Consider the following 115,343-nt stretch of genomic DNA (forward strand, 5'->3'; position numbering starts at 1 on the left):
GCGGCAGAGATCGGTCGCGAGCGCGCAGCGGCCGGCGAAGACGCAGCCAATGATGGGCTTGCGCAGATCGGGCACCTGCCCCGGGATTTCGGCCAGCCGCCGCGCGGTGCCTGTTAGTGACGAGCCGAGCCGCGGCACTGCGCCAAGCAGGCCCTGCGTATAGGGATGACGCGGCGAGCGGAACAGCTCGGCCACCGGCGCCTCCTCGACCTTGCGGCCGGCATACATCACCATGACGCGCTCGGCGATCTCGGCGACGACGCCGAGATCGTGGGTGATCAGGATGATCGCCGCACCGACCCGGCGCTTGAGATCGAGCATCAGCTTCAGGATCTGTGCCTGGATGGTCACGTCGAGCGCGGTGGTCGGCTCGTCCGCGATCAGGAGCTTTGGATTGCAGGCCAGCGCGATCGCAATCATCACCCGCTGGCGCATGCCGCCGGAAAGCTGATGCGGATATTCGCGCACACGCCGCTTCGGCTCGGGAATGCCGACCAGCGTCAGCATCTCGATCGCATGCGCCTCGGCCGCCTGCTTGTCGAGGCCCTGATGGATCATCAGCGTTTCGCGGATCTGGCGCCCGACCGTCAGAACCGGGTTGAGGCTCGTCATCGGCTCCTGAAAGATCATCGAGATGTCGTTGCCGCGGATGGCGCGCATCTCGCGGTCGGACAGTTGCAGCAGGTCCCTGCCCGCGAAGCGGACGGCGCCTGCGATCCTGCCCGGCGGCTCCGGAATCAGCCGCATCAGCGACATCGAGGTCACCGACTTGCCGCAGCCGGATTCGCCAACAATGGCGAGCGTCTCGCCTTCGTTGACATGAAAGGACACGCCGTCGACCGCACGGTTGATGCCGCCGGGCGTGCGAAAGTGGGTCTGGAGGTTCTCGACTTCGAGCAAAGCCATCTCGATCAACCCCTCGACATCAGAGGCTCTTGGCCATGCGCGGATCGAGCGCATCGCGAAGGCCGTCGCCGAGCAGGTTCACGGCGAGCACGGTGACGGAGAGGAATGCCGCCGGGAAGAACACGATGTAGGGCTTGACCTGCCACAGCGCGCGGCCTTCGGCCATGATGTTGCCCCAGGACGGAATGGTCGGCGGCGTGCCCGCCCCGATGAAGGACAGGATCGCCTCCGTGATCATGGCGCTGGCGCAGATGTAGGTTGCCTGAACCAGCATCGGCGCCAGCGTGTTGGGCAGAATGTGGCGCAGGATGATCATCGGCGTGCGCGTGCCGCAGGCGACCGCCGCGTCCACATAGGGCTGCTCGCGCAGCGACAGCACCACACTCCGGACAAGACGGGAAACCCGCGGGATCTCGGCGATGGTGATGGCCAGGATGACGTTGCCGACACTGCCGCGCGTCAGCGCCATCAGCGCAATCGCAAGCAGGATTGGCGGGATCGACATCAATCCGTCCATGAAGCGCATCAAGATGCCGTCGGCCCAGCGGACGAAGCCGGAGACCATGCCTATGGCGAGACCCGCCACGGAGGCGAAGATCGCAACTGACAGGCCGACCGTGAGCGAGACCCGCGCACCGAACAGCACGCGCGAATAGATGTCGCGGCCAAGCACGTCGGTGCCGAACCAGTAGAGTGCCGACGGAGCCCGCGTACGCTTGGCGGGCGCGAGCGCAGTCGGGTCGACTGTCCAGAGGTACGGCGCGAAGATCGCAATGAAGACGAGTGCCAGCAGCAGTGCGCCGCCGATCGCGACGGTGGGATGGCCGCGCAAGAATCCCAGGAAACCACGCCTGATCGTGACCGGCCGCAGGATTTCGGGCAGTTGCGGCGCGAGAACGAAGCCGGCCGGCAGCGATTGCGGATTGACGGTCGTATCGGTCAATAGCGGATCCTCGGGTCAACGAGCGTATAGACGACGTCGATCATCAGATTGACGAGGACGTAGACGAAGCTGAAGAGAAGCACGATGCCCTGGATGACGGGATAGTCGCGGCGCAGGATCGCGTCGATCGTGAGCCGGCCGAGGCCGGGAATCGCGAACACGCTTTCCGTGACGACCGCTCCGCCGATCAGGAGCGCGATGCCGATCCCGATCACGGTCACGATCGGGACCGCGGCATTCTTCAGCGCGTGAACGAAGAGGATGCCGCCCTGCCCGAGGCCCTTGGCTCGCGCGGTGCGGATATAGTCCTGCTGCAAGACCTCGAGCATGGTGGCACGCGTGATGCGCGCGATCAGCGCGATGTAGACGCAGCCGAGCGCGATCGACGGCAGGATCAGGTTTTGCAGCCACGGCCAGAAGCCCTCCGTGAGCGGCGTGTACCCCTGCACGGGCAGCCATTCGAGCTCCAGCGCGAAGATGTAGGCAAGGACATAGCCGACGACGAAGACGGGCAGCGAGAAGCCGAACACGGCGAACGCCATGATGGCGCGGTCGATGAAGCTGCCGGCCTTCCACGCCGCCACCACGCCGAGCGGCACGGCGACGACGATCGTGAGCAGCAAAGTGACGGTCATCAGCGACAGCGTCGGTCCGAGACGCTGTCCGATCATCGCGGAGACCGGAAGGCTGGTGAAGATCGAGGTGCCGAGATCGCCGTGCAGGATGCGCCAGACCCAGCTTCCGAACTGGATCAGGAAGGGACGGTCGAGACCGAGGCCCTGGCGAATGCGCTCCACATCCTCCGGGCTCGCCTGATCGCCCGCGATCACCACGGCGGGATCACCCGGCGCGATGTAGAGCAGGCTGAACACGAACAGCGCGACGATTGCCATTACCGGCAAGGTCGAGACGATGCGACGGAGGATGTAAGAGAGCATCTGGCTTCAGCGTACCATCATGCGGATTTCGACACGTCCCAGAAGAACGGCAGCGGCCCCTTGGTGATGCCGGAGACGTTCTTGCGCCATGCCGTGTAGGTCAGGAAGAAGCCGGTCGGCGCGTAGACGACATCCTCGAGCGCCGCCTTGTTGACCTGCCCGATCGCGGCCTTCTCTTCCTCGAGATTCTTGGCGTCGAACCAGGCCGTGATCTCCTTCTCGGTGTTCGGGCTGTTGGGCCAGCCGAACCAGGCCTTGTCGCCATTGGCGCGGATGGCGGTGTAGGCGGCCGGATTGATGCAATCGGCGCCGGCGTGCCAGCTGTGGAACATGTTCCAGCCGCCCTGCCCCGGCGGTGTCTTCATCGCGCGGCGCGCGCCCACCGTGCCCCAATCGGTCGCGACGAAATCGACATTCATGCCGAGCTTCTTGAGCAGATCCGCGGTGACGTCGCCCTGCGCCTTCGTGATCGACTGGTCCTGCGCGACCACGCATGTGACCGGCTGGCCGGAATAGCCGCTCTCGGCGAGCAGCTTCTTGGCCGCATCGAAATCGCGCTTTCCTTTCAGGATCTCGCCGCCCAACTCGGTGTAGAGCGGCGTGTCCGGCGTAAAAAAGCCGGGCAGCGGTTTCCACAACGTATCGTCGTCGCCGACCAGCGCACGCATATAGTCTTCCTGGCTCAACGCCATCAGCACCGCGCGCCTCGCCTTCACATTGTTGAAGGGTGGGTGCAGATGGTTCATGCGGAAGGAGCCGATATTGCCGAGGGGATCGCCGATATCGACGCTGATGTTCTTGTTCTTCTTCAGCACGGGCACGAGATCGGAGATCGGGTTCTCCCACCAGTCGACCTCACCGTTCTGCAAGGCGGCCGCAGCGGTGGCCGGATCCGGCATCACCAGCCACTCGACGCGATCGACCAGGATGTTCTTGCCGCCGGCAAGCCACGACGCCTTCTCCTGTCGCGGCACGTAATCGGTGAACTTCTCGAACACCGACTTGGCGCCGGGCACCCATTCGCTCTTGGCGAACTTCATCGGACCCGAGCCGACATATTCGGTGATCTGCTTGAACGGATCGGTCTTCGCGATGCGCTCGGGCATGATGAAGGAGCACGGCGCGTTGTTCTTGGCCAGCGCGTACAGCATTTTCGGGAAAGGCTGCTTCAACACCCATTTGAAGGTGCGGTCGTCGACCGCTGTCAATTCCTGTTGGATAGCGAGGATCATCAGGCCCATTGGGTCGCGCGCGGCCCAGCGCGACAGGCTCGCGACGACGTCCTTGCTCAGCACGGGCTCGCCGTCATGGAACTTGAGACCCGGGCGCAGCTTGAAGGTCCAGGTCTTGCCGTCGTCGGTGGTCTCCTCGGATTCGACCATCTGACGCTGCGGCTGGAGCTTGGCATCGACGCCGTAGAGCGTGTCCCAGACCAGCGCCGCCGCGTTGCGCACGACATATTGCGTGCCCCAGATCGGATCGAAATTGGCGAGGTTGGCTTGCGGCACGAAGCGCAGGGTGCGCGCAGAGGCGCCTTGTGCGATCGCCGGGGCCGAGAGGCCGGTCAACGCCAGACCGCCCGCGCCGGCCAGTCCCTTCAATACGGTCCTGCGATCCATGAAATCCTCCCAGTAGTGCCGTGATGCCGGCCATCGTTGGCCAAAGGCAGGTGAAACCAGAACCCGTTGGCGTGCAAATGGTATGCCACTAACCGGGCCTTCGCCAGCGCGATCTCATCGGGATTTCGACCGGTCCAAGCATCAAAGCGCGGCCGCCAGCGCCGGTCCGGTCTCGATATGAGGGATCGCTTCGACCAGCTTGCGCGTGTAGTCGGTCTTGGGATTATCGAACAGCGCCCGGCTCTCCCCCTGCTCCACGATGCCGCCGTTGCGCAGCACGATGGTGCGGTCGCAGAGCATGCGCACGACATTGAGATCGTGGCTGACGAACAGCAGCGCGATGTCGTTCTCGCGGCGCAAACGGTCGAGCAGTTGCAGCACCACCGCCTGCACCGAAACGTCGAGCGCGGCGGTCGGCTCGTCCAGCACCAGGAGCCGCGGCCGGCAGGCGATGGCGCGGGCAATGCCGACGCGGGCCTTCTGGCCGCCGGAGAGCTGGTGCGGAAAGCGCGGCAGCAGATCGAGCGGCAAGCCCACCCGCTCCGCACACTCTTCCACACGCTTGCGCAGCGCATCGGCCGCACGCATGCCGTCGAGCCGCATCAGGGGATGGGCGATGCAGTCGAACGCCGTGAAGCGCGGGTTGAGGCTCTCGTTCGGGTCCTGGAAGACCATCTGGATGTCTTTGCGCAGCGGCGAGCGATGGAAGTCGCGCGAGGCGACATGGCCGATCGACTGCCCGTCGAACACGATATCGCCTTCGCTCGGGTCGATCAGACGGCAGATCATCCGCGACGTCGTGCTCTTGCCGGAGCCGGACTCGCCAACGAGCCCGACGCTCTCGCCGCCGGCCATCGTCATCGAGAAATCCGCGACCGCCGCGGAGCCCTGGTCAAAACGCTTGGCGAGCTTCCGCACCTCGAGGAGCGGCGGCGTCCCGTGCGGGAGCTGTTGCCTTGGCTTGCTGACGATCGTCGCGTGCCGCTCCCGCTCCTCCTCCGTCACGAGGTCCTCGATCCGCGACGTCGCGGTCGGCGATGCCGCAACGAGGCGGCGGGTATAGGCGTGCTGCGGTGCGCTGAAGAGCTTTTTGGGGCTCGCTTCCTCGACGATGCGTCCGCGCTCCATCACGGCGATGCGGCGGCAATAGCGCGCGGCGAGACCGAGATCGTGCGTGATCAGGATCGTCGCCATGCCACGCGCGGCGGCAATATCTGCGAGCAGATCCATCACCACCTTCTGGGTGGTGACGTCGAGGCCGGTGGTCGGCTCGTCGGCGATCAGCAGCGCAGGATTGCACGAGATCGCGATCGCGATCATCACGCGCTGGCACATGCCGCCGGACAGCTCGTGCGGATAGGCGTTCATCCGCGTCTCGGGGTCGCGGATCTGGACCGCGCGCAACAGCTCCAGCGTCTCGGCGCGCGCAGCGTCCTTCGATATCTTCTTATGCGTGAGGATCGCATCCGCGATCTGCAGGCCGATCGCGCGGATCGGGTTGAGCGCCGCCCGCGGATTCTGGAAGATCATGGACATCGCGGCGCCCTGGAGCTGACGGAGGTCATCGCCCCTGAGTTTTGTGACGTCCTGCCCGCGAAACAGGATCTTGCCGCCGGTGACGCGCCCGGCCGCATCGAGCAGCCGCGTCGTCGCAAAGCCGGTGACCGACTTGCCCGAGCCGCTCTCGCCGACGAGGCCGAGCATCTCGCCCTTCTCGACCGAGAGCGTCACGCCGCGCACGGCCTCGACCATGCCGCGCCGCGTCGAGAACGAAACGTGGAGGTCGTTGATTCCTAGCAGCTCCTCGCTCATGTGCGCATCCGCGGATCGAGAATGTCCCGCATCCCGTCGCCGAGGAGATTGAAGCACAGCACGGCCATCATCAGCGCAAGGCCCGGAAAGGCCACCAGCCACCATCGCCCGGTCGAGATGAAGCGCGCGCCCTCCGCGACCATGATGCCCCATTCCGGCGTCGGCGGCTTAACGCCGAGACCGATGAAGGACAGGCCGGCCGCATTGAGAATGGCCCAGCCGAGATTGAGCGAGATCTGCACCGCCATCGCCGGCAGGATATTCGGCAGCAGGAAGCGCAGCACCACCGAGAAATGGCTCTCGCCGCAGGCGCGCGCGGCCTCCACCCAGCCGACATTGCGGCGGACGTTCACCTCGGCGCGCGCGAAGCGGATGTAGAAAGGAAGATTGATGATCGCGGTCGCGATCACGATGTTCTCGATCCGGTTGCCCAGGGCGGCAACCATCGCCATCGCCAGCACGAACAGCGGAAAGGCCATCATCACATCGACGAAGCGGCCGACGCCGCGATCGAGCTTGCCGCCGGCATAGCCGCAGAACGCGCCGACGACGGCGCCGATCACGAAGGAGATGCCGACCGCAGAGACCGCAATGGCAAGATCGAGCCGCGTTGCGACGATGAGGCGGCTGAAGACGTCGCGTCCGAGCTGGTCGGTGCCGGCGAGATGCGCCGCGCTCGGCGGCAAAAGAGCCTCCGAGACATTCGAAACCACGGGATCATAGGGCACGATCCACGGCCCGAAGATCGCAATCAGGACGAACAGCGCAACGCCGGCCGCGGCGACGCCGGTGAGCGGATTGCCGCGCAGGATCCAGACCGAATGACGGAGAGTTGCGCTGGTCATGCGATCGACACCCTGGGATCGGCGATGCCGTAGCAGATGTCGACCACGAGATTCACCAGCACGAACAGGCTGGCCATCAGCAGCACGAAACCCTGCACCGGCGCATAGTCGGAGGATAGGAGCGCATCAAGCGCGTAGGAAGCGACGCCCGGCCAGGAGAACACCTTCTCCACCAGGACATTGGCGCCCAGCATGGTCGAGAACACGATGCCGGCGATGGTGATGACGGGCAGGATCGCGTTCCTCAACGCATAAGTGACGACCACCTTGCGCCAGGACAATCCGACCGAGCGCGCGGTGCGCACGAAATCGCTGCCGAGCGAGACCAGCATCGAGGCGCGCGTGATCCGCGCCAGCGGCGCGATCACGAACAGGGCCATGCTCACCGCCGGCAGGATCAGCTGCTTGCAGGCGGCCCACCAGCCCTCGATATCACCCGCAAGCAGGAAATCGATCGACAGGAAGCCGGTGCGCTGCGGCGGCAGCGAAGTGAAGACGTCGACCCGCCCGGTCGGATCAGGCGCCAGCCCGAGCAGGTAGTAGAAGACGTAAATCAGCAGCAGGCCCGAGACGAAGGTCGGCACGCAGACGCCAAGCGCGCAGAACAGCCGCACACCGTGATCGACGATCGAGCCGGGCTTCAGGGCCGCGACTACGCCGAGCGGCACAGCCGCGATCAGCGCGATCAGGAGCGCCGTGAAGGTGAGCTCCAGCGAGGCCGGCAGCCGCTCGCGCAGGTCCTTCAGCACCGGCTGCCCCGTCATCATGGAGCGGCCGAGATTGCCGTGGCCGATGTCGGAGAGATAGAATACGAGCTGCTCCGGCACCGACCTGTCGAGCCCCATCTGCTTGCGGATCTGCTCGATCTCCTCCTTGCCGGCATTGGGGCCCGAGGCGAAGAACACCGCGGGGTCGCCGGGCAGCACGCGCATCAGGAGAAAGGTGAACACCAGCACCCCGAACAGCGCCGGCAGCGACGACAGAAGCCGCCTGCCCGCCCGCACCATGGTTGCACCAAGACCGGTCGTCACCTCTGAGAGCTCCTCTCGTTGTCCGCCATCACTTGCGGCTGACGTCGCGATAGTCGACCTGGCGGTGGAACTCGTAAGTGTAGCCTTCGACCGACGACGCCATCACCGCATCCTGGTTCGGCTGCCACAGCATGATCTGCGGCATCAGATCGGCATGCATCGCGTTGAGCTTGCGGCCGGCTTCCTCATACTTGGCCTTGTCCGGCTCGAAGCGCGCCTCCTGCGCGATTGCGGCAAGATCCGGGTTGTTGATCGAGCTGTAATTCCAGCGCTGATTGCCGGTGTAGAAGTTGCGGTAGAAGTAATCGGTCGACGGCAGCCAGGCTACGATGCCCTCGGTGTAGAAGGGAAGCTTCTTCTCGTTGATCTGCGTCGACATCTGCGCATCCGGCAGCTTCTGGATGTCGACCTTGATCCCGATCTTGCCGAGCGATTCCTTCACCAGCGCCGCCATCGGCTCTGCGGTCGAGGACTGGCCGACGTTGAAGCTGAAGGTGGTCGAGAAACCCTCGGGGAGCCCGGCCGCCTTGAGATATTCCCTGGCCTTGTCGAGGTCGAGCTTCACCGGCTGCTGGAACGGATAGATGCCGTTCAGCGGCTTGCCGTCCGGCCAGGTCGCGCCGAACAGCGGCGCACCGCGGCCGAACAGAGCGGCCTTGAACATGTCGTCATAGGGCAACGCGTAAGCGATGGCGCGGCGGACATTGACGTTGTCGAAGGGCGGCATCTGGTTGTTCATCGAGACATAGGTGATCGCATTGTACTGCGGGGTCGAGACCACCTTGAGCTTGCCCTTGGCCTCGAGCGACTGCACGTCGCTGGCCTGGAGATCGACGACGAGGTCGGCATCGCCGCGCTCGACGAGATTGGCGCGGGTGGCCGGCTCCGGCACCGACTGAATGATCACACGCTTGAAGAACGCGGGCTTGTTGGCCGTGCCTCGATTCCAGGCCTCATCTCGCTTGATGATGACCTGCTCGCCCGGCTTGAAGGTCTCGACCACATAGGCGCCACTGCCGGCTGTGTGCTCCTTCAGCCACGCGGTCGCCCAGGGATCATCCGCCGTCGCGTGCTCTTTCGCGACCTTCGAGTTGATGATCATGGGATAGACAGTCGCGAGATTGGGCAGCGCGAGCTTGTCGGGTTTCGGCAGCGTCACCTCGATGGTGAGGGGATCGATCACCTTGAACTGGTCGGCCGAGGTCAACGATCCCGTCAGCAGCTGCGCCTTGCCGAGGATCGGCGCGGTGACGCAGCGATCGAGCGACCATTTCACGTCCTCGGCCGTGACAGGCGAGCCGTCCTGGAACTTGGCGTCCTTGCGCAGGCGGAAGGTCAGCTTCAGTCCATCGGGGCTGACGTCGTAGGATTCGGCGAGCTCGCCGGTAATCGTGTCGAGATCGAACACCCATTTGCCGTTGAGCTGCTTGCGGCCGAACGCTACCAGCCGATCGTATGTGCTCATGCTCAACGCGAAGGATTCGCGCGTCGATCCGGGAATGTTGGGATCGAGCGTGTTGACGGCAGAGCCCGTGACATAGCGCAACGTCTCCGCTCTCGTCTGTGCCTGCGAAGGCGCGGTGGCAATGAGCAACAGCGCAGTGGTGGCGAGGACTGAGGCCGCGGGCCTGAAAGACACAAAACGCATTCGTTTTCCCCAAAATTTCGGCAAGAACGCCAGCAAGGCAGGTCAAGAAGGAAGCAAGTTGCGCGCCAATCCCGCAGAGGCGCTTCGTCGCGGCGGTGCATGGATGATCATCGCTGCTCCTCCATTTTTCGCGCGGGCCGCGCAACCACGGCCTGCGGCACGTCATAGGCGCTGAGCGAAGCCCAGTGACGTTCAACATCGGCGCGAAATAGGCCGCGCGTCAGGCCGTCGATCAGCTTGGGAACGGCTGTCGTCATCGCGTTGATCGACGATCCCGACGGACCGAAGCTCATGGTGGAGGCGATGGCGAAAAGATGGATGTCGGAGATCCACGGCGTCTCGCCCGGCACGCGCTCGGTGAAGGCGTAATCGTCGGCCAGATAGGGAAAGCGACCGAGCCGTGCGTTGCGCTCGCTCGAAGGCGGCTGGTAGCGATCGGCCCAGGTCGCGATATTGCCGGCAAAGCGGCGCAGCTCGCCGCGGCCGGCAAAGTTCATGTCGATGCCGGTGCCGCAAATGACGAAATCCGCAGGTATCGTGCCACGCGGCGTCTGCAATTCAAGACCGATTTCGATCTGTCTGACGCTCTCGATAGGCGCGCCCTCGTGCAATGTGAAATTGGTATGACGCGCACAGCGGTCAAAGGTCGGCTGCGGAAAGCCTTCGCGCATCTCAAGGATCTTGCGCATGAAGCGCCAGCGCCAGGCATCGTCGAGATCGCTGAGATGGCGCAGGAAGCCGCGAAAGGTCAGCCAGCGATAGGGCTGGATCACCTGGATCTGCGCACGGCGGCACAGCAGATGCACTTCGGCTGCGCCCGCCTCCAGCGCTGTTGCCGCATTGTCAAAGGCGGAGGCGCCGGCGCCGATCACGGCCACGCGCTTGCCGCGCAGGCTTTCGAAGTCGATATCGCCGACAACGGTTGCGACTGAGCCGGCCGGCAGATCGCGCAGCGGCTCCGGAATCATCCAGTCGCCCATACCCTCCTGCCCCGTCGCCAGCACGATCTTGCGGGCGTACAGCGTCTCAATCGCGTCTGCACGCTTCACGCGCGCGACGAGCAGGCCGTCGGCCGCTGGCGCAATCTCCAGAAGCTCGCAGCTATTGCGCACAGGCAAGCGGATCGTGCGTCGCAGCCACAGCAGATAGTCCGCCCAATGGCCACGCTGGATCAGGTCGAGTGTCTGCCAGCTCTCTCGTCCAAAACGGGCCTCGTGCCAGGACTGATAGGTCAGGCTCGGAATATCAAGGTCCGGACCGGTGTAATCCTTTGGACTGCGCAGCGTCGGCATGCGGGCATAGGTGAGCCACGGGCCCTCCTTCCCCTCCTCGGCCTTGTCGAGCAACAGGATGTTGCTGACGCGCGAGCGCATCAGGCCGAAGCCGATCGCGATCCCGGACTGGCCGGCACCGACGATAAGAACATCCAGCGCAGGCTTGCCGTCCGGTCCGGTCTTCGGTTCGAGCCATGCCGCGCCGGGATGCGCGATCCTGGCTAGATCGGCGCGAATATCAGCTTCGAGCTCTGTCAGCGCGTCGCTCATGCCGCGAGCCAGCCTCCGTCAACCACCATCACGGTGCCGGTCGTGAAAGAAGATGCGTCGCTGGCGAGATGCAGCGCGCTCTGTGCGATCTCCTCCGCCTGGCCGAACCGCTTCATGGCATGACGGTTGCGGGAGGCTTCGCGCACCTCGTCCGAATTGGCGTGACGGGCAAAGCTGCGGCGCAGCATCGGCGTGTCGATCGCGCCGGGCGCAATCGCGTTGACGCGGATGCCGTCGGTTGCGAAATCCACCGCCATCGTCCGGGTCAAGCTGACGATCGCGCCCTTGGCGGCGATGTAGGCGCTGTTGCCCTTGCCGCCGGCAATGGCGAGTTGCGATGCCAGTGTGATGATCGAGCCGCTCTTCTGCCGCTGCATCTGAGGCACCGCCGCCCGCGCCCACAACCAGGTGCCGCCGACATTGGCGCGGAACACCGCGTCCCAGTCGTCCGGGCTCGTCGTCAGCACCGTGCCGCCGCAGGAGAAGCCGGCGGCCGTCATCAGGATGTCGAGCCGGCCGTGTCGCGCCACGACATCGTGCACAACGATTTCGGCGAAATCGGCGTCGCCGACGTCGCCGACATGCGTTGTCGCTTCATCGACCAAGCTCAGCGTCTCCTGAAGGCCGGCCGCATCGCGATCGACCAGGGCCAGACGCGCGCCCTCCTCCGCGAACAGTTTTGCACTCGCACGACCGATGCCCGAAGCTGCTCCCGTGATGATGGCCGTGCGCCCCTGCAGCCGCATTTCAGATCCACTCCTTGTGATGGGACAACCACGCGCTCATCGCGGCGGCGGATTCAGCGCAGCCGAACTGCGCGCGCCAGCCGAACTCATCCGCCATCCGCGTCACCGACAGCGGCGCGCGATAGGATCCATGCAGCTTGATGGCCGTCTGCTCGCCGGACACCGCAAGCCGGCATTGCAGGCCGGGATGCAGCGCCGCAAAGGCCTCGCCCCATTGCAGCGCTGGCCATAGCTCGCGGCGGGAGATGTTGTAGAGCCGATGGCGCGGCCGCTCCGCTTCGATGAGCAGTGCGACGGCTTCGGCCACATCCGGCGCGTAGATCCAGTCCCTCATGCCTGCTTCAGGCATGACCGCCGGCTCGCCGCGCGCGAATGCAGCCAGGATCTGGTACTGGAGACTTGGCGTGTCGCGTACCGAGCCGGGCCGCTCCCATGGACCGAACACGGCGCTCAGACGCACGTTCAGGAAATCACCGCCAAAGAGCTCGGCATGGCGCGCCACCGATCGCTCCGAGGTGAACTTGCTGATGGCGTAGAACGAGACCGGATCGCAAGGCGTTTCCTCGTCGAGAACCTCGACCCGCGCGCCAGCGGCGCCATAGGCCGACGCCGATGAGAGATTGACAACGCGGCGCACGCCATGACGGATCGCGGAGAGCAGGACCGGGATCTGCGCCATCACGTTGATCTCGAGGACGCGCGCGGTTGACGCACGCTCCAGCTCGTCACCCGCCGTGATGGCAGTACCCAGCACGATCGCATCGCAGCCCGAGGCGATGAGGGCGTCGATGGCATCTGCGTCCGTGATATCGCCCTGCACGGCCTTGAGCCGTGCGCCGTAATCCGCAAGAGTTCGCCGCGCTGATGGCGGCAACTCTGCGCGGTCATACAGCGTCACATCGTGGCCGCGCGCGAGCAGCGCCTCCGCAACATTGAGGCCGACAAAGCCGGTGCCGCCGAAGATGACGATCTTCATCGCGCGCGATCCACCATCACAGCAGTTTTGCCCCGAAATTCCGCTCGGGATCCATGTCGGCGACGAGCCGCCCCGTCGGCTTTGCCGCCTCACCGCCGCTGCGCGCCAGGAATTTTCCGCTGCCGGCGTCCGCGAGGCACTTGTTGCCGTCGATGATCACCCGGCCGCGCGAGAGAACGCTAACCGGCCAGCCCTTCAGCTTGCGGCCTGCGAACGGCGTGTAGCCGGCGAGATCATGCATCATCTCGTCGGCGATCGTCGTCTCGCGATTGGGATCCCAGATCGCGATATCGGCATCGGCGCCGACGGCGATCGAGCCCTTGCGCGGATGCAGATTGTAGATCTTTGCCGGCGCCGTCGCGGTCAGCTCAACGAACTTTTCAAGGCCGAGCCGGCCCTTCGACACCATCGCATCGAACAGCAGCGGCAGCCGCAGTTCCAGCCCGGGCAGTCCGTTCGCTACCTGCTTGAAGTTCGGATTGGGGCCGGCGCGCAGCTTGCCCGTCTCGTCGTAGCGATACGGCGCATGATCCGACGAGATGGTCTGGAGATCGCCGAGCGACAGCGCCTGCCACAGCGCCTCCTGGTCGGAATGCGTGCGCGGCGGCGGGCTGCACATCCACTTGGCGCCCTCGACGCCGGGCTTGTCGAGATCGTTTGCCGTGAGGAACAGATATTGCGGACAGGTCTCGGCGAACACCTTCAACCCCTGCCCGCGCGAGTCGCGGATGACCTTGGCGCCTTCGGCCGTGGACACATGGAAGATCATGATCGGCTGGTCGATCAGCGCCGCCATACCGATCAGCCGGGTGAAGGCTTCCGCCTCCGAGACGCGGGCGTGGCTGACGGCGTGGTATTTCGGCATCGTGTAGCCGCGCGCAAGCAGACGCTTCACCATCCAGGCGATGATGCCGTGATTTTCGGCATGGGCGCACAGCATCGCGCCGGACTGGCGTGCGGCCAAGAGGATGTCGAGCAACGGCTCGTCGTCGACCTTGAGCCGGTCATAGGTCATGAAGATCTTGATCGAGCCATGGCCCTGCTTCACCAGCGCCGGAATGTGCTCCTCGACCGTCTCCCAGGTCGCGTCCGCGATGATCATGTGAAAGGCGTAGTCGATCACGGCGCCTTTCTTGGCGAGCGCGTGATAGTCCTCGACCACCTGCGGCAGCTTCATGCCGACATGCTGCGCGGCGAACGGGATCACCGTCGTCGTGCCGCCGAAAGCGGCAGAGACGGTCGCGCTCTCGAAGGTGTCGGCGTTCATGATGCCGGCCGCGGACAGCTGCTCGATATGGGCGTGACTGTCGACGCCGCCGGGCAGCACCAGCTTGCCGCGCGCATCGATCTCGCGTTTCGCCGCCGGAAGCCCGCGGCCGATCGCCGCGATGGTCTCGCCGGAGATCGCGACATCGGCCTCGAACACATCGGTCGTGGTGGCGACGCGGCCGCCGCGGATGATCAGGTCGTAGGTGGGTTCAGTCATGAGGCACTCCATGATATGCCTGAGCTAGATGATCGCCATTTCAAGGGAAGACCAACATGCCCCGGCCGCGCATTCTCGTCATCAATCCGAACTCCAACCCCGCGGTCACGCAAGGGCTGGAGGAAGCCCTGAAGCCGCTCGGTTTCGAGGGTGGGCCTGAAGTGGTCTGCCAGTCGCTGGCCGAGGGGCCGTTCGGCATCGAGAGCCAGGCCGATGTCGACAACGTCGCCATGCCGCTGCGAAAACTGGTCGAGGGCGACAACAGCTCGGCCGCCTTCGTCATCGCCTGCTACAGCGATCCCGGTCTTCAGGTTTGCCGCGAGGGCACCGACCGGCCCGTGTTCGGTATCGCCGAGTGCGGCGTGCTGACGGCGCTGGCCCGCGCCGAAACCTTCGGCGTCATCGCCATTGCCCAGCGCTCGATCCCGCGTCACATGCGCTATCTCAGGCAGATGGGATTGACCGACCGCCTCGCCGGCGAGCGGCCGCTCAACATGAGCGTTGCCGAAACCGCGTCGGGCGAAGGAACGCTGGCCAGGATGATCGAAATCGGCCGCGCGCTGCGCGACGAGGACGGTGCCCGCGCCATCGTGATGGGCTGCGCCGGCATGGCGCGCCATCGCCGTCCGCTGGAAGACGCGCTTGGTATTCCCGTGATCGATCCGACGCAGGCGGCCGTCACCATGGCATTGGGTACGGTGCAGTTCTCGGCTCACTAGGCGTCCTTCAGCTCTTTGCCGTCCTGGCGCGCGAGCCATTGCGAATGGCTCTCGCGCGCAAGCGCGAACGTATCCCGCTGCGTCGTATAGAGATTGCCGAACATGCGGCCGATCGGCCGGTAGGCGTCGAGATCCACATACATGTTGGTCTCGTCGACGAGACCCTCCCGAGCATGAACCCTGAGCACCTCGCCGACCAATAGCTCGCGATCGGGCGAAAAATTCAGCACCACGTGGCGCCGGCATTCCAGCGCAAAGGGTGCCGCGGCCAAGCGCGGCACTTTCACATCGATCGAGGGAAGCGTGGCGAGCCCGGTCGCCGCGACCTCGCTGTCGCCGGAGGGAAAATCGACCGCGCAATCATTCATCGCGGCAGACAGCGCTTCATCCACCATGTGAACTACGAACTCGCCGTCGCGATGGATGTTGCGGGTGGTGTCCTTCGGGCTGTGATCCGGCTTGTGTTGGAGCCCGAGCACGATCAGTGCGGGGCTTTCGGAGAAGACGTTGAAAAAGCTGAACGGCGCGGCATTGACCGCTCCGTTCGCGTCCAGCGTCGTCACCAGCGCGATCGGCCGCGGCACGACCACCCCGCAAAGCAGCTTGTAGCGGTCGCGCGGATCGAGCTCGCACAAGGAAATGCCGGATGCGCTGTTGCCTGCCATCGGCGTCACTTCTCCGGCGGCGGCACTGCGCCGGTCTGGCTGGCGATCAGCCCGTAATGCTCGATGCGGCGGTGCTGGGCAAAATTGAAGATCGTGGTCTTGCCGAACGTGGTGGCGTCGAGGTCGCAAGCGTGAACCAGAACCTCGTCGTCTTCCGTCTTGGCCTCGGCGACGATCTCGCCATTGGGATCGACGATCAGGCTGCCGCCGAACAGCGGATGGCCGTCCTCGACACCCGCCTTGGCCACCGCGACCACCCAGGTCGCGTTCTGATAGGCGCCGGCCTGCACCGAGAGACGATTGTGGAACAGGCGCTTCTCGATGCCCTCGTCGCTGCTCTCCGCATTCACCGACGGCGTGTTGTAGCCGATCAGCACCATCTCGACGCCCTGAAGGCCCATGACGCGATAGGTCTCGGGCCAGCGCCGGTCGTTGCAGATGGCCATGCCGATGATGCCGCCCAGCTCGCGCCAGACGTTGAAGCCGAGATCGCCCGGCTCGAAATAGCGCTTCTCCAGATGCTGGTGCGACCGCTTGGTATCGTATTCAACATGGCCTGGCAGATGGACCTTGCGGTATTTGCCGACGATCTTGCCGGATTTGTCAGTGAGGATAGCGGTGTTGAAATGATGGCCGTCGGGCGTCAGCTCGGCATAGCCGAAGTTCATGGCCATCTGATGCTGCGCCGCACGCTCGAACAGCGGCTTGGTTGCCGCGTTCGGCATCTCGCGCTCGAACCAGGTGTCGAACTCCGCCCGGTCCTCCGCGTACCAGCGCGGGAAGAACGTGGTCAGCGCCAGCTCCGGATAGACGATCAGGTCGGCGCCTTTTGCCTTGGCTTCGTCCATCAGCGCAATCATGCGCTTGACCACGGCCTCGCGGCTGTCGGCCTTCTGGATCGGGCCCATCTGGGCGGCGGCAACGTTGATGATACGCATCAGCGGGTTCCTGATTTCTTGGTGAGGCTGGGGATCGCAGCTTGAGGGGCGTGCCGGCGCGCGCAGCATAACGCGGTCTTGCACCGTTTTTCCAGCCAAGCAGCTTTCATGCCGTCCGCCCCCATTCGGCATCCTGCAAAAGCCGCCAGTTGATCTTGTTGCTGGCGGTGCGCGGCAGCTGCTCGACGAAGACGACGGCGCGCGGCGCCTTGTAGCTTGCCATCGCGCCGCGGGCCCAACCGACGATGTCGTCCGGCGACGTCGTCGCGCGCGCGGCTTCATCGAGCACCACCAGCGCCTTGACGGTCTCGCCGCGGTAGTCGTCGGGAGCCGAGACGATGCAGCATTCCCGGATGGCGCGGTTCTGGTACATCGCGGCTTCGACCTCGGCCGGCCACACCTTGAAGCCGCTGACATTGATCATCCGCTTCAGGCGGTCGACCGCAAAAAAGTAGCCCTCGGCATCGCGATAGCCGAGATCGCCCGTGCGCAGGAACCGCTTTCCCGAGAGCTCGATGAAGGAGTCAGCGTCGGCCTGTGGCCTGTTCCAGTAGCCTTGCAGCACCTGCGGCCCGTGCACGACAATCTCGCCGACGACATTGTCGTCGAGCTCGATCAAGGTCTCGGGATCGACGACCCTCGCATCGGTCTCCTGCACGGCAATGCCGAGACACTGGCGCTTCGGCGCAGCCATCGGATTGAGATGGGTCGGCGACATGGTCTCAGTCATGCCATAGCCTTCGACGAAATCGAGGCCGAAGCGGCCCTTCAACCGCTCGGCCACTGCGGTCGGCATCGCCGCACCGCCGCCGGTCAGCACTTTCAGCTTGGCAAAGCAGCGGTCACGAAACCTGGCGCTGGCGAGCACGTCGACGATCATGGTCGGCGCCGCGTTCCAGAACGTCACGCCATAGGTCTCGAACAGGTCCGGCAGCAGATCCTTGTCCCAGCGCGCCATCAACACCAGCGTAGCGCCTGTCACCATCGTCGCATTCATCGAGCCCTGCATGCCCGCGACATGGAACAGCGGCATGAAGCCGGTCATCACGTCGCTGCCGTCGAGTCCGTACCAGCGTGCCTGCAAGACGGCCGTGAACAGCGCGCTGTGATGCGTATGCATGCAGGCCTTGGGTTTGCCTGTTGTCCCCGACGTGTAGGGCAGGATCATCAGATCGTCCGGGCCCGCCCTCATCGGATCAGGCTGCAAGCCTTTCGTGATCGCGGACGACCAGGAATGCCAGCCCGATGACGACGGCACGTCCGACTGCGCCTCGGTGACGCATGATGGCAGCGTATAGGGCGTGGCGGCCGGCACCTCGTCGCGATAATGCGCAACGATCACATGCGCGATAGCTTCACCCACCAGCGGCGCAAAGACATCGCTCAGCTCGCTTCCGATGATCGCGACCCTGGCGCCGCTGTCTTCGGCGAGATACGCGAGCTCCGCGGTCTTGTTCATGGGATTGACCGGCACGATCACGGCGTCTGCCCGCATCACCGCGTAGTAGGCGATGACATATTGCGGCGAGTTTTGCAGCGCGATCATGACGCGGTCGCCGCACTTCACGCCGCAAGCGCTTTGCAGGAAGCCGGCCAAGGCATCGACCCGCTCGCGTAGCTCGGCATAGCTCAGGCTCGCACCATAAAACACCGTCGCCGGGTGCGACGGCCGATCCTTCGCCGCACGTGCCAGCGCGTCGTACAGCGTCCCCTCCGGCATCGCGAGATGCCAGGGCTCGTCCGCCGGCCAGGCCGGCGAGCGTGTTGCGGGGCCTGCGTTCACCCGTGCTCCTCGTCTGCGATATCGAGGCCGTGATCGAGTGCATCCAGAAGCAATTCGGCCTCATGCTCGGAGATGACCAGCGGCGGCGCCAGGAACAGCGAAGTCTGCTCACCGCTGGTGCCGATCACCGCGCCCGCCTCCAGCGCGCGCTCCGCCACGCGCGAGGCGATCGGGACCTCCGTTGTGTCGGCATGCCAGGCGCGCCAATCCGGCCCGTGCAACTCCACCGTCCAGTGCAGTCCCTGTCCCGCCACGCGCTGCACGCTCGGATGCTTTTGCGCGATCGCGAGCAGGCGGCGGATGAACAGCTTTTCCAGGCTCGCTACGTGCTCCAGGATCTTCTCTTCGCTGACGACCTTCAGATAGGCGCTAACCGCGGCCATGCTGATCGGATGGCCGCGCAGCGTGCCGTAATTCTGCCAGCTCGTGCCCTTGAGCCGCTCGACAATGTCCTTCGACACCACGACGGCAGCAACGGCTGCCGCACCGCCACCGAGCGATTTCCCGAGCGTCACGATATCGGGGCGACTCTGCGCTCCCTGGAACGCGAACCAGCGCCCAGCGCGGCCCGCACCGGTGACGACCTCGTCCGCGATCCAGTACGAGCCCGCCTGCCGCGCGCAGCGCGCCACCTCGTCCTGATAGGCGCCGTCGTAATAGATGCCGCCCTGAGTGTAGTCGATGATCGTCGCGGCCGTGTCCGAGAGCAGGCGCGTGGCATCCGCCAGATATTCGCTGGGCGAGGTGTTGTTCGCCGATCCGCCATAGATCGCACCATCCGGCGCCGGGAGGATCCGCACCGGTGCCATCGGCGCCGGCAGCTTCGAGCCGCCTGCGTGCACCGCGAGGCCGCCGTGCCATTGCGGCTGCACCGTCATGGCGCGGGAGAGGCCGGTGATGCCGTGATAAGCGCGCTCGCGCGTCGCCAGAGCCGACCGCTGCGTCAGCGCCTGGCAAAGCGACAGCGCCATGTCGTTGGCCTCGCTGCCGCTGATGCAGAACCGCACTGCGCCGACCCAGTCGTCTTCGCCCTTGAATGCGGTGGCCATCAGATCGTCGGCGGCCTGCTCGCGGCCGACCCAGGACCAGCCTTCGTTCACGACCGGCGTATCCGCCGCGCGGCGGATCGCCTCCACCATCGCGGGATGGCGGTGGCCGAGGCCGCCGCCGGTGTTGCTGCCGTCGATCAGCTTGCGGCCATCGGACAAGTGAAAATAGACGCCCTCGCCGCCAACGACGGCCATCGGCGCGGCTTCGCCCGCATTCAGCCCGGTTCGCAACAATCTGCTCATCGCAATCCCCTCACTCCGCAGCCACGGCGCCATAGCCGCCGCCGCCGCACATCTCGATCGTGACGAGATCGTCTTGCTGCAACACCAGGTTCGATTTGCCGTCGATGGCGACGTTCGCGCCCTGCCTGATCAGCGAGATGCGGCAGGCCTTGCCGGGATAGCCGCCCTGCATGCCGAATGGCGCGATCACCATGCGCTCGATGCAGGTGGTCAGATGCATCGAGGGTGCCAGGATGCGATAAGTGCGGACGGAGCCGTCACCGCCGCGATGGGCGCCCGCGCCGCCGGACTGCCGGCGAATGGCCTGCTGCTCCAGGCGGATCGCGTAGTTCGCCTCGATCACCTCGACCGGTGTATTCGACGTGTTGGACAGATGCACGCGCGTCGCCGACATGCCGGCCCGATCATACCGCGCGCCTTCGCCGCCGCCGTGGACCTCGTAGAGCATTTTCCACGAGCCGTTTTGCCGCGGCTCGGCGAAGAACAGAACGCCCGCGGTGGTCGCGCCACCGGCCGACAGTCGTTCGGGGATGGTGTCCTGCATCGCGCGAAAAATCGCATCGACGATGCGCATGGACGTCTCATGGTTGCCGGCGGCAACGGACGCCATCCAGCCCGGCTCCAGAATCGAGCCCGGGCGCGTAACGATGGTCAGAGGCCGGAGCGCACCCGCATTCTGGTGCATGTCGCGTCCGCTCATGATGCGCGCGGCATAGGCGACCGCCGAGCGCGCCATGAACGGCGTCGTGTTGCAGAAATTCGAGACGCGATCGCAACTGCCGGAGAGGTCGAAGGTCGCCTCGTCGCCGCGAATGGTGATTTTCACATGGATGCGCGCAGGTGCATTGTTGACGCTGCCGTCGTCGAGATAGTCTTCGCCCTCGTAGACGCCGTCCGGCAGGTCGCGAAGCGCTTCCCGCATCTCGATTTCGGAGAGATCGTGCAGGCGCGACTGCGTCGCCGTGAACACCGCCTTGCCATGCTCGCGGCAGAGCTCGAGGATGCGCTTCTCGCCGGCCTTGGTCGCGGCGATCTGGGCGAGCAGATCGCCCTCGCAGGACTCGGGATCGCGGACGTTGGCCTTGAGCAGCTGCACGATCGGCGTATTGACGCCGGCTGAGGTTGCGATCAGCACCGGCGGAATCCGCATCGCCTCCTGGAAAGTGTCGATGGCTTTCGCGAAATAACTGCCGGGCCAGGTGCCGCCGATGTCGGGCCAGTGCGCGAGGCTGACTGCGAAGGCGACGATCTCGCCGTCGACGAAGACGGGACGCACGACCTTGACGTCGTTGAGGTGATTGCCTCCGAGCGCGCCGACATTATAGATCACGACGTCACCGTCGTTCAGGCTGTCGCGCGGCATCACCTTCAGCAACTCGGGGATGGTGTAGGCCATCGCGCCGAGATGGATCGGGATGTCGCGGCCCTGCCCGACCAGGCCGCCGCGGCCATCCGTGATTGCGGATGACAGGTCGCCGGCCTCGCGCAGCAGCGGCGAGCGCGCCGAGCGCGTCATCACCAGGCTCATTTCCTCGGCCGCGGCCGAGAGCCCGTGCCTGATAACCTCGACGACGAACGGATCGAGCTTCATGCCGCCCTCCGCGTCAGGGACAGGTTGCCGGCGGAATCGGGTTTGGCTTGCCAGCCGGGCGGGACCACCACCGTTGACCATGCGTCTTCGATGATCGCGGGGCCGCTGACGACATCGGTCAATTTGGCGCGATCGATGATGGCGGTCGGGATATCGTGGAGACCGTCGAATGAGCAGGCCCGCTTGCCTGACGACACCGCCCTCACCGCCGTCGCCGGCCGGCTCACCACCGTCGTCGACGGGCGCCGCGCCTGCACGCGCACGGATTCGATGACGCAGGGCTCGCTGGTCGCGTAGCCGAACAGTTCGTGATGCCGCGCCAGAAAGTCCTTCTTCAGCTTGGTCACGTCGAGCGGCAACGTGAACGGCACCGGGATGGCATCGTTCTGCGCCGCGTAGCGCATCAGCGCCACCAGCTCGACCTGAATCTCCGCCTGCGCAACGCCGTTGGCGATCAGCGGCGCCGAAGCATCCTCAATCAACGTCCCGATCCGTTCCGACACGCGCGCGAGATCGATGCCATCCAGGGCCGCGCGTAGCGTCTGCTGCTGAAGGAAGCTGAAATCGGCGGTGAGACAGCCAAGCGCCGAGAACGCGCTCGAGGCGCTGGGCACCACGACCCCTGCAATCCCGTAGAGATCGGCAAGGCCTGCGGCATGCATCGGGCCGCCGCCACCGAAGGCGAGCAGCGTGCAGTCGCGGCCGTCGATGCCGCGCTCGACCGTGACGCGGCGGAGCGCGCGCGCCATCGTCGCGTTCGCGACCTTGATGATGCCGAGTGCGGTTTCAGTCAGGCTCAGCCCCAAGGCGCGCGCAATCGGCGCGATGACGCGTTCCGCGGCCTTGATGTCGATGCCGATGCGGTCGCCAAGCTTGGTCTCGGGATTGAGATAGCCGAGCACGGCGTTCGCGTCGGTAATGGTCGGCTCGGTGCCGCCGCGGCCATAGCAGGCCGGCCCCGGCTGGGAGCCGGCGCTCTCCGGCCCGACCGTCAGGCCGCCCGGACCGTTTCGCACGATCGATCCGCCGCCGGCCCCGATCGAATGGACCGCAAGCATCGGCTGACGCAGCGGCTTGTCGCCGAGCATGCGGCCGTCGGTCATCTCGGCCTGACCGTCGACGATCAGGCAGACGTCGGTCGTGGTGCCACCCATGTCGAAGGTGAGCATGCGCGATGTGCCGAGCTGGCGCGCGATGCTGACGGATGCAGAGACACCGGCGGCCGGGCCTGACATCGCCATCACCAGCGGCCGCCGCTTCACGGCTGAGATCGGGACCATGGCTCCGGCCGAATGAAACACCTGCAAGCCGGCGCCGATCGGCAGCCGCTGCTCCAGCTCGCTGAGATATTCGACCGCGATCGGCATTGCCGCCGCGTTGAACACGGTGGCCGACGTCCGCTCGTATTCGCGCGCCTCGGGATTGACCTCGTGCGACAGCGAGACGTGGGCGACGACGCCCTTGAGCCGTTCGCCGAGCATTTTTTCGTGGATGGGATTGGCATAGGCGTGAAGCAGCGCGACCGCGACGCTCTGTACGCCGGTCTCCTTCAGCCAGGCCACCAGACGTGCGATCTCGGTCTCATCCAGCGCCTTGAGCACCCGGCCCTCGTGATCGAGGCGCTCGGCGAGCCCAAAGCATCGTTCGGGCGGCACCAGCGGCGGCGATTTCGGCGGAATGTCGAGACGATAGAGATCGCGGCGGCGATAACGCGCGATCTCGAGCACATCGGCGAACCCTTCGGTCGCGACCAGCGCGACCTTCGGCAGCCGGTTCTCGACAATGGCGTTGGTCACGCGCGTGGTGCCGTGCACGAAGCGCTTGACCTCGCTCTTGCGCAGGCCCACCGCCTCGATCGCCTCCAGCATCGCCTGAACCGGCGCGTCGGGGCGCGACGGCACCTTTGCGATCCGCGCCTCCGCGGAATCGCGCCTGATGGCAATAATGTCGGTGAAGGTGCCACCGATATCGGTGCCGACTTCCCAGTGATGTCCGGAGGAACTCATGTGCGGCGTCAGTTACGGATGACGTCCGAACCGGACGCTGGGTGCTTGCCGGCCATCGCAACGTCCAATGCCAAACCGAGAGCGCTCATCATCATCCCCTGTCATGCCACCGCCTGCGAGCGTGCGACAGAGCGATGGGCTCGGGATAGGGCCAGAGTTGTCGCAAACCACTAGACCAGCGCAGGGCCGGCATCATGCGGTGCAACACCGGCTGCACGTTTTGGTGCAGCCGTGCCCGCGCAGAGAGCACGCGAACGCGAACCGTTCCACGCGACGAACGTGCAGCGCACCACGGATTTCTCCGCGCAAATCGCGACGCCCGCTGCACTGCAATCGGATCACTCAAAAACGTCTGTCTAATTTGCAGGCGATTGAACGGCGTTGCGGGATAGCCGGATGCCTACGAGCTATGCATAGCGGTCGGCTCAGCCTCTCTTTATTGTACGAACAGTAAGAGAGGATTTCGCCGGCTCGGATGGCGCATTGCGGCAGCCGCTGCCGATGCAAGCCGCGATTCTCGCAAGCAGCGGCGCGGCATCCTCGACCCGCAGCCGTCCGTAGCCGAACACCAGGCCCTGCCGCGTCGGCTGCTCCAGAAAGTTTTGCGAGAGCGGCTGGACGTGGATGCCGGCCTGCTTCAGGACCGCGGCCGCCTCGCGGTCGCTCATCCGTGCCTGCATCGCATCGGTAAACAGCGCCACCAGATGCAATCCCGTGACGGCGGAGGATACGGTGAGATCGTCAGCCATCAGCGCTGCGATCGCATCGATCAGCGCCTTCCGACGTGCGGCGTAGATCCGCCGCATCCCGCGCAGATGCCGCAGCAGGTGCCCTTCCCGCATGAACTCGGTCAGCGCGAGCTGACCGATGCCGGAGGTGTGCACATCGATGCGCGCGCGGCCCTTGGAAAAGCCCTCGATGAAATGCCTGTTGGCGACGATGTAGCCGAGCCGCAAATTCGGCATCATGATCTTCGAGAAGGTGCCGAAATAGATCACCCGCCCCTCGCGATCGAGCGAGCGCAACGAGGCGATCATGCTGTCCTGGTGTCTGAACTCCGAATTGTAATCGTCCTCGATCACCCAGACGTCGTTCTTGTTGGCCCAGTCGAGCAGTTCGAGCCGCCGCTCCAGGTGCATGCTGACGCCGAGCGGATATTGATGCGACGGCGTAACCACGATCAGCTTCGCACCCGGTGCGCGCCTGATACCTTCGGAGACGACGAGGCCCTTGTCATCGACCGGAATTGGAACGAGCTTCGCGCCGGCGGCCGTGAGCGCCCACCGGGCCTCGACGAAGCCGGGCTCCTCGACCCAGACCTCGTCGCCGGGATCGAGGATCATCCGACTACAGAAATCAAGCGCCCCCGATGTGCCTGAGGTGACGACGACCTCTTCCGGCGCGCAGACGAGCCCGCGCACCGAGCCGAGAAAGTTCGCGATCTCGCTCCGCAAGCGCGGATGGCCTTCCGAGGGAAGATCGAGACACTCCTGCTCTCTCGGATTTTGCCAGGACAGCCGCAGCAGGCGCGACCATTCCTTGAACGGGAAGGTCGAGACGTCGGGTGCGCCGGGCGCGAACACAGACGGCCAATTGGTCTCGTAATCCAAACCAAGCAGCGATCGCCAACGCTCCGACATGTGGGCGGGCTTGCTCGCAGGCGACGTAGTGGATGAAGGCTCCGCATGCGGGGCTGCAACGGCGGCCACCATGACACTGCCGCGCGGCATCGATGCAAGATAGCCCTCGGCGTAGAGCAGTTCCCAGGCGGTCAGCACCACCGTGCGCGAGCAGCCCAGTTCGCGCGCGATCTCGCGCGAGCCGAGGAATTGCGTTCCGGCCGGAAAGGTGCCGCGCAAAATGCCGGCGCGGATGTGCGCCGCGATCTGCAGATGCAGCGGCACGGCCGAATTCCGGTCGATATGCATCCCGGCAAGGGACACGCGCTTGCTCGGGTGACGGCTGTTGTCCATGTCTCGCCCGTCAGGCAATTGAGCCCGCATGGAGCGAAGCGAAATGCGGGGACACCGTCCCGGATTGCGCTTCGCTCCATCCGGGCTACACACAAGTGCGTGGGGCGGGTCAGCGCAAGCCTAACCCACCCCACGAAATCTCGCTTACGCGCTCGCCTGCGTCACGAACTTCGTGTTGAGATAACCCTCGATCGCCTCGAGGCCGCCCTCGGAGCCGTAGCCGGAATCCTTGATGCCGCCGAACGGCACTTCCGGCAGCGCGAGGCCGTGGTGGTTGATCGACACCATGCCGCTCTCGATGTCGGAGCCGATCGCCTGCATCGTCTTGGTCGAGGTGGTGTAGGCATAGGCGGCAAGGCCGTACGGTAGGCGGTTCGCCTCGGCCACCACCTCCTCATAGCTGCGGAACGAGGTGATCGGGGCAAGAGGTCCGAACGGCTCCTCGTTCATGATGCGGGCATCGCGCGGCACGTCGGTGATCACAGTCGGCTCGAAGAAGAAGCCTTCGTTGCCGATGCGCTTGCCGCCAGCCTGGACCTTGGCGCCGCGCTGCACGGCATCGGAGACCAGACCTTCCATGGCGTCGACGCGGCGCGGGTTCGCCAGCGGACCCATGCGGGTGTCCTTGTCGAGACCATTGCCGACCTTGAGGCTCTTGGCCGCGGCGACGAACTTGTCGACGAAGGGCTGATAGACGCTTTCGTGCACCAGGAAGCGCGTCGGCGAGACGCAGACCTGGCCGGCGTTACGGAACTTGTTGGCCGAGAGAATCTTGGCGGCGTTGTCGAGGTCCGCATCCGCGAACACGATCGCCGGCGCGTGGCCACCGAGCTCCATGGTGACGCGCTTCATATGCAGGCCCGCGAGCGCGGCCAGATGCTTGCCGACCGCGGTCGAGCCCGTAAAACTGATCTTGCGGATGATCGGGTGCGGAATGAGATATTCGGACACGTCCGACGGCACGCCGAACACCAGCTGGACGACGCCGGCCGGAATGCCCGCGTCGGCATAGGCGCGCACCAGCTCCATGCAGCTTGCCGGGGTTTCTTCCGGGCCCTTGACGATGATCGAGCAGCCGGCGGCGAGCGCGGCCGAGATCTTGCGGACCGCCTGGTTGATCGGAAAATTCCAGGGCGTGAACGCGGCGACCGGGCCGACCGGCTCCTTGGTCACGAGCTGGGAGACGTTGCCCATCCGCGGCGGCACGATGCGGCCATAGGCGCGGCGGGCTTCCTCGGAGAACCAATCGATGAGGTCGCCGGCCAGCATGGTCTCGCCCTGCGCTTCCACGACCGGCTTGCCCTGCTCCATGGTCATCACGGGTGCGATCTCGGCGGCGCGCGAGCGGATGATGTCGGCGGCCTTGCGCATCAGCTTGTAGCGGTCGAACGGCGAGGTCTTGCGCCAGATCTCGAAGCCGGCCTTGGCGGCCTCCAGCGCGCGGTCGAGGTCCTGGCGCGAGGCGTGCGGCGTCTTGCCGATCGGCTGGCCGGTGGCGGGGTTGAGGATGTCCTCCGACTTGCCGGAGGTGCCGTCGGTCCACTCGCCGGCGATGAACATCTGAACTTTGGGGTACATCCCTGGTGTCTCCTGCATGATTTCGGCGGCGATCAGCATTGGCGCCCGGCCGCTTAACAAGTGGGCGCAGAGCTACACCGAAAGGCGGCCGGCGAAAAGGGATCAATGATGCCGCAGCGGCGCGAGGATGGTATGCGCAACAGACGACATGGTGGCGTCGTCACGATGCGATTATTTTTCCGTCACACCAGGCTCGACTTGCCACGGCTGAGCACCTCGCCCGCGCCCTTGTCGCCGACGATTTTGCCCTGCTCGTACACCACGCGGCCCCGCGCGATGGTGGTGACGGGCCAGCCGGTGACGTCAAAGCCTTCCCACGGCGTATAGTCGGAACCATGGTGCAAATCGGCCTGCCGGATCGGCTTCTTCAATTTGGGATTCCATAGAACGACGTCGGCATCGAAGCCGACGCCGATCGAGCCCTTGCGCGGATAGAGCCCGTAGATCCGCGCATGGTTGGTCGTGGTCAGCTCGACGAATTTCTGCAAGCTGATCCGCCCCTTCGAGACGCCCTCCGAGAACAGGATCGGCAACCGGGTCTCTACGCCGGGGATGCCGTTCGGCACCCAGCGGAACGAGGTGCGGGAATTCGGCGTCAGCTTGCCCTTGGGATCGTCGTAGCGGAACGGGCAGTGGTCGGACGAGAAGGTCTGGAATACACCCGTGGTGATGCCCTCCCAGATCGCCTGCTGGCTTTCGGCATCGCGTGGCGGCGGCGAACAGACATACTTTGCGCCTGACATGTCCATGTTCAGGCCTTTCATGTCGTCGGCCGTCAGCGTGATGTATTGCGGACAGGTCTCGGCATGAACAGGCAGTCCGCGCTGCTGGGCCCAGCGCACCTGCTCCATCGCCTCGCGGCCGGAGACATGCACGATCATGATGGGCACGCCGATCACCTCGGCATGGCTGATGGCGCGATGCGTCGCCTCGCGCTCGACCGCCTGCGGCCGCGACACGCCGTGATAATACGGCGCGATATGGCCCTCGCGCTCCAGCTTGGCGGTGAGGAAACGGATCGCGTCGTAGCCCTCGCAATGGACCATGACCAGCGCCTCTTCGCGGCGCGCGACATCGAACACCTCGAGCAACTGCTTGTCGCTGAGCACGAGATCGTCATAGGTCATGAACACCTTGAACGAGGTGTAGCCGTCCTTGACCAGCGCCGGCAGCTCCTGCCCGAGCACGACCGCGGTGGGGTCGGAGATGATGAGGTGGAAGGCGGTGTCGATGTAGCACTCGCCCTCGGCGAGCTTGCGGTAGTTCTCGACGCAGGTGCGGAGCGACGTCCCCTTCTCCTGGAGCGCGAAGGGCAGCACCATGGTGTTGCCGCCAGCCGCCGCCGCGCGCGTTGCCGAAGCAAAATCGTCGGCCATCACCACGTCCGGGCCTGACGATTGCGAGATATGAACGTGGCTGTCGATCCCGCCCGGCAGCGCCAGCAGACCCGTCGCGTCGATCTCGCGCACCGCACCTTCAATGCGGTCGGCGATGCTGACGATGCGCCCGTCGCGAATGCCGATATCGGCGCGAAACTCGTCGCTGGCCGTCACGATGGTGCCGCCGCGAATGGCGAGATCGAGCTGCGTCACAGGCGTCTCCGTCACTTGATAACCGCTGATGTCTGGAAGATCCGGCCCCAAGCCGCAAGGGCTGCGACGTCGCCACCGGCGAGTTCGAGCGTCCGCCACAGCGTGACCGCGACCGAGTCCAGCACGGCGATGCCCAACTCCCGTTCGAGCGAGGCGGTCAGCGCGGCGCCGTCGAGATTGGTGCAGAGAATGACGACGGCATCGGCGCCGTCCGCCGCGACCGCGCGGATCATGTCGGCGATCGTCGCGGGCGTGACCTCACCGAAGGAAAAATTATCGCGCAGGCCGAGATGCCGCTCGACGTGAGGGGCGATCCCCTCCTCGGCCCAGACATCGCCGATACGCCGTTGCACATCGTCCGTATAGGGGGAGACCAGGCCGACGCGTCCGGCGCCGAGCGCGCGGACGGCGTCGATGCAGGCGAGCGTGGAGGTCGTCGCCGGGATATCGGTCCGCGCCGCGATCGCCTCGCACAGGCTCCGGTCGCGGCCGATACCGAGCCAGCTTGCCGACGTACCGTTCCAGGCAATGGCATCGACCTTGGCGTCCGCCAGCAGATCCGCCGCCGGCAGCATCACCGAGGCATCGAACTGGTTCAGCGCCGCGGCATCGAGCGCGATCTCGGTGACGCGGAAGCGCGAGAAATGCGCGGTGACGCCGTCCACGCCATGCAGCATGGAATAGGTGACAGGCTCCAGCACCGAGTTGGACGACGGGGTCATCATGCCGAGGCGCTTGCGCTGAATTGACATCGATTGCGATCGCCCAATTGAGGGAATGTACCGCTGCGCCCCCCTCGGACGATCATCCGCGCCTGCCATCGCCCGCGCAACCCGCAATTTGCATGGCGCATATGATTTGTTCGATACGCAGCTCAAGCCGCGAAGGTCGACCGCAAGCGCCGCCAGCCGATGACGATGCCGGTGACGGAAAATGCCAGCCCGAGCAAGCAGAGCCCGACGACCAGGACATCGCGCAGACGCGGATGCGCCATGAGAACGGGAAAATCGAGCGTGTGCAGCGCGCTGTAGAACCAGCGATAGGCCCGCCGCGAGGCATCCAGGCGTTGCAGCACGCGGCCGTCGGCACCGTCGATGTCGAACCAGAGGTCGCCGCATCGGGAGCGATAGGCGGGCGCTCCGGGGACGGCGGAGCGCGCGGGATAGTCGTCATTGTCGGCAAGAACGGACGGGGCGCCGCAGCCCGGCGCAAGGCGCGTCGTCAGGTCATGGACATCCCTCTCGCCGAGGAATGCCACCTGCCGGCTGCGGATCGCCTCCTCCGTTTTAGTCAAGGTCTGACTGGCGAGGCCGGTCCGGTCGCGCCGGTAGACAACACCGTTGACGGCGAACCATTCGACTTCGCGAGCCGACGGCTGACCGAACGGCGGGGCGGTCGTCCAGTCCGGCGCGGCATACACCACGCCCGCTTCGGTCGGGGTCAGCTCCCCGCGCGAGAACAGCCGGCCGTGATCCATCGAGAGCCAGCCACTGAAACTCCAGGTCAGCACGAAAACGGTCGCGACGAGACCAATGATGTGATGCAGCGCGTGCCAGCCGCGATAAGGCGACGAGATCCGGCGGCCTCGAATCCTGATCCTGATAATTCCGAGCACCGCGCCGAGCGTCGCCGCGATAAGAGCCACAAGCGACAATGTCGAGACCACCTGATCCCAAAGGGACCAGTTGCTCCTCAGGACTGTCGGATAGATCCAGTGCAGGACGCTGCCGGCCCAATTCCACCCGCGCTCGCTGCGGGTCGTATCCAGCACGACTTCGCCGGTGCGCGAGGAGACATAGATCTCGGTTCCGGCCGCATCCCCAAGAGCGACGCGCAACAGAGGCCGATGTCGATCAAAGCCGTTCGGTACGCTCCATTGATCATAATCCGCGCCCGCAATCATCGCCGCCCGCGCAGCATCGAGCCCGCGTTGCCGGGCATGATCCCGCGCGATACCGACCGCGACGCCGGCGGACGCCACCGATGCATCCCGTCCGTCGGAGGCATGGACCGCGCGCACACGCGACGGGCTCGATACGACATAGACCGGCCCGTCGCTCCGCTGGACCAGGCGAACGCGCGTGGCGTCCGCGATCCCGCCCGCGGCAACGGCATCCGCGACCGCAATCTTCACCTCTCCGCGATCAACCGGCGCGAGCCCGGCAAAGCGTTCCGCTTCCGTCAATGACGGAAACGGGACGAAGTGCATCACGATTCCGCTCGCGAACCACATCGCGAACAGCAGGCAGAACGCGATCCCGATCCAGCGATGCAGCAGGACGATCGCGTTCATCATGTGATCAATGCCCTACCATTTGAACGCGGCCGAGAGCTCATAGGTCCTGGGCGCACCGAGCAGGATCTGGTCGGGATAGAACGGATCGCCCCAGATCGCGTAGCGCTTGTCGGTGATGTTGCGCACGCGGAAGCCCAGACGGGCCTGGTCGACCGCGTTGAACACCGTCTTCGGGATGTCGACGAAGGCGTAGACGTCGGCGACGGTGTAGGCCTTCATCGTCACGACGTTGGCATCGGTGTTGTAGCGGTCGCCGACATAGCGGCCCGTGATGCCGAGTTCCACCGGCCAAGGCGTGAAGAACCGGTACGACGCACCGGCATTGGCCACGATGCGCGGCACGTTCGGCGGCGTATTGCCAGAGAACGAGCCGCCGACGAAGTTGTAATCGGCATAACGGGCATCGACATACGCGATGTTGCCCCAGAGGCGCAGCGGCTCGATCGGGCGCACCGCGGCGGCAAGCTCGACACCTTTCGATTCCTGCCGTCCCGCGATGTTGAGCGTCTGGCCGCCGGCTGCCGCATAGACGTTTTTGCGCACGATGTCATAGGCCGAGAACGACCACTCCGCCCGGTTGTCCCAGAACAGGTGCTTGACGCCGGTCTCGTAGGTGCGCGCGGTGGTCAGGTCCAGGTTCTGGGTCGGAGCAAGCAGGAATATATTGTTGGCCGAGATGTCGGCGCCGGTGGCGTATTGGCTGAAGAAGGTTAAGCCGGGGACGGCGTCCCACGTATAACCGATGCGACCCGTCGTCGGGACCCAGGATTGTGAGAACGGGAAGCCCGCTTTCTCCAGTCCGTTCTTGTCGGTCGAGTTGCGGTCGAGCCCGATATGCTCGACTCGCAAACCACCAATCAGCGCGAAGCTGCGGGTCAGCTTCAGCCGGTCCTCGAACGACAAGGCCTCGTTGTCGATGCGCGCGGTCTGCTGCTGCGTCGTCAGCAAACCGTAATAGCCGCGATTGGGATCGATCAGCGAAACGGAGTCGCCTGGGAAGTTTGCGGCGCCCGGCCGGACGAAATCGAGATAGCTCGACGACAGTGTCGTAACCAGCCGGTTGTCGAAGCCGGCGATGTTCGTGTCCCAGATCAGGTCGGTGATATTGCCCACCAGCCGTTGGCTGTGTGCGACGTAGAAGCGTTCACGATCGACCAGGTTCGTACCGGAATTGAACGCCTCGACCTCATTGTTGAACCAGGTACGCTCCGCGCCATAACCATAGGCTTGGCTCTTCAACGTCAGATCAGGCGCGAGCTTCAGCTCGAAACCGCCGCGCAGCCAGACTTCCTGCGCCACGTTGCGGTTGTCGAGGACGTTGTAATTGGTGTTGAAGGTTCGGTCGTCGATGGTGACCGCACCGAGATCGGTTTTGTTGTAGTTCGAGACGTAATTTCCGGAGACAATCCCTGCCGTCGCATGCGAGCCGCTGAAGGCGACCGGCACCAGCGGTGCGCCCCAATAGGCCTTTCCGCGATCCTCGCGGTACTCGATCGCGCCCCAGACCTTGAGGCTGTCGGAGATGCGGTAGTTGAGCTGGCCAGACACATCCAGCGTCTTGGTATTGGTGTCGTCGGCAAAGCCGTTGAGCGAGGAGCGGCTGATGTCGAAGCGGTAGTCCAGCCCCTGCACATTGGTGCTGCCGCCCGAGCCGTAATGGGCGCGGAATGAGTTCAGCGAGTCCCAGGAGAAATCAGCCTCGTTGCGGATCGCTCCGGTGTGCGGCTGCTTGGTGACAAGATTGATCGAGCCGCCGGCGGCGCCCTCGCCCGAGATCAGCGAGGCCGGGCCTTTGAGGAACTCCACGGCCTCCAGATTGGCCGTGTCCATGATCCGCGAGGTCATGTTCTGCGGGCCGATCTTGATGCCGTTGTAGAGCGTGTTGATCTGGCTGTTGGTAAAGCCGCGCATCGAGAAGCCCGCCGGCTCCCCCGGCGCGTCGCCCGAGGTCACGCCGACCGCGCCCTGCGCCCCCTCGGACACGGTACGATAGCCCTGCTCGCGCATAGTCTCGGCCGAGATGACTTCCACGGTGGCCGGTATCTCCCGCACGGTCAGCCCAAGGCGCGAGGCGCTTTCGGCCACCGCATTGGTGTTGAGCGGCGTCTGCGCCGTCGCAGGCGTCACGGCGGGTTTTGGCGCTGCGGATGCGGCCGGCCTGCGTGCGGCCGCGCGGCGCGTGCTCTGGGCTTCCCGGGCAGCCGGCTTGCGGGATTGGGCGGGCGACACCTCCACGGGCGGCAGCGGTTCGCGGGCCTGTTGCGCCAGCGCGGTGGGCAGATCGAGAACGGCAAAGGACGTGAGCGCGGCGGAAGCGAGCAGGACGCTGCGCGGTCGTACGATACGGATGGAAGACACGGTCTTGGACCTCGGTATGACGTCAGTGGCACGTCACAGCGAACCAGGTCCAACCTTCGGCCTTCCAGCCTTCCGATGAAGCCGAATGTCTGTACTCCCCGACCGACATCTTCGCGTGTGACCACGGCTGACGGCAGGTCTCCTGGCTCGCGGGTCAGTACCTTGCATCGCCTTCCCGGGACCGAGATACCCAGTGGCTCGTGACGCAAGATTCGCCGCTTACAGTTGCGGGGGCAGCCGCGGCATTGGGGACAAATCCCCGCACCGCATTCCCTTTTCATCCCCACTCGGGGAAACCGTCAAAGCCATCTAGGATTACCAACAAGACGGAGTCAATGTGCCGGTGCGACGTTATTGCCGCAGCGACCAACTTCCTTGGAGATAAGCATGGAAGGCGAGACCTTCCTCTGGCTGATACGGCATGCGCCCGTTGACGGCGTCAAAGGGACGATCCACGCGGCCGACGCGCCCGCCGATCTCGGCGATCGCGTGCAGCTGGAGGCGTTGCGGCAGAGGCTCCCGCCAGATGCTGCGAGCTTGGCGAGCCCGGCGCGACGCACGGTCGAGACGGCGCGCGCGCTGGGACTCGAACCCGCGTTGGTGCCCGAGTTCAGTGAGCAGGATTTTGGCAACTGGACCGGCCGGCGGCATGACGAGCTCGCGGCGACCGGCGGTGAGGCCTATGTGCAGTTCTGGAGCGATCCGGCGCACGGGCGGCCGCCTTGCGGCGAAAGCTTCGAGGATCAGGTCGCGCGCGTCCGGCTCGGTCTCGCGCAAATCGGCGCCGGCTCGGCAACGCTCGTCGTGCACTCCGGCACGATCCGCGCCGCACTCTGCATTGCGCTGGACCTGACACCACAAGCGGCCCTGCGCTTCGTGATCGATCCGTTGTCACTGACCCGGATCGACCGGCTCGCCGCGGGCTGGCGCGTCGTCGCGGTCAATCAGCGCGCGGCTTGAGCCGGATCAGGCCGGGCGATCCGGCACGTTGGCCTGCGCGAAGGTCGCCATGCCGTTGTGAAGGCTGCACGCGAGCCGCACCAGCGGCAGCGCGATGGCCGCGCCCGATCCTTCGCCGAGCCTGAGATCGAGGCTGATCAACGGCTGCACGTTCAGCGCACGCAGCACCAGCCGATGTCCCTGCTCCGCCGATTGATGCGACGGCAGCAGGAATGAGTGGCACGACGGGTTCAGCCGCACCGCCGCCAGCGCTGCCACCGATACGATGAAGCCATCGATCAACACGGGAATGCGGGCTTGCGCAGCCGCAATGATGGCACCGCAAATCGCCGCGATCTCGAGGCCGCCGACGGCGCACAGAATCTGTTCCGGCAAAGCGCCCGCAACGCCGTGACGCGCAATCGCCGCATCGATCACACCCGCCTTGTGCGCGCGGCCGGCCGCATCGACGCCGGTACCGCTGCCCGCGATCTCCTCGGCACTGATGCCGAGCAGGCTCGCCGCAATCGCCGCCGACGTCGTGGTATTGCCGATGCCCATCTCGCCGAAGATCAGGAGATCGGGCCTGCCGGCTGCCGCGCGCGCGACTGCGCGCTGACCGGCCTCGAAGGCGAATGCCAGCTCCGTCGGGGTGAGCGCGGCTTCCACGCTGAAATCGCGCGTGCCCTGGCGCGGCTTGTCGGTGACAACGCCCGCGATCGCCTCCTGCGCCAGCGTGCCGGCGTCGACGACCTCAAGGTTTGAGCCAAGCTCACGCGCCAGCACCGAGATCGCGGCACCGCCCGAGGCAAAATTCGCCATCATCGCGATGGTCACTCCTTGCGGATAGGCCGACACGCCCTGCGCGACGATGCCGTGATCGCCGGCGAAGACGATGATCGGCACCCGCGCGGCGCGCGGCTGCTCGGTTGCCTGCAGGCCCGCAAGCTCGACCGCAAGCTGCTCCAGCCGGCCGAGCGCGCCGGCCGGTTTTGTGAGTTGCGCCTGACGCGCGAGCGCCGCCTCGCGATGAACCGCGGAAATCTCGGGGCATTTTTGGGTGACCCATTCGGGGAGCATGCTGCCTCGCTTACGGCCTGCGCTTGAGAATGTAGCTGTCCATGATCCAGCCGTGCCACTCGCGCGCATCCTGTCGTGCGGCAACGATGCGCGGGCCGATCTCGGCCAGAACGCCCGACATGGCAATCTGATCGGGCATGCCGAGATAGGCGCCCCACCAGATGTGCAGCCCGCTTGGATCGAGCGACTGGAATGCCGTGCCACCGTCGAGCATCACCACCACGGTATCGACGCCCTGCGGCCAGCCGCCTTCGCGCAAGCGACGGCCCGTCGTGACCAGGAAGGGCTCGCCGATGTCGTTGAGCGGGAGCGCATGCGCCGCGCAGAGCGCCTGGATCGAGGTGATGCCGGGCACGACCTCGATATCAGGCAAGGGATCGAGACGCCGCGCAATGCGCAGCGAGGAATCGTAGAGCGAAGGATCGCCCCAGATCAGCAGCGCGACCTTGCCGTCATCACCGAGCTGGCTCGCGATCGTCCGCGACCACGCCGCGGCCACGGCCTCGTGCCAATCGTCCACGCCCTTGTGATAGTCCGCTTCACCGGCATCGCGCACGGGAAGGTCGAACTCGGCAATACGCGTCGTTTGATTGGTGAGCACATCCGCGCAGATCGTCCGCCTGAGATCTGCGAGATCGGATTTTGCGCTCCCCTTGCGCGGGATCAGGATGAGATCGGCCGCGTTGATGGCTTGAACGGCGGCGCGCGTGAGCTGCTCGGGATCACCGCAACCGATGCCTATCAGGGAGAGCGTGAGCATCGCGCGTGCAGGGGCGGCCATCGCGGCCGCCCCTTGTCTCTTAGGCCGCGTTGTGAAGGCGCGGCGTGACGAAGCCGGGCGCGGTGACGCCGCGCAGCGATTTCGCCAGCGCCAGCACGGCGAGATCGGCGAGCGGCTCGATCACGATGACGAGCGCGTAGGAGGCCGCGAAGGTTGCGATGTTGACGAGATTGGTCGCACCGAAGCCGGAGCCATAGAGCGCCCAGAACGCGACCCAGGCGATGACGCCGGCCTGATACGTGGTCGACAGCGCCAGCGCCTGACGGTACTTCAAATCGACATAGGCGGTGTTGCGGGCAATGATCCGCGAGGCAATCGCCTGGATCCCGAACAGCGGCACCAGCAGCGTGGTGACGTTCATGCCGAATTGCGGCAGATCGGGCGGCTCGAAGAAGATGCCCTGGAACAACAGTCCGAACGCAAGGCCGAAGGCCGCCGGCGCTGCCCCAAACAGCAGGAACAGGGTCGAGCCGAGGATGAAGTGCACCTCGGAGACGCCGACCGGGAAGTGCGGCAGGATCTCGAAGAAGACGAACACGAGGCCCGTGGTGGCGAGCGTCCGCGCCGCGAACGACGTGATGCCCTGCTCGCGCACGGTCTCGACCGCGAGCTTCAACGCAACGCCGCCGACGGCGATGCCGGTTGCGTAACTCAACACGAGCTTGGCGCCCGATACTATCCCGGGTTCGATATGCATGGTTCAGTTCCTTCCTGCCGTCACACCCGACGGCCTTGGCCACAAAACATGCACGGCCGGTTTCCTGGCTCGCGGTTCACTGGGGTTCTCCGGCCTTCCCGAGCCTCGCGGCCCAGTGGCTGATCGGAGCCCCTCACCGCTTACAGTCGCGGGGGCGGCTGGGGTTTTGGGCGGCGCAATTGTCCGCCCACCCCCATTCCCGATTATGCTCCGGCGGTTTGCGCCACCTCGAGCACCATGCATCTCCTGTGTGCCCCTTTCGCCAGCCGGGCGTCAAGGGCGAAGGGCGGCCGGGACGGTCATGACGGATAATCCCCCGCCAGCGCGCCAAACAGGATCACGGCGGCCGTCGAGGCCGCGCCGCCCCGTGCAAGCTGTTCGGCCAGCTCGGCAATGGTGGTGCGGACCAGCCGCTCGTCGGGACGCCCGAGGGATTCGGCGAACAGCGCCGGGGTATCAGGGGCGAGGCCGTGCTCGATCAATTTTGCGACAAGCGCCGGAAAGGTGCGCCGGCCCATATAGACCACGGTGGTCGCTTCGGGGTCCGCCAGCGCCGCCCAGTTCAAATTCTGCGGCAGCTCGCCGGTGACATCGGCTCCGGTCACGAACTGCACCCGGCGCGAGGTGTGGCGCCGGGTCAGGGGAATGCCGGCTTGCGCGGCGGCGACACAGGCCGAGGTGATTCCGGGAATGATCTCGTAGCCGATGCCGGCTTCGCGCAGCGCCTCCAGCTCCTCCTCGAGCCGGCCAAAGATGCCGGCATCGCCCGATTTCAGCCGCACCACACGGACGCCTGCCGCGGCGTAGTCGACCAGCAGCCGGTTGACGTGGTGCTGCTTGGTCGAGGGCCGCCCCGCGCGCTTCCCGACCGCGACGAGATTGGCGCCCGGCCGGGCCAGATCGAGGATCGCGCCGGAGGCGAGGTCGTCGTAGAGCACGACGTCGGCATCGCGCAGCCGCGCGGCGCCTTTGACCGTGAGGAGCTCGGGGTCGCCGGGGCCGGCCGAGATGAAAGTGACAAAACCGCTCACCGGTCCTCCGCGATCAGATGGAAGAACGTGCCGGTGGCACGACCGCGGCGCGAGCCGGTCTCGGCGATAACGGCGCCTGTTGCGTCTTGCACGACCGCCAGCGGCGTATCCGGCTGCGCGACAATCGTCGAATAGTGGAACTCGTGACCGCGCAGGCGCGCGCCGACCTGATGGCCCGGCATCGGCGCGGCGAGCGCAGCGAGACGATAGCCCAGATGCATGCGGCGCTTGGCAAAGCTCGTCTCCAGTCCGAGCAGGCCCGTCATCTCATGGCGAATGCCGTCGGCATCGGTCAGAGCAGTTCCCAGCACCATATAGCCCCCGCATTCGCCGTGCACCGGCCGTGTGTCAGCGAAGGCGCGCAAGCCGCTGCGAAAGCGGGCATTGGCGGCGATCGTGCCGGCATGGAGCTCGGGATAACCGCCGGGCAGCCAGCAGACATCGGCGCTGGCATCGGGCGCTTCATCGGCAAGCGGCGAGAAGGTCGAGATCTCGGCGCCGGCCGCGCGCCAGGTCTCCAGCATGTGCGGATAGATGAAGGAGAACGCGGCATCGCGGGCAAGCGCAATGCGCTGTCCGGGCGGCGTCACATTCATGCCGTTTGCCGCCGGTTGCGGCAACCAGCTTGCGGCCGATCGCAGCACCGCATCGAGATCGACATGCTCGGCGACGAAGCGCGCGGCTTCGTCGATCAGCTTGCCGATCTCGGCCTGCTCTTCGGCCTGCACCAGGCCGAGATGCCGTTTCGGCAGGCTGATCTCGGCATGGCGCGGCAGCGCGCCGAACACGGCGATGCCGGCGTCGTTGAGTGCACGCCGCACGAGATCTTCATGACGCGGGCTGGCGACGCGATTGAGCACCACGCCGGCGAGGCGCACACCCGCGCGATAGTCACGAAGGCCTGCGGCGATCGCCGCCGCCGTCTGCGCCTGTCCGGAGGGATCGATCACCAGCAGCACCGGCCAGCCCAGCATCTCCGCAATGTCGGCGGTGGCGCCGGTGCCGGAGACGCCGCGCCCGGCGACGCCGTCGAACAGGCCCATCGAGCCCTCCGCGAGCACGATGTCCGCGTCCGCACCGCGGCTGACGAGATGCGCGATTGCTTCGCGACCCATCGCCCAGCTATCGACGTTGACGGAAGCGCGCCCCGTCGCGGCGGCATGGAAGGCGGGATCGATATAGTCGGGTCCGCTCTTGAAGCATTGCACGTTCAGTCCGCGATTGCGCCAGGCGCGCGCCAGCGCCAGCGTCAGCGTGGTCTTGCCGACGCCGGAGGCCGGCGCGGAGATGACGAGCCCTGCCGACATCACGATGCCTCCGGAAAGCGCGGATCGGCGCCGAGCGGCCGATAGCGGCGGTCGTAATCGGCGGCATAGAGACGGCTCTCGGCAAAGTCCGCAGCGCCAAGCGTCTTGCCGACCAGGATCAGCGCGGTGCGCTCCATCTCTGTGCCGACGGCGGCATCGAGCGTCGCCAGCGTGCCGCGAACGATGCGCTGATCCGGCCAGCTCGCGCGCCAGACGATTGCGACGGGGCAGTCCGCGCCGTAATGCGGCGTCAGCTCGGCGACGACCTTGCCGAGCAGATGGATCGACAGATGGATCGCGAGCACCGCACCGGTGGCGGCAAACGCCGCGAGCTGTTCGCCCTCAGGCATCGCGCTGGCGCGGCCCGGCGTGCGCGTCAGCACGACTGACTGGGCAAGACCGGGCAGCGTCAGCTCGGTCTCCAGCGCGGCTGCTGCAGCCGAAAACGACGGAACACCCGGCGTGACCGTGTAGGGAATGGCGAGCGCGCGCAGACGTCGCAGCTGCTCGCCCATCGCCGACCAGATCGCGAGATCGCCGGAATGCAAGCGGGCAACATCCTTGCCGTCGGCATGCGCGGCCGCGATCTCCGCGATGATCTCGTCGAGCGACAGAGGTGCGGTGTTGACGATACGCGCGCCGGGCGGGCAATGCGCCAGCACGCCCTCGGGCACCAGCGAGCCCGCATAGAGGCAGACCGGACAGGCCGCGATCAGGTCGCGTCCGCGCAACGTCAGCAAGTCCGGAGCGCCCGGTCCTGCACCGATGAAGTGCACCGTCATGGGCCGTCTCCTTCCGCGATCGCGGCGGTCGCGGTGCGATCCCGCGAGACCGCCCGCGTCGCAATCAATCGCGCGCGAGGGCCAGCGGCAACGAGCGCAGCGGCTTCAGCGACCGAGCCCGTGCCGAACTTTTCCGCTACGAGTTTTGACTGCGTCGGCGTCTCGATGCCGGCCAGCATGTCCGCCGGAACCGGCTTGATCGGCACGCCGCATTCACGCGCGAGCTGCTTGAGCGGCTCCGAATCGGCCTTGTCGCTGACAGTCGCGACCGCTGCAAGGCCTTCGGGACCGCCGGCTGCCATAAGCGCCTCGCGCAACGAAGCGAGCGTGACATCCTTTTTGAATCCGAGTCCGGCGACTTTCATCGAACCGCACTCCATTGCACCACGGGCCGCGACGCTTCCCAGGACCTGTAGCGGCCGAGCGGGCCGGCATGTGCGATCTCGACCCGCATCAACTCACCGCCATGGCGCTGGTGCAGTTCGCCGAGCAGCGCCTCCGTCTCCAGCGTCACCGCATGCGCGACGAGGCGCGCACCCGGCACAAGCCGCGGCCAGATGGCATCGAACATTGCGATATCGAGACCGCCACCGATAAAGACGGCATCCGGCGCTTCCAGTCCGGCAAGAGCTTCGGGCGCGGTCGCCGCGATGACATTAATCCGATGCGCCAATCCGAACGCAGCTGCATTGCTGCGGATGTTCGCGGCGCGATCCTCGCGCGCCTCGATGGCGCTCGCCGTCCCGCCGCACAGCGCCCATTCCACCGAGATCGACCCCGAGCCGGCGCCGATATCCCACAGCCGTTCTCCGGGACGCGGCGCCAGCGCCGAGAGCGCGAGCGCGCGCACCGGCCGCTTGGTGATCTGGCCGTCGTGCATGAAGAGATCGTCCGACAGCCCGGAGCTGCGGGAAATGCCTTGCCTGCCCCTCGCCTCGACGGCTACTGCGACTAGGTTTTCGGCGAGATCGCCCGCAAAGCTGTCGGCACGATGCTCAGCGATGCTCTCGCGCGGTCCGCCGAGCGCGGCGAGAGTCCAGAACGCCGAGGCGCCCCACCCGCGCTCGCGCAGCCATGTCGCGAGCTCGCCGGCCGCCTTGCCGTCACGCACGAGGCAAATGATGCGCGCACCTCGGACCAGATGCGGCACGAGACGCTCGAACGGGGCGGCATGAAGCCCGAGACAGGCAATGGCTTCGAGGCGCCAGCCAAGCCGCGCGGCGGCGAGCGAGAAGGTCGATGGCGCCGAACGCGCGATCCACTCGTTGGCATCGAGCTTCTCGGCGAGACTTGCACCCGCGCCGTGCCAGAACGGATCGCCGGAGGCGAGCACCACCGTCGGCCGGCCGCGGCAGCTCAGCACGATGTCTACGTCGAACGGCACCGGCCACGGGCGACCGCGCCCCCCCACATCAGCAAGCGCGAGATGACGCTCGCCACCAAAAACAGTTTCTGCCTTGGCGAGCGCCTTTCGGCTTGCCTCGGACAGCCCGGCAAGGCCATCTTCGCCGATACCGATGATGGTCAGCCAGGGATCAGCCAAGGAATCAACCATGATTCGCGCCCTCATTCTGGGCGGAACCGCCGATGCGAGCTTGCTCGCCGCGGAAATCGCACGCGCGCGCATCGACGCCGTGTATTCCTATGGCGGCCGCACCCGCGCGCCCGCCGATCAGCCGCTGCCGACCCGCATCGGTGGCTTCGGCGGCGTGAGCGGGCTTGCCGGCTATATTCGCAGCGAAGGCATCACGCATGTGATCGACGCGACGCACCCCTTCGCCGCCGAGATGAGCCGCCACGCGGTCGAGGCGTGCGCGAAAACGGGCACGCCGCTGATCGCGCTCGAGCGCGCGACCTGGACGAAGGCGCCCGGAGACAATTGGATCGAAGTCGCCGATGTCACCGCCGCGCTCGCTGCGCTGCCCGAGACGCCGGCAAAAATATTCCTCGCCATCGGCCGCCAGCACATCGCACCGTTCGCGACGAAGCCGCAGCACGCCTACACGCTCCGTTTCGTCGATCCGCCCGAGGCACCCCTGCCCTTCGCTGCCGACGTGATCGTGTCGCGTGGACCATTCACGCTTGACGGTGAGCTGGAAATGATGCGCACGCGCGGCATCGCGTGGATCGTCGCCCGCAATTCCGGCGGCGACGGCGCACGCGCCAAGATCGACGCGGCCCGCAAGCTCGGCCTGCCCGTGATCATGATAGCGCGACCGGAGCTGCCCGATCGCCAGCGGGTCGAGAGCGTGGCCGAGATCATGCAGTGGCTCGGTCATCGGACCTGCCTCGGGGCATAGACCCAGCGGCCGACGCGGCGCGTCTGCGAATTGCCGACGATCACCAACGTGCGCATGTCAGCCATCTCAGGCCGCGCGTCGTTCAGCGCGACGGTTTCGATCCGCTCGTCCGACGAGCTGATCGCGCGCGCGAAGATCACAAGGCGCTCGCCGCAGCCGGCGTCCTTCAACACCGCAAGCGCACGGCCAAAACCCTCCGGCCGGCTCGCAGAGCGGGGATTGTACATCGCAATCGAGAAGTCGGCTTCGGCGGCGAGCCGCAGACGCTTCTCGATCACTGCCCACGGCTTGAGATTGTCGGAGAGATTGATCGCGCAGAAATCATGGCCGAGCGGCGCGCCGGCGCGCGCGGCGGCCGCCAGCATCGCTGTGATGCCGGGCAAAACACGAATGGGAAGCTCGCGCCATTGCGGCGCCTGTTCGAGCGCCTCGAACACGGCCGACGCCATCGCGAAGACGCCGGGGTCGCCGGAGGAGACGACGACGACCTGGCCGCCTTCGGCCGCAAGTCGCAGGGCCTCGCTCGCGCGCTGCAGCTCTTCGCGATTGTCGGAGGGACGCAAGGTGAGCCCCGCCCGCGGTGGCACGCGCGCAACATAAGGCGCGTAGCCCAGAATGTCGGTCGCGGCGGCAAGGGCGTCGGAGACCTCGGGCGTCACCAGCGCATCGCTACCCGGCCCAAGGCCCGCGATGGTCAGCGTGCCCGTCATTCGGCGGCGTCCAGATGCCGGCCTTTGCCGTGCACGAGCACGATCGCAAAATAAGGACAGTCGGCGGCATCGATCTCGGCGAGCCGCACCACGCGCTCGCCGGGCATGGTGCCGCGCTCGACCAGCCAGGCATCGTCCAGCCGCCCGGCGGAGGCCAGCGCGCGGCGCACCTTTGCGAGATTGCGGCCGGTCTTCATGATGACCAGCGCATCGGAATCGCGCATGCGCCGTTCGAGCTCGTCTTCGGCGAGCGTGCCCATCAGCACCGTCGTCACGTCGTCACCAAGCGCGATCGGCTGTCCGACGCCGTTCCAGCAACCAACCATACCGGGAATCCCCGCGATCACCTCGATCTCGACACGGCCTTGCAGGCGCGTGTGCAGATGCATGAAGGAACCGTAGAAGTAAGGATCGCCCTCGCAGAGCACGACGACATCGACCGCGCGCGAAAGCCGCGCCAGCCGTTCCGCCCATTCGTCGTAGAAGCCGGCGAGCAGTTGCACATACTCCGGGCTATCGAAAGCGAGCTCCGTCGTAACAGGATATTCCATTGCGTATTCGGTGACGTCGGCGGCCAACATGCCTTCGACGATCCGCCGCGCCTGGCCGGGCCGGCCCTTCTTGCGGAAATAGGCGACGTGCTTCGCAGCCCGCACCGTCCGGTCGGCGCGCACGCTCATCAGATCAGGATCGCCGGGGCCGAGACCGCAGCAGATGATGCGTCCCATGGCTATTCGCTCCGGCTCGCCAGTGCATTCACGGCGGCGACCGTGATCGCGGATCCGCCGAGGCGGCCCTCGACGGTCAGCGCGGCGACCTTCGGATCGGCCATCAGCGCAGCCTTGGACTCGGCCGCGCCGACGAAGCCGACCGGGCAACCGATGATCGCCGCAGGGCGCGGGCAGCCCGGGTCCTCGAGCATGTTGAGGAGATGAAACAGCGCGGTTGGCGCGTTACCGATCGCAACGATTGCGCCGTCGAGATGCGGTCGCCACAACTCCAGCGCCGCAGCCGACCGCGTGTTGCGCATGGACTGCGCGAGCGCGGGAACGGCCTCGTCGCCGAGCGTGCAGATCACGGCATTGGCCGCCGGCAGTCTCGCGCGCGTAATTCCTTCGGAGACCATGCGCGCGTCGCACAGAATCGGCGCGCCTCTCTGCAAGGCCGCGCGCGCAGCAGTCGCCATGCCTGATGTGAAGCGGATATGCGCCTCGAGGCCCACCATGCCGGCGGCGTGGATCATCCGCACCACCACCTGCTCCTCATCCGGCGTAAAGCGGGCAAGATCGGCCTCGGCCCGGATGGTCGCGAAGGATTGTCGGTAGATCGCCGCGCCATCGGTCTCGTAAGTGTGCGGCATCAGTGTCCTCCGACCAGGATGGAGGGATCGCTGACGATGTCGGCACCGTTGAGGCCGCGCAGGACCGGCTCGTCGCGGGTCGAGCCGTCGCGGACGAGATCGAATCCGGCGCTGGTCGCAATCAGCGTCACCGCGGACGCGCCGGAACGCGCGCAGCCCTTGGCGCAGCCGGAGACGTGAAGGCGCGTATCGAGGCCGATGCGCGGCGCAAGCGCCGCAGCCAGCGCGCGGGTGTCGGCATGCGCCTCGCGGCAACGCGGGGCGCCGCTACAGGCGATCACGCGCAACGCCGGATCGTAAGGCTCGGTGATGAGGCCTGCCCCGCTCGGCATCTCACGCTTGCCCTCGCTCAGCACCATCCGCCATGGCGTCATGCGCAGCGCATGTCCGCAACCGGAAAATTGATGCAGCGTCGTGTGCAGCATCTGCCCGAACGCGACGCCGACCAGGGCGCCATGCGGATAATGCCCGGGTCGCGACGCGGCCATGACCGGAGCGGGCTCGGTTTCGCCGCTCAACGACTCCGGCAATACCGCGCCGGCCGCGATATGGGCTGCCATGCGCCCACGCCCGCCCGTCGCGCCGCCGGACGTGATGAACCAGTTCGCGAGCGCGAGCGCCGTGCTTACGGCCTCTCCGCGTCCGACCGAGCGGCCGAGCCTTGCACCATCGGCCCGCACCAGGAGCCGGCCGCCGCGATCGCGTTCGATGCGCACATCGGCGGAATCGCCGGCGAGTACGCGCGACTTTCCATCGTCGATGGCGAAGCCGAACTTTGTGGGAAGATCGAGCGCGCTGTCCGCGAGCGCTTCTTCAAGCTCCGCGGCGAGCGCCTGCGTCTCGTCACCGCTGTTCCAGAACGGCGTCACCAAAATGTTGCGCCGGGCTTCGATGTCGGTATCGGGGTCGAGCAGCCGCAGTAACGCGAGTCCATCGAGCAGCCGGCGATGGCCCTGTTCGCTGACCCCCCTGATCTGGAGGTTGGCGCGGCTCGTCACATCGATGAGGCCGTTGCCGTAGCGTTCGGCGAGTTCGGCAAGCCCGGCGACCTGTGCAGCTTCGAGCCGCCCGCCGAACGGGCGTATGCGAACCACGAGCCCGTCGCCCGATTGCATCGGGCGCAACGCGCCGGGACACCAGCCCTTGATCGCGGCCGCGCTCATGACGCCTCCTTCAGCGCAGCCGCGATCGAATTGCGGCGCGTTCGCCAGAGCGAGGCTTCGTGCAGGCGCGTGAAGCAGGTCTCCATCGCGGCGAGCGCCGCCGGATTCTCGCGGGCCATGAAGGTGCGGACGTCGGCGTCGCCGAGCGTCGCGTCATAATAGAGATCGAACAGGTGCGGCGGAACGGCGCCGGCCAGATGCGCGAAGGCGGCCATGTGCTCCAGCGTCGCGGTGATCTCGGCGGCGCCGCGAAAACCGTGCCGCATCATGCCGGCGATCCAGGCCGGATTGGCCGCGCGCGCGCGGACCACGCGCGAGATTTCCTCGGTCAGCGTCCGCGCGTGCGGCTGCTCGGGTCGCGTCGTGTCAAGATGATAGAGCGATGGTCCCGCCGCGCCGAGATGTGCGGCGGCCGCAGCGATACCGGCTTCATGCGCGGCGTAGTCGGCGGCGAGCAAAAGATCCGTTTCCGGCAAGTCCTGGACATGCACGAAAGCATCGGCGGATGCGAGCCGCGTCTCGATGCCGGCCCGATCCGGCTGCATCGCACCGTCCGCCGAGAACGCCCAGGACGATGCCGACAGCCAGGCCTCGCCGGCGGCATCACGCGTCTCGGGCGTGAAGGCATCCGGGATCGCGGACAGGCCGACGCCGTATTGCCCGGGACGCGGCGCGAACACACGCGAGGCGCGGTGGCGATAGGGGTTCTCGTCGCCCTCCTCCTCGCGGCTCGCGAGCGCCTCGGCGGCAGCCTCGAACAATTGCGCAAGGCCGGAGAAGACATCGCGAAACAGGCCCGACACGCGCAGCGTGACGTCGATGCGGGGGCGGCCGAGCTCGGCCGGCGCGATGATGTCGTAGCCGGTGACGCGGCCAGAGGCGTGATCCCAGCGCGGCGCAAGGCCGGCGAGATGCAGCGCCATGGCAAACTCCTCGCCGGCGGTCCGCATCGTCGCAGAGCCCCAGAGATCAACCACGAGGCCTTTCGGCCAGTCGCCGTGATCCTGCAGATGGCGCCGCAGCAGCTCTTCCGCGAGCTTGATGCCTTGCGCATGCGCCGACGGCGTCGGCACCGCGCGCGGATCGACGGCAAAGAGATTGCGCCCGGTCGGCAGCACGTCCTGGCGCCCGCGATACGGCGAGCCCGACGGCCCCGGCGCAACACGCTGCCCCGCCAGGGCGGAACGCAACGCATCGCGCTCCGCATCGGCGCAGGCGCCGCGGCCGAACACGTGCAACCCGTCGCCGAACTGGCTCTCCTTGAGATCGCAGACGAAGCGATCGATCCGCGGGATCGCTTCCGCCGCTGCAGCCGATGCATCCAGACCAAGATCGTCTTCGAGCCCTGCCGCACGCGCTTCGTCGCGGATCGCAGAAATCAGGCGCTGACGTCGGGCCGGGTCGAGACCATCGGCGGTCGAGTATTCGTCCAGGAGACGTTCGAGCCGGCGCAGGCCTTCCGGCACCGCGGATTGTTCCAGCGGCGGCGGCAGATGGCCGATGGTGACGGCCCCTAAGCGCCGCTTGGCCTGCGCGGCCTCGCCGGGATCATTGACGATGAAGGGATAGATGACAGGGAGATCGCCGATCAGCGCTTCGGGCCAGCACGCGGATGACAGCGCCACGGATTTTCCGGGCAGCCATTCCAGCGTGCCGTGCGCACCCATGTGCACCACGGCGTCACAACCCTGCTGCCGGAGCCAAAGATAGAACGCGACATAGGCGTGGCACGGCGTGCGGGCGAGATCGTGATAGTCGACATCGCGCGTGGCCGCGTCGCTGCGCTCCGGCTGAACCGCGATGATCGATTGGCCGCATCGGATCGCAGCGAAATGGAACGCGCCGTCGGGGCAGCTTGGATCGATCTCCGGCGCGCCCCAGGCTTGCGCGAGATCATCCTGCAAGACTTGCGGGAGACGCGAGAGCGCGGCGCGGTAATCGGCGACGCCCCAAGTCAAGTTCTGCTTGAGCAGCGTCTCGCCGAGCGCCTGAACCGGCGCGACATCGAAGCCGGCCTCCGTCAGATCGGACAACAGCGCCTCGACCGACGCCAGCGCATCGAGACCAACCGCATGCGCGATCTGATGCGGACGGCCCGGGTAGTTCGAGAGCACGAGCGCCACCCGCTTCCCGGCGGCTGGCGTCTCCGCGAGGCGCCGCCAGGCCGCGACCCGCGCGGCGACGGCCTTGACGCGCTCCTCATCCGGCCGGTGTGCCAAATGCGAAAATTGCAGATCGGGATCGCGCTCCGCGGCCGATTTGAAGCTCACGACGCCCGCGAACAGGCGGCCGTCGACCTCCGGCAGCACCACATGCATCGCGAGATCGCCGGGCGACAGGCCGCGCAGCGATTCCGCCCAGTCCTCGCGACGTGCCGATGAGAGCGCGACCTGGAAGACGGGACACGATGCCGCATCGAACGGTGTCGTGCCATCGTCGCCCATCGCCGAGAACGCCGTCGCGTTGACGATCGCGGCCGGAGGATTCGTCGCGAAATACGTCCGCAGCCAATCCGCGACACCCGCGCCCTTCAGCGAGGTGACGAACACGCCATATGCGTCAAAGCCGCGCTCGCGCAGCGCTGCGATCAGAGCATCGACCGGCCCGGTATCCGCGGCGGTGAGATAGGAACGATAGAAGGTGACGAGCGCGAGCGGCTTTCCCTCGCCTGCCATCGGCGCAGCAATGACGCCGCGCGCGGGATCGTAAAAGCCCATCTCAGGCACGTTCATCTCGCCGACGACCGGGCCTGCGTAGAGGCCCGAGGCCAGCGCGAGCTGCGCGATCGCGGCTTGGGCTGCAACGGGACCGCCGGTGTCGCAGAGCACCTTGAGCCGGCGCAGCGTCGAAACCGGAAGGGTCGAGTAGCCATCGAGCCGCGAATCGTCGCGGCCGTCGGCCGGCAGCACGGCCAGCACGATGTTGCGGTCCTTCGCGAGCTGCTGCAGGGCCGCGAGCCCGTACTGCCAATAGGATTCACCGCCGATCAGGCGCACCAGGATGCCGCGTGCCTGCGACAGCGTGCGCTCGATATAGGTGTCGACCGACAACGGATGACGCAGCTCTGCGAGATTGGCGAGCCGCAGCGACGGCAGGCTGTTGCGGCCGCGCAGCCAGCCGGCCGCGAACGCGGCAAGGTCGGAATCCGAATACGAGAGCACCACGAGATCGGCCGGGTCCTGGCCGATGTCCCTTGGCGTCGCGGTCTCCTCGAGACCGCGGCTCTCGCGGAAGACGACGTGCATCAGATACCAGATCCCAAGAGACCAAGTCCTGCCTTGATCGCGGCCTCGTCGATATCGCCGTGCTCGCCGATCACGACGAGCTTTGACTGCCTGTGACCTGCGCCCCAGGGCTTGTCGAACTGGTGGCGCACGCGTTCGCCGACCGCTTGCAGCAACAGGCGCATCGGCTTGCCCGCAACCGCGATATAGCCCTTGACGCGCAGCACGTTCTGCTCGCGCGAAAGACGCTGCACCGACGCGACCAGTGCGTCGATGTCGCTGACCTCCGGAAGATCGATCACGACGGAGGCGAAATCGTCGTGCTCGTGATCCTCCTCGCCGTCGTGATGCGAGGGGCGCGCGGCGAGATCGTTCTCTGCGGCAGCGCCGAGGCCGAGGATGACACGCGCATCGATCGCGCCATCGGTGACGGATAGCATCGGCACCCGGCGCGGCATCTCGGCGGTGATGGCGGCCTTGGCGGCTTCGATCCCTGCCGCGCCCGCAAGATCGGCCTTGGTCAGCAGCACGATGTCGGCGCAGGCGATCTGGTCCTCGAACACTTCCGACAGCGGCGTCTCGTGATCGAGATTTTCATCCGCGGCGCGCTGCGCCTCCACCGCAGCCGGGTCCGGCGCAAAACGGCCGGCGGCAACAGCCTCGGCATCGGCCAGCGCGATCACGCCGTCGACCGTGATGCGCGAACGGATCTCCGGCCAGTCGAACGCCTTCAGGAGTGGCTTCGGCAACGCAAGCCCCGAGGTCTCGATCAGGATGTGATCGGGCCGCACCGGCCGCGCCAGGAGCTTTTCCATGGTTGGAATGAAATCGTCCGCAACGGTGCAGCAGATGCAGCCATTGGCGAGCTCGACGATGTTCTCCTCCGGGCAATTCGCATCGGCGCAGGATTTCAGGATCTCGCCGTCGACACCTTCGCTGCCGAACTCGTTGACGAGCACGGCGAGCTTCTTGCCGTCAGGGTTTGCGAGCAGATGCTGGATCAGCGTGGTCTTGCCGGAGCCGAGAAAACCCGTGACCACCGTCACAGGGACTTTTGCGAGCGAGTTCATTCGGCGGCCTCCGGCAACACGGCAATGGGGGGAATGCGGGCAAGCGACTGCTTGCGGAAGATTTCGGGACGGCTGCGCCAGGGCACGAGGCCATCGGGCGCGGCGGCATAGGCCGCAGCACCCGCGACCACGTCGCTCGCATGGGCCTCTGACAGACGGCCATAGACATAGGACCAGCGGCCGGGCGCGCTGAGCGCAACCGAGCAGCCCTGGCTGCATGCCGACAGGCATTCGACGGGAACCACATTGACGCCCTCGGGCACGCCGGCGTCGAGGATCGCACCATGCAGGCGCTTGCCGGGCGTCGTCTCACCCTCGTCGAGCGTCTGGCCGGCACGGCAGGTAATACAGACGTGAAGTGTGACGGTCATCGCCTCTTCCAGGATAAACAGCGGGAGGCGAAGAGGCACACGGACCATTCCCCCGAAGGTCCGTTTCCCCGTCGCGGAACACCCCGTCCGCCGGTCCAAAACTCGTCCGCGCTGGCAGGTCTCCCGGCTTGCGGAGCAGGGCTTTTGGCCCTTCGATCCCCGCCTTCCCGATCCCCTGGGGGATCAGTGGCTTCGGGCATCTCTCCGGTCACGGTCGCGGGGGCGGCTGCAGTTTGGACCCGAATCTTGTCGATTCGGACCCTATCGCATTCCCTCTTCGCCTGTCATAGGACAGGAACCAACGCCGGGCCACCATTTGCCCCCGGCCGCCTCTTGTCAAGCCGAAGGACCAGGTCCGATGACGCCTGAACCGGATACCCAAACGGCCGAGGAAACCGACGCCCGCCACGCCGCGAAAATGGCGAAAATCAAGGTCGCCCGCGACAAGATCATGGCGACCAAGAGCGGCGAGAAGGGCCTCATCATCGTCCACACCGGCGCCGGCAAGGGCAAGTCCTCCTCCGCCTTCGGCATGATCGTCCGCTGTGTCGCCCATGGCTTCCCCTGCGCGGTCGTGCAGTTCATCAAGGGCGCCTGGGACACCGGCGAGCGGCGCCTGCTCACCGGCCATTTCGGCGAGCTCTGCCAGTTCCATGCGATGGGCGAAGGTTTCACCTGGGAGACGCAGGACCGCGCCCGCGACATCGCCGCAGCGCAGGCCGGCTGGGCGAAGGCCAAGGAGCTGATATCAGATTCCAATCTGCGCATGGTCGTGCTCGACGAGATCAACATCGCGCTGCGCTACGACTATCTCGACATCGCCGAGGTCGTCGAGTTCCTGAAAACGCAGAAGCCGCCGATGACGCATGTCGTGCTCACCGGGCGCAACGCCAAGGACGAGCTGATCGAGATCGCCGATCTCGTCACCGAGATGACGCTGGTCAAGCACCCCTTCCGCTCCGGCATCAAGGCCCAGGCCGGCGTCGAGTTCTGAATTCGATGGCGCGCGCATTGATGATCCAGGGGGCCGGCTCGGACGTGGGCAAATCGCTCATCGTCGCCGGCCTCGCCCGCGCCTTCACGCGGCGCGGCCTGCGCGTGCTGCCCTTCAAGCCGCAGAACATGTCGAACAACGCGGCCGTCACTGTCGACGGCGGCGAGATCGGTCGCGCGCAGGCGCTTCAGGCGCTGGCCGCCGGCGTCGAGCCGCACACCGACATGAACCCGGTGCTGCTGAAGCCGGAGACCGACGTCGGCGCACAAATCATCGTCCAGGGAAAGCGCATCGCGACCGCGCGGGCGCGTGAATATGGGGCGATGAAGCCCTCGCTGATGGGCGCGGTGCTGGAGAGTTTCGAGCGGCTGAAGGCACGCTCTGATCTGGTGCTGGTGGAAGGCGCCGGCAGCCCGGCCGAAGTGAACCTGCGCAAGGCCGACATCGCCAATATGGGCTTTGCGCGCAAGGCCGACGTGCCGGTCGTGCTGGTCGGCGACATCGACCGTGGCGGCGTCATCGCCCAGCTCGTCGGCATCAAGACGGTGATCGACCCCGACGATGCCGCGATGATCGAGGGTTTTGTCATCAACAAGTTCCGCGGCGACCCCTCGCTGTTCGATGACGGCTACAAGCTGATCGAGCAGAAGACCGCGTGGCGCGGCCTTGGCGTGCTGCCCTGGTTCGCGCGCGCCGGCGAGCTGCCGGCCGAGGACGCGCTGGGCCTGAGCGATGCGCGCAAGCCGGGCCAGTGCAAGATCGCCTGCCTCGCGCTGTCGCGGATCGCCAATTTCGATGATCTCGATCCGCTGAAGCTCGAGCCTGGCGTCGATCTCGTGATGGTGCGCCCCGGCGAAGCCATCCCCGGCGATATCAGCCTCGTCATCATCCCCGGCTCCAAATCCACCCGCGGCGATCTCGCCTTCCTGCGCGCGCAGGGCTGGGACATCGATCTCCTGGCGCATCACCGCCGCGGCGGCCATGTGCTTGGCCTCTGCGGCGGCTATCAGATGCTCGGGCGCAGCGTGGCCGACCCTGACGGCATCGAAGGCCCTGCCGGCGACACGCCGGGTCTCGGACTTCTGGATGTTGAGACAATGATGAGCCCGCAGAAGACGCTGACGCGCGTCGCGGCCGTGCACGCCGCCACGGACCAGCCGATCGAGGCCTACGAGATCCACATTGGCCGCACCGACGGGCCGGATCGCGCGCGCCCGTTTGCGAAGCTGAACGGCGGGCCCGAAGGCGCGATCTCGCGCGATGGCCGCGTGCAGGGCAGCTATCTGCACGGCCTGTTCACGTCGGACGATTTCCGCAAGGCGTATCTCGCAAAGCTCGATATTCCCGCCGGCGACGAGCCTTATCATGCCAGGGTCGAGAGCGCGCTCGATGCCCTCGCGGATCATATCGAACAGCATCTCGACGTCGAAGGCCTGCTCGCGCTAGCGCGCTAGCGCCTCGGCAAGGCGCGTCCATTCGGCTTCGCTGCCGGGAAGCCCGAGGCGCAGCCATGCCGGCTCTTTCGCGAACACACGCGACCAGATCTGGCTACGCGCCAGTTTCTCCTGCACAGCAAGCGCATCAGGCGTCTCGTAGAGACGAAACAGCGGCGCTCCACCGACGAGCCGCCGGCCTTGCGACTGTACGATGTCGTCGAGGCGGGCACAGTCGCGCGCAAGCCGCGCGGAGGTGGCCTCGGCCCAGGCGTCGTCACGCAAGGCGCGGCAGCCGATCGCGATCGCCGCGCCCGAGACCGGCCATGGACCTGACGCCGCCGCGAGCTTCGCGATATCGGTCGCATGGCCTAGCGCAAACCCAAGCCGCAGGCCGGCAAGACCATAAAACTTTCCGAACGAGCGCAGGACCAGCAGTCCAGGCTGATCCGCTCCGGCTGCGAGCGACAGCTGCGGGGCAGCATCAGCAAAACTCTCGTCGATGACGAGACGGCCGACGCGCGGCAGCAGCCCCAGCAAATCCTTTGGCGCAAAGCGCCGGCCATCGGGATTGTTGGGATTGACAACGATTGCGAGGTTCGCGCCCGCCAGCGCGTCGAGCTCGCCGACCTCCTGGACATCCCAACCCGCAATCGACAAGACCCCGGCATATTCGTTGTAGGTCGGCGCGAGGATGCGCGCGCGGCCGGCTGGCGCGAGTTGCGGAAGCAATTGAATGGCGGCCTGGGCCCCGCCCATCGCGACAACTGGTGCACTCGTGCGGTAGGCATGCTGTGCCGCCTGATGCAGCGCCTCGATCTCGGCGCGCGACGGCAGCGCGCTCCACGCACGCGCGCTCACCTCACCTACCGGATAAGGCAGCCGGTTGATCCCGGTCGACAGATCGATCCAGTCCTCCGCGCGCCCGCCGAAACGCTGCTGGGCCAGATCGAGATTTCCACCGTGCTCGCGCATGCCCCGTTCTTTCACGCGAAGGCCAGGATCGCAAGGATTCCGGCGAGCAGCAGCATGGCGCGGCGGTAGATGGTCAATCCCTGGCTGATGTCCGCGGCAAGCGGATCGCGCGCGCCCTCGTTGAGCCAGGGCTCATCGGTCGCGCTGCCGTGATAGATGCGGGGGCCGCTGAGCCGCACGCCAAGCGCGCCCGCCATCGCCGCCTCCGGCCAGCCGGCGTTGGGCGAGCGATGACGGCGGGCATCGCGCGTCATGCAGGACAGCGCCTTCGAACGCCGCGATGCCAGCAGCACGAACAGAAAGCCGGTCAGGCGCGCCGGGATGAAGTTGGCGACATCGTCGATGCGCGCGGCGGCCCAGCCAAAAGCTTCGTGGCGTTCGTTGCGATGACCGATCATGGAGTCCAGCGTATTGATCGCCTTGTAGCCCAAAATGCCGGGCAGTCCGAACAGCGCGCCCCAGAACACCGGCGCCACGATGCCGTCGGAGGCGTTCTCGGCGAGGCTCTCGATCGCCGCGCGCGCGATGCCGGCTTCGTCGAGCGTCGCGGGATCGCGCCCGACGATGCGCGCCACCGCTGCGCGCGCAGCGGCGATGTCGCCCGCATCTAAGGGTGTCGCAACGGCGGCAACATGGTCATGCAGCGAGCGCAGCGCGACCAGCGGCCAGGCTAGGACGCCGACCAATACAATCTGCACCCAGCCCCAGGGAAGCAACGACGGGAGCAACGACTGAAGCATCCAGCCGAGCGCAACCGAAAGCGCGATGACGACGAGCGCTCCGGCAGCGCCCGCAGCACGGCGAAATGCCGGCGGATCGGAATCGCGATTCCAGGCGGTGTCGATGGCAGAGATCAGCCGGCCGAGCCAGGTCACGGGATGGCCGATCCGCGCGAACAGCCACGACGGCCAGCCCAAGAGGGCATCCACCGCCATCGCCACCACCATCGCGCCCGCAAAGCCCACACCTGCCTCCTGTCCCGCCCCTGTTGCGCAAAGCGAAGGCGGAGCGCAAGCCCCTGCCCGCCTGATTTCGGCTTTGTCTTTGGCCGCGTTTGGTGATTAGTCAGGCCCACAGGAGACTTTGATGGCCGTCATCTTGATCACGGGCGGGGCGCGATCGGGCAAGAGCAGGCGCGCGGAAACGCGCGTCCGCGCGTTCCCCGGACAGCCTGTCTATGTCGCGACGGCCGAGGCGCTCGATGCGGAAATGGAGCAGCGCATCGCCGGCCACCGCGCGCGGCGCGGAACCGACTGGATCGAACGCGAGGTGCCGCTCGATCTCGTGCCCGCGCTGATCGCAAGCGATGGCGGTGGCCCGAGGCTGGTGGACTGCCTGACGCTATGGCTCTCCAACCTGATGCACGCCGGGCGCGACTGGGAACGCGAGGTAACAGAGCTCGCCAACGCCCTACCCCGCTTGAAAAGCCCCGTCATTTTCGTCACCAACGAAGTCGGCCTCGGCATCGTGCCCGACAACGCACTGGCGCGCAGCTATCGCGACGCCGCCGGGATCATGAACCAGATCATCGCGGCGGTTGCCGACGAGGTCGAGTTCGTCGTCGCCGGCCTGCCGATGAAACTGAAATGATACCGCGCGCCGAACTCTTGCGAGACGTCGTTGCCGATCTCAGGATGGCGGCATCGTTCGTGACGATCCTCCCCGTCGCATCGTCGAAGCCCGCAGGCGAAGGCGCCATCGCGCGCGCAACCTGGGCAATCCCCGTCGCGGGACTGATGGTCGGCCTCGCGGGCGCCTTGGTCTACAAGATTTCCAGCCGGTTCGGACTGACACCGAACCTCGCCGCCCTGCTCACGCTGGCCACGACCGCACTCATCACCGGCGCGCTGCATGAGGATGGCCTTGCCGATACCGCCGACGGGCTCGGCGGCGGCCGGACGCGCGAGCGCAAGCTCGAGATCATGCGCGACAGCCGGATCGGCACCTATGGCGTCTGCGCGCTGATCCTGTCGTTCGGTCTGCGCTGGAGCGCGCTCGCAGCGATCGCCAATCCCTGGGCCGTCGCGCTCGCGCTGTGCGCCGCGCACACGGCTGCCCGCGCGGGCGTGCCGGCTTTCATGTCGCTGGTCCCGCCGGCGCGGCCTGATGGACTGTCGGCAAGCGCGGGATCGCCGCCGGGCCGCAGCGTCGCCGTCGCCTTCGCCGTTGGAACGCTCGCCCTCGCACTCGCGCTCGGGCCGGGCAAGGCGCTGGTCAGCCTGATCCTGCTGTCCCTCGCCGGCTTGATGCTGGCGCGGCTTGCCATCCGCCAGATCGGCGGGCAGACCGGCGACATCCTCGGTGCATTCGAGCAGACCGGCGAGATCCTCATTCTGCTGGTGGCGGCATCCTTCCGGGTGGGAGGCTGATCTCATGGTCGAGTTCGACGACACCTTCCGTCAGCACTTGCGCGAGTTGTTCGTGTGGCGCCGCGACGTCCGCCGCTTCCGCGCCGATCCGCTGCCGGCCGGCGCCATCGATCGCCTGATCGAGACCGCCTGTCTCTCGCCCTCCGTCGGCCTCAGCCAGCCCTGGCGCTTCGTTGTCGTTGAAGATGCCGCACGACGACGCGCCGTGATCGACGACTTCAGGGCATGCAACGCCGATGCGCTGAACTGCTACTCCGGTGAGCGCGCCGCGCGCTACGCGACACTAAAGCTGTCCGGTCTCGAACAGGCGCCCGGCCACCTCGCCGTGTTCGCGGACAAGGCGAGCGACATCGGCCACGGCCTCGGCCGCGCGACCATGCCGGAGACGACGGAATATTCCGTGGTCGCCGCGATCACCGCGATGTGGCTCGCCGCGCGCGCCGACGGCATCGGCCTCGGCTGGGTGTCGATCCTGAACCCTGCGCGCATTCACGCCATTCTCGACGTGCCTGAGACCTGGAAGTTCATCGCCTATCTCTGCATCGGCTATCCCGAGACCGAGTGCGACCAGCCTGAGCTTGAGCAGGCGAAGTGGGAACACCGGCGCGGCGCGGAGGAGTTTACGTTGCGGCGCTAGTCAGGCTGCGCCTTAAGCTTGCCAGTCAGACGCCAGCGGTTGATCTATCCTCCGTCATTGCGAGCGTAGCGAAGCAATCCAGACTCGTTCCGCAGAAAGATTCTGGATTGCTTCGTCGCAAGGGCTCCTCGCAATGACGGTGGCGAGAGAGTTGCGCTCGCAATGACGACGGAGAGAGAGGCGGCTGGTCGCTACGACCTGCTCCTGCCGGCCGCGGCCGCCACGGGCGCCGCACTTTCCGGCTTCTGGAACATCAACAACGGCCGGAAAATGACGCGGCCATAGGCCTCGTAATGGTTCTGGGTCGAGACGGCCATCTTCAACGGCGTCGCGTAATTTGCCTCGAAGGTCATGAACGACGCGTAGGTCCATGAGAAACCGACGCCGACCGAACCCAGCTCGGTGATCCCCGGGAATGTCGAATAGACCGCACCCCAGTCGGTGAAGATGTAAGTGTCAAAGCCCTTCAGCCATTGCGACCAATTGTAGTGCAGCTCGGCGTTGAAATAATAGCCGCTGTCGCCGGACGCTGAGTTGGAGGGATAGCCGCGTACGGTGGTGGGACCGCCGATCGAGAAGACCTGGTCGCCCGGCAGCAGCTTTTCCTGCGTGTATTGCCAGCTCGCCAGCACGTTGGCGCTGAAATTCGCAGGCCCCGCGGCGCTGGTTGCGATCAGCGAACCGGTATAGGTGTTGAACGTGCGGTTGTTGCTGAGGACGTGGTCTTGCCACTCGATGTAGTTCACCGCCGGTGAGACCGTGATCGAATAGGCGTTGCCAGACTTCGTCACGGAGAGCCCGGCAGTGGCCTTGTCGTAATGGTCGTTGGTCACGTCGACCGTGGCGAAGCGGCTCACCGTCTTGCCCTCGGTCTCGGCGGCGTTGAACAGCACCAGCCAGTCCTGCGTCACCCAGAGCGGCTGGCTGAAATTGACCGCGGCCTGGCTCGAGCGTCCGGTGACGTCGAGCGCGACGAACGGCCCCTGGATGATCTTGATCTTGCCCTCTGTGTAGCTGACGCCGACGCGGCCGCCCCAGGGATTGACCGGAATATTGTAGGCGACGTTGCCGTTGAGATTGCCGTCGGCGCGGACGCCGTAGAAGGTCAGGCGGTCGTCGACGCCGAACAGGCCGTGGCGCTTGTAGAAGGCGCCGCCCTCCCACCGCCCGGTGTTCTCGACGCCCTGGTTGTCGGTGAAGAGCTGCAGGGTGTCGATCGGCGGCTCGATCACCGCAAACTGGAGATCGGTCAGGCCGAAGCTCGTGCCGGGCTGCAGCAGCGCCTTGATCTGCACGTCGTTGGTCCGGTTGAACCAGATCACGTCGCGATTGAGTTTTGGAACGTCGAGGACCTCACCTTCGGGCTCCTTCACGCGCTGAAGGATGTAATCGGTGCGGGTCTGCTTGTTGCCCTCGATGGTCGTCTTCTGGAGCCGGCCCTCGGTCAGCTTGATCTTGACCACGCCGCCTTTGGCATCCTGATCCGGCAGCGTCGCGATGCCCGTGACGATGCCGCGCTCGGTGTAGATGGCGTTGATGTCGGCGACGAGTTGCAGCAGCGCGGCGATGTCGACGTTCTTGCCGACATATTTCTTCGCGATCTCGTCGAGCTCCGCCGGTGTGATGAACTTGGAGGAGTTGAACTCGACCTTGCGCAGGCGGAATTTCGGCCCGCCCGGCTTCAGGAGCTGGGACTTTTCCCGCTCACCGCCGATCACCGCGGGACCGGTGACCTTCGGGGGCGCGCTCTGCTGTTCTAGCTGCCGGCGCTGCCGGTCGATGTCGTTCTGGATCACGCCGGGATTGATCGACTGGGCGCGAGCGGAGGCGATGCAGCAAGCTGCAAGCCCTACCCCCAATGCTGCCCCCCAAATCCGCATCCGGAATCCAGTTACCATGCCTGTGCGAGACGGCCAACTGCCGGCTTCGCCATCTCGACAGCAGCGTCCTTCCAGCCCGGACGACCCGTGCGCTGCCCGTGACGACGCAGCTTGCGCAGATCGCTCAGTCCCTCGATGTTGACGGCAGGACCGGAGCCGATGGTCTCGACCGGACGTGGCGTCAGCAGCGCGTCGAGCCGCGCCTGGCCGGAGAGGCCGAGCAAATAGAACGTCCCGCCATCCTTCTTCGCCAGCCAGGTCTCGATGCTCTCCTTGCCTTCGCCGTCGACCGCGATGTTGCGCACCATGCTGGCGCCGGTGAAGTCGTAGCAGCAGGTGTGGCCCGGCCCATAGTTGGTGACGGAGGCCGAGACGCCGTCGGTGTAGAACACCACATAGGCGTTGCTGACATTGGCGTTGCCGACCTGGCTCATCGTGAACACGCCGCCCGGCTGGTAAAGCTGGAGCGTCGGCCCGTTGGTCGGCGCCAGCGTCCGGTTGTTCAGGAACACCTGCTGGGTCGCGGTGGTGAGCATGAGCTGGCCCGGGACATAGCCGTTCAGGATCGTGACCGCGTGCGCGTCGGTCCAGAAGTTCGCATCCACCACCCTGAACTGGTTGACGACGATGCTGTCCGGATCGATCGAGATGTTGGCGGACTTCGCGACGCCGCCGTTATAGCCGGTGATGTTCATGATCAGCGGGATCGCCGGGTTGGAACGGATCTGCTCGCCCCTGACGTTGATCGTGTCGGCCGCGAGGTCGAGCTCCCGGACGACGCTGACCCAGTTGATCGTCAGGTCACCCGACGAGGTCATCTTGACGACGTCGCCGCTGATCCGGTCGAACGAGACCGATCCGGCCACATCGAAACGCGTCGCGCCGTTGGCGGTGATCGATCCGCCGCGGAGCGAGCCCATGTCGGACTTGACGTTGAGGTCGCCGGCATCGCCCGGGATACCGGTCGTGGTGAGCTGGCTGAAGACGATGTCGTTGACGGCATGCAGGGTCTGCGTGCCGCCGCTGATGGCGGTGCCAACGGTGATCCCTCCGGCCGTCGCGGTGACGTCGAGCGTGCCGCCCGCAGTAAGATTATCCCAATGAACGACGGTGCCGCTCAGGACTGCATTGCCGGTCGTGGCCGTGAGGTTGTGACCGGTGTTGGTGCCCGCCGCGATCAGCCGCGCTGAACCGTGGGCCGAGACCGAGCCCAGCGTTGGCACGCCGCCCGACATCACCGTTTGCGCCAGGATGAAACCGTTATCCGCGTTGACGTTGATGCTGCCGGCATCGCCGTTGATGCCCGTCGCCGTCAGCGCGTTGAACGTCACGTTGTCATGGGCGTGGACGGTCTGCGTGCCGCCGCTCTGCGCGGTCTGGAAGGTGATGCTGCCCTGGCTCGCGGTCGCGCCCAGCGTCGTCCCGGTGTTGAGGACGTTCCAGTTGATCGGGCCGCCGGCGGTCAGCAGGCCCGAGCCGGTCGTGGCGGCGAGCGTGTTGCCGGTGATGGTCGTGGCGGCCAGCAGCGTCGCCGAGCCGTGGGCCGAGACCGAGCCCAGCGTGGTCGCGCCGCCCGACACCACGGTCTGCGCCAGGATGAAGCCGTTGTCGGCGGTGACGCTGATGTTGCCGGTGTCGCCGCTGTTGCCGGTGGTCGTGAGCGACTTGAACGTCACGTTCTGCGTGGCATGGACCGTCTGCGAGCCGCTGCTGTCGGCGGTGCCGATGACAATGCTGCCATTGTTCGCGACGGCGCGGAATGACCCGCTCGCGCCGGTCGCCGTGCCCGCCACCACCTGGTCGAGCGTCAGGCCGCCCGTGCCGATGATGTCCACGCTGCCCTTCACCGCGGATAGCAGGCTCGTCTCGGTCTCGGTGAGCGTCTTGACGTAGATGTCGCCACCGCTCGCGCTCGCCAACAGCCGCGCGGCGCTGAGGGCCAACCGGCTCGTCACGTTGCCGATGCCGTTCGATGCACTCAGCGACAGCTCGGCACCGGTGCCGGATGCGACGAACTTGGTCTGGCCGTCGCCATTGTCGATGATCGCGCCCAGCGAGGCGACGCCGCCGGCGGTGACGATGATCGAGGGCGCGTTCGAGGCCGCCGCATAGGACAGCGACGAATTCAGCTGGCCGATGGTCGCATCACCCGTGGTGGTCACCGAGATCAATCCGGCCGCGTTGATGGCCGAATAGGCGCCCATCGACAGCGTCGCGGCCACCAGCGTCACACCGCTCGTGCTGCTGGTCGCAACCACCGGCGCCGCGCTGGTGCCGGCCGCGAAATTCATGCCGCGGTTGGCGAGCAGCTGCATCAGGCCGCCGCTGGTGATGTCGGCATTGACGGTGAGCCCGCCGCGCGCAGCGTTGAGCGTCAGCGCGCCGCCGGCCGTCAGCGTCCCATAGGGGCCGCTCGAGCCGACCATGAGATCGCCGGTGACGGCGAGGATGCTGAGGTCGCCGACCGCAGAGCCGGTCACCGCGCCGGAGATGTTCACTTGGAGCGGCTGGAAGGTCGAGCCGTTGAAGCCGATATTGCCGCCGGCGCGCAGATCGAGGTCGGCGCCCAGGATGTGGATCGCCGTACGGTCCGTGAAGCCGGCTTCGGCATAGATGCTGCCGGTCGCCGCGAGCTGGATCGCATTGCCGGCGGCAATGTTGCCGAGGATGAGATCGCCGGTGGTCTGCTTCAGGTAGATGCCCTGCGCCGACGAGACCTGGTCGAGCTGGTCGTTGGACGGATCCGCGAACGCGATCTGAAGCGCGTTCGTATTGTTCGCGGGGTTGCTCCCGGCGGTTCCCGAGGGGGCACCGACATTGCCGTGCTCCGCAATCAAGGTCAGGTTGCCGATATCGCCTGAAATCACGGCCCCGCTTGCATTGGCGGAGATGCTGTTGACGGCGTCGAGCTTGACGTCGCCGCGGCCGGTCACCTGGATGCCGTTGGCCTGCGCGGCCGCGATCGGGCCGTAGTTCGCGGTAACGCCGCCGAGCGCGAGGCTGTTCTTGCTGCCGAGATAGATGTTCGTCAGCGCCTTGACCGAGATCGCGATCGGGTTGTCGACGACGACGAGGTTCTGCTGCGACAGGCTGACCGTATAGGTCGTGACATGGGTCGTCGGGTCCGTCACCGCGCCGACGGTGAGCTGGCCGGGACCGGCTGTCGCGAGCAAGCCCCTCTGCTCCGGCGTCAGCGACGAGGAATCGACGCTGGTGAACGTGAACGTCTGGGGCGCTGCCGAATTACCGACCGAGCCGCGCGGCGCGTAGAGCATGATCTGGTTGGCGCTGACATTGGCGACGACGTTCTCGTCGATCGGCGGCGGTGCCGCGCCGACGGCCGACGACGAGACCGTGTAGGCGAGCTGGCTCTGCGTCCACTGCGAGCCCGCGGTGATGATGCTGTAGACCCGCTCGGTCGATGCGAGCGTGTAGCTGTAATTCGCATTGTAGGCGCCAAGCGCCGTCTGCAGCGCCGTATTGCTCGGCATGCGCTGATTGGCTGTCGCCACGCCGTCGAACAGCTTGGTGAACAGGGTCGACGACAGCGAGCTGCCGAACACGGTCCCCAGCGGATCCGTGGGCGCGGTGCCGAGCAACGTCGTCAGCGAGGTCTTGAGCTCGTCGGTGGTGATCTTGCCGAGCAGGAACTGATCCCGCAGGAACCGCGTAGTCGCCTCGGCCTTCATCTGCGTCGTCGAAACGTTGGCGGGATCGATGCCGAGCTTGGCAGCCACCTGGGCCCGCAGCACCGTCTGCCCCACCGAGGTCGGGTTGTAGGTGCTGCCGTTCGGGAAGGCGATATTCTTGAGCTGGAAGTAGTCGTTGTAGGCCGACGTCACCATCGACTGGTAGCTGTTGACGGCGTTGGTGGCGGCGTTGCCGCTGAGCAGGTCGAGGCTGGCCTGGACGTCCTGAAGATGCTGGCTTTGCGCCTGGGTCAGACCAACTGCCGCCCGGCCGTTCAGGATGTTGGCCGGATTGTTGTCGGAGCCCGCCGCCTCCAGGAAGACCGGGCCGCCGGTCGACTGGACCGTGCCGAGGCGCAAATCACCCTTGGACTGGATGATGTAGGTGCCGGTGGCCGAGGCGCTGTCGAGAACGCCGCCATCGACGGCACCGCTCGCCTGCGTCGTTCCCGTCGCCTGGATCACCAGCGGATTGATGTTGGTCAGGGTGGACGCGCCATTGACGACGGCGCTTCTCGCGCCGATCGCACCGGAGGTCGAGTTGATCTCGATGTTCTTGCCGATCACGACGGGATTGGCGACGTTGTAGGCGGAGGCCGAGTTGATGTCGCCCGTCGCCGAGAGGAAGACGCTGCCCTGCGGCGTCGCACCTGCCGAATTCACCTTGACCTGGTTGATCGACAGCGCGCCGATCGCCGAGATCGCGATGTCGCGGTCGATCGAGCTGGCGGTCAGGCTGCCGCCATAGATCTGCACCTGGACGGGAGCCTTGTTGGTGCCGAGCGTGCCGATACCGCCGTCACCCCGAAGCGTCACGCTCGTCCCCGAGATCACCGGGTTGTTGGCATTGGCGCCGACGGTGATCGACGAGTTGGTGCCGGTGGCGGCAAGCGTCGTCGTGCCCTGCTGGTTGTTGATCGACCCGTTGATGACGATGCCCGAGGTCGAATTGACCACGACGTCGCTGCTGCTGCCGCCGATGAACTTGATGTTGATCGGGTTCGACGCCTTGACGGTGTTGGTCAGCGTGAGCGTCAGATGATCGTAGATCTGCTGGTACCAGTTGTACTGGGCATCTGCGCCGCAGCAAGCGTTGGAGTGGGTGTTGAGTCCAACGGGGGTCCCGTCCGGGTTCACGCCTCCCGCCCAGTGATAGCTGCCGGTGGCGGTGGTGACCTTCTGGTAGTTGCTGGTCTGCGTGCCCGAAACCAGGCTGGTCGCGCGGGTCCAGTTCTGGCCGTCCCGATTGGGCGTGAAGCTCCAGCCGTAGTCGAACTGCGTACTGGTCGTGGGACGATCCAGCGTCGCGGTGTCGACCCATTGATAGAGCATGTTCTCCTGCGTCGCGTACTGGACGCCCGCTGTACCGGTCCTGGCCGTAAGCATCGACGGGTCGATCGCGGCCGCGGTGACGCTGTTGGTCTGGTATTTCGTCACCTGCTGGTTGCTCGCCGCCTTGGGATCGTAGACATACCACGTCGTCTTCCCCTTGAGCTGGTCGACGATTTCGACCACGCTCTGGGCAGTGACGCTGGTATTGATGGTGTTGGTGACCAGCTGGAGCCCGCTGGTGTTGTTGACGGTGACCGTGCCGGCGCCGCCTTTGATCTCGATGTTACCCTGGGTCTGGGTGTTGTCGGTCGAGGTCGAGATGATCTTGCCGTTGAGGTAGACGTAGCCGCCCGCGCCCTGCGCCACGCCATTCAGGATGAGCTGGTCGGTGAGAGCGTTGTACCTGACCCCGATCTTGGCGTCGCCGCTGGCCGACGCCGTCACTGAGCCCGAGACGTCGTAATAGACGCCGTTCCGTGCATTGGCCTGGGCCGCGGCAAAATCCGCGCCATTGTTGCGGTTCTTGAGGCCGTTGCTGCCATAGATGGCATCGTACGCCGCGGCGCCGATGTTGACTGAGTAATTGCTGCTCGAGCCGGCCTGGATGGTGCCGTTGATGTTGATCACCGACGCCGAGATGATGACCGCCTGACCGCTGATGGTCCGGGTGGCTGTCGCGGTGGCCGGCGCATCCGCGGTCTTCGGCGTGATCGCATCCGGCTGGATGTTGATGACCTGGAAGAACGCGTCGCAATCTCGGCAGTTGAACGGCGTCTTGTACGGATCGCTATCTGTGTAAACGTTCCGGCCGTCATAAGTGTTTTTCTTCCACGGAGCGACGGCGATGTTGTGCAGGTCCTGCTGGCCCTCGATGATCTTGAGGGTATTGACGTCAGGTACGCTGCCCGCATCGGGAGTGCTGGTGTTCCCAGGCGTGCCCTGGCCCGTCGGCAGGAAGATCGCCGAATAGAGCGAGTGGCCGTCGTAATAGGTCATCAGCATGCGCGCGGTGAAGATCGTGCTGGCGTCGGCGTTGCCGACCGGTTGATACACGCCGTGGCTACCGTCGGCGCAGCAATAGTAGAAATAGGGGTGATCGGTTCCCGAACCGATATGCGGAGCGGTATAGTAGTCGCCGTAGGCGCCGAGATAGGTCGCCGCCGTCATCACCGCCGTCAGCGCGTCTTCCGGCCGGTTTTCGGTGCTGGCCCATTGCGAGGTGACCGCGCTGCCGCTGTCGTAGAAGCTCCCGATACCGCCGAGGAAGGTGAAGGTGCCTTTGGGCACCACGATCTGGACGGTCGCGGCACTGAGCGACTGCGATGCGACGACGCTGCCGAGATTGTTGATGATCTTGAGCAGGCCGTTGGCGTTGTTGACGGCGCCGTTGAAATAGATGTCGGGCGTGCGGGTCAGCACGTTACCGTTCTGGTCGATGCCCTGGCCGCTGTCGGGGTCCAGACGATTGTAGGTGGCGGAGACGTCGATGACCGGCGTCGCGCTCGGCATCGCGGTGAAGGTCACATTGGAATGCGAATCCGGGTCGACATGGTCGATCTGGCGATAGGTGATGTTACCTCCGGTCACATCGGTGACCGTGAGATTGCCGAGGCTCATGAAGTCGAGGCCCTTGTTCTCGATCTTGATCAGCGGCGAGCTGCGCGCGATGACCGCGGGCGGGGCCGGATTCGTGCCGCTGTTTCCGGTCAGCTTCTGGGCCAGGATCGAGACGTTGCCGGCGGACACCAGGATGTCGCCGAACGCGAAGGCGTTGCCGGGCGCGTCGGTGGTAAACGGCGCCTGCTTGATCAACGTGTCGATCTGGCGCTGTTTGTCGCCGGTCGGATCGGTGCCGGTCGGCGACATGCTGGCGGGCGCCGTGGGCGTCGCCGCCGCGAGCTGGGAGCGGACCTGCGACTCGGTCAGGCCGGTCAGCGACGCCAGCTGGTTGACCACCAGCTGGTAGGGATTGAAGTTGCCGACGACGGTGTACTGGACCGTCTGGTGGTTCCAGCTCATCACCGGACTGAAGTGATTGACGTCGGAGACCAGTTCGAGGACCGATGAAGAGCCGTTTGTCAGCAGGGAATAAGGACTGGTGGTGCTCAGGGTCGGCGCGGTCGCACCGAGTTCGATCGTGATGGTCAAGTCGTTGTTGACGCCTGCCACCACCAGGCCATTGAGCGCGACATCGCCGGTTCCGCTGGTGTGGCTGTGGTTGTCGCTGTTCTTGGCGCTGAAGATGTCCAGATACGGATTGTAGTTGCTGCCGTTGCCGGCCGCCGTGACCTGCCCTTGCGTTGCGCCCAGATAGATGTCGCGCGCGCCGAGGATGCTCGAGGTGGAGGCCAGCGTCAGGCTCGTGGTGTCGTCGGCATTGGCCGTGCCGCGATAGAGTGTGGAGATCGGGATCGCGGTGTTGTTGTAGACGACCGTCGTCGCCGTCGCCTGCACGCTGCTGAAAACGGTGCCGTCGCCGGCGAGGCCCGCATAGATGTTGATGTCGCGCCAGGCCGCGATCTTCGCGCCGGCGCCGACGTTGACGGCCTGGTTGGCGTGAACCCAGGTGTTGGTGCTGGCGCCGACGCCGGCGATCGCGCCGTAGAGACTGGCATTGGCGTTGTTCGCCGCCGCCATCTTTGCAGCCGTGCCGATATAGATCTTGCCGACGCTGAACAGCTCGCGGGCATTGATGTCGACCGCGAGCGTGGCATTCGCGGTCATGTTGGATTCGGCGCCGCCGCCGGCGAAGAAGCTGGCGGTGGCCAGGCTGGCCGTGTCGTTGGTATTCAGCGTGTTGTAGGCCTCGATGTTGATGAACGCCGCCGACGTCCGCGGATCGCCGTTGAGGCTCAGTACCGTGCCGGCGCCGATATTGGTATTGACGGTCTGGGTGACGTGGGAGTCGCTGAGCGCCGCAGCCCCCGAGAACGAGCCGCCGGAGCCCGAACGTGCGCCACCGCCGCCCTGGTTGACGATGTCGTTGGCGATGACGACCATGTTGCCGCCCGCCGAATTGATGATCAGGTGAGTTCCGATCTCGGCAGTGGTGGTCGAGTCGACGTCGTTCTGCGCCTTGCCGGCCGAGACGCCGGCCGTCGACGCCTGGTAGGCGTCGCCGCTCGCGGCGTAATTCGTGGTGTGCTTGGCATTGATGCGAAGGCCGCCGAAATAGAGCGTGTCGTCCGTCGTGCCGCCGTCGAACCGCGCATTGGTCACGGCGGTCGAGCTCGTCGTCGCGACCGCCGCCGCGCCGGCATAGGTGCCGCCCGCGCCGACCTTCGCGTTGGAGACGTTGGTATCCGTGCCGGTCGCCGTGATCCGGAGGATGCCCGTGTAATTGCCGTGATTGAGATTATCCATATCCGCGGGCGCACCCAGATAGGCATAGGTGTGCGCGTTCGACGACGTCTGCGCGACGGTGGCGCCGAGCGCCAGGAACCCGGTCGAAAGGCCCGTCCCCTCGGCATATTGGGCGCTGTCGTTCTCGGCCGCGATGGTCACGTTGGCGTTGGGAAGCCGGATCCCCGTCCCGCCATAGGCGCTCACCGTGGCGTTCTCGGAAGCCTGGGCCAGGCTGCCCTGCGCGCCGATCAGCGAGCCGCCGCCGCCGGCGAGTGCCTTGGCCCAGGTCGTCGTGCCGCTGGTCGGGACCAGCGCCATGGCGGTCACGGCGAGCGCTCCGCCCGAGAAGCTCGTGTTGTCGCCGACATCGGCCGTAACCGTGGCGCCGACCGTGGATTTGGCGATGGCAACGCCGACGGCAGCGCCGCCGACCGAAACGCCGATCGCCTCGCTCGACAGATTGGGCGTGATCGACGCCGACACCAGCGTGCCGACGCCGGTCGCGGACGTCGTGATCGAGGCACTGGCGCCGATCTCCGCCAGCACGGACGAGTTCTCGTGGGCCTCCGCATCCGCACCGACGCCCGCGACGATGCCGCCGCCGAGCGCGGTGGCCGTCGTCGACAAGGTGCCGGCGCCGCTTGCTCCAACTGCCAGAGTCGCGACGTTGACGGTGGAGCCGTTCAGGACCCTCGCGGCGACCGAACTCGTGCGGCTTGCCGTTGCGACCGAAGCGCCGACAGCCACGGCGCCGCCGGTGACGCCGCCGGTGAAGACCACCTGGGTCGTCGAATCCTGCGCCATGACGGCGGCGCCATTGCCGGTGCCACTCGCGCCGGTGATCTGGCCGCCCAGCAGCGCCGCCACGGAGTTGCTGACATTGCCGACCGCGACAGCCGCATCGGCGCCGAAGTAAAGCGCCGCGCCGCCGGCGATCGCCTCGGTGTCGATGGTCTTGCCGGCATAAGGTCCGGTGGTCGCGTCCTTGACGACCGCCGCAACGGTGACAACCGGTGCCGAGACGGCCAAAGGCGTATCTGCGGCCACCAGCACGCCGGAGCCGTTGCGTCCGTAGTCACTCAAATTGGCGAGCACGGTGCTGTTGACGCTGGTGTAGCCGATGCCGGCCCCGATGCCGACGTTCTTGGCGAAGCCTGCGCCGAGCAGATACATCTTGGCCGCGTTGGCGCTGGTGGCAGTGACATTGACCTGCGTGCCCGTGACGTTGCCGCCCGCGATCTGCGCGACGACGGCGTCGTTGCCGCCGGACAGGACGGTGCTGACGTCGTAGGTCGAGCTGACATTGGCGCTGTTCGGATTGCCGGCCGTGCCGCTCGCGACCGCGTTGCTGCCATGCGAGTTGTTGGTGCCGTTGTTCACCGACGCGATGGTGCCGTTGCCGTTCTGGTTGAGCTGGCCGGTCTGCTGGCCCTGGGTGTCGGCGTCGGCGGTGTTGGTGCCGATGATGATGACGCCGACCGTTGCACCGATGCCGACACTGCCGCCGATGCCGGCGGTGACCGCGTAGGACAGCACCTCCTTGGTGCTGAGCGCATTGACGTTGATCGCGCCCAACGAGTTCAGATTGCTGTTGCGGCTCTCTGCAATGGTCTGGCTCTTGAACACGATGACGTTGGCGGCGGCACCGACGCCGACCCCAGCCCCGCTCGCGCCGACCGCGAGCGCACCGGCGATCTCCTTGATCGCCACGTCCTCGGTCGCGTTGATGGTGACCGCACCGGCCGCGCCGCCCGTCACCGACCGCAACGTGGTGTCATAGACGCCGGCGATGGTGGTGTTGTTGGCGATCTCGATATTCGCCATGCCGGCGATCGCCGCCGTGCCGGTCGAGAGCGCGCCGCCGATCGCATAGGCCTCGAAGCGGTTCTTGGTGGTGGCCTCGACGTCGAGCGCGCCGCTCAGGTTGAGCGCGGTCGTGTGCGCCGCGCCATTGCCCTGATAGTGGAACTCGTCGCCGACATAGGCCTCGGTGCGGTTCGAGGAGACCTGCACCAGGAAGGCCGCGCCGATCGCGGCCTGGCTGCCATAGGCGCCGGAGCCGTTCGCGGAGAAGATGCCGGTGTTGTTGGTCGCGTTCACCGTGAGTGACGCAGCCGTCAGCGCGCCGCCGTCCACATAGGCTTCCGTCGTCGCCTGGAAGACGTTCAGCCCGACCGAGCCGGTGTTGAAGCCGATCGCGATCGAGGACGCATCCTGCTCGGCATTGGCCTTCACGGTAACGGCGCCGACCGTCGCGCTCGACGACTGCACGCCGCCGACCGTGGCATTGGTGATGTAGGCGAACGTCCCGCGCTGCATCGTGGTGCTGATGATGGTGGCACCGCCGCCGCCGTTGCCGGTGGGCGCCACGATGCCGGCGCCGAACGCGCCGGAATAGGAGAAGCTCGATGCCGCGACTTCGATCTGGGGCGCCAGCGTCGACGAGGTCAGGCGCGTGTCGATTGCCGCGCTGTCGATATAGGCCCTCGTCGCCCCGCTCATCACATTGGTGATCGGGTTGATCATGATGGCGATGCCGCTGCTCGCGGCGACCGACGCGACGTTGGTGACGACCGCCTGGTGCGAGCTCGCGACGACGGCAAGGCCGCGCACGGTGTCCTGGTTCTCGGTGAGGTCAGGCGTGGTGTCGGTCGGCGCATGGGCGGTGCCGAGATCGAAGGCATGCACGAGCGTGCCGTTGTTGACCGACAGCGTATCGGTGCTGCTGGTCCCGAGCGCGTCGACCTTGGTGTTGGCACCGCTGATATAGGCCGCCGTCGTCCCCGTGATCTGGTTGGTAACCAACGAGCCCGCGCCGCCGGCCGCGCCCTTGCTGATCGACACGGCGCCGGCGAACACGCCTGCCTTGTCGTTGTTGCCGGCGGTCACGGCGACGTTGTTGGTCGCGGTGACGTCGGCACCATTGATACCGTTGGTGCCGGCGGCGGTGATGCTGGCGGTGACGTTGGTTCCCATCAGATTGGTGGCGACCGAGCCGGCCAGCCCGACCTGCGAGGACATCGCGATACCGACGGCAACGGTCGAGATGCTGGCGTTCGAGTTCGCACCGACTGCGACGTTGCCCGAGGCGGTCAGCTTTGAGCCGGTGACGCCGGCGCTGACATTGTTGGCGATGCTGCTGTAGACGAGCGCCAGACCCGCGGCGCTGCCCTGCGTCGAGGCGCCCGCGACGGCGGCGGTTCCGGTGATGCTGGAATTGTCGGTCGCGGAGACGGAAATGTTCTTGGCCGAGACGGACGATTGCGTCGCGCTGGACAGGCTGTTGCCGATGGCCGCCGAGACGGTATTGGAGATGCTGCTGATCGTGGTGCCGCCGACGCCGGCAAATTGCCCGGTCGCCAGACCGAAGCCGATCGTGACCGCCTGGATCTTCGAGGAATCGACCGCGCTCACACTGACATTGCCGTTGCTGCCGGCCGTCATCAGGACGTTGGCGATATAGGCCGAATGCGTCGTTGCGATGGTGTTGTAGACGATCGAGGCACCGACATTGTTCTTGCCGGCCTGAATGAGACCCGCAACGGAGACGATGCTCGCTCCCGGACCGTTACCTGTGCCCCCGTTGAGCGCAGCCGCGCCGAAATCGATGCAGTTCTGCCCGCCCGTGCCACCGGCGACCGTGCAGGTGTCCGTGGCGAGATGATTGTTGTTCGACTTCTTGACGAGGTTGCCGAGCGCCGTATCCAGCGCTGACACGGCGCCGCTGTCCGCCAGCACCGTCACGCGGCCGACATTGATGCTCACCGTCGCGCCGCTGTTGATATAGGCTGTCGTGGTCGGTGTGATCTCACTGACGACGATCGCGCCGGCAAGTCCGTTCGCGCTGGCCCCGCCCCCGCCTGAGGCCGCACCGGCCGCAATCACGCTGGCGCTGTCGGCCATCACCAGCAGGCTGTCGTAGTTCGAGATCGCCGTGCTGCGGATATGCGCATCGGTCGCATTTCCGCCCGTGGGATCGGCGATCGACGCATAGGTCAGCCCGATGCCGACGCCGGCCTGACCGCCCGAAATATAGAGCGAGCCGCCGCCGATCGCGATGTTCGTGGTCTGGTAGGCGTCGACCTCGAGCGCGCGATTGACGCCGCTCGCCTGCCCCGTGATCGTCGAGCTCTCGATATAGGCGTTGGCGCTGTCGGTGATGATGCCGACCGAGGCCGACAGCGACGCCGAATTGGATTTCGATCCCGCCACGCCGATGGCAACGACGGTCTCCGAGCCGCCATTGAGCGCCTGCACCGTCACCGAACTCTGGTTGTTCATGGTGGTGCCGTAGATATAGGCGAGCGTCGCATTGTTCGACATCGCCGCCGCGATCGCGCCGCCGATCGCAGCCCCCGTGGCGGACCCTCCGGCCAGATTGAGCGCCGCCGAGCCCGAACCATTGTTGAGCATGGTGTCGTTCAGCGCCTGAACGATCGTGTTGGTCAGCACGGCGCTGGCCGTGGTGTACTTGTTGACCGTCGTGTTCTTGATATAGGCGCTGGTGCCGAGCGAGACGTCGCTCACCGACGAGCTGCCGGCGAGATCGAGGCTGAAGCCGCTAGTGCTCGATCCCGAGGTCGAACCGATCTTGCCCGCCGCCGTCGTCACGCCGGCGGTGCCTCCGGTCGAGGCGGCGCCGGCGGCGCCCGCCTTGTCGGAGAAGCTCGACGACGCCGGATCGGAGACCGCTGCCGCGACCGCAGCAGCGGTGATGCGCCCGGAGGTGGTCGCGCTGATCGTGAGATTGTCGACATTGACCGCCCCGCTTCCGCCGCTGGTGCCGGCGAACGGATCGTTGGCGCTGAACACGCCGGGCCGGATGTCGGAATGGTTGTCGCCGATATAGGCGGAGGTGTCGGTATTTGCGCCGAGATAGGCGACCGACAATCCAACCGCTGAACCGCCGCTCCCGTTATAGCTCATCGCGCCGGACAGCGTCACGACCGACAGGTCCTGCTGCGCCAGGATGCCGACGGTCGGGGCGTAGACGGTGGCCTGGCTTGAAATCGACGCGTGCGTCGTGTTGTTCAGGAAACCGAGCGACGTGATACCGTTCAGCGCCAGCGTGCCGGCAGCCTTGCCGGACGACGGTGCGACAGCGACGAACCGGTCGGAAGTGATCGCGTTGACGGCGATGTCGTCCGCCGCACGCAGCGTCGCACGGTCCGAAACGCCGGCGATGGTATTGGTGTTGAACTGGACGAGATTGAGCGCGCCGCCGACGGAGGAGCCGCCCGAGGTGTTGCCGAACAGGAAGCCGAGCGTGCCGACATTGCCGGCGGCGTCGATCGACGCCGTGGTCGTGGTGGCCGCGATCTGGAGGCTGGCGTTGTAGGTATGGACGTCGCCATTGTCCATCCCGACCGACCAGCCGGTGCCACTGCCGCAGGCCGCGGTCGCGCAGGTTGCCGTCAGGCTCGCGCTGCCGGCCACCCACGCCGTCGTGTTGTTGTTCACGACGAAATGGTTCAGCGAACCGGCGATGCCGATCGTGTCGCCGGCGTCCGCGGTGGCATTGGCGTAGCTGGTGAGGATATTGCCGCCGACGCCGAGATTGCCGTTGAGGTGGCTCAGAACCGCACCCAGTCCATCCCACTTCAGCCAGGTGTTGGTGATCGGCAATTCGGTGGTGGCATCGACGGCGATATTCGCCGCATTGACCAGGGCTCCGCCGCCGACATAGGCGTTCGAATTATGCGTGAAATTGCCCCAGGCGACGGCCGCGCTGATCGCGGTGCTCTCGCCGGACACCGGGTCCTTCGTGATCGCGCTGGACGTCGCATTGCTGCGAACGCCGCGATCAATGACATTGCTGGCAACAGCAACGTTACCGCTGGCATAGATGCTCGGCGCGCCGCCGCTCGGATTTTGCGCGATCGCAGCGGTCGCGCTCTGGGTGCTGTTGGCCAGCGACAGCGCGCCTGCGACCTTGAAATCGAAGTTCAGAGGCACCAGCGAATCCATATGGTCCCTGATGATCGACGTCGGCGCGGTGACGGCACGCAGCCCTCTTTCGATTGCCGCGATCAGTGCCGGCAGGCCGGCGATGGACGAAGCCATCGTGGAATTGAGCGTGGTGTCGGACGTCGCTTCGACCAGAACGGACCCGTTCATTCGGTTGTTGACATCGGTTCCGAGCGATGCACCAAGCGTTGCGGTCGCGGACGTCGTGATGTCGCTGATGGCGAACGCGCCGCCGACAGCACCGCTCGCCCCCGTCCCGGGCGCGGCAACCGACGTTGCGCTGGTCGAGAACGAATTGTTGTTGATCGCGCGCACCTTCAAGGTGCTGCCGGTCGTGTTCACCAGGCCCGCCGCAATATGCGCGCCGGTCGCGACGTTGGCGGTCGTCGTCACCGATCCCGTCGAATAGGCCACCGTCGGGACAATCTGCGCGCTCGTCGACGCCGCGAGGGCCGAGATGGCGATGGTCGCATCGTTGAGCGCCTTGATCTCGAGGTTGCCGCCGGCGTTGACCGTCGCGCCCGAGGCCACGTTGGTCGTGGCAGTGCCGTCGATCTTGCCGACGACCACACCGGCCGCGACCGGCGTGAGGCTGCCGAGCAAGGTGGAGGCGACCGCCGGATCCGACGCGGTCTCCGTGGTATGCGCGGAAATGGTGACATCTCCGCGGCCGTTGATGTCGGCATGGCTGTTGATGTTGATGGTCGCGGTGGCGCTTGCCGCGACATAGCCGCCATTGAGCCCGAGCAGCGAGGCGGCAAGCGTCGAGCCGACAAGCGCGAAATCACCGGCCACCGAACCGTTCAGGAAGCTCGACACGGCCGTCGACGTCGCACTGATCGAGATGATGCCGCCGGTGATCTTGCCATCGACCGTGATCGACGTCGCGGCGGTGGCCTGGCCGGACAGCTTGATGTCGCTCGCCGTTGCCGTCAGCGCGACGTTGCCGTCGGTGTAGGTGGTTCCGCCGAAATTGACCGCCTGGGCCAGGATCTGCGCACCATTCTTGATGTCGATGTTCGGCGCGTCGATGGTGACGTTGTTGGCGTTGCCGGTCGAATGGCCTGAGCCATCGAGACGGCGGGCATCGATCACCGCGTGCGCGGCGAGCGTGACGGAATGATCAGCCTGGATGAGGTAGTTGGCCCCGGCGCTGAGCCCATTGAGCGCAGCCACGACAGAGCTGTTCGAAAGCGTCACGCCGGTGTCGCCTTGGGCAGCATCACCGACGACAACGTCGGTCGGATCGATCAGCAGCGTGCCCGCCTTGCCGTTTGCCGCGCTGAGGTTGACTTTGATGCCTTGGCCGATGTCGATGATGCCGTTCGCGCTGAAATCGACGAGACCCGCATTGCCCGTCTTCGCGCTGGCGTTGAACTTGGCCCCGCCCGCGACCGTCAGGTTCTGGGCCGCCTTCAGCCGGATCTCGCCGGCATCGCCGGTCTTGCTGGCGATGTTCAGCCTGGCGTTCCTGCCGATATCGATGTTGTTGCCGGCCTGAACGGTGATGTTGCTCGGCGTTGAGGTCTTGCTGTGCGCGGTGAGACGCCCGTTGACCCTGGCGTTGTTGGCGGCGCCGATATGGATCGAGCCGTTGCTGACGGTGATGGAGCTGGCGCTGCGCAAGCCCTTCGAGTTGACGGAAGCCGCGAACTTCGCGGCGTGATCGAGATTGGCGATGTCGCGCTGGCTGGCGCCGCCGACAAAGACGTTCTGCCCGGTCAGGCGGACGCCGTCGATCGCGTTGATGCGGCCATAGATACGGATGTTGCCGTCGGGCGAGACCGGGAACGAGCCGGCCATGAGATTGCCGACGGCCGACTGGTTGATCTGCCCGCCCGCGCCGATCAGGCTGTCGGTGAACTCGCGTGTCGGCGTCGAGACGTTGAGGCTGCCGACATTGACCGTGCCGCTGCGGCCGACCACGAACCCCTTGGGATCGGCGAAATAGACGTTACCGCCGATCGCCCCGTTCATGTAGGAGTTCAGCGTGCCGTTGACGTAGACCGGGGCGTCGCGAACGATGTTGACGAGGTTTTGCGTCCCGGTCGGCAGCTGCAGATTGACGGTGTTGCCCTGCCCGACGCTGAACTGCGAGAACGAGTTGAAGGCGTTGTTGCCCGAGACCGTCGACGTCGTGACGTTGGTGACGCTGCCCGACGTCTGCAAGCTGGTGCCGGTGCGTCCATCAGGAACGATCACGTTCGCCGTCTGCGCCTGCAGGCGGATGCTGAACACCGGCAGGAAGACCATCTGCATCGCGCAGAGCAATGACATAGAACGGAAGCGCGCCAGCCTCCGCAGCGTCGTCAGCTCGTTATTGTCTCGCGTCGCAGATGGTCCGCGCATTTCAGATCCTCATCATCGGCATTCGCGCCGATCCACAACCGGGTGGGAGAATGTCGTGAGGTCGTCCGGCATCAGAACTGGCCGGGCGGCAACTTGAAGATGTCGGGGCTCTTGGCGTCGGCCACGTAGAACAGCAGCAGGCTGGTCGGGGTCAGCACACGCTGGTTGTTCTCCTTGTTCTCGAACGTGCCCTGCAAAAGCAGGATCACCGAACGATCCTTGGCATCGCTGCCGCGGAACATCACGATGCCGCCGGCAACCGGCATGTTGACCGCGATGGAGTCGGGCTTGAAGCCTTCGCCCATGAAATGGGCGCGCAGGATGTTGGCGTTGGAGAACAGCTTCTCCGGCGTCATCGCCGTGTCGGTCCCCTTCGACCAGACGGCGCCGATCTGGATCAGCGACTTGGACTTGTAGCCGAACACATAAGAGAGCTCGGCAGTCCCGCCGTTCGGCAGCAGCTCGGGAACGGACATGAGGATGCTGTGCGTCAGCTCGGACGCGTTGTCCTGCGCCCTGATCGCGTCGGGCTTGGCGCTGAAGTCCTTGATCATCGCCGCGCGCACGTCGGCTTCGTTCATGCCGAATTTGGCGGAGCGGAAGCCGTCGATCGCCTTGGCCGTCTTGTCGTCCGCACCGGCGATAGGCGTCTCTGTCGCAGCAGCGACCGGCGCACCGGCGGCGGCGGCTGGCGCCGCACCGGCAGCGGCTGCTCTGGGTGCCGGCGCAGCCTTCTGCTTCGGCACCGCTCCCTGGGCCGCGAGCGGCCCGGCTGCAACTGAGGTCAGCAGGCCCACGAGGGCCGGAAGAAGATAGATTTTGCGCATCGAAAACCTTCGAAATAAACCTGAAACAACGCTTCAAAAAATCAGCCGCTCAGAAATCGACTTCTCCGAACCGTCGTCGCAACGAGACGGAAAATGTTGCAACGCCACAACGCGTTGCAGATCGTCACGGAGCAGACAAAGCTCGAAACAGCGACTCTTTGGCCGGGTAGGAATACGGTATCGAAGTGCCGAATGCTGCGAATGAACATTCATAAGCGCATTTTTTCATCAATTGTGGATACCGCCCTTTCGCGTTAAGCATCCGGCTTGGGACAGACCATCGTGCAAAGAATTCCATGACCGAACGGACTTCCGCGTTCGCGCTCGATCGCCGCGGCTTCATTCGCCTTGCGGGCACAACCGCCGCAGGCTGGATTGCGCTCGGCGCAACGTCAGATCGCATGCGGATTATTGCCTCGCTGACGGGATTGCCGCTCGACGACGAACTGACCAGACGGAGCATGACCGACAGCCCGACCTCCCGCCTGGGTGGCCTCATCGTCGGCTTGAGGCAGCGCGGCTGGGTCGAAGGCGTCAACTTCCGCTTCGAACTCCGTTCGACCTTTGGCGGACCGGACAAGCTCAAGACCGCGGTCCAGGAGTTGCTCGAGCTCAAGCCGGACGTGATCCTGACCGGCTCGACCACCGAAACCGCCGCAGTCTTTGCCGCCACCAAAACCATCCCGATCGTTTTCGCGACCGCCAACGATCCCGTCGGCAACGGTTTCGTCGAAAGCCTCGCGCATCCCGGCGGCAACGTCACCGGCTTCACCAACAGCACCGCCGAAATGGGCGGCAAATGGCTTCAGCTCATTCGGGAGGCGGTGCCGGATCTCGCGCGCGTCGGCGTCCTTTTCAACCCGGCGACCACGCCCCGCGCCGGGCGCTTCTTCCTCGAATCGATCGAGCAGGAGGCCGCGACATCAGGGGTGTCCGTGGCCCCCGCGCCCGTCAACGCGCCGACGGACATCGACGAAGCCGTGAGGCGCTTTTCCGAACCGCCCAAGGCGGCGATGGTTGCGCTGGTCGACAGCTTCCTCGTGATCCACCGTCAGGCGGTCGTGGCGGCGGCGGCCAAGCATCGCGTCCCCACGATCTATCCGTTCCATTATTTCATGGATGCGGGCGGATTGATGAGCTACGGGCCGACGCTGGAGGTGCGCTCGGCCGACTACGTCGATCTCATCCTGCGCGGCACCAAGGCCGGGGATCTGCCGGTGCAATCGCCGCGGAAATACGAGCTCCTGATCAACCGCACGGTCGCCCGGTCGCTCGGATTGAACATTCCATTCACGCTGCTCGCGCGCGCCGACGAGATCCGCGAGTGAACGAGGCGATCGACCAGGGACATTTGCGGACGCCCCCGGGCCGGTTATTCCGAAAATATCTCTACTCGATCGTCGCCCTCGCCTTTGCCGCGCTCGCCATCAACACCGGCTTCGACGTCTGGTTCTCCTATCACGAGCAGAAGCAGCTTCTCGCGGCGACCCAGCGCGAGCAGGCAGCAAGCGCGGCGATTCAGATCGGCCAGTTCATCGGCCAGATCGAAAACCAGATCAGATGGCTCTCGCGCCTGCCTCCGGAGCTGTCGAGCAACGAAGACGACCGCCTGAACGCCATCCGGCTCCTGCGCCTCTCGCCCGCGATCGCGGAAATTGCCGAGCTCGATTCGCAGGGCCGCGAGCAGGTGCGCGTGTCACGCCGTGTCGCGGACAGGGTCGGCAGCAAGGCCGATCTCTCGGCCTCGCCGGCCTTCCGCGGCGCCAATGAAAGCCGGGCCTATTACGGGCCGGTCTACTTCCTCGGCGACACCGAGCCGTTCATGACGCTCGCCACGCGCGGGACCGGGCGGAATCCCAATGTGATCGTGGCCGACGTCAATCTGCGCTTCATCTGGGACCTCGTCGCCGGGATCAGGGTCGGCAACACGGGCAAGGCCTATGTGGTCGACCGCATGGGAGTCCTGATCGCGCATCCCGATCTGTGGCCGGCGCTGCAACGGAGCGATCTCTCCGGGCATGCCGACGTGCGCGCCGCGCTCGACGGCGTGGGCCCGCCTTCGGGTGGCCTGGTCAAGGAGGATCTGTCGGGCCAGCGCGTGCTCTCGACCTATGCGACGGTCCCCTCGCTCGGCTGGCTGGTGTTCGTCGAGCTTCCGCTCAGCGAGGCCTACGCCCCGATCTATGCATCGATCGGACGCGCGACGTTTCTCCTGATCGTCCTGCTCGCCTTCGCGGTCCTGGTGTCCCTCTGGCTCAGCCGGCGCATGACCGTGCCGATCCAGATCCTGACGCAGGGCGCGCGGCGGATCGGCAGCGGCGATCTCGGCCTGCGGCTCGCGATCAAGACCGGCGACGAGCTGGAAGCGCTCGGCGACCAGTTCAACCGGATGGCCGCGCATCTTCGCGACTCCTATGCGACCCTCGAGCGCAAGGTCGCCGAGCGGACCGCCGAACTCGAAAAGACCCGCGATCAGGCCCTGGCCGAACATGACGCCGCCGAGCGCGCACGCAGGGCCGCCGTGCTGGCCAACGAGACCAAGTCGCGCTTCCTCGCCGTCGTCAGCCACGAGCTGCGCACGCCGCTGAACGGCGTCATGGGCGTGCTGCAGCTGCTCGACGACGGCAGCCTCGGCGAGGCCCAGCGCCGCCACCTCGCGACCGCGGAGGCATCGGGCGAAACGCTGATCGCCCTGGTCGATGCCATCCTGGAATATGCCCGCCTGGAGGCCAGCACCGAAACGCTGGAGACGCGTGACTTCCGCCTCCACCAGCTGATCGAGACCGCCGCGGAGCTGATGTGTCCGCAAGCCTTCGGCAAGGGCCTGACCTTCGACCTCGCCTGTGATGCGACGGTCGACACATCCGTGCACGGCGATCCGGTCAGGCTCAACCGCATCCTGCTCAATCTGATCGGCAATGCCATCAAGTTCACCCCGCACGGCGGGATTGCGCTGACAGCGACCGCCGAGCAACGCGACGATCATGTCCTGCTGCGCATCACCGTTCGCGATACCGGCATCGGCATCGCGCCCGACATGCACGAGCGCATCTTCGACGATTTCGTCCAGGCCGACGACAGCATCGCGCGGCGGTTCGGCGGCACCGGCCTCGGACTCGCGATCGCGCGCCGGCTCACGCGCCTGATGCGCGGCGAGCTGACGGTGGAGAGCACGCCGGGCGCGGGCAGCACGTTCACGCTTCAGGTGCCGCTCGGCCGGGCCCCAAGCGGCGTCGCGCAAGGCGCGGTCCCGCCGCCCTCGCGGCAGTTGCGCGTGCTGCTGGTCGACGACGATCCCGTCAATTGCGAGGTCGGTGAAGCCATTCTGAACCGGCTTGGCCATCGCGCGACGATTGCGAGAGACGGCGCGTCGGCGATAGAGCTCGCCCGCGACCGGACATTCGACATCATCCTGATGGATCTGCACATGCCCGACATGGACGGCATCGAGGCGGCCTCGCGGATCGGCAAGCTCGATCTGCCAAAAATGCCGCGCATCATCGCCGTGACCGCCGACGTCTCCACCAGCGCCCGCGAGCGGCTCACCGGCGCCGGCATCGCCAAGGTCGTCAGCAAGCCGATCCTGATCAACGCGTTGCGCGAGGCGATCGAGGATGCCCCCGATGAGCCGGCCACCGCGCAACTCGCTGCAGGCGCATTGATCGACCGGCATTTCCTCGACGACCAGCGCGAGCTGCTCGGCTCCGCGCAAATCGAAAAGCTGCATCATTTGCTGCAAGAGACCAGCGGCAAATTGATCACAGACATCGCCAAGGCCGCCGCGGCCGGCGATCACAACGAGCTCGCGCGATCCACGCACCAGCTCGGCAGCGCCGCCGGCGCGCTCGGACTCGTGCGCCTGTTCGAGCGCACCCGTGAGATCGAATTGGCAGCGCCCTCGATGTCCCCGCCCGAATACCAGAGCGCAGCTCGTGAGCTTGCCGCGCTTCAGCAAGCCTCTATGAGCGCGCTTGACGAACTGCTCCGGCCCGCCGAGCAAAGCTCGGTCAGCTAGTTCTTCGGCCAACTATTCATGGATAGGTGCTCATCATGCTTCATCGTGTCCTTCAGACTCAACGGAGCGCGCTTTCTTCGGAGGCAGCAAATTTGCATCTCCATAGCGGAGCAAGCGATCTTTGCGCTCGATTGGAACGAGGTCTTTGGTTTCCTCGCGCTCTGAAATCAACTTCACTTTGACCTTGTGTTCAATGTTCGAGATGTCGGTCACCGAATGCTCGCGGATATAGTCGATCTTATCCTTTACCGCTTTCGGTAGCAGGGCAGTCAATCCCTCAACTATGCCATCCGCAACCGCGCGGAAGATACCCCTGACACCGTAAGCGCGAACAGGATCATCACCCTCGTATTTTTTGGCAAAGGCTATCGCATTTTCGATTACAACTATGGCTGGCTCGCGTATCGCCTTGTCACTCAATACGTCGAGCTGAATTTGCATCACGCTCGAAAGGTCTGCGTACGAATCAGTGGTTTCCCTCGATGCATCCGCAGAGAGCTTGACTTGGTTGCTCACTCCCGCACGAGCGGCGAACAGCAAGAGCACTGGCCGCCCCCGGTATTTGAATTTCGAATTTGCCTCGAAGATTTCAACGGCTCGCAGAAAGTCCTCGTCCGTGTAGCTATAGTTGTCGGAGCGGTTTTCCCATCCAGCTAAAATGAGGTGGAAGTCTGCTCCCGAGCGCCGATTTAGATATTTGAAGGCTGGCTCCAAGACATCTTTGGTCAACTTCTGGCCTTCTTGAGCAAACAGAACGCCCATCATACGGGGGGAAGTCTCGCTCACCATCAATGACCCAACGATCTGCTCGAAGTCGTTGTAAGTATAGATAACCCCACCCTTCATCCCGCCCCCTAAAACTGACTAAGCCAAGCTAGCATGGGGCGGGCGACTGGGCAGTACTGAAATCTTTAGGTCTTTTCCTCACGCCCAAACCGCTCCACCAGAAAATCAATGAACAGCCGCACCTTCACCGACAAATGCCGCGTCGGCGGATAGACCGCATAGAGCGCAAGCGGCGGTGCGGAATAATTGTCCAGCACCGTCCGCAGCTCGCCCTTCTTCAACGCGTCGGCGGCGATGAACTCCGGGAGCAGCGCCAGCCCCCTGCCCTTGATCGCGGCGTCGCGCAGCACTTCGGCATTGTTGACGCAGAGCGACCAGGCCGGCTGGATCCAGTGATCGCCGTCGGTACCGGTGAGCTTCCATTGATTGCCGGTCAGCAGGAAGCCGTAGGTGAGCGAGACATGCTCGCGCAGATCCTGCGGATGCTTTGGCGTGCCGTGACGCGCGAGATAATCGGGCGAGGCGCAGATCATGCGCGCCACCGGCATGATTTTTCGCGCGATCAAACTCGAGGATTCCAATTCCGCGATCCGCAAGGTCACGTCAAAGCCGTCCTGCACGGGATCGAGCAGATCGTCGCTGAGCACGATCTGGAGCTGGAGCTCGCCATAGCGCGCCATGAAATCGGCCAGCACAGGACCTAGCCGCATCGTGCCGAACGACATCGGCGCGTTGACCCGCAACAGGCCGCGCGGCGCCGACTGGGCCTGCGTCACCGCCTGGTCGGCGGCCTCGATCTCCGAGAGGATCACGACCGCGCGCTCGAAATAACGTTGGCCGTTCTCGGTCGGGCTCGCGTGCCGGGTGGTGCGGTTCAGGAGCTGGACGCCGAGGCTCTCCTCGAGGTCGGCGATGTATTTGCTGATCGCCGAGCGCGACAGCCGCAACTGGCGGCCCGCCTCGGCAAAACTGCCGCTTTCGACCACCTTCACGAAGGCCCGGAGGCTGGCGACTTTATCCAAGGGCCGGCCCCGGCGATTGTTTCCAAATCGTAGACATAGACGTCATATTTGCATGGATTGTCTCCAATCCAAAGCGGAACGATATTTCCACCCAGAGCAAGACCGCTCCCCGAATTCTGGAGGACGACAATGTCTGGACTGCACCACGTCACCGCGATCGCCGGCGACCCCATCCGCAATTTTGGCTTCTACACCCGGGATCTCGGCCTGCGCTTCGTCAAGAAGACGGTCAATTTCGACGATCCCGGCACTTATCATTTCTATTACGGCGACGAGACCGGCCGCCCCGGCACCATCCTGACCTTCTTCCCCTGGGCCGGCGTGCCGGCCGGCCGCCGCGGCGTCGGCGAGACGCATCAGACCGCCTTCCGCGTGCCGCAGCACTCGCTCGGCTACTGGACGCAGCGTTTCACCGAGAAGGGCATTGCCTATGAGGCGCTGGAGAAGCGCTTCGGCGAGTCCGTGCTGCCGTTCACCGACCCTGACGGCATGGCGCTCGCGCTTGTGGGTGTCCCCGGCGCCGAGAACGAGCCCGGCTGGAGCAATGGCGACGTGCCGGCCGAGCACGCGATCCGCGGCTTCCACGGTGTGACCTTGCTGCTCGACAGCGCGGCGAAGACGGCGGCCGTGCTCACCGATGTGTTCGGCTTCAAGGAGACCGGGCGCGAAGGTTCGGTGATCCGCTTCAAGGCGCCGGGCGATGCCGAAGGCAGCGTCGTCGACATCTACGAGGCCAAGGGCTTTTTGCGCGGGCATCAGGGCGGCGGCTCCGTCCATCACATCGCCTTCCGCGCGGCCGATGACGCCGAGCAGGGCCGGATGGCGCAAAAGCTCGTGAGCAATCACGGCCTGCACCCGACCGAGCAGAGGGACCGCAACTATTTCCGCTCGATCTACTTCCGCGAGCCCGGCGGCGTGCTGTTCGAGATCGCGACCGATATCCCCGGCTTCGCCGTCGACGAACCCGTCGCGACGCTGGGACGTGATCTGAAGCTGCCGAGTTTCCTCGAAGCGCAGCGCAAGCAGATCGAAAATGTTCTGCCGAGCCTGGAAGAAAGCGCGTCATGACCGAGAGCACATTCATCCATCGTTTCGAGCCCGCGACCAACGCGGGCTCCCCTCCTCTGCTGCTGCTGCATGGCACCGGTGGTGACGAGAACGATCTGCTCGGGCTCGGCAAGATGATCTCGCCCGGCTCCGCGCTGCTCTCGCCGCGCGGCCGCGTGCTCGAGCACGGCATGCCGCGCTTCTTCCGCCGTCTCGCGGAGGGCGTGTTCGACGAGGACGACGTGCGCCGGCGCGCGCTGGAGCTCGGCGACTTCGTCGCCGATGCGCGCAAGCAATACGGCATCGCCGCTCCGGTCGCGGTCGGCTTCTCCAACGGCGCCAACATCGCAGCCGCGCTGTTGCTGCTGAAGCCGGACGTCCTGGCAGGCGCGATCCTGCTGCGCGCAATGGTGCCGCTGTCGGATCCGCCCAAAACCGATCTGCTAATGCCGGAGCTTGGCGGCAAGCCCATTTTGCTGCTGTCCGGGCAGGCCGATCCGATCGTGCCGGCGAGCAATTCGGCAAAGCTTGCGGCGCTGTTGTCGGAAGCCGGAGCGCGCGTCGACCACAAGGTGTTGCCGGCGGGCCATCAATTGTCGCAGGCCGACGTCACGCTGGCCCGCAACTGGATCGGCAGCGTCGACGCCAAAGCGGCATGAACCAACGAGCGGCGCATCGTTCACTAACGGTGCGCCGCCCATTCGCGTTGCGATCCGTCAGGCGGATTTTCGAAGCGGTTGTTTCTTCGGTTGCTGTCTCGCCGCGCGGCCAGTGGCGGCGATCGCCTCCATCTCGTCGACGAGGCCGGACCGATCGATATCGACTTTCATGGCCTCGCCGAGCAGACGGGCCGCCATCCTGAATTGCGGCTCCGCGATCAATCGGTTCACCGCCGCGGCAATTTCCGCTTCGGAGGCGGTTGGAGGCAATTGAAGCCCTGCCCCCTTCGCTTCGACGCGCGCGGCGTTGGCGGCCTGGTCCCGCCCCATCGGCAGGATGAGCTGCGGCAGTCCGTTGATGAGTGAACGCGTGGTCGTTCCGTGGCCGCCTTGCGAGATCACCACGGAAACATCCTTCATGACGAGGTCATGGGGAGCGCCGCGGACCAGATGCACATTGTTCGGAGCCCTGAGGTCGGCGACGTCGACATTGGGACCGGCTGTTGCAAGGGCATCGATCTCGACCGCTTCCATCGCTGTGATAATGCGCTGAAACAGCTCGCGCTGACCTTGCGCGCCCGTGCTGCATGCGATCAGCCCGCGAGGACGCCCCGACGGAGCCGACCATGGCGCTCGCCACGCCTCCGTCTGCCGAGACTTTGACCAGTTCGGCACATCGAGCAGCGGTCCGACATAGCGGAAATTCTCGGGCAGCGAGTCAGCTTGAAAGTCGAACGCCCGACTGGTCGCGAGCAAAAGCCGGTTGGCCCGATCGAACAGATCGAAGACATCTGCGAGAGGCGGAAGACCCAGATCGGCACGCGCGCGGTTGAGACTGGGCAGAAACACATTGAGTGTTTCGGCCAGCCTGGCATTGGCGGCGTCGACATCGGCGCGCTCTTGCGGCGTTTTCGGTTGACCCAATCCGCTGATAGCCGGCGGCATTCCCGGCAGGGGCCGAATGCTGACATGAGGGGACAGAAGAGCGAAAGGCACGCCTGACGCCTCCGCCCCGAGCGCAGCGCCAAACAGCACGTCAAGCAAAAGAACGGCATCCGTCGGCATACGGCCGATTTCATCCCGGACATCGGCCGCATAGAGCGCGGCAGGATCAAAGATGGCCTGGCGTAGAAAGTCTTGTACATCCGAGACGTCCACCGGATCCGCAGCCTTTCCGGTCGGGGCGCGGCGCCATGCTATAAATGCAAAGCCGGAGGCCTCGACTTCAGCGCGCATCGCCGGATCCGCCATCACCCAGATATGATGTCCATTCCGGTGCAACCTCCGCGCCGCAGTCAGCAGCGGGCTCAAATTCCCAAGGGTCCCCCACGACGCCAGCAGAAAATTATAGGACATCGGAGAACCCTTTCGTCGCGGTTGCGAATTCGCTGTCGCAATCCATCCTGCGCAACCCAATGCAGGCTTCCGGACAGATGCTTGGCCGCGCTTGTGTCCGCGCGAGCCACGCCAAGAATGGAGCGGCGCGCGCTACCGAACGATGTCTCCTCTGGAGGGAGATGGTTACGGCTGTAAGGAGAGGATGGCCGCTTATGGGCCAAAGCGAACATTTGAGCTGAAGGCCAGGTCCGCTAAGCGGCAAAAGCGGTCCAACTGTTCAGAATGCGGATTGGTCCGCTAAGCCACAAGTGGCCATTTCATACTGCGCGCTTGATGGGAATTGGAATGAGACTAGTCTTTCCTGACAACCGCACGCACTCATGGGGCTAGACCCATGATGGGGCAAGCTCGCGCTATCCTTTCGAGGTGTTCCGGCCTGTAAAATCGAGCGAGCTTTGGAACGAGTGTGGAGACGCGCAGAGCCGGCCTCGCTTCCATCAGGCGCGCACCGATCATCCGGGCTTCCTCGACCCTTCCAGACATTGCGTGGCATGCCGCCAGAATGAATTGTGCGTTGAGATAGTTTGGCCGGTGCAGCACAGCCTTGGACGGTCTCCGGTCAGGCCCGGCAACACCCGGAAAATAAAGAATAAGCAGTCCGTAAGGAAAATGTAAGCAGCAGATCAAGCGCGCTGGGCCAGATTTTGGCAGCTTGTCAGGGTGGAAACAAGGTGCCCGAGGATGCTGCGATGAGCATGATTTATCAGACAACGGGCTTGGTCCAGACGACAGACTCTCAGCGACGCCATGTCAGCGTTCTCAAGAATTGCTGGAACGCTTTTCAAGAGTGGCGGAAATGGGAGCGGCTGCGGCGTGATCTTTGTAGCCTGAGTGATCAGGAGCTGAAGGATATCGGGATTACCTATGGCGAGATCGATTACGTGGCCTTGAACCGAGACACTGACCCGCGAGGCATACGATCGGTCGGATGAGCGGCGCTCCCTTGGTGGCTGCCCGGCAGCCCCGCTCATTCAACCACCTCGTCGGCGCGTAACAGAAATGACTCCGGTACTTTCAGACCGAGTGCCCTGGCGGTCTTCAGATTGATGACGAGGTCGAACTTGGTCGGCTGTTGGACTGGCAAGTCGGCCGGCTTCGCCCCGCGCAAAATCCTGTCGACAAAGGTCGCGGCAAGCCGCCATAGGTGGGTTGCGTCCACGCCGTAGGACATCAGCCCGCCCGCATCGACGAACTCTCGGTATTCAAACATCGTTGGAATTCGCGCGGTCAGCGCTCGGGTCGCAATGGCGAAGGTGAGTGGGACGCCGACGGCATAGAGTGCGTCCGCACGGTCCCTGAGGGCCTCGAAAGCCGATGCAACGTCCTCTGCGCGCCGGATTTCCAATATCGTCGCCTTGAGGCCGAGCGCGGAGGCCGCCGCCTGCACCTCATCCATTCTGTTTTTGAAACCGGGGCTATTGGCATTGACCATAACGGACAAGCGGCGGAAACCTGGGACAACCTCGCGCAACAGCTCGAGGCGCTTGCCGGCAAGACTGATGGGGTTGAGCGCTAGGCCGGTCGCATTGCCGTCCGGTCGGGCCAAACTTGCGACGAGGTCGCTGCCAACAGGGTCGCCAGAAATGGAGACAATTGGGATGAGCGATGTCGCACGTTTTACCGCGAGGGTCGGAGATCCTCCCACCGTGACGATGACATTCACCTTGAGTCGGACGAACTCGGTCGCAATTTCGTTGGAGCGTTCGGTATGTCCCTCCGCAGAGCGATACTCGATCGCAACGGTCCGCCCCGCGATCCAACCGAGTTCGCGCAACCGATCCTCGAAATCTTGGGCCGACCAGGCCGGGCCCAAGAATCCGATGATGGGTAGCTTTCTCGTCAGCTCCGCCCGCGCCGGGCTCGGGCCCTTAACCGCGGCAACGCCGACGAGCGTGATGAACTCGCGCCGCCTCATTGAGTTACTCGTTTGAAGCGCCCGACTGAGGCATACAGCCTAGCATCTTTCAACCGGGAGCCGAGCGAGAAAAGGGCTGGCAGCCCGCCCTAACCGTGCGACGCAATGTCCGCATCGGGTCAAAAACGGCGCTTGGCCGGCCGCAAGCATTTACTTTTGCGGACGGCACTCGGGTCATCCCCAATGGCCCCTTCGATAGCGACGATGCCCAGTCGTTGATTGAGGCGGTCATAAAAGGCGTTGGCATCGCGCAGTTCATGCGCATCGCCATCGAGGACGAGCTTGCCGCCGGACGATTGAATGTCGTGCTGCCGGACATACCGATGTTCACCACGCCGGTCTAGGCAAGGTAGTTGGCGGCGAGCCTGTCGTAGCGCGTCGTTGCCCGACGACATTGTTTGATCATCCTGTTGAAGAGCCGCTCGAACTGGTTGCGAAAGATAGGGGCTGAAGCGGATCGGATTGCTGCGATTGCTTTTCGGCGGGAGGTTGGCCCAGCGCCCTACTTCATGGCGCTGCCGATAATCCCCGATGAAACTGTCGAAATGACCCAACCAGAACTCAAGCAGTCTCACAGTACTGCGACTGCTCATTAATCATCGCATTAGCCCGATCGCTGGCCATCTGCGCGCGTATTCAATAAACCGCCTCGCGAACGCATCTAGGGCGGCGACATGCAAACAGTCCGGTTCATCTGCCTTTCCGCGGCCCTCGCCATGACCGCACCCGCAGCAGCGGCTGGGCTGAAGATGGTCGATGTTCCGGCCGACGGCAGCGGCCCTGCGATTAAGGTTGCCGTCTGGTATCCCAGCAACGATCCGCCTTCGCCGATCAAATTCGACGCATTCATTTTGAGGGGGGCCAAGGACGGCGCGGTCCGCGGGCACAAATTGCCGCTCGTCGTCATGACTCATGGACGAGGCGGCTCATTCGTCGGAAACAGTGACACAGCCGAACATTTAGCAGATGAGGGCTTTGTCGTAGCGTCGCTCAATCATCCCGGCGATACGGCCTCCGACAAAAGCAGGATCGGGGAACTGTCGATCTACCTTCAGCGCCCGAAAGATGTCTCGCGAGTGATCGATCACATGATCACAGTAGACCCGTGGTTCGCGACGGTTGACCCTAACAGGATCGGTATCTTTGGTTTCTCACGTGGTGGCTACACAGGGCTCGTAACCGTTGGGGCAAGGCCTAATTTTTTGGCCGGACTGCCGATGTGCGAAGGGCGGACGGATAAGATTTGTGGTGAACTACGTGGGCCGCAATTTTCCAATTTGCCGATGATGCATGACCGTCGGATTAAGGCTGCGACGATTGTCGATCCTATGACTATCTTTTTCACTGCCGAGAGCTTCTCCGACGTCACGGTGCCTGTACAGCTGTGGGCCTCCGAGACAGGATTTGACGGTGTCGATCACAAGGCTATTGAGACAATCAATGCAGCGCTTAAGGTGCCACACACCCTCAATAAAATCGAAAACTCACAGCACTTCTCTTTTATCAGAGTTTGCCCCGCTGGCGTTGCTGGCCAGGAACCTATCGTCTGCAATGATCCACCGGGTTTCGACCGCGAGCAGTTTCATGTTCGGCTGAATTCTTCGGTCGCCGAATTTTTTCGGGCGAATCTATAGAGCCTTGATTGGCGACTGGACACCCTGGTGTGTCCGCTTCTTGGTCCTTTGCTGCTCCATCAATCGGGTGTCGGGGAGAAACCGACATCATCGACGGTTTATGAGTGCGCGCCCTGGACTAGCCGGCGTAGGCCAGACGCAGCAGCTTGTGTTCGCTCCAGGCACGGTCTGCGAGAGTGACGCCAAATCACACGCTGATGTTGTGACTCTATTAATAGTTGTTATGGCACGTACATTCCCGTAACGCAGGGAGTGGCCGCAAATGGCGCCGAGCTTCTGTTGTATGCCGTCACGATCGCTCGGGAGGAGCGAGGCCAGACGACGAAATCATCTCCCTGCCCGTGTTCCGGCTGAGCCGGATTCTTATCGCAATTCTTCCATCATACCTGACGTCGTGCCGCGCCTGATCGCGTGAATCGATGGGCCTCCTGCGATTACTCCTGGCACTGGCCGTTGTCGGCGACCACGTGCTGCCGCCATTCCCCTGGCTTCGTCTCACCACGGGGATCATGGCGGTCGAAGTCTTCTTTGTTGTCTCCGGATTCTACATGCAGATGGTCCTGTCGCAGCGCTACGCGTCCGCAGGAGCATTCTATCTCAGTCGAGCCGTTCGAATTTTTCCGACATACTGGCTCGTGGCTGCGCTTGCTCTCGCGCTCTGGCCCGTGAATGATTTCCACCAGATTGCCAGCCTGGGGTGGCAGCCCGCCATTCTGGTGTTCGCATCCAGCATACTGATCTTTCTTCAGGACACCTTGCTGTTCCTCGGAGTGGATCGCGGCGAGCTGTTCTTTACCGCGAATTTCCACTCCACTGCCCCTCAACTGTCCTCGTACCTGGTTGTGCGCCCATCGTGGACGCTGGCATTGGAGCTGTATTTTTACCTGATGGCTCCGTTCCTGGCCCGGCTGAGCAGCTTCCGCCTGGGTGCGATCGCTCTCATGCTCACCGGAGCGAGACTTGCAGCGTATGGCGCCGGATTGGATCACGATCCCTGGTACTATCGCTTCTTTCCATTCGAGCTTCCCCTATTTGTGCTCGGAATGCTCAGCTTCCGATTGTTCAACCAGATCGAAATGCTTCCGTTCTCGAGATCCAGGGCCGTCGCGCTCGTCGCAATCGCCGGGTTGATCGTGCTCGGACAGCATTTTGTTCTGAACGTGCCGGAACAGTACGGCTTCGTTGCGGCTGCAATGGCCGCGGCGGTCGTTCCGGTAGCCTTCGCAGCCTTCAAGGACGTGAGCATCGATCGGTTTGTCGGCGATCTCTCATATCCGATCTATCTCGTGCATTTTCCGATCATTCAGTTTCTGAGCAACAATTATGCTGTCGTGGTCGCGACAAGCTTGTTGGTGTCTTGTTTTATCGTCGTCGGTCTTGAGAGGCCACTGGATCGCCTTCGCCATCGCCTCGCCGGCGAAAACCGGGCCAACAAGCAGCCCATACCAGCGATCACGGCCGAAGCGGCGTTTGAATTGGCCAACACAGCCGACCAGAAATCCTGATCCATCGCCCGGCGAAATCTAAAGCGCGGGCAAGCCGGGCGGCGGTTTACGCATGTTGGTGGCCTGCTCATAGGCGTAGGCCAGACGCAGCAGCTTGTGCTCACTCCAGGCACGGCCTGCGAAGGTGATGCCAAGCGGATAATCGGGCGTATCCTTGCCGTCGGCGCCCGAGATGAATCCTCCGGGCACCATGACGCTGGGATAGCCTGCCTTCGCGGCGATCACACAGCCATCGGCGCCGGGAAACAGCACCGCGTCGATCTTGTGCTGGTTCATGTAGGCATCCATGCCGCGCGTCTTGGCGGAGAGCAGGTCCATGGCCCGCGCCGATTTATACTCGCGCTCGCTGAGATCGCCTCTGGTCATGTTGGCGGCGAGAAACAGGTCCTGGCCGAACCGCAGCGCCGTCTCCGCATGAGCCTCGTTGAAGGCCACGATGTCGGCCATGGTTTTGATGTCGGTGTTGGTCGCCCAATCCTTCAGGTAAAGATTGAGATCGTGCTTCAGCTCGTAGAGGAAGACGATCGGCGGCGTCGCCAGATTACCCCGGTTGCGACTCAGAGGATTGCGGTTGAGCACGTTCATGTTCGTACCCGGCCCGCCGATCCAGCCGAGTGTCGGCATGTTGGCGCGCACGATGATCGCGCCAAGATCCTCTAGCACCTTGATGGCATCGGCCATCACCTTTGCCGACCTAGGCGGCAGCTTGCCGTAATAGCGATCGTTGAGCGGATCGCCGGGCTCGCTCGGCACGCCGATGCGTGCGCCCCTCATCGCGTCGTTGGTGAGATCGGCAGTGTAATCGGCCGGCCGCCGCTACCGCTCCGTCGCCGGGTCGAGCGGGTCCTGGGCAGCCAGCACGTTCAGCAGCATCGCCGCGTCGCGTACCGTACGCGTGATCGGTCCTGCAGTGTCCTGGCTGTGCGCGATCGGCACGATCCCGGCCCGGCTGACCAGTCCGACGGTCGGCTTCACGGTGACGAGGCCATTTTGGCTCGCGGGATACAGCAGCGAGCCCGACGTCTCGGTGCCGATCGAGGCTGCGCACAGGCCGGCCGCTACGGCGACGGCCGAGCCAGCGCTTGATCCGCCCGGTGGCACGACCGGAATGCCGCGATCATCGATCAGCGCCGGCGCATAGGGGTTCTTCACCTGACCGCCGAGCGAGGAATATCCCGCGGGCATGTCGGCCGCGAGAATGTTGGCGAACTCCGTCAGGTTCGCCTTGCCGAGGATCACCGCGCCGGCCTTTCGCAGCAGCTTGACGATTGTCGCGTCTCTCCTGGCGCGCGCGCCCTCCAGCGCCAGCGAGCCCGCCGTCGTCGGCTGCTCGTCGCCGGTCGCGATGTTGTCCTTCACCAGGATCGGGATGCCGGCCAGCGGCCGCTTGGCCGACGGTTTGGCGTCGTCGAACTTGCTCGCTATCGTGAGGCGCGTCGGGATTGATCGCGCGCACGGAGTTGAGCGCGGGCCCACCGCGATCGTACGCCTCGATGCGCGCGAGATAGGATTTGGTCAGCGACGCGGCAGTGACCTGCCCGCTGGCCAGCGCATGAGCGATATCGCTCATCGTCGCATTGTCGAGCTTCAGTGTGATCGGTGCGTCAGCGCTGACGACAGCCGCGGCGATGTCGGCATCGCGGCGGGATGGCTTCTTCATGGCGTGCCTCGCCTGACGGCGCGTCCCGAACCATGACGCCGCGATGGTTGTATATTGCCGGTGTTTTGCCCGACGGGTCAACCGCATCGCATGGCTACGCAAGCCATTGAGCGGGTCGCGCAAGCCATTGAAATGCTTAATCCCGGCTACTGTGCATGGGGTTGTTTTTCAGGTTTTTGTTTTGGGTCGCCTAAAAAATTTGACCTCTCCCCCGATGGGGAGAGGTCAACGTTGACGCGACGGGCTCGACTTGACGACGCGTCCCTACTCCCAGGACCAGGTCGAGAAGTCGTTCTCGAACTGCGGGACTTCCTTCCAGACGCCCTTCAGCTTCTTGCTGATGACAGTGGGCCATTGCGGCTGGAACAGGTAGGCGGAGACTGCATCGGTCGCCAGCATGCGCTGGGCGTCGCCGAGAAGTTTGGCGCGGCCGGCCTCATCCGGCGTCGACACGATCTGCTTGTAGAGCGCGTTGAACGCGTCGTTGTTGTAGCCGAGATAGTAGTCCGGCTCGGTGATCTTGACGAGGTCGAACGGCTCGACATGGCTGACGATGGTGAGGTCGAAATTGTGCGGGCCGTTGCCGGCGAACACCTGCGACAGCCACTGTGCCCATTCGACGTTCTCGATCTTGGCGACGATGCCGACCTTGGCAAGCTGGGCCGCGACAATCTCGCCGCCTTGCCGCGCATAGGGCGGCGGCGGCAGCTTCAGCGACAGCTCGAGCGGCGCGGTGACGCCGGCCTCGGCGAGCAGCTTCTTGGCCTTCTCGGGATCGTAGGGGTTGATGCCGGTGGTATCGACATAGCCGAGCGATCCCGGCGTGTAGAAGCTGCCGATCGGCGTGCCGAACCCCTCGACGGCACCGTCGATCAATGCCTTGCGGTCGATCGCAGCGAGAATGGCGCGGCGAACGCGGACGTCATCGAGCGGCTTCTTTCGCTCATTGATGGCGACAATGGTCTTGGCCTTGGAACCGCCAATCAGCACCGTGAAGCGCGGGTCGGCCTTGAATTGAGCAACGACGCGGGTCGCGATGCGCGGAAAGGCGTCCACGTCGCCCGAGAGTAGCGCCGCGGCCTGCGCTGCCGGATCGGAAATGAAGCGGATCGTCACCTTCGCAAGCTTGATCGCCGCGGCATTGCGATAGTCCGTCCATTTGTTCAGCGTGATCGAGGAGCCCTTGGCCCAGGCGCCGAGTTGGTAGGGCCCGGTCCCGACCGGCTGCGTCACATTGGTCGGCGCGCTCTTCGGCTCGACGATCGAGGCGCTCGCCTGCCCCAGCAGGAATGGCAGGTTCGGCTCGGAATTCTTCAGGGTGATCGCGACCGTGTCGGCGTCGGGCGTGGCAACGGACTCGAAGCCCTGGAACAGGCTCTTGTCCTTGTTGGTGCTGGTCGGCACTGCGTTGCGCTCGAACGAGAACTTCACCGCGGCGGAATCGAACGGCTCGCCATTGTGAAATTTGACGCCCTTGCGCAGCTTGAAGGTGTAGCTCTTCAGGTCGGGCGAAGCGGTCCAACTCTCCGCCAGCAGCGGCGAAGCGGTGCCGTCCTCGTTGATCTTGGTCAGGGTCTCATAGATGTTGTAGAGCGTGACCTCGGCGATCGCGGCGGCTGCGGCGTTGGTGGGATCGAGCCCCGGCGGCTCCAGCGTCATGCCCATGACGACGCTGTCCTTCTTGCTCTGCGCCAGCACCGGCAGCGGTGCTGCGACAAGCGCAGCGGCAAATGCGACGATCGATAATTTCTTGAGCATGCGTAACTCCCCGGCCTTCTCTTGTCTCAGCCTACGCCAATTCCATGGGAACACTAAACCTCCATGGCCGCGTGCGGCAATGCCATCACCGCCTCCGCCTTGTGGCAGGCGGCGAGATGGGCTTCGCCGACCTTGCGTAGCTCAGGCAGGGCCTGGCGGCAATGCTGGTCGGCAAGCGAACAGCGCGCGACATAGGGACATCCGCTCGCCGCCGCCGATTGCGAGGCGATCGCCTGGGCCCCGCGCCGCCGCCGGCCCCCGCCGGCGCGCGCCCGCGGCACGGCATCCAATAGCGCCCGCGTATAGGGATGGGCACAGCGCTCGAACAGGTCCTCCGGCCTGCCCTGCTCGACGATCCGGCCGAGATACATCACCGCGACCTCGTCGCAGAGATAGTCGACCACGGCGAGGTCGTGGCTGATCAGGATGTAGCTCAGGCCGAACTGCTCCTGGAGGTCCTGCATCAAATTGAGCACCTGCGCCTGAACGGAGACGTCGAGCGCCGAAACGGGCTCGTCGGCGACGATGAGCTTCGGCTGGGTGATCAGCGCGCGCGCGATCGCGATGCGCTGGCGCTGGCCGCCCGAAAATTCGTGCGGATATTTGTCCATGTCGGCGTCGCGCAGGCCGACCTGGCGCAGCACGGTGGCGACACGTTCGCGGAACGTGGTGCGGTCGGCGTCGTCTAATACGGTCAGCGGCTCGGCGACGATGCGCGCGACGGTCTGGCGCGGATCGAGCGAACCGTAGGGATCCTGGAACACCATCTGGAAATCGCGGCGCGCGCGACGCAGCTCGTCGGCCGAGATGTGGTTGAGATCGCGCCCGAGCAGCGCGACCTGCCCCGATGTCGGCCGCTCCAGCGCCATCACCACCCGCGCGAAGGTCGACTTGCCCGAACCGGACTCGCCGACGATACCGAGGCTCTTGCCGGCATCGACCCGCACGCTGACGCCGTTGAGCGCGCGCACCTGGCCCGGCGGGCGGAACAGGCTTTCACGCGGCAGCGTGTAGCGCTGCTCGAGATTCTTGACGTCGAGAAGCGGCGCTGCGGTCATGCGGGCAGCGCTCCGACATTCGCGGCCATGGAGACATCGGTGCGCACACAGCGCACCCCGTGACCGGGACCGACTTCGACCAGCGCCAGCAGCGCCACGCGGCACTTGTCCTCGACCAGCGGACAGCGATCGCCGAACGTGCAGCCGGCAGGCAAGTCCGCAAGCTCGGGCACCGTGCCCGAGATCGTCGTCAGCCGCGTCCCCTTGCGCGCGCCGAGCTTCGGCCGGGCGCGGAACAGGCCCTGCGTATAGGGATGGCCCATCCGGCGGAACACCTCGTCGGTCGGCCCGCTCTCGACGACCGTGCCGCCATACATCACCATCATGCGTTGCACGTTCTCGGCGATGACGCCGAGATCGTGCGAGATCAGGATCATCGACATGCCGCGCTCCTCGACGAGATCGGCGATGAGGTCGAGGATCTGGCCCTGGATGGTGACATCGAGCGCCGTGGTCGGCTCGTCCGCGATCAGCAGGTCGGGCTCGCAGGCGAGCGCCATCGCGATGGTGACGCGCTGGCGCTGACCGCCGGAGAACTGATGCGGATAGGCGTCGATCCGCCTTGCGGGATCGGGCAATCCGACGCGGTCGAGCAAGGCGATCGCTTCTTTGCGCGCCTGTGCCGCCGAATATTTCTTGTGACGCCGCAGCGGCTCGGCAACCTGATGGCCGATCGTGTGCATCGGGTTGAGCGCCGTCATCGGCTCCTGGAAGATCATGCTGATGCGGTTGCCGCGCAGCTTGCAATAATCCGCATCCGACAGACCGGCGAGCTCGCTGCCATCAAGCCTGATGCTGCCGGTCACGACAGCACTGTCCGGCAAGAGGCCCATCAGCGACAGCGCCGTCACCGACTTGCCGCAGCCGGATTCGCCGACGAGACCCAGCGTCTCGCCGCGCTTGAGGGTGAAGCTGACGCCGCGCACGGCCTGTGCCGGTCCGCGGCTGGTGTTGAGGCGCACGCCGAGATTGGCGACCTCGATCAGCGGCAGGGTTGAGCGCTCCCCCATCGTCATCGCTCCCGCGCCAGTCGCGGATCGAGCAGATCGCGCAGTCCGTCGCCGAGCAGATTGAGCCCGAGCACGGCGATGGCGATCGCCGCACCCGGATAGACCGCAAGCATCGGCGACTGGAACAGCAGCGTCTGCGCATCGTTCAGCATGCGGCCCCAGGACGGCTGCGGCGGCTGCGTGCCGAGACCGAGATAGGACAGCGCGGCTTCGGCAAGGATCGCGAGCGCGAACTGGATGGTGACTTGCACGATCAGGATCGACAGGATGTTGGGCAGCACATGCTCGATGGTGATGCGGAATTTGCCCTTGCCCGAGGCGCGCGCCGCCAGCACGAATTCGCGCGCCCAGATCGCGTTGGCCGAGCCGCGTGTCAGCCGGGTCAGCGTCGGGATCTGGAAAATGCCGATCGCGATGATCGAGGTCACCATGCCCGGCCCGACGACCGCGGCGAGCATGATCGCGGAGAGCACCGCCGGAAAGGCGAAGGTGAAATCGGAGAAACGCATGATGATCTCTTCGGTCCAGCCGCGCTTGGCCGACGCGACCAGGCCGAGGCAGACACCGAAGGTGAGACCGATGCTCACGGCGATGATGCCGACCAGAATGGTCGAGCGCGCGCCGGCGAGCAGCAGCGAGACGATGTCGCGGCCGAAGGAATCGGTGCCGAGCCAGTGTGCCGCCGACGGCGGCCGGAGCTTCGAGGCGATGTCGATCTCGTAGGGCGACCACGGCGTCCACACCAGCGACAACAGCGCCGAGGCGAGGACCAGCAGGCTCAGCGCGCCGCCGAGCACAAAGCTGCGGTGACGCAGCGCGCGGGCCCAGAAGGTGCGGGCCGGCAGCGGACGCGTTACGATCGGGGCGTCGACCGAAGTGGTCAGTGGTGCGCTCACAAATCCTGGACCTTGATGCGGGGATCGATGAAGGCGTAGAGCACGTCGACCACGAAATTCACGATGACGACCATGGCCGCCAGCAGCATCACGCAATTGCGCACCACGATCAGGTCGCGGTTGGCGATCGACTGGAAGATCAGGCGGCCGAGGCCCGGCAGGTAGAACACGTTCTCGATCACGATGGTGCCGGCGAGCAAATTGGCGAATTGCAGCCCCATCACCGTCATTACGGGGATCATGGCGTTGCGCAGCACATGGCTCCACAGCACCTCGCGCTTGCCGAGACCCTTCGCGCGCGCGGTGCGGACAAAGTCTTCTCGCAGCACTTCGAGCACAGCCGAGCGCGTGACGCGCGCAAGGATCGCGGCCTGCACCACCGCGAGCGAGACCGCCGGCAGCAGCAGCGACTTGATGCCGAGCCAGATGCCATCCTCCCAGCCGGGAAAGCCGCCCGCCGAGAGCCATTGCAGCCGCACCGAGAACAGGAGGACAAGGAGGATCGCGAACCAGAAGTTCGGCAGCGCGATGCCCACCTGCGTCAACGACATCACGCCGACGTCGCCGAGCTTGTTGTGGTTGGCCGCGGTGTAGATGCCGGCCGAGAGCGCCAGCGTCACCGTGATCAGCATCGACATGATCGCGAGCGGGATAGTCAGCACCAGCCGCTCCGCGATCAGGCTCGCGACCGGCGTGCCATAGACATAGCTGTTGCCGAGATCGCCGACGAGGAGGCCCTTGATCCATTGCAGATAGCGAACCGCCAGCGGCTGATCCAGCCCCAGCTTGACGGTGAGCGCGCGCACCGCGTCGGCCGAGGCATCGGCGCCCATCAGCATCTGCGCCGCGTTGCCCGGAAGAGCGTCCAGCACCAGGAAAATGATCACGGATGCGCCGACCAGCGTCGCCAGCAAGGTCAACAGACGTCGAAGAAAGAATACGCTCATGCGCGCTCGGCTTCAGGGCTCATCCGCCGCACGATCAACATGTCCGGGCGCCGGAGGCAAGTCCTTTGCGGCATGTGCCTCACCTCAGCCGGGCCGGCGGGACAGAAGATCGTGCGAGGCCTCGAACAGCGCGCTCACGCGCAGCAATTCGGCATCGGCACGAAAGCGCCCGACGAGCTGAAGCCCGATCGGCAGGCCGTCGCGGCCGAAGCCGCAGGGAAGACTGATCGCGGGGTGCCCGGTCATGTTGAACGGCATGGTCCAGGGGAACCAGTGCGGCCGGACGCTGTCGAAGTGCTTGCCGTCGATCTCGATGGTGCCGAACAGGTCCTGGTCGATCGGCAGCGCGGTGCGGGTGAGGGTCGGCATCGCCAAAAGATGCCCGCGCGCAAGCAGGGATTGCACGCGGCGGAACAGCGCGGTGCGCGCGAACATCGCCTCCTGATAGGCGACGCCGCTGACATTGGTCGCGAGCGCGACCTGCTTGACGAAGGCCTCGCTGAGGACGTCGCCATGCTCGGCCACCAGCTTGGCGAAACGCGTGCGCCAGACGGTGTGGTTGATGGCACGCCAGATCGGCTCGATGTCAAAGCCCTCGCCGGAGAACTCCTCGAGCTCGGCACCGAAACCGGCCAGCCGCTCGAGGCTCGCCTTGAAGCTGGCCGCGACATCTGACGACACCGGGCGGCCGGGCGGCGACGCACAGAATAGGATCTTTTGCCCGCGCAGATCGCCGCGCGGCGCGGCGGTGCCGATGAAATCGGGCACGGGCACGCCGATCGACCATGGATCGCATGAGTCCTCGCCGGCCATCGCCTGCATCATCAGCGCGGTATCGGCGACGGTGCGCGTGGTCGGCGTGACATAGGTCTGGTTGCCGAAGGCGTCGAGCGCCTGGCTGTGCGCTATCACGCCGTTGCTCTGCTTCAGCCCGACCACGCCATTGCAGGCGGCCGGAATCCGCGTCGAGCCACCGCCATCGGTCGCAATCGCCAGCGGCGCGATGCCGCTCGCCACCGCCACCGCCGCGCCGCCGCTGGAGCCGCCGGAGGAGCGCCGCGCGTCCCACGCATTGCGGGTGCGGCCGAACAAGGGCGAGTCGGTCAGGCATTTGCTGCCAAATTCGGGGGTCGTGGTCTTGCCGATCAGGATCGCGCCTTCCGCGCGGAGCTTTGCGACCGCGACAGCATCCTCGCTCGGCACATTGTCCTTGTAGGGAACGGCGCCGAACGTGGTCTTCACGCCCCCAGTGTTGACGATGTCCTTGACGGTGACGGGAAGGCCATGCAGCAGGCCGAGCGGATCGCCCGCCATCACCTTGCGCTCGGCCGCGCGGGCCGCCGCCATCGCCTCGTCGCCGCAGAGCGTGATGAAACAGTTCAGCTCGGGCTGAAGCGCCTCGGCTCGCGCGAGCACGGCGTGGGTGACTTCGACAGGCGAAATCTTCTTCGTGGCAATGAGGCCGCGCAGTTCGGTTGCAGATAGCAGGCAGGGATCGCCGTTCATCGTCACATCACGCTCCGAAGCCGGCCCCCGTTGGCCCAGCCATTGCATTGACATCGAGAATGACAGTTTTGTTAACTCGCCGTCCAATACGTTTTTGGACGCCAACCCATACGTTTTCGGTATGCCAATGGATCTTCGCCGGCTCCGTTACTTCGTCGCCGTGGCCGAGGCGCGCAGCGTCGGCAAGGCCGCCGAACGGCTGCGGATGGCACAGCCTCCCCTCTCCGTCCAGATCCGCAAGCTTGAAGCCGAGGTCGGCGCGCCGCTGTTCCGCCGCGGCACGCGCGGCATGGACCTGACGGAAGCGGGCCAGGCCCTGCTGGTGCGCGCCGGCGAAGCACTGGCGCTGGCCGCCGACGGCATCGAAGCCGCGCGCGCGGTCGCGGCCGGGAGCCGCGGGCGGATTTCCGTCGGATACATGTTCGTGCTGGCGAACGCCATGCTGCCGCGCCTGATCCCCGAGCTGCGGCGATCCATTCCCGGCGTCGACCTCGACTTCGCCGAGCTCAGCGCCTCGACGCGCGAGGCGCGGCTGCTCGACCGCAGCGTCACCGTCGCGCTGTGCATGCCGGCGATCCACCATCCCGAGATCCAGGTGGCGCGGATCGGCGCGCAGCCGTTCATGCTGGCGATGCCGAATCGCTCACCGCTTGCGCGCCTAAGCGCCGTGCCGATGGCGCGACTCCAGGGCCGCCCGCTGATCGCGCTGCCGCCGCCGGAGCAAGACCCTGCCTCCTCCGCGGTCGCAGCCTTGCTGCGGCGGCATCAGATCGTGATGCCGATCGCGAGCCGGGTGGAGACGGTCCATTCGGCGATGAGCCTCGTCCTCGCCGGTGAAGGGCTTGCGATCCTGCCGGCCTGCGCGAAGCTCGGCGCGCCGCAGGGCATCGTGTTCCGGCCGCTGCGGGAGGCGAGCGACTCCATCGATATCGCGGTGTGCTGGCGGCGGGATTCGCAAAGCCCGCTGATCCGCACCTTCCTCAAATGCGCCGAGAAGGTGGTGGCACGGCTTTGATGCGGAGCCGCGCTAGACGCCCCACGTGACTTCATGGCTCCAGGGCGGATCGGCGCCCGGGCGGGTACAGGTCAGGCCGGCGCAGTTGGCGGCAAAGGACAGCGCGCGGCGAAGCTCGTCCGTGCCGATGTCTTTCAGCTGCTGCCGGCCGATGCGGCCCTGCTTGTGCAGGGCGAACAGCAGCGCCGCCTGAAAGCTGTCGCCGGCCCCAATGGTGTCGGCGATCTCGACCTTCGGTGCCGGCACTTCGATCTGCCCTGCTCCCGCGTGCCAGGCGATGGCGCCATGGTTGCCGCGGGTGATGACGATGAGGCTCGTGCCCTGCCCCAGCAACGCGTTCGCGCGTTGCTGATATGGCTCCTCGCCGAAGAGATACGCGAAGTCGACATCCGACATCTTGATGAGATCGGCGGTCCTTGCGAACTCCGTCATGCGCGCGAGATAGGCGGGCTTGTCCTTGACCAGATTGGGCCTGCAGTTCGGATCAAAGGAGATCGTCGACGTCGCGCGCGCGTCCGCGATCAGGGCTTTCGTCTCGGCCGCGCCCTGGTCGTTCACCAGCGTGGTCGATCCGACATGGATGGCCTCGACCGTCGCGAACGGAATTGTGCCACGCCGGTAGGTCCAGTTCCGTGTCGCGGTCTCCGCGTCATAGAACGCATAATGCGACTCGCCCGCCACGATGCGCACGAAGGCGAGCGTGGTCTGGTGATCGCCGCGGGTGGCCAGCCCCAACTCGACGTTCGACGCGGCGGCGTGATCGGCGATCATACGCCCGAACATGTCGGTCGAGATACCACCGACGAAGCCGGTCGGCGCGCCGAGCCGCGCCATGCCGATCGCGACGTTGAGGCAGGAGCCGCCGACCGCAGGCATCACCGCCTCGCGCCCCTCGGTGTTTTGCGTCGGGACGAAATCGATCAGCGCATCGCCGCAGGCAATCAACATCCGTTTCAACCTCCGGCACCCTCGCGCATCGCCGCGCGGCTGCCGCGATCGACCTCGCGCAGCAGCTTGTACACTTCGCGCTTCCTGCTGTGAAACGCGGCCATGTCGGGCGCGGTCGGCTCGCTCTTGCGGCCCAGCGCCGACATCTTGGCCATGGTCTCGCCGATCGAGGCATAGGCGCCGCCGGCGACGGCGCCCAGCATCGCGGCACCCAGCAGCACCGGCTCCTTGGTCTGCGGCAGCGCGACGGTGAGGCCCGTGGTGTCGGCCATGATCTGCCGCACCAGCGGACTGCGGCTGGCGCCGCCGCCCATGATCATGATGCCGGCATGGACGCCATGCGCGGCAAAGGCTTCGATCACTTCCGCAAGGCCATAGGCCAGCCCGCAGAGGCCGGCGATGAACAACCGCTCCATCGAACTGACATCGGTGTCGAGATCGAGGCCCGCGATCACCGCGCGAGTGTCAGGGTCGGCATAGGGCGAGCGGTTACCGATAAATTCGGGGAGCACGTGGACGTCGCGCGCCAGCAGCGCGGCGCGGCTGGCATCGCCGGCGCGCGCAATGATGCGGCGCTCGAGGAACTCGATGAGGTCGACACCCTCGCTTTTCGCCGCGGCGCTCGCTTCCGCGTGGCCGGGATGCGACTTGAGGAGATGGTCGATCGCGGCGCCCGCAGCGGACTGGCCACCCTCGTTGAGCCAGAAATCAGGTACCATACCGGAGTAATAAGGCCCCCAGACGCCTGGCACGAAGCACGGCTCCTTGGTCGTCGCCATGATGCAGGCCGACGTGCCCATGATGTAGGCGAGACGATCGGTGACGTCGCTCGTTCCACCCGATCCGTCACGGCCACCGATGGCGCCGATGCCGCCGGCATGGGCGTCGATCAGGGACGCCCCGACCGGCGTGCCCGCGGTCAGGCCGAGATCGGCGGCGGCGGCGCTGGTGAGACCGGTGCCAAGCCGCGTCCCGGGCGCGACGATTTCGGTGCCGATGCGGGTGTATTTTTCGCTGACGAAGTCGGCGAGGCCGATGCGCTCAAAGAAAGGCGCGCTCCAGCCGCCACCATCATGCGCGAGATAGTTCCATTTGCAGGTCACCGTACAGGTCGAGCGCTGCAGCGATCCGGTGGCGCGCCAGGTCAGATAGTCTGCGAGGTCGAAGAAATGTCCGGCAGCATCGAAGCTCGCGCGCAAATGACGTTTCAGCCAAAGGAGCTTCGGCATTTCCATCTCGGGCGAGATCGAGCCGCCGACATAGCGCAGCACATCGTCCGCGGTCTCGTTGATGAGACGCGCTTCCGCAATGGCGCGGTGATCCATCCAGACGATGACATTGCGCTGCCTGTCGCCGGAGGCGCTGACCGTGACGGGCTCGCCCCTGGGATCGAGCACCACGAGGGAACAGGTCGCATCAAAGCCGATGCCGCCGACGCTGTCGGGCGCGATGGCGGCTTCTGCCATCGCCGCCCGCACCGATTTGACACAGGCCTGCCAGATATCCTCCGACGACTGCTCGACGATATCGCCGGCCTCGTGCCAGATCCGAATCGGATGCTTGGCGGTCGCGAGCAGTGTGCCCGCCTCGTCAAACACCCCGGCCCGCGTGCTCGTGGTCCCCACGTCGACGCCGATATACGCTCGCGGCATTGTCGCTCCCGGAAGCTCTCGTCAGTTTTGACGGTAGCCTACCAGCAAGTGTAGCCGCCATCCACCAGCACGATGCTGCCGGTCATCAAGCTCGCCGCTTCGGAGGCCAGGAACAAAACGACCGAGGCGATCTCCTCGACCTGCCCCATCCGCCCCATCGGGGTTCCGCCGATCCAGGCGTCGTACATTCGCGGGGTGCTCTTCACGAAGGCATTGAGCGGCGTGTCGATATAGGTCGGGGCCACCGCGTTGACGCGGATGCCCCGCGCCCCCCATTCGGCGGCCAGCGACTTGGTCAGATGATGCACGCCGGCCTTGGAGGCGTTGTAGAAGCACTGCTCCTGCGGCTTGTTGACGATGAAGCCGGACATCGAGCCGACATTGACGATGGCGCCGCTCTTGGCGTTGAGCATGTGCTTGCCGAATTCGCGGCAGCACCAGAAGGTGCCGTTGAGATTGACGTCGATGACGTTGAGCCAGTGCTCGTCGGTGACGGTCTCGGCCGGCGTCTCGCTGCGGGCAATGCCCGCATTGTTGACGAGGATGTCGACCTTGCCGTGGCGGGCGACGAGGTCGTTGGCGACCTCAGCCACGCGCTTGGTATCGGTGACGTCCATGATCGCAGTCTCGATGTCAAAACCCTTCGCCTTCAGGCTGGCCTTGGCATCGCCGGCGACCTTGCTGTCGCGATCGCCGATGATGACCTTCGCGCCGGCTTCGGCCAGCGCTTCCGCGCAGGCGAGGCCAATGCCTTGCCCGCCGCCGGTGATGAACGCGGTCTTGCCGCTCAGCTTGAATTTTTCGAGATACATGGTGGTCTTTCCGTCTCTTGCCGTCTCTTGCCGTTTCTTGTCAGCCCCGAAGCGCGTTGCCGCTCTCGTCGAAGCGATGGATGCGCGCGGGATCCGGCACCAGCGACACGCGGTCGCCGGCATGCAGGCTCAATTCGCCGATGTAGCGCGCCGTCAGCATGCCGAGCGGTCCGGCATCGACATACAGGAAGGTGTCGCTGCCCAGATGCTCGGCGACCGCGATCGTTCCCTGCCAGCCGCCGGCGCCGTCGCGCTCGATCTTGAGATGCTCCGGCCGCACGCCGATCGTCGCCGCGCCCTTCTGCAAGGCGTGCTCGCCAGTGACGAAGTTCATCTTCGGCGAGCCGATGAAGCCGGCGACGAAGAGATTGGCGGGTCGCTCATAGAGCTCCAGCGGCGAGCCATATTGCTCGATCTTGCCGCCGTTCAGCACGACGATCTTGTCGGCCATGGTCATGGCCTCGACCTGATCGTGGGTGACGTAGATCGCAGTGGTGCCGAGCTGCTTCTGGAGCCGCGTGACTTCTATCCGCATCTGCACGCGCAAGGCCGCATCCAGGTTGGACAGCGGCTCGTCGAACAGGAATGCCTTGGGCTCGCGGACGATGGCGCGGCCGATCGCGACGCGCTGGCGCTGGCCGCCGGAGAGCTCGCGCGGCTTGCGATCGAGATAGGGTGTGAGGTTCAGTGTCGCGGCCGCTGCCTCGACCTTGCGGTTGGTCTCGTCCTTGGAAAGGCCTGCCATCTTCAGGCCGAAGCCGATGTTGCCGCGGACGCTCATGTGCGGATAGAGCGCATAGGACTGAAACACCATCGACAGCCCGCGCTTGGCCGGCGGCGTGTCGACGACGTTCTTGCCGTCGATCAGGATCTTGCCGCCTGAGACGTCTTCGAGCCCGGCGATCAGCCGCAGCAGCGTGGTCTTGCCGCAGCCCGAGGGACCTACGAACACCACGAAGGAGCCGTCGGCGATCTCGAGGTCGGCACCCTTGATGATGTGCACAGGACCGAAGGATTTCTGTACGTCCTGAAGTGTGATCTGACCCATGATCCGCCAGCCCCTTTACTTCACCGCGCCGAAGGTGAGCCCGCGCACGAGCTGCTTCTGGCTGAACCAACCGAGGACGAGAATGGGCGCGATCGCCAGCGTCGAGGCCGCCGACAGCTTTGCCCAGAACAGCCCTTCCGGGCTCGAATAGGAGGCGATGAACGTCGTGAGAGGTGCGGCGTTCGACGTTGAAAGGTTCAGCGTCCAGAACGCCTCGTTCCAGGCCAGGATCAGATTGAGCAGCATGGTCGACGCCAGCCCCGGGATCGCCATTGGCGTCAAGACGTAGACGAGCTCGCGGCCTATCGTGGCGCCGTCCATGCGCGCGGCCTCGAGGATGTCGCGCGGAATCTCCTTGAAATAGGTGAACAGCATCCAGATCACGATCGGCAGATTGCCGAGGCAGAGGATGAAGACGAGGCCGATACGGGAATCGAGCAGGCCGAAGGTCTTGAAGATCAAATAGATCGGTACCAGCACGCCGACCGGCGGCATCATCTTGGTCGAGAGCATCCAGAGCAGGATGTCCTTGGTGCGCTTGGTCGGCGAGAATGCCATCGACCAGGCCGCGGGGATCGCGATCAGCATCGCAATGAGCGTCGAGCCGCCGGCGATGATGATCGAGTTCATCGCGTGGTGGAAATAGTCGCTGCGCTCCTGCACAGTCGCGTAGTTTTCCGTGGTCCAGTGGAAGAACAGGAAGGACGGGGGAATGGCGAAGGCCTCTAACTCGGTCTTGAAGCTCGCCAGCACCATCCAGAGGATCGGGAAGAAGATCAGGAAGCCGAAGAACCACGCTCCGATCGTCGAGACCACCACCCGCTGCGTCGTCGCCATCCGCGCCATGTTTCAAGCCTCCAGATTGCGGCCGACGATGCGGACGAGGAAGAAAGCGACGACGTTGGCGATCACGACCGCAACGAGGCCGCCTGCGGAGGCGCTGCCGACGTCGAACTGGATCAGCGCCTGCGAATAGATCAGGAAGGCGATGTTGGTGGTTTGCAGGCCCGGTCCGCCGCCGGTGGTGACGAAGATCTCCGCGAACACCGTGAGCAGGAAGATGGTCTCGATCAGGATCACCACGGTGATGGGACGCGCAAGGTGCGGCAGCGTGATATAGATGAAGGTCGAGACGGCGCTGGCGCCGTCCATCTCGGCGGCCTCCTTCTGCTCCTCGTCGAGCGATTGCAGCGCGGTCAGCAAAATGAGCGTCGCGAACGGCAGCCATTGCCAGGCGACGATCAGGATCACCGCGAGCAGCGGCGCGTCGGTGAACCAGTCGATCGGCGTCAACCCGACCAGCTTGGCGAGCCAGGCGAACAGGCCGGAGACCGGATGCATCAAAAGGTTCTTCCAGACCAGCGCGCTCACCGTCGGCATCACGAAGAACGGCGCAATCACCATCAGCCGCACGATGTTGCGGCCGATCACGGGCTGGTCCATCAGCAGCGCCAGGGGGATGCCGAGCAGGATCGTCAGCGCCAGCACTGAGCCGACCAGCACCAGTGTGTTCCGGAGCGAGGCGAGGAAGGCGGGATCGGTGAGGAAGTAGCGGAAATTCTCCAGGCCGACGAACGCCTCGGAGCCGGGATCGAGCAGGCTGTAATGCAGGGTCGAGAAATAGATCGTCAGCGCCAGCGGAACGATCATCCAGATGAAGAGCAGCCCGACCGCAGGCGTCAGGAGCGAACGCGCAAGAAACTGCGTCTGCCGGGTTGCCATCCTTGGCGTCTCCGCTGGGAGGAAGAAGGCGGCCATCCATTCGGGGCTGGCTGGTGGATGGCCGCCAGTTTGAGCTCAGGAGGGAGAGCTCGGGTTCACTTGATGTAGCCGGCGCGCTTCATCTCGCGCTCGGTGGCGGACTGCGCCGCGGTAAGCGCGGCATCGACCGTCATCGATCCCGCGAGCGCGGCGGAGAATTGCTGGCCCACCTGCGTGCCAATGCCCTGGAATTCGGGGATCGCCGCGTATTGCACGCCGACGTAAGGCACCGGCTTCACGGTGGGCTTGTTCGGGTCGGCAGCATCAATCGAGGCCAGCGTCAGCTTCGCGAAGGGCGCGACTTTCAGATAGTCCTCGTTCTGGTAGAGCGAGGTCCGCGTGCCTGGCGGCACGTTGGCCCAGCCCTCCTTCGACGCCACGAGCTTGGTGTAATCCTTGCTCGTCGCCCAGGCGATGAACTTCTCGGCCGCGTCCGACTTCTTCGAGCCGGCGGGAATTGCAAGGCTCCAGGCCCACAGCCAGTTGGCGTTCTTGCCGAGCCCCGTGTTGGGCGCGAGCGCGAAGCCGACCTTGTCGGCGACCTGGGACTCCTTCGGGTTGGTGACAAAGGACGCAGCGACCGTCGCATCAATCCACATCGCGCATTTTCCGGCGTTGAACAGCGCCAGGTTTTCGTTGAAGCCGTTGGCGCTCGCGCCGGGAGGGCCGGCGTCCTTCATGAGATTGACGTAAGTCGTGAGCGTCGTCTTCCATTCCGGCGTGTTGAACTGCGGCTCCCACTTCTCGTCGAACCAGCGCGCGCCGTAGGAATTGGCCATGGCCGACAGGAACGCCATGTTCTCGCCCCACCCGGCCTTGCCGCGGAGACAGATGCCGTAGGTGCCGGCGCTCTTGTCCGTGAGCTTCTTGGCGGCGTCGATGACGAAATCCCAGGTCGGCTTTTCCGGCATCTTCAGGCCGGCCTTCTCGAACAGGTCGGTGCGATACATTACCATCGAGCTCTCGCCATAGAACGGCGCGGCGTAGAGCTTGCCGTCGACGGAGACCGCGTCCTTGATCTTCGGCAAGAGGTCGGCGACGTCGTAGTCGGCGCCGAGATTGGCGAGCGGCACCAGCCAGCCCTTCTTGGCCCAGATCGGCACCTCATAGGTGCCGATGGTCAAAACGTCGAATTGGCCGCCCTTGGTGGCGATGTCGGTGGTGACGCGCTGGCGCAGCACGTTCTCCTCCAGCGTCACCCATTTGACGGTGATGTCTGGATTTTTCTTGGTGAATTCGCTGGCCAGCCCCTGCATGCGGATCATGTCGCCATTGTTGACGGTGGCGATGGTCAGGGTCGTTTCGGCCATCACAGGGACAGCCAACAACAGGCAAGACGCGCCGCAGACGGCGCCGAGGACGTGTTTCACGGTGACCTCCCTAGGATCGCGCTTCTGAGCATATGCCCACGCGTTGAGCGTATGTTCGGACGAGGTGCGACGCTTGTCAAGCAGGCGCGCGGGCGTTCCCGCAACTTATGAGTGCTGCGGTGCACCACCCACCCCCGTCATGCCCCGCGAAGGCGGGGCATCCAGTACGCCGTGTCGTGAGTTGGTTTGCCCCAAGCGGGGCCGCGGAGTACTGGATCATCCGCTTTCGCGGATGATGACAGTCGCGCAAGTCGTGAGATCGCCCGCCCTACCGCTCCAGAATCGCCCTTGCCGTCGCCTCGTCCGTGATCAGGCCGTTGATCAGGTGCCCGTTCAGCGCGGCCGCGATCGCCGGCACCTTGGCCGCACCGACCGCGGCGCCGATCGTGGTGGTCTTGGCCGGCACTTCCGGCGGAATGCTGGTGAGGCGCTTGTTGGTGCCGGCCTTGAGCAGGCGGCCCTTGGCATCATAGGCCCAGCCGGTGATTTCGCCGATCGCCCCCTGCCGCATCATCTCGAACAATTCGTCGCGGGTGACGAAGCCGTCGATGTGGATTTGCGCCTTCTGGTCCATCTGACCGATGCCGACGAGGCGCAAGTCAGCCTTGGCGGCGACCGCCTTGACCTTCGCGATCGGCTCGATCCGCACCATCTTGTTGCGCTCGTCCTCCGACGACATCAGGAACGGCAGCGGCATCGGATAGTGCCGCGCGCCGGTGCGGTCGGCGAGCCGGCCGACGGTGTCGTAGAAGCTCGCCGAGCCGTCGGCGGAGATGTTGCCGACCAGCGAGACGATCTGGTGGTTGGGCCGGTCGATCGGCGTCACGCGCTCGACCGCAGCGCGCACCGCCCTGCCCGTACCGAGCGCGACGATGACGGGCGTTTCCGAACGCAACGTCGAATCCAGCAGGTTGGCACAGCGTTCGGCGATGCCCGCCGTGGCCTGCGGCGCGGCAGGATCGGCCGGCACCACCTCGCAATGGCTGAGGTCGAAGCGCGCCTTCAGGCGTGCCGCCAGTTCCATGCAGGCGGCGATGGGATGTTCGAGACGGAAGGTGATGAGACGCTCGGCAAGGCACAGCGAGACCAGCCGCTGCGCGGAGGCCCGCGAGACCTGCAGCATCTTTGCGATCTCGTCCTGGGTGTGACCGGCAATGAAATAGAGCCAGCCGGCACGCGCGGCATCGTCGAGCCTGGACTTTTCGTTCTCGACGGCCATGGCGGCCTACGCCTCCCAGAAATCGCTCATGTGCGCGAAGACCCGATCGGCCCCGGCGCGGGACAATATAGCTTGGCCGTCGCGCCCGCGATAATGGCTGCCGCCGACAAATCCCCAGACGGTCATGCCGGCAGCCTTCGCGGCCAGCACGCCACTGACGCTGTCCTCGATCACCAGCGTGCGCGCGGGTTGCGCGCCCATTTTCTCCGCCGCGTGGAGAAAGAGATCCGGCGCGGGCTTGCCGTGCGTGACCATCTGCGCCGTGTAGATCCGGTCGCCGAAATGGGGCGCGAGACCGGTCACCCTCAGAGACAGCGCGACGCGGTCGAGATCACTCGACGAGGCCACGCAATTCGGCACGCGCAGGCCGGACAGGACGGTATCGGCATCGGGAATCGGATCGAGCGCCTTCTCGAAGGCGGTCAGTACGCGCGCCTTCAGCCGGACGGGAAAATCGGCCGGCACCGCCTGGCCGAATTCGCGATAATGCTGCGTGACCGCGCTCGTGCTTCGCCCGAGAAACAGCTCGAGCGCCTGCACAAGTGTCAGCGATATCCCGAATCCGGACAGCTCGTCGACAAGGCACTGGCAGCTCAAGAGCTCGCTGTCGACGAGCACGCCGTCGCAGTCGAAGATGACGAGATCGGGCCTTTGCCGGCTTCGGTCCATCCGGCCATTCGATCATATACCCATGCTTTGAGCAATAGTTCACCGAAGAGGCGCGTGGCGGGCTTTCCGGGGTCAATGGGCGACCTGTCGATAGATCGCCGGCAGCGCCGCAGGCAATCGACAGATATTGCCGACGATGGCGTAGCCGCTGCGGCCGAACAGCGTCGGGACGTAGGATTGCGCCGTCGCATCGACCGTCACGCCGAAGACCGCGATGCCAAGCCGCCGCGCCTCCTGCACGGATTTGCGGGTGTCCTCGACTGCAAAGCGCCCCTCATAATGATCGACGTCGTTCGGCTTGCCGTCGGTGAGAACGAGCAGCAGCTTCTTGCGCTGCGGCTGGCGCGCCAGCTCGGTCGAGGCGTGGCGTACCGCCGCGCCGATCCGTGTGTAATAGCCAGGCTTCAGCGCGCCGATCCGGCGCTCGATCGCCCCACTCATCGGCTCGCCGAAGGCCTTGACCGTTTCGAGCCGTACCCAGGAACGTCGGCGCGAGGTGAAGGTGAGGATGCTGTGGTGATCGCCGCAGGCCGACAGGCCATGCGCAAGCACCAGCAGCGCCTCCTTCTCGACGTCGAGCACCCGGTAACCGTCGACCCAGGCATCCGTCGAGAGCGAGACGTCCACCAGCAGGGTGACGGCGAGATCGTGCCCCTGCGGGCGCATCGCGACATGGATGCGATCGAGACCGCCGCCGCTGCCGGCGCGGAGATCGCACCGCGCACGCACGAGCGCATCGAGGTCGAGATCGTGACCATCGGCTTGGGCGCGCATCAATTCGTGACGCGGCCGCAACACCTCGAAGCGGCGGCGCACCTGGCGGATATGCCGACACATGGCGTCGTCAGGCGTCCAGCTCTCACCCAGCTCGGAGGCCGCACCCGCGAGCACGCGGCAATGATCGGGCAGATAGGAGCCGCTGCGATAATCCCATTCGGGATAGCTCAGGTCGGCGTTCAATCGCGAGGCATCGAGGGCTTCCGGCGGCAGGTCGAGATCGAATTTGAGCCGGCTCGCCGGCTTGCCGCTGCGGCGGCTGAGCGTGATCTCCTCGAGGTCGTCGGCTGCCTTCTGCGCTTCCTCGTCCTCACTGTCGTCAGCCGGGCGATCGACATTGATCATCTCGGCCATCGCGAGGATCTTTTCAAAGCGATTGAGCACGAACGGGTCGCGGCGATCGGTGCCGTCTTCGCGCTCACGGACGGCGAAACGCTTGCGATCGTCTGATGGCGCTGGCGCGGCGGTCGGCCCGCACGCGTCATCGCCCGCATGTGCGGGTGACAGCTCCCGTGTCCAGCAATCGCCCCAGAGCGGGCATGGCAGGATCGAACGATAGCCCGGCGGCGCCCTGTCCGGCAGCGGCTCTGTCCCCATCATCGCCGGCCACAGCTTTCCCACCGGCGGCGTACCGGCGCCGAGCAGAGCAAGCACGATCTGCTCCATGTCCTGCTCGATGCGCGGCAATGGCCGGTGCGGCCGCGCCATGGCCGTGGCCGCGGCCAGCCGGGCGTAGTCCCCGGCAAGGCCGGGACATTCCGTCAGCACAAGCACCGCGATCTCGCTGGCCCGCCGCAGCATCAACAGGTCGCGCCGCAACGGATCGGCCTCGGGGATAGCGTCGACCGGCGCAAAGGCAAACCACACGGCCAGCCACCGGTACAGCGCAGCATTCAGCCCGCGATCGGCGAAGATCGCGATGTTGTCGGGCAGGAAGATCGTCGCGGCGTCACGCCCCGGTTGCTCGAGCCGCTCGTCGCCGAGCCCGATGCGCTGCCGCCATCCAAGCCGATGCCCAGTCCGGCGAGCACTCGCGCTGGCGATCTGCACGCCCGTCTCCCCGCCAAGCGCGCGGAACATGATCGCGATCCGGCTGCGCACCTCCGCGAGGGACACCGCGTGTTCGGCGTAAACCAGATAGCTCGCGGTGCCGCCGACCAGGCGATGCCAGGCGCGGCCGACGGTTTCTTCAAGCTCGAGGAAATCGAGCATCGCATCACCCTCAGGAGATCACGGCGCGTGCGACGTCGAGCAGCGCCGCCTTGACGTCTGCGTCATCGGTGAGCGGTTCGATCATGCCGGCCAGCACCGCATCGCCAATTGAGGCTCCGGCCGCAATCAGGGTGGCGCAATAGACGACGAGACGGGTCGAGACCCCCTCCTCCAGGTCGTGCCCTTTGAGCGCGCGCAGCCGGCTGGCCAGCCCAACCAGCGGCCGCACGCGCTCCGGCGAGAGCCCGCTTTCGGCGGACACCACCGCCTCCTCCTGCTCCGGCGGCAGGAAGCCGAACTCGATGGCAACGAAGCGCTGACGCGTCGACGGCTTCAACGCCTTCAGCAGCGTCTGGTAGCCGGGATTGTAGGAGACCACGAGCATGAAGCTCTTCGGCGCGACCAGCTCCTCGCCGGTCCGCTCCAGCGGCAGAATGCGGCGGTCGTCGGTGAGCGGATGCAGCACCACCGTGACGTCCTTGCGCGCCTCCACGATTTCGTCGAGATAGCAGATGCCGCCCTCGCGCACCGCCCGTGTCAGCGGACCGTCGGTCCACACGGTGTCGCCGCCTCTCAGCAGGTAGCGGCCGGTGAGATCGGCGGCGGTGAGATCGTCATGGCAGGCGACGGTGTGAAGCGGCAATCCCAGCCGCGCCGCCATGTGGGCGACGAAGCGCGTCTTGCCGCAGCCGGTCGGTCCCTTCAACAGGACCGGGAGCTGATGCCGCCAGGCGTGCTCGAACAGCCCGCATTCGTTGCCGCTCGGAACGTAAGCCGGGAGCACGAGCGCGGGTGCCGCCAAGGCGTGAAGTGCTGCTGTCATGGTTCTTCTCCGGAAATCATTCTGGAACGGCGGCCGCGACTTGCGCGGCCGCCTTGTGTTCATTCGGCCGGTTGGAGCACGCCTGGGATAGTCGCCCGCTTCTCGCGGCCGGGCACCAGCACCGCCCAGACGAACATCAGCGCAGAGATCGCGACGAACACGCCGGAGCCGAGCCGCACCCAGTAGAAGAAGGCAAGCTGGTCCTGCACGTCCATGTAACTCTGGCCAAGCACGCGCTGGAGATGGACCTGAATCACGCCGGCAAAGGTCAACGCGAAAGTCATGGTCATCATCGCCGTGCACATGATCCAGAAGCTGGTCATGCTGAGCCACTGGTTATAGGGCGCACGTCCCTTGATCTGCGGGATCGCATAAGCCATCACCGACAGGTTCAGCATCACATAGGCGCCGAAGAAGGCGAGATGGCCATGTGCGGCAGTGACCTGCGTGCCGTGGGTGTAGTAGTTCACCGAGGACAGCGTGTGCAGGAAGCCCCAGACGCCGGCGCCGAGGAACGCCATCACCGAGCAGCCGACCGACCACAGCAGCGCGGCGCGGTTCGGATGCTTGCGGCCGGCCTTCCAGGTCATCTGCACCGTGAAGATCACCATGGTGAAGAAGGGCGCGACTTCCAGCGTGGAGAACAGCGAGCCGATCCACTGCCAGTAGCCGGGTGCGCCGATCCAGTAGAAATGGTGGCCGGTGCCGAGAATGCCCGAGAACAGCGCAAGGCCGATGATGACGTAGAGCCATTTCTCGACCACCTCGCGGTCGATGCCGTTGAGCTTGATCATCAGATAGGCGAGCACGGACGCCATGATCAGCTCCCAGACGCCCTCGACCCAGAGATGGACGACGTACCACCAGTACATCTTGTCGACCGCGAGATTGGCCGGATTGTAGAAGGCGAACAGGAAGAAGATCGCAACGCCCCACAGGCCGAACAACAGGATGTTGGTGACCGTCGTCTTGCGTCCCCTCAGCGCCGTCATCGTCACGTTGAACAGGAACATCAGGCAGACAACCACGATGCCGACCTTGATGATGAAGGGCTGCTCGAGGAATTCGCGGCCTTCATGGTAGTGGAACAGATAGCCGACCACAGCCACGCCAGCGGCGCCAAAGAACATCCAGAACTGGATCTTTGCGAGCAGCGGGCTGTAAAGCTCGGTCTCGGTTTCCTCCGGCAGCAGGAAGTAGGTCGCGCCCATGAAGCCGATCAGCGACCACACGATCAGCGCGTTGGTGTGAATCATCCTGACGATGTTGAACGGCAGCAGCACCGACAGCGTGTTGGGCAGGACGTAGATGGTCCCGGCAAGCAGGCCAAACAGGACCTGCGCCAGGAACAGCGTCAGCGCGCCGTAGAAATACAGCATCGCGACTTTCTGGGTTTGATATTTCATTTCGGGTTCTCTCTGTCTTGAAAGAGGCAAGGCCTTGAAAGAGGCGGCCTTGAAAGTGGAAGGCGTCAGCCGGCCTTGTTCGGCGGCCACTCCTGGCGCTTGATCTTGCTGGTCCATTGCAGGAAGTCGGCGAGATCGTTCAGCTCCTGGTCGGTGAGGTTGAACTGCGGCATCTGGCGCCGGCCCTCCGCGCCCGAGGGCTGCGATTGCATCCAGGCCTTCAACGTCTCGCGCGCACCGGCCGGATCCTCATTGCCGCCCCAGCGATCCCAGACATTGCCGACTTCGGGGGCGAAATAGGCGCCCTCGCCCAGCAAAGTGTGGCAATTGATGCAGGAGTTCTTCTCCCAGACATGCTTGCCGCGCGCGACCGACGATGTCAGCGTGGCCGCGTCCGTCGAGGTCGTCGCCATATAGTAATGGCTGTGCGCCGTCAGCCCGATGAAGATGGCGAAGAAGAAGGCCGAGCCGCCGTAGAAGACGTTTCGAGCCGCCGACTTGGTCAGGCGTTCAGCCATTGCCAGTCCTTTCCGTTGTGAGTCCCGTCGTGAGGAAGCAGTGATGCTGTATCTTGCCGATTGGTGCCGACGGGTCTTTGTCCGGGCGCAATGAACGCTGCGTTGGCGGCGTCAGATCAATGCGACGACGGCGGAGGCGAGCCAGGCAACAAGCACCACGATGAGGATCCATGCACTCACCAGACCGCGCCAAAGCGCCGGCGCGGCCCCGAGATCCATGAAATCGAGCGCAATGCGGCGGCCCTTGATGGCGGCGAAGGTCAGCAACAAAGCGTCGCCGAGCAGCGGTCGCGGCACTAGCTGTGGCACCAGGATGGTCGCCAGCGCGAGGCCGATCAGCGCGATCCAGGTGATGTCGAGGCGATCGGGCATCATCACCGCAGCAGATAGAGAATCGGGAACATCACGATCCAGACCAGATCGACCATGTGCCAGAAGGCGGCCCCCGTCTCGACGCCCGATATGTCGGCGCGGCGGCAGACCACGGCGAGAATCACGATGCCGAGGCAGACGTGCAGGAGATGGAAGCCGGTCAGGAGGAAGTAGAGCGTGAAGAACGGGCTGGTCTCGAGGCCGATCCCGCGACCGATCTCTTCGGCATATTCGGTCAGCTTGATCGCGATGAAGAGGCCGCCGAGCGCTATGGCGGTTAGGAGCCATCGGCGCGAGGCTTGCTTCTCGCTGGTCCGCGCGGCCTTCGTAGCCCGGGCCGCAGCCCAGCCGCTGGTCACCAGCACGACGGTGTTGAGACCAGCGAGATTCGAATCTAGCACCGCCTGCCCCGCCGCGAACACTGCGGGGTGGATCGCGCGCGCGACCGTGAAGGCACCGAGAAACAGGCCGAAGGCGACGAGCTCACTGAAGATCAGCACCCAGATCATGGGATCGCCGGGGAGATCTTCCAGAATTCCCCAGCCGGTTCCCTGTTGCTCGCAATCGGCTGTCGACATCTGCTTTTTTGGATCAGGACACCGGGCAGATTTAGCTCAGGCGTCGCGATCCGAGTTTGTCGCCGGACAAACTCTGCAAACGCCGCGTCGTTTGTTTGCGCCGACGCAACGACCGGCCGGCCGGATCGCGCTACGAACCGCCTCAGGACTCCACGGAGTGGCGAGCGACGACATGAGCGATGCACAAATCGGACTGATGACCGCGACACCGATCATCATCGCCTTCGCCATCGCGCTCAGGCGCATGGGGGTGCTGTCGACTGTGGCAACCGTATCGGCGGTGAGCCTCTCCGTCGCGATCGCGGCGGTGCTGTTCACGACGCAGTAGCCGGGCACTACCGATGAGGAAACGATCAGCTATCGCCGGTCGGGCGCCATTCTCGGCAGGATGAGCTGAAACCGCGTCCCCGCGCCGGGCAGGCTCTCGAGCCGGAGCTGCCCACCCAACCG

At 65.4% G+C, this 115,343-nt stretch carries 88 protein-coding genes, 2 pseudogenes and 3 riboswitches (2 of these 93 running past the window's edge); of the genes and pseudogenes, 18 read left to right on the forward strand and 72 right to left on the reverse strand.

Translation table 11 applies throughout. From position 1 onward, the window contains the following. The 12 genes from AC5ZFO_RS00985 to hydA (AC5ZFO_RS01040) form a co-directional block, all read right to left on the reverse strand. A protein-coding gene (locus AC5ZFO_RS00985; protein WP_028148435.1) for an ABC transporter ATP-binding protein crosses the window boundary here: on the reverse strand, positions 1-906 show its 5' portion. It extends 84 nt beyond the left edge of the window; only the first 906 of its 990 coding nucleotides appear in the window; its start codon is at positions 904-906; its stop codon lies off the left edge, out of view. 19 nt (positions 907-925) lie between these two features. Next, positions 926-1,849, reverse strand: coding sequence for an ABC transporter permease (locus AC5ZFO_RS00990; RefSeq protein ID WP_282518578.1), 924 nt, complete (start codon positions 1,847-1,849; stop codon positions 926-928). After that, positions 1,846-2,787 carry an ABC transporter permease gene (locus tag AC5ZFO_RS00995; protein WP_282518579.1) on the reverse strand — a complete coding sequence of 314 codons (942 nt, stop codon included), beginning with the start codon at positions 2,785-2,787 and terminating at the stop codon, positions 1,846-1,848. The genes AC5ZFO_RS00990 and AC5ZFO_RS00995 overlap by 4 nt, the downstream gene beginning before the upstream one ends. Positions 2,788-2,804: 17 nt before the next feature. Further along, complete coding sequence (locus AC5ZFO_RS01000; protein WP_282518580.1) at positions 2,805-4,406, reverse strand: ABC transporter substrate-binding protein; 1,602 nt, start codon at positions 4,404-4,406, stop codon at positions 2,805-2,807. A 141-nt stretch (positions 4,407-4,547) separates the two neighbouring features. Continuing rightward, positions 4,548-6,218 (reverse strand): nickel ABC transporter ATP-binding protein NikE, encoded by a 1,671-nt coding sequence (gene nikE / locus AC5ZFO_RS01005; protein WP_496121078.1) that lies wholly within the window; start codon positions 6,216-6,218, stop codon positions 4,548-4,550. Further along, positions 6,215-7,063, reverse strand: coding sequence for an ABC transporter permease (locus AC5ZFO_RS01010; protein ID WP_496121080.1), 849 nt, complete (start codon positions 7,061-7,063; stop codon positions 6,215-6,217). Before AC5ZFO_RS01010 ends, nikE begins: the two co-directional genes overlap by 4 nt. Beyond that, positions 7,060-8,094 carry an ABC transporter permease gene (locus AC5ZFO_RS01015; protein WP_282518583.1) on the reverse strand — a complete coding sequence of 345 codons (1,035 nt, stop codon included), beginning with the start codon at positions 8,092-8,094 and terminating at the stop codon, positions 7,060-7,062. Before AC5ZFO_RS01015 ends, AC5ZFO_RS01010 begins: the two co-directional genes overlap by 4 nt. A gap of 28 nt (positions 8,095-8,122) precedes the next feature. After that, positions 8,123-9,742, reverse strand: coding sequence for an ABC transporter substrate-binding protein (locus AC5ZFO_RS01020; protein WP_282518584.1), 1,620 nt, complete (start codon positions 9,740-9,742; stop codon positions 8,123-8,125). Positions 9,743-9,849: 107 nt separating this feature from the next. Further along, the gene (locus AC5ZFO_RS01025) at positions 9,850-11,286 is read right to left on the reverse strand and encodes an NAD(P)-binding domain-containing protein (protein ID WP_282518585.1); all 1,437 of its coding nucleotides are present in this window, start codon (positions 11,284-11,286) and stop codon (positions 9,850-9,852) included. After that, entirely contained in the window at positions 11,283-12,032 is a 750-nt protein-coding gene (locus AC5ZFO_RS01030; RefSeq protein ID WP_282518586.1) for an SDR family oxidoreductase, read from the reverse strand. The genes AC5ZFO_RS01025 and AC5ZFO_RS01030 overlap by 4 nt, the downstream gene beginning before the upstream one ends. 1 nt (position 12,033) lies before the next feature. Continuing rightward, complete coding sequence (locus tag AC5ZFO_RS01035; protein WP_282518587.1) at positions 12,034-13,008, reverse strand: NAD-dependent epimerase/dehydratase family protein; 975 nt, start codon at positions 13,006-13,008, stop codon at positions 12,034-12,036. Between the two features lie 16 nt (positions 13,009-13,024). Next, on the reverse strand, positions 13,025-14,494 hold the full coding sequence (hydA, locus tag AC5ZFO_RS01040; protein ID WP_282518588.1) for a dihydropyrimidinase: 1,470 nt from the start codon (positions 14,492-14,494) through the stop codon (positions 13,025-13,027). A gap of 56 nt (positions 14,495-14,550) precedes the next feature. Between hydA (AC5ZFO_RS01040) and AC5ZFO_RS01045 the strand changes: the two genes are divergently transcribed. Beyond that, entirely contained in the window at positions 14,551-15,213 is a 663-nt protein-coding gene (locus AC5ZFO_RS01045; RefSeq protein ID WP_282518589.1) for an aspartate/glutamate racemase family protein, read from the forward strand. Here AC5ZFO_RS01045 and AC5ZFO_RS01050 read toward each other — a convergent pair. The 12 genes from AC5ZFO_RS01050 to AC5ZFO_RS01105 all read right to left on the reverse strand — a co-directional run bounded on the left by AC5ZFO_RS01050 (position 15,210) and on the right by AC5ZFO_RS01105 (position 33,285). Next, positions 15,210-15,878 carry a flavin reductase family protein gene (locus tag AC5ZFO_RS01050; protein WP_282518590.1) on the reverse strand — a complete coding sequence of 223 codons (669 nt, stop codon included), beginning with the start codon at positions 15,876-15,878 and terminating at the stop codon, positions 15,210-15,212. The genes AC5ZFO_RS01045 and AC5ZFO_RS01050 overlap by 4 nt on opposite strands. 5 nt (positions 15,879-15,883) lie before the next feature. Then, positions 15,884-16,816, reverse strand: a complete 933-nt coding sequence (locus tag AC5ZFO_RS01055; protein ID WP_282518591.1) for an N-carbamoyl-D-amino-acid hydrolase — start codon at positions 16,814-16,816, stop codon at positions 15,884-15,886. Positions 16,817-16,922: 106 nt separating this feature from the next. Then, positions 16,923-18,599 (reverse strand): long-chain-fatty-acid--CoA ligase, encoded by a 1,677-nt coding sequence (locus tag AC5ZFO_RS01060; RefSeq protein ID WP_282518592.1) that lies wholly within the window; start codon positions 18,597-18,599, stop codon positions 16,923-16,925. Further along, positions 18,596-19,891, reverse strand: a complete 1,296-nt coding sequence (locus AC5ZFO_RS01065) for an aminotransferase class III-fold pyridoxal phosphate-dependent enzyme (protein WP_282518593.1) — start codon at positions 19,889-19,891, stop codon at positions 18,596-18,598. Before AC5ZFO_RS01065 ends, AC5ZFO_RS01060 begins: the two co-directional genes overlap by 4 nt. Positions 19,892-19,901: 10 nt before the next feature. Beyond that, the gene (locus tag AC5ZFO_RS01070) at positions 19,902-21,482 is read right to left on the reverse strand and encodes a hydantoinase B/oxoprolinase family protein (protein WP_282518594.1); all 1,581 of its coding nucleotides are present in this window, start codon (positions 21,480-21,482) and stop codon (positions 19,902-19,904) included. Then, positions 21,479-23,488, reverse strand: coding sequence for a hydantoinase/oxoprolinase family protein (locus AC5ZFO_RS01075; RefSeq protein WP_496121085.1), 2,010 nt, complete (start codon positions 23,486-23,488; stop codon positions 21,479-21,481). Before AC5ZFO_RS01075 ends, AC5ZFO_RS01070 begins: the two co-directional genes overlap by 4 nt. A gap of 425 nt (positions 23,489-23,913) precedes the next feature. Continuing rightward, on the reverse strand, positions 23,914-25,461 hold the full coding sequence (gene pdxR / locus AC5ZFO_RS01080) for a MocR-like pyridoxine biosynthesis transcription factor PdxR (protein WP_282518596.1): 1,548 nt from the start codon (positions 25,459-25,461) through the stop codon (positions 23,914-23,916). A gap of 144 nt (positions 25,462-25,605) precedes the next feature. Then, complete coding sequence (locus AC5ZFO_RS01085; RefSeq protein ID WP_282518597.1) at positions 25,606-27,039, reverse strand: NAD-dependent succinate-semialdehyde dehydrogenase; 1,434 nt, start codon at positions 27,037-27,039, stop codon at positions 25,606-25,608. A 182-nt stretch (positions 27,040-27,221) separates the two neighbouring features. Further along, entirely contained in the window at positions 27,222-28,631 is a 1,410-nt protein-coding gene (hydA, locus tag AC5ZFO_RS01090) for a dihydropyrimidinase (protein WP_282518598.1), read from the reverse strand. Between the two features lie 11 nt (positions 28,632-28,642). After that, the gene (locus AC5ZFO_RS01095; protein WP_496121086.1) at positions 28,643-29,383 is read right to left on the reverse strand and encodes a maleate cis-trans isomerase family protein; all 741 of its coding nucleotides are present in this window, start codon (positions 29,381-29,383) and stop codon (positions 28,643-28,645) included. Between the two features lie 122 nt (positions 29,384-29,505). Then, positions 29,506-30,927, reverse strand: a complete 1,422-nt coding sequence (locus AC5ZFO_RS01100) for a PepSY domain-containing protein (RefSeq protein WP_496121088.1) — start codon at positions 30,925-30,927, stop codon at positions 29,506-29,508. Between the two features lie 12 nt (positions 30,928-30,939). Continuing rightward, the gene (locus AC5ZFO_RS01105) at positions 30,940-33,285 is read right to left on the reverse strand and encodes a TonB-dependent receptor (RefSeq protein ID WP_496121090.1); all 2,346 of its coding nucleotides are present in this window, start codon (positions 33,283-33,285) and stop codon (positions 30,940-30,942) included. 115 nt (positions 33,286-33,400) lie between these two features. Then, positions 33,401-33,601, reverse strand: a riboswitch (cobalamin riboswitch). Positions 33,602-33,672: 71 nt separating this feature from the next. Here AC5ZFO_RS01105 and AC5ZFO_RS01110 point away from each other — a divergent pair. After that, complete coding sequence (locus AC5ZFO_RS01110) at positions 33,673-34,245, forward strand: histidine phosphatase family protein (RefSeq protein ID WP_496121092.1); 573 nt, start codon at positions 33,673-33,675, stop codon at positions 34,243-34,245. A gap of 6 nt (positions 34,246-34,251) precedes the next feature. Here the strand turns inward: AC5ZFO_RS01110 and cobT are convergent, their stop codons facing one another. The 8 genes from cobT to cbiE all read right to left on the reverse strand — a co-directional run bounded on the left by cobT (position 34,252) and on the right by cbiE (position 41,445). Beyond that, positions 34,252-35,304 carry a nicotinate-nucleotide--dimethylbenzimidazole phosphoribosyltransferase gene (cobT, locus tag AC5ZFO_RS01115; RefSeq protein WP_282518603.1) on the reverse strand — a complete coding sequence of 351 codons (1,053 nt, stop codon included), beginning with the start codon at positions 35,302-35,304 and terminating at the stop codon, positions 34,252-34,254. Positions 35,305-35,314: 10 nt separating this feature from the next. After that, positions 35,315-36,064 carry a precorrin-6A synthase (deacetylating) gene (cobF, locus tag AC5ZFO_RS01120; RefSeq protein WP_282518958.1) on the reverse strand — a complete coding sequence of 250 codons (750 nt, stop codon included), beginning with the start codon at positions 36,062-36,064 and terminating at the stop codon, positions 35,315-35,317. A gap of 40 nt (positions 36,065-36,104) precedes the next feature. After that, a complete protein-coding gene (locus tag AC5ZFO_RS01125) occupies positions 36,105-36,782 on the reverse strand; it encodes an energy-coupling factor ABC transporter permease (protein ID WP_282518604.1) in 678 nt (225 codons plus the stop codon). A gap of 37 nt (positions 36,783-36,819) precedes the next feature. Next, a riboswitch (cobalamin riboswitch) is annotated at positions 36,820-37,035 on the reverse strand. 46 nt (positions 37,036-37,081) lie between these two features. Next, positions 37,082-37,813 (reverse strand): uroporphyrinogen-III C-methyltransferase, encoded by a 732-nt coding sequence (gene cobA / locus AC5ZFO_RS01130; protein ID WP_014496536.1) that lies wholly within the window; start codon positions 37,811-37,813, stop codon positions 37,082-37,084. Next, positions 37,810-39,120: a cobyrinic acid a,c-diamide synthase CobB gene (locus tag AC5ZFO_RS01135; RefSeq protein ID WP_282518605.1), complete on the reverse strand. Its 1,311-nt coding sequence runs from the start codon at positions 39,118-39,120 to the stop codon at positions 37,810-37,812. Before AC5ZFO_RS01135 ends, cobA begins: the two co-directional genes overlap by 4 nt. Beyond that, positions 39,120-39,902, reverse strand: coding sequence for a precorrin-4 C(11)-methyltransferase (gene cobM / locus AC5ZFO_RS01140; RefSeq protein WP_282518606.1), 783 nt, complete (start codon positions 39,900-39,902; stop codon positions 39,120-39,122). Before cobM ends, AC5ZFO_RS01135 begins: the two co-directional genes overlap by 1 nt. Further along, a complete protein-coding gene (locus tag AC5ZFO_RS01145) occupies positions 39,899-40,267 on the reverse strand; it encodes a cobalamin biosynthesis protein (protein WP_282518607.1) in 369 nt (122 codons plus the stop codon). The genes cobM and AC5ZFO_RS01145 overlap by 4 nt, the downstream gene beginning before the upstream one ends. Next, on the reverse strand, positions 40,264-41,445 hold the full coding sequence (gene cbiE / locus AC5ZFO_RS01150; protein ID WP_282518959.1) for a precorrin-6y C5,15-methyltransferase (decarboxylating) subunit CbiE: 1,182 nt from the start codon (positions 41,443-41,445) through the stop codon (positions 40,264-40,266). The genes AC5ZFO_RS01145 and cbiE overlap by 4 nt, the downstream gene beginning before the upstream one ends. Positions 41,446-41,455: 10 nt before the next feature. On the opposite strand from cbiE, the gene AC5ZFO_RS01155 reads away from it, so the two are divergent. Further along, on the forward strand, positions 41,456-42,202 hold the full coding sequence (locus AC5ZFO_RS01155; protein ID WP_282518608.1) for a cobalt-precorrin-6A reductase: 747 nt from the start codon (positions 41,456-41,458) through the stop codon (positions 42,200-42,202). Here the strand turns inward: AC5ZFO_RS01155 and cobJ are convergent. From cobJ to AC5ZFO_RS01190, 7 genes are read right to left on the reverse strand one after another with little or no spacing between them, the layout of a single operon-like run. Next, positions 42,178-42,912: a precorrin-3B C(17)-methyltransferase gene (gene cobJ / locus AC5ZFO_RS01160; RefSeq protein ID WP_496121095.1), complete on the reverse strand. Its 735-nt coding sequence runs from the start codon at positions 42,910-42,912 to the stop codon at positions 42,178-42,180. The two genes, AC5ZFO_RS01155 and cobJ, sit on opposite strands and share 25 nt — an antisense overlap. After that, entirely contained in the window at positions 42,909-43,640 is a 732-nt protein-coding gene (locus AC5ZFO_RS01165; RefSeq protein ID WP_282518610.1) for a precorrin-2 C(20)-methyltransferase, read from the reverse strand. Before AC5ZFO_RS01165 ends, cobJ begins: the two co-directional genes overlap by 4 nt. 2 nt (positions 43,641-43,642) lie before the next feature. Beyond that, a complete protein-coding gene (locus AC5ZFO_RS01170) occupies positions 43,643-44,272 on the reverse strand; it encodes a precorrin-8X methylmutase (protein ID WP_282518611.1) in 630 nt (209 codons plus the stop codon). Continuing rightward, entirely contained in the window at positions 44,272-45,435 is a 1,164-nt protein-coding gene (gene cobG, locus AC5ZFO_RS01175; RefSeq protein WP_282518612.1) for a precorrin-3B synthase, read from the reverse strand. The genes AC5ZFO_RS01170 and cobG overlap by 1 nt, the downstream gene beginning before the upstream one ends. Then, a complete protein-coding gene (gene cobN, locus AC5ZFO_RS01180) occupies positions 45,432-48,680 on the reverse strand; it encodes a cobaltochelatase subunit CobN (RefSeq protein ID WP_282518613.1) in 3,249 nt (1,082 codons plus the stop codon). The genes cobG and cobN overlap by 4 nt, the downstream gene beginning before the upstream one ends. Further along, positions 48,680-49,729 (reverse strand): cobalamin biosynthesis protein CobW, encoded by a 1,050-nt coding sequence (gene cobW, locus AC5ZFO_RS01185; RefSeq protein ID WP_496121099.1) that lies wholly within the window; start codon positions 49,727-49,729, stop codon positions 48,680-48,682. The genes cobN and cobW overlap by 1 nt, the downstream gene beginning before the upstream one ends. Continuing rightward, positions 49,726-50,100 (reverse strand): DUF1636 family protein, encoded by a 375-nt coding sequence (locus AC5ZFO_RS01190; protein ID WP_028148471.1) that lies wholly within the window; start codon positions 50,098-50,100, stop codon positions 49,726-49,728. The genes cobW and AC5ZFO_RS01190 overlap by 4 nt, the downstream gene beginning before the upstream one ends. A 96-nt stretch (positions 50,101-50,196) precedes the next feature. Continuing rightward, positions 50,197-50,418, reverse strand: a riboswitch (cobalamin riboswitch). A gap of 40 nt (positions 50,419-50,458) precedes the next feature. Between AC5ZFO_RS01190 and cobO the strand changes: the two genes are divergently transcribed. Together cobO and AC5ZFO_RS01200 are read left to right on the forward strand one after the other, a co-directional pair. After that, positions 50,459-51,094, forward strand: coding sequence for a cob(I)yrinic acid a,c-diamide adenosyltransferase (gene cobO, locus AC5ZFO_RS01195; RefSeq protein WP_282518615.1), 636 nt, complete (start codon positions 50,459-50,461; stop codon positions 51,092-51,094). Positions 51,095-51,099: 5 nt separating this feature from the next. Beyond that, complete coding sequence (locus AC5ZFO_RS01200) at positions 51,100-52,548, forward strand: cobyric acid synthase (RefSeq protein ID WP_282518616.1); 1,449 nt, start codon at positions 51,100-51,102, stop codon at positions 52,546-52,548. Here the strand turns inward: AC5ZFO_RS01200 and cobD are convergent. Together cobD and cbiB are read right to left on the reverse strand one after the other, a co-directional pair. Further along, a complete protein-coding gene (gene cobD / locus AC5ZFO_RS01205; protein ID WP_496121103.1) occupies positions 52,537-53,502 on the reverse strand; it encodes a threonine-phosphate decarboxylase CobD in 966 nt (321 codons plus the stop codon). The genes AC5ZFO_RS01200 and cobD overlap by 12 nt on opposite strands. Positions 53,503-53,513: 11 nt before the next feature. Beyond that, the gene (gene cbiB / locus AC5ZFO_RS01210) at positions 53,514-54,467 is read right to left on the reverse strand and encodes an adenosylcobinamide-phosphate synthase CbiB (RefSeq protein ID WP_282518618.1); all 954 of its coding nucleotides are present in this window, start codon (positions 54,465-54,467) and stop codon (positions 53,514-53,516) included. Between the two features lie 121 nt (positions 54,468-54,588). Between cbiB and cobU the strand changes: the two genes are divergently transcribed. Genes cobU through bluB form a run of 3 tightly spaced genes read left to right on the forward strand, consistent with a single transcriptional unit; the run spans position 54,589 to position 56,508 of the window. Further along, positions 54,589-55,092 carry a bifunctional adenosylcobinamide kinase/adenosylcobinamide-phosphate guanylyltransferase gene (gene cobU, locus AC5ZFO_RS01215; RefSeq protein ID WP_282518619.1) on the forward strand — a complete coding sequence of 168 codons (504 nt, stop codon included), beginning with the start codon at positions 54,589-54,591 and terminating at the stop codon, positions 55,090-55,092. Then, the gene (gene cobS, locus AC5ZFO_RS01220; RefSeq protein ID WP_282518620.1) at positions 55,089-55,871 is read left to right on the forward strand and encodes an adenosylcobinamide-GDP ribazoletransferase; all 783 of its coding nucleotides are present in this window, start codon (positions 55,089-55,091) and stop codon (positions 55,869-55,871) included. Before cobU ends, cobS begins: the two co-directional genes overlap by 4 nt. A 4-nt stretch (positions 55,872-55,875) precedes the next feature. Then, positions 55,876-56,508, forward strand: a complete 633-nt coding sequence (gene bluB, locus AC5ZFO_RS01225) for a 5,6-dimethylbenzimidazole synthase (RefSeq protein ID WP_282518622.1) — start codon at positions 55,876-55,878, stop codon at positions 56,506-56,508. Positions 56,509-56,699: 191 nt separating this feature from the next. On the opposite strand, the gene AC5ZFO_RS01230 is transcribed toward bluB, so the two are convergent. The 3 genes from AC5ZFO_RS01230 to AC5ZFO_RS01240 form a co-directional block, all read right to left on the reverse strand. After that, positions 56,700-58,388 carry a ShlB/FhaC/HecB family hemolysin secretion/activation protein gene (locus tag AC5ZFO_RS01230; protein ID WP_282518623.1) on the reverse strand — a complete coding sequence of 563 codons (1,689 nt, stop codon included), beginning with the start codon at positions 58,386-58,388 and terminating at the stop codon, positions 56,700-56,702. A gap of 11 nt (positions 58,389-58,399) precedes the next feature. Beyond that, complete coding sequence (locus tag AC5ZFO_RS01235; RefSeq protein ID WP_496121107.1) at positions 58,400-75,070, reverse strand: leukotoxin LktA family filamentous adhesin; 16,671 nt, start codon at positions 75,068-75,070, stop codon at positions 58,400-58,402. Positions 75,071-75,141: 71 nt separating this feature from the next. After that, entirely contained in the window at positions 75,142-75,897 is a 756-nt protein-coding gene (locus AC5ZFO_RS01240; protein ID WP_282518625.1) for a hypothetical protein, read from the reverse strand. Positions 75,898-76,193: 296 nt separating this feature from the next. On the opposite strand from AC5ZFO_RS01240, the gene AC5ZFO_RS01245 reads away from it, so the two are divergent. Further along, positions 76,194-77,225, forward strand: coding sequence for an ABC transporter substrate-binding protein (locus tag AC5ZFO_RS01245; protein ID WP_496121110.1), 1,032 nt, complete (start codon positions 76,194-76,196; stop codon positions 77,223-77,225). After that, entirely contained in the window at positions 77,222-79,912 is a 2,691-nt protein-coding gene (locus AC5ZFO_RS01250; RefSeq protein WP_496121112.1) for a hybrid sensor histidine kinase/response regulator, read from the forward strand. Before AC5ZFO_RS01245 ends, AC5ZFO_RS01250 begins: the two co-directional genes overlap by 4 nt. 33 nt (positions 79,913-79,945) lie before the next feature. Here the strand turns inward: AC5ZFO_RS01250 and AC5ZFO_RS01255 are convergent, their stop codons facing one another. Together AC5ZFO_RS01255 and AC5ZFO_RS01260 are read right to left on the reverse strand one after the other, a co-directional pair. Continuing rightward, entirely contained in the window at positions 79,946-80,758 is an 813-nt protein-coding gene (locus tag AC5ZFO_RS01255; RefSeq protein WP_282518628.1) for a hypothetical protein, read from the reverse strand. Positions 80,759-80,823: 65 nt separating this feature from the next. Continuing rightward, a complete protein-coding gene (locus AC5ZFO_RS01260) occupies positions 80,824-81,720 on the reverse strand; it encodes a LysR family transcriptional regulator (protein ID WP_282518629.1) in 897 nt (298 codons plus the stop codon). 129 nt (positions 81,721-81,849) lie between these two features. Here AC5ZFO_RS01260 and AC5ZFO_RS01265 point away from each other — a divergent pair, with 129 nt between their 5' ends. Both AC5ZFO_RS01265 and AC5ZFO_RS01270 read left to right on the forward strand, forming a co-directional pair. Then, positions 81,850-82,788, forward strand: coding sequence for a ring-cleaving dioxygenase (locus AC5ZFO_RS01265; RefSeq protein ID WP_282518630.1), 939 nt, complete (start codon positions 81,850-81,852; stop codon positions 82,786-82,788). After that, the gene (locus tag AC5ZFO_RS01270) at positions 82,785-83,426 is read left to right on the forward strand and encodes an alpha/beta hydrolase (RefSeq protein ID WP_282518631.1); all 642 of its coding nucleotides are present in this window, start codon (positions 82,785-82,787) and stop codon (positions 83,424-83,426) included. Before AC5ZFO_RS01265 ends, AC5ZFO_RS01270 begins: the two co-directional genes overlap by 4 nt. A 57-nt stretch (positions 83,427-83,483) precedes the next feature. On the opposite strand, the gene AC5ZFO_RS01275 is transcribed toward AC5ZFO_RS01270, so the two are convergent. Further along, positions 83,484-84,662, reverse strand: a complete 1,179-nt coding sequence (locus tag AC5ZFO_RS01275; RefSeq protein WP_496121114.1) for a glycosyltransferase — start codon at positions 84,660-84,662, stop codon at positions 83,484-83,486. Between the two features lie 857 nt (positions 84,663-85,519). On the opposite strand from AC5ZFO_RS01275, the gene AC5ZFO_RS01280 reads away from it, so the two are divergent. Beyond that, complete coding sequence (locus tag AC5ZFO_RS01280; protein WP_282518960.1) at positions 85,520-85,756, forward strand: DUF1127 domain-containing protein; 237 nt, start codon at positions 85,520-85,522, stop codon at positions 85,754-85,756. A gap of 35 nt (positions 85,757-85,791) precedes the next feature. Here AC5ZFO_RS01280 and AC5ZFO_RS01285 read toward each other — a convergent pair whose 3' ends face one another. Then, entirely contained in the window at positions 85,792-86,739 is a 948-nt protein-coding gene (locus AC5ZFO_RS01285) for an ABC transporter substrate-binding protein (RefSeq protein ID WP_496121116.1), read from the reverse strand. 95 nt (positions 86,740-86,834) lie between these two features. Here AC5ZFO_RS01285 and AC5ZFO_RS01290 point away from each other — a divergent pair, with 95 nt between their 5' ends. Further along, positions 86,835-87,083, forward strand: coding sequence for a LysR substrate-binding domain-containing protein (locus tag AC5ZFO_RS01290; protein WP_282518634.1), 249 nt, complete (start codon positions 86,835-86,837; stop codon positions 87,081-87,083). Here the strand turns inward: AC5ZFO_RS01290 and AC5ZFO_RS01295 are convergent. Next, positions 87,080-87,242 (reverse strand): annotated as a pseudogene (locus AC5ZFO_RS01295) (IS5/IS1182 family transposase); the annotation flags it as partial. The gene AC5ZFO_RS01290 and the pseudogene AC5ZFO_RS01295 sit on opposite strands and share 4 nt — an antisense overlap. Before the next feature lie 213 nt (positions 87,243-87,455). Between AC5ZFO_RS01295 and AC5ZFO_RS01300 the strand changes: the two are divergent. Together AC5ZFO_RS01300 and AC5ZFO_RS01305 are read left to right on the forward strand one after the other, a co-directional pair. Beyond that, positions 87,456-88,373: an alpha/beta hydrolase family protein gene (locus tag AC5ZFO_RS01300; protein WP_282518635.1), complete on the forward strand. Its 918-nt coding sequence runs from the start codon at positions 87,456-87,458 to the stop codon at positions 88,371-88,373. Between the two features lie 419 nt (positions 88,374-88,792). Continuing rightward, complete coding sequence (locus AC5ZFO_RS01305) at positions 88,793-89,878, forward strand: acyltransferase family protein (RefSeq protein WP_496121119.1); 1,086 nt, start codon at positions 88,793-88,795, stop codon at positions 89,876-89,878. 18 nt (positions 89,879-89,896) lie between these two features. Here AC5ZFO_RS01305 and AC5ZFO_RS01310 read toward each other — a convergent pair. From AC5ZFO_RS01310 to AC5ZFO_RS01340, 7 genes and pseudogenes are all read right to left on the reverse strand, one after another. Further along, a pseudogene (locus AC5ZFO_RS01310) lies at positions 89,897-91,354 on the reverse strand (amidase family protein). Positions 91,355-91,802: 448 nt separating this feature from the next. Further along, positions 91,803-93,296, reverse strand: coding sequence for an ABC transporter substrate-binding protein (locus tag AC5ZFO_RS01315; RefSeq protein WP_282518637.1), 1,494 nt, complete (start codon positions 93,294-93,296; stop codon positions 91,803-91,805). A 53-nt stretch (positions 93,297-93,349) separates the two neighbouring features. Then, positions 93,350-94,354, reverse strand: a complete 1,005-nt coding sequence (locus tag AC5ZFO_RS01320; RefSeq protein WP_282518638.1) for an ABC transporter ATP-binding protein — start codon at positions 94,352-94,354, stop codon at positions 93,350-93,352. Beyond that, positions 94,351-95,364: an ABC transporter ATP-binding protein gene (locus AC5ZFO_RS01325; protein WP_282518639.1), complete on the reverse strand. Its 1,014-nt coding sequence runs from the start codon at positions 95,362-95,364 to the stop codon at positions 94,351-94,353. Before AC5ZFO_RS01325 ends, AC5ZFO_RS01320 begins: the two co-directional genes overlap by 4 nt. 2 nt (positions 95,365-95,366) lie before the next feature. After that, positions 95,367-96,260, reverse strand: coding sequence for an ABC transporter permease (locus tag AC5ZFO_RS01330; protein ID WP_282518640.1), 894 nt, complete (start codon positions 96,258-96,260; stop codon positions 95,367-95,369). Continuing rightward, positions 96,257-97,207 carry an ABC transporter permease gene (locus AC5ZFO_RS01335; protein ID WP_282518641.1) on the reverse strand — a complete coding sequence of 317 codons (951 nt, stop codon included), beginning with the start codon at positions 97,205-97,207 and terminating at the stop codon, positions 96,257-96,259. The genes AC5ZFO_RS01330 and AC5ZFO_RS01335 overlap by 4 nt, the downstream gene beginning before the upstream one ends. Positions 97,208-97,291: 84 nt before the next feature. Then, complete coding sequence (locus tag AC5ZFO_RS01340; protein WP_282518961.1) at positions 97,292-98,713, reverse strand: amidase; 1,422 nt, start codon at positions 98,711-98,713, stop codon at positions 97,292-97,294. 127 nt (positions 98,714-98,840) lie between these two features. On the opposite strand from AC5ZFO_RS01340, the gene AC5ZFO_RS01345 reads away from it, so the two are divergent. Next, on the forward strand, positions 98,841-99,728 hold the full coding sequence (locus AC5ZFO_RS01345; RefSeq protein ID WP_282518642.1) for a LysR family transcriptional regulator: 888 nt from the start codon (positions 98,841-98,843) through the stop codon (positions 99,726-99,728). Between the two features lie 12 nt (positions 99,729-99,740). Here the strand turns inward: AC5ZFO_RS01345 and AC5ZFO_RS01350 are convergent, their stop codons facing one another. From AC5ZFO_RS01350 to AC5ZFO_RS01420, 15 genes are all read right to left on the reverse strand, one after another. Further along, entirely contained in the window at positions 99,741-100,676 is a 936-nt protein-coding gene (locus AC5ZFO_RS01350; protein ID WP_282518643.1) for a carbohydrate kinase family protein, read from the reverse strand. A 5-nt stretch (positions 100,677-100,681) separates the two neighbouring features. Continuing rightward, a complete protein-coding gene (locus AC5ZFO_RS01355; RefSeq protein ID WP_282518644.1) occupies positions 100,682-102,328 on the reverse strand; it encodes an FGGY-family carbohydrate kinase in 1,647 nt (548 codons plus the stop codon). A gap of 38 nt (positions 102,329-102,366) precedes the next feature. Beyond that, positions 102,367-103,140: an SDR family NAD(P)-dependent oxidoreductase gene (locus AC5ZFO_RS01360; protein ID WP_282518645.1), complete on the reverse strand. Its 774-nt coding sequence runs from the start codon at positions 103,138-103,140 to the stop codon at positions 102,367-102,369. Positions 103,141-103,180: 40 nt separating this feature from the next. After that, a complete protein-coding gene (locus tag AC5ZFO_RS01365; protein ID WP_282518646.1) occupies positions 103,181-104,188 on the reverse strand; it encodes an ABC transporter ATP-binding protein in 1,008 nt (335 codons plus the stop codon). Between the two features lie 15 nt (positions 104,189-104,203). Continuing rightward, the gene (locus AC5ZFO_RS01370; RefSeq protein WP_282518647.1) at positions 104,204-105,034 is read right to left on the reverse strand and encodes a carbohydrate ABC transporter permease; all 831 of its coding nucleotides are present in this window, start codon (positions 105,032-105,034) and stop codon (positions 104,204-104,206) included. Positions 105,035-105,037: 3 nt separating this feature from the next. After that, positions 105,038-105,910 (reverse strand): carbohydrate ABC transporter permease, encoded by an 873-nt coding sequence (locus AC5ZFO_RS01375; protein WP_282518648.1) that lies wholly within the window; start codon positions 105,908-105,910, stop codon positions 105,038-105,040. 95 nt (positions 105,911-106,005) lie between these two features. After that, the gene (locus AC5ZFO_RS01380; RefSeq protein WP_282518962.1) at positions 106,006-107,259 is read right to left on the reverse strand and encodes an ABC transporter substrate-binding protein; all 1,254 of its coding nucleotides are present in this window, start codon (positions 107,257-107,259) and stop codon (positions 106,006-106,008) included. 328 nt (positions 107,260-107,587) lie between these two features. Next, complete coding sequence (locus AC5ZFO_RS01385) at positions 107,588-108,538, reverse strand: sugar-binding transcriptional regulator (protein WP_282518649.1); 951 nt, start codon at positions 108,536-108,538, stop codon at positions 107,588-107,590. Positions 108,539-108,544: 6 nt separating this feature from the next. Continuing rightward, positions 108,545-109,207, reverse strand: a complete 663-nt coding sequence (locus AC5ZFO_RS01390) for an HAD family hydrolase (protein ID WP_282518650.1) — start codon at positions 109,205-109,207, stop codon at positions 108,545-108,547. Between the two features lie 72 nt (positions 109,208-109,279). Next, positions 109,280-111,196: a nitric oxide reductase activation protein NorD gene (locus AC5ZFO_RS01395; protein ID WP_282518651.1), complete on the reverse strand. Its 1,917-nt coding sequence runs from the start codon at positions 111,194-111,196 to the stop codon at positions 109,280-109,282. A 10-nt stretch (positions 111,197-111,206) separates the two neighbouring features. After that, positions 111,207-112,019 carry a CbbQ/NirQ/NorQ/GpvN family protein gene (locus tag AC5ZFO_RS01400; RefSeq protein ID WP_282518652.1) on the reverse strand — a complete coding sequence of 271 codons (813 nt, stop codon included), beginning with the start codon at positions 112,017-112,019 and terminating at the stop codon, positions 111,207-111,209. Positions 112,020-112,078: 59 nt separating this feature from the next. Beyond that, positions 112,079-113,425, reverse strand: a complete 1,347-nt coding sequence (locus AC5ZFO_RS01405) for a cbb3-type cytochrome c oxidase subunit I (protein ID WP_282518653.1) — start codon at positions 113,423-113,425, stop codon at positions 112,079-112,081. A gap of 65 nt (positions 113,426-113,490) precedes the next feature. Then, positions 113,491-113,943, reverse strand: coding sequence for a c-type cytochrome (locus tag AC5ZFO_RS01410; RefSeq protein ID WP_071915501.1), 453 nt, complete (start codon positions 113,941-113,943; stop codon positions 113,491-113,493). A 111-nt stretch (positions 113,944-114,054) separates the two neighbouring features. Next, positions 114,055-114,315: a cytochrome C oxidase subunit IV family protein gene (locus tag AC5ZFO_RS01415; RefSeq protein WP_282518654.1), complete on the reverse strand. Its 261-nt coding sequence runs from the start codon at positions 114,313-114,315 to the stop codon at positions 114,055-114,057. Between the two features lie 2 nt (positions 114,316-114,317). Then, positions 114,318-114,893 (reverse strand): cytochrome c oxidase subunit 3 family protein, encoded by a 576-nt coding sequence (locus AC5ZFO_RS01420; protein ID WP_282518655.1) that lies wholly within the window; start codon positions 114,891-114,893, stop codon positions 114,318-114,320. A gap of 172 nt (positions 114,894-115,065) precedes the next feature. On the opposite strand from AC5ZFO_RS01420, the gene AC5ZFO_RS01425 reads away from it, so the two are divergent. Further along, complete coding sequence (locus tag AC5ZFO_RS01425) at positions 115,066-115,221, forward strand: hypothetical protein (protein ID WP_091892367.1); 156 nt, start codon at positions 115,066-115,068, stop codon at positions 115,219-115,221. A 29-nt stretch (positions 115,222-115,250) separates the two neighbouring features. Here the strand turns inward: AC5ZFO_RS01425 and AC5ZFO_RS01430 are convergent, their stop codons facing one another. Further along, on the reverse strand, positions 115,251-115,343 hold the 3' portion of the coding sequence (locus AC5ZFO_RS01430; protein ID WP_282518656.1) for a sensor histidine kinase. The gene runs 1,113 nt beyond the window's last position; 93 of the gene's 1,206 nt are visible here — the last part of the coding sequence; the start codon falls outside the window, past its right edge — the gene reads right to left on this strand; it ends in the stop codon at positions 115,251-115,253.

Source organism: Bradyrhizobium sp. Unk1 (genome assembly GCF_059512345.1).

Excerpts from the sequence above, each read along its gene's own strand:
- AC5ZFO_RS01070 (WP_282518594.1), bottom strand. The coding sequence starts at position 21,482 with ATGAAGCTCGATCCGTTCGTCGTCGAGGTTATCAGGCACGGGCTCTCG.
- AC5ZFO_RS01275 (WP_496121114.1), bottom strand. The coding sequence starts at position 84,662 with ATGCGCGCTGAAGTCGAGGCCTCCGGCTTTGCATTTATAGCATGGCGC.
- AC5ZFO_RS01325 (WP_282518639.1), bottom strand. The coding sequence starts at position 95,364 with ATGGGGGAGCGCTCAACCCTGCCGCTGATCGAGGTCGCCAATCTCGGC.
- AC5ZFO_RS01000 (WP_282518580.1), bottom strand. The coding sequence starts at position 4,406 with ATGGATCGCAGGACCGTATTGAAGGGACTGGCCGGCGCGGGCGGTCTG.
- AC5ZFO_RS01045 (WP_282518589.1), top strand. The coding sequence starts at position 14,551 with ATGCCCCGGCCGCGCATTCTCGTCATCAATCCGAACTCCAACCCCGCG.
- AC5ZFO_RS01400 (WP_282518652.1), bottom strand. The coding sequence starts at position 112,019 with ATGACAGCAGCACTTCACGCCTTGGCGGCACCCGCGCTCGTGCTCCCG.
- AC5ZFO_RS00995 (WP_282518579.1), bottom strand. The coding sequence starts at position 2,787 with ATGCTCTCTTACATCCTCCGTCGCATCGTCTCGACCTTGCCGGTAATG.
- cobU (WP_282518619.1), top strand. The coding sequence starts at position 54,589 with ATGGCCGTCATCTTGATCACGGGCGGGGCGCGATCGGGCAAGAGCAGG.
- AC5ZFO_RS01245 (WP_496121110.1), top strand. The coding sequence starts at position 76,194 with ATGACCGAACGGACTTCCGCGTTCGCGCTCGATCGCCGCGGCTTCATT.
- AC5ZFO_RS01255 (WP_282518628.1), bottom strand. The coding sequence starts at position 80,758 with ATGAAGGGTGGGGTTATCTATACTTACAACGACTTCGAGCAGATCGTT.
- cobD (WP_496121103.1), bottom strand. The coding sequence starts at position 53,502 with ATGCGCGAGCACGGTGGAAATCTCGATCTGGCCCAGCAGCGTTTCGGC.
- AC5ZFO_RS01170 (WP_282518611.1), bottom strand. The coding sequence starts at position 44,272 with ATGCCGCACACTTACGAGACCGATGGCGCGGCGATCTACCGACAATCC.
- AC5ZFO_RS01350 (WP_282518643.1), bottom strand. The coding sequence starts at position 100,676 with ATGTTGATTGCCTGCGGCGATGCGCTGATCGATTTCGTCCCGACGCAA.
- AC5ZFO_RS01100 (WP_496121088.1), bottom strand. The coding sequence starts at position 30,927 with ATGATGAACGCGATCGTCCTGCTGCATCGCTGGATCGGGATCGCGTTC.
- AC5ZFO_RS01280 (WP_282518960.1), top strand. The coding sequence starts at position 85,520 with ATGATTTATCAGACAACGGGCTTGGTCCAGACGACAGACTCTCAGCGA.
- AC5ZFO_RS01335 (WP_282518641.1), bottom strand. The coding sequence starts at position 97,207 with ATGAGCGTATTCTTTCTTCGACGTCTGTTGACCTTGCTGGCGACGCTG.
- AC5ZFO_RS01025 (WP_282518585.1), bottom strand. The coding sequence starts at position 11,286 with ATGAGCGACGCGCTGACAGAGCTCGAAGCTGATATTCGCGCCGATCTA.
- AC5ZFO_RS01315 (WP_282518637.1), bottom strand. The coding sequence starts at position 93,296 with ATGCTCAAGAAATTATCGATCGTCGCATTTGCCGCTGCGCTTGTCGCA.
- AC5ZFO_RS01035 (WP_282518587.1), bottom strand. The coding sequence starts at position 13,008 with ATGAAGATCGTCATCTTCGGCGGCACCGGCTTTGTCGGCCTCAATGTT.
- AC5ZFO_RS01360 (WP_282518645.1), bottom strand. The coding sequence starts at position 103,140 with ATGTATCTCGAAAAATTCAAGCTGAGCGGCAAGACCGCGTTCATCACC.
- AC5ZFO_RS01135 (WP_282518605.1), bottom strand. The coding sequence starts at position 39,120 with ATGTCGGCAGGGCTCGTCATCTCCGCGCCGGCCTCCGGCGTCGGCAAG.
- AC5ZFO_RS01390 (WP_282518650.1), bottom strand. The coding sequence starts at position 109,207 with ATGGACCGAAGCCGGCAAAGGCCCGATCTCGTCATCTTCGACTGCGAC.
- AC5ZFO_RS01240 (WP_282518625.1), bottom strand. The coding sequence starts at position 75,897 with ATGCGCAAAATCTATCTTCTTCCGGCCCTCGTGGGCCTGCTGACCTCA.
- AC5ZFO_RS01355 (WP_282518644.1), bottom strand. The coding sequence starts at position 102,328 with ATGCCGCGAGCGTATATCGGCGTCGACGTGGGGACCACGAGCACGCGG.
- AC5ZFO_RS01305 (WP_496121119.1), top strand. The coding sequence starts at position 88,793 with ATGGGCCTCCTGCGATTACTCCTGGCACTGGCCGTTGTCGGCGACCAC.
- hydA (WP_282518588.1), bottom strand. The coding sequence starts at position 14,494 with ATGACTGAACCCACCTACGACCTGATCATCCGCGGCGGCCGCGTCGCC.
- AC5ZFO_RS01375 (WP_282518648.1), bottom strand. The coding sequence starts at position 105,910 with ATGGCAACCCGGCAGACGCAGTTTCTTGCGCGTTCGCTCCTGACGCCT.
- cobG (WP_282518612.1), bottom strand. The coding sequence starts at position 45,435 with ATGAGCGCGGCCGCGATCAAGGGCTGGTGTCCCGGCGCGTTGCGCCCG.
- AC5ZFO_RS01365 (WP_282518646.1), bottom strand. The coding sequence starts at position 104,188 with ATGGGTCAGATCACACTTCAGGACGTACAGAAATCCTTCGGTCCTGTG.
- AC5ZFO_RS01050 (WP_282518590.1), bottom strand. The coding sequence starts at position 15,878 with ATGGCAGGCAACAGCGCATCCGGCATTTCCTTGTGCGAGCTCGATCCG.
- AC5ZFO_RS01235 (WP_496121107.1), bottom strand. The coding sequence starts at position 75,070 with ATGCGCGGACCATCTGCGACGCGAGACAATAACGAGCTGACGACGCTG.
- cobF (WP_282518958.1), bottom strand. The coding sequence starts at position 36,064 with ATGCTCACGCTCTCCCTGATAGGCATCGGTTGCGGTGATCCCGAGCAG.
- nikE (WP_496121078.1), bottom strand. The coding sequence starts at position 6,218 with ATGAGCGAGGAGCTGCTAGGAATCAACGACCTCCACGTTTCGTTCTCG.
- cobT (WP_282518603.1), bottom strand. The coding sequence starts at position 35,304 with ATGCTCCCCGAATGGGTCACCCAAAAATGCCCCGAGATTTCCGCGGTT.
- AC5ZFO_RS01405 (WP_282518653.1), bottom strand. The coding sequence starts at position 113,425 with ATGAAATATCAAACCCAGAAAGTCGCGATGCTGTATTTCTACGGCGCG.
- AC5ZFO_RS01145 (WP_282518607.1), bottom strand. The coding sequence starts at position 40,267 with ATGAAAGTCGCCGGACTCGGATTCAAAAAGGATGTCACGCTCGCTTCG.
- cobS (WP_282518620.1), top strand. The coding sequence starts at position 55,089 with ATGATACCGCGCGCCGAACTCTTGCGAGACGTCGTTGCCGATCTCAGG.
- AC5ZFO_RS01420 (WP_282518655.1), bottom strand. The coding sequence starts at position 114,893 with ATGTCGACAGCCGATTGCGAGCAACAGGGAACCGGCTGGGGAATTCTG.
- AC5ZFO_RS01125 (WP_282518604.1), bottom strand. The coding sequence starts at position 36,782 with ATGCATATCGAACCCGGGATAGTATCGGGCGCCAAGCTCGTGTTGAGT.
- AC5ZFO_RS01110 (WP_496121092.1), top strand. The coding sequence starts at position 33,673 with ATGGAAGGCGAGACCTTCCTCTGGCTGATACGGCATGCGCCCGTTGAC.
- AC5ZFO_RS01265 (WP_282518630.1), top strand. The coding sequence starts at position 81,850 with ATGTCTGGACTGCACCACGTCACCGCGATCGCCGGCGACCCCATCCGC.
- AC5ZFO_RS01410 (WP_071915501.1), bottom strand. The coding sequence starts at position 113,943 with ATGGCTGAACGCCTGACCAAGTCGGCGGCTCGAAACGTCTTCTACGGC.
- cobN (WP_282518613.1), bottom strand. The coding sequence starts at position 48,680 with ATGCACGTCGTCTTCCGCGAGAGCCGCGGTCTCGAGGAGACCGCGACG.
- AC5ZFO_RS01030 (WP_282518586.1), bottom strand. The coding sequence starts at position 12,032 with ATGCGGCTGCAGGGGCGCACGGCCATCATCACGGGAGCAGCTTCGGGC.
- pdxR (WP_282518596.1), bottom strand. The coding sequence starts at position 25,461 with ATGGACAACAGCCGTCACCCGAGCAAGCGCGTGTCCCTTGCCGGGATG.
- AC5ZFO_RS01340 (WP_282518961.1), bottom strand. The coding sequence starts at position 98,713 with ATGAACGGCGATCCCTGCCTGCTATCTGCAACCGAACTGCGCGGCCTC.
- AC5ZFO_RS01415 (WP_282518654.1), bottom strand. The coding sequence starts at position 114,315 with ATGCCCGATCGCCTCGACATCACCTGGATCGCGCTGATCGGCCTCGCG.
- AC5ZFO_RS01095 (WP_496121086.1), bottom strand. The coding sequence starts at position 29,383 with ATGTCAATTCAGCGCAAGCGCCTCGGCATGATGACCCCGTCGTCCAAC.
- AC5ZFO_RS01085 (WP_282518597.1), bottom strand. The coding sequence starts at position 27,039 with ATGTACCCCAAAGTTCAGATGTTCATCGCCGGCGAGTGGACCGACGGC.
- AC5ZFO_RS01200 (WP_282518616.1), top strand. The coding sequence starts at position 51,100 with ATGGCGCGCGCATTGATGATCCAGGGGGCCGGCTCGGACGTGGGCAAA.
- AC5ZFO_RS01190 (WP_028148471.1), bottom strand. The coding sequence starts at position 50,100 with ATGACCGTCACACTTCACGTCTGTATTACCTGCCGTGCCGGCCAGACG.
- AC5ZFO_RS01055 (WP_282518591.1), bottom strand. The coding sequence starts at position 16,816 with ATGCGTATCATCAACGTTGCCGCCGCCCAGATGGGCCCGATCCAGAAG.
- AC5ZFO_RS01065 (WP_282518593.1), bottom strand. The coding sequence starts at position 19,891 with ATGAGCAGATTGTTGCGAACCGGGCTGAATGCGGGCGAAGCCGCGCCG.
- AC5ZFO_RS01395 (WP_282518651.1), bottom strand. The coding sequence starts at position 111,196 with ATGCTCGATTTCCTCGAGCTTGAAGAAACCGTCGGCCGCGCCTGGCAT.
- AC5ZFO_RS01370 (WP_282518647.1), bottom strand. The coding sequence starts at position 105,034 with ATGGCGCGGATGGCGACGACGCAGCGGGTGGTGGTCTCGACGATCGGA.
- AC5ZFO_RS01075 (WP_496121085.1), bottom strand. The coding sequence starts at position 23,488 with ATGAGTTCCTCCGGACATCACTGGGAAGTCGGCACCGATATCGGTGGC.
- AC5ZFO_RS01230 (WP_282518623.1), bottom strand. The coding sequence starts at position 58,388 with ATGCGGATTTGGGGGGCAGCATTGGGGGTAGGGCTTGCAGCTTGCTGC.
- AC5ZFO_RS01155 (WP_282518608.1), top strand. The coding sequence starts at position 41,456 with ATGATTCGCGCCCTCATTCTGGGCGGAACCGCCGATGCGAGCTTGCTC.
- AC5ZFO_RS01010 (WP_496121080.1), bottom strand. The coding sequence starts at position 7,063 with ATGACCAGCGCAACTCTCCGTCATTCGGTCTGGATCCTGCGCGGCAAT.
- AC5ZFO_RS01385 (WP_282518649.1), bottom strand. The coding sequence starts at position 108,538 with ATGGCCGTCGAGAACGAAAAGTCCAGGCTCGACGATGCCGCGCGTGCC.
- AC5ZFO_RS01270 (WP_282518631.1), top strand. The coding sequence starts at position 82,785 with ATGACCGAGAGCACATTCATCCATCGTTTCGAGCCCGCGACCAACGCG.
- AC5ZFO_RS01345 (WP_282518642.1), top strand. The coding sequence starts at position 98,841 with ATGGATCTTCGCCGGCTCCGTTACTTCGTCGCCGTGGCCGAGGCGCGC.
- AC5ZFO_RS01380 (WP_282518962.1), bottom strand. The coding sequence starts at position 107,259 with ATGGCCGAAACGACCCTGACCATCGCCACCGTCAACAATGGCGACATG.
- AC5ZFO_RS01285 (WP_496121116.1), bottom strand. The coding sequence starts at position 86,739 with ATGAGGCGGCGCGAGTTCATCACGCTCGTCGGCGTTGCCGCGGTTAAG.
- cobM (WP_282518606.1), bottom strand. The coding sequence starts at position 39,902 with ATGACGGTGCACTTCATCGGTGCAGGACCGGGCGCTCCGGACTTGCTG.
- bluB (WP_282518622.1), top strand. The coding sequence starts at position 55,876 with ATGGTCGAGTTCGACGACACCTTCCGTCAGCACTTGCGCGAGTTGTTC.
- AC5ZFO_RS01020 (WP_282518584.1), bottom strand. The coding sequence starts at position 9,742 with ATGCGTTTTGTGTCTTTCAGGCCCGCGGCCTCAGTCCTCGCCACCACT.
- AC5ZFO_RS01320 (WP_282518638.1), bottom strand. The coding sequence starts at position 94,354 with ATGACCGCAGCGCCGCTTCTCGACGTCAAGAATCTCGAGCAGCGCTAC.
- cobW (WP_496121099.1), bottom strand. The coding sequence starts at position 49,729 with ATGAACTCGCTCGCAAAAGTCCCTGTGACGGTGGTCACGGGTTTTCTC.
- AC5ZFO_RS01165 (WP_282518610.1), bottom strand. The coding sequence starts at position 43,640 with ATGGGACGCATCATCTGCTGCGGTCTCGGCCCCGGCGATCCTGATCTG.
- AC5ZFO_RS01425 (WP_091892367.1), top strand. The coding sequence starts at position 115,066 with ATGAGCGATGCACAAATCGGACTGATGACCGCGACACCGATCATCATC.
- AC5ZFO_RS01300 (WP_282518635.1), top strand. The coding sequence starts at position 87,456 with ATGACCGCACCCGCAGCAGCGGCTGGGCTGAAGATGGTCGATGTTCCG.
- cobO (WP_282518615.1), top strand. The coding sequence starts at position 50,459 with ATGACGCCTGAACCGGATACCCAAACGGCCGAGGAAACCGACGCCCGC.
- cobJ (WP_496121095.1), bottom strand. The coding sequence starts at position 42,912 with ATGACGGGCACGCTGACCATCGCGGGCCTTGGGCCGGGTAGCGATGCG.